The sequence below is a fragment of the Bittarella massiliensis (ex Durand et al. 2017) genome (genome assembly GCF_017566145.1).
Taxonomy (GTDB): domain Bacteria; phylum Bacillota; class Clostridia; order Oscillospirales; family Ruminococcaceae; genus Bittarella; species Bittarella massiliensis_A.
Genome location: NZ_JABFCL010000001.1, coordinates 285,089 through 400,431, shown reverse-complemented (window position 1 = coordinate 400,431; position 115,343 = coordinate 285,089). Strand labels below are relative to the sequence as shown.

The following is a 115,343-nucleotide window of genomic DNA, read 5'->3' as shown; positions in this document are numbered from 1 at the left end:
TCCGCGGAACCGAGCCCGACGGCGGCACCATCTACGAGATCGGCATGGCCTACGCCCGCGGCCTGCGCTGCTACGCCTATACCCGGGACCTGCGCCCGGTGGTGCACAAGTACCAGAGAGCGGCCCTGAAAGAGGACGGCAAGGTCTACGATCTGGACGGCCGGGTCCTCCCCCACATGGACATCCCCTTTGCCCCCTGCATCGTCGGCTCCTGCAAGATCGTCGAGGGCAAGTACACCGACTGTCTGAAGGCCCTGCGCACCGATTTGGACGAGGAGCGCAAGCACAAGGCCAAGCGCCAGACCCCCGCCGTGGACCACAGCGCCGAAGTCACCCTGGAAAAGGGCGACAAGCCGGTGGTCTACCTGGCCGGGCCCGAGCGGTACGACCCCGACGCCGCCGAGAAGTACGCCGCCATGAAGAAGCTCTGTGAGAAGCGGGGCCTGGTGGCCATCACCCCCCTCGACGCCGCCCCCGGCGTGGCCGAGGTGGCCTCTGACGACCCCTACACCAAGGCCTACAACCTCTTTGACCGCTGGCAGCAGCACGTGCGCAACTGCGACATCATCATCGCCGACTTGAGCGACTACCACGGCTTCGAGCCCAACAGCGACGTGGCCTTTGAGTGCGGCATGGCCTGGCAGCTGGGCAAAAAGTGCTTTGCCTACATGCACGACGCCACCTGGATGCGCCAGCGCATTGCCCACTACGGCGAGGACAAGGACAACCGCGACATCTACGGCAACGACGTGGAGAACTTCAACTACCCGGTCAACCTGATGTTCTCCGGCTCGATGCCCGTCTACGGCGGCCGGTTTGAAGAGATCATCGACCAGGTGATGGCGGAACTCAACAAGTAATGCGTTTCATCCCGGGCCCCCTCTGTAAAGAGGGGGCCTTTTTTGTTGCCTGGGGGAGGGAAAGCGGCGAGCAGTACTGCCAAATCACCCACCTGTTGCAGCAGGGGAGACGGGCTGCCGGAGGGGAGAACTGCATATGCCGGGTAACCTCGCTTTTCCCCTCTGCGCAGAGGTCCCCCTCTCTTTCCCCGCAAAAAAAGCCGCCCCGTCCCGGCGGCCCTGGCATATCCGGCCAAGCCGCCCAATAGAATGGAAGTAAAGCATTGACTTTAGGAGGTTTTTCGCTATGGAGCTCAAAAAGGCCACCCGTTCCTACCAGCTCAGCCAAGTGATATTGGATAAAACGTTTGAACAGACCGTGGAGAGCGAGTTCATCCTGCCCGACTATCTGGCCGAAATTGTCCGGATCGTCAAGTGCATGGGCACCCCCCACATCGTCTCCAAACAGAGGGTGGATCAGAAGATCGTCCTCGACGGCTACGTCAACTTCCACCTGCTCTACACCTCGGAGGACGGTGTCAAGCTCTACAGCTTTGAGCAGTCCATCCCCTTTACCAAACAGATCGACGTCAAGGTGGCGGTGGAGGACGCGCTGGTGGAGACCGCCGTCAAGGGCGAGTACATCAACTGCCGGGCCACCAATCCCCGCGCCATCTCGGTGCGCAGCTCGGTTTCCATCCGCGTCAAGGCGGTGGGGAAGGCCGAGCAGACCGTCCTCTCGGACGTCAGCGGCATGGGGGTGCAGATGAAGAAGGAGCGCTTTTCCGCCACCGTTCCCGCCGCCTCGGGGCAGAAGGCCTTCAGTCTGGAGGACGAGACCGACCTGGCCCTCTCCAGCCCGCCGGAGGCGGTGTTGGGGGTGGACAGCTACCTCTCCATCGACGACTACAAGGTCATCACCGGCAAGGTCATCCTCAAGGGCGAGTGCCGCAACCACGTCAGCTATCTGCTGCAGAACAACCAGGTGGAGAGCGCCGACTACACCATCCCCGTCAGCCAGATCGTGGACATTGAGAGCTGCAGCGCCGACATGGCCTTCTCGGTGCGGGCGGCGGTTCTGGACTGCAAGGCGGAGCTCAAACAGAACATCGAGGGGGAGAACACCGTCCTCTCCACCCAGATGGTCTGCGAGGCCTCGGTGGTCTGCTACCGGCAAGAGGAGATCGAGACCATCCGCGATCTCTTTTCCACCACCTTTGAGAGCGCGTACAAGACCCGGCCCTTCACTGCCAGCTCGGTGACCATCCTCCCCAAGCAAGCCTTCACCGTCACCCGCCAGGTCAAGCTGGACGGCCCGGCCCTGGCCTCCGTCTACGACGTCTGGGGGGAGGTCAACCTCCTCACACAGAAGATCGAGGAGGGGATGTTGGTGGCCGCCGGCAACGTCAAGGCCACCGTCATCGGAGCCGACGGGGAGGGGGGCCTCCACTTCTCCGAAAAGAACGTGGACTTTGAGACCCGCATCCCCGCCCCCGGGGACGGCCAGAACCAGACAGCTGACTTGGCTGTCAAGCTGACCGGCAGCAGCGCCTCCCTCGCCCCGGACGGCGGGGTGGAACTGCGCTTTGATCTGGAGGGGGAGGCGGTGCTCACCTCCACCTTCACCGGCAATGTGGTGGAGGATCTGTCGGTGGACGAGGAGTCGCCCAAGGAGACCGACAAGAACATCGCCCTCACCATCTACTACTGCGACAGGGGGGAGGACGTCTGGCAGATCGCCAAGCGCTACAACACCTCGGTGGAGGGAATCGTGCAGGAAAACAGCCTGGAGGGAGACACCGTGCCCGAAAAGCGGACGCTGCTCATCCCGATCGTGTCCGAATAGGAAAGTGGGGGTAAAAAAATGAACGACATCTATCAAGACATCGCCCGCCGCACAGGGGGTTGCATCTACGTGGGGGTGGTGGGCCCGGTGCGCACCGGCAAATCCACCTTCATCAAGCGGATGATGGAGACCATGGTCATCCCCAACATCGGCGATGACGCCATCCGCCAGCGGGCGGTGGACGAACTGCCCCAGTCGGCAGCCGGCAAGATGATCATGACCACCGAGCCCAAGTTCATCCCCGAGGAGCCGGTGGAGGTGCAGCTGGACGGCGGCTCCCACTTCAAGGTGCGGATGGTGGACAGCGTGGGCTTTGTGGTGCAGTCGAGCATCGGCTACACCGACGGCGAGGGCTCCCGGCTGGTGGACTCCCCCTGGTCGGACACCCCCATGCCCTTTGAGAAGGCCGCCGAGATCGGCACCGAGAAGGTCATTCAGGAGCACGCCACCGTGGGGGTGGTGGTGACCACCGACGGCTCCATCTGCGAAATTCCCCGGGAGGACTACGCTGAGGCCGAGACCCGGGTCATCAAAGAGCTCAAGGAGCTGGGCAAACCCTTTGTGGTCATCCTCAACTCGGCCCACCCGGGGGACGAGCGCACCCTCCACCTGCGCGACTACCTGCAGGAGCGCCACCAGGTGCCGGTGCTGCCGCTGAACTGCCTGGAGCTGTCGGCCGCCGACATCACCGGCGTCCTCAAGGGGCTGCTGCACGAGTTCCCGGTCAAGGAGATCTCCATCCAGATGCCCCGCTGGATCAACACCCTGGAGAAGGACCACTGGCTCAAGTCGGCGGTCTTCGGCAAGATCACCGAGCTCTTCGGCGAGGTGGACCGCATCTCCCAGATCGACGAGACGGCCCAAAAGCTCTACGACTGCCCCCAGATCTCCAACGTCAACGTCAAGTCCATCGACCTGGGCACCGGCGCGGCCAGCCTGAATATCGGGTTGGAGAGCGACCTCTTTTACAAGATCATCGCCGAGAACACCGGGCTGGACCTAAACGACGAGTCCGATTTGATGCCCTGCATCGTCTCCCTGGCCAAGGCCAAGGCCGAGTACGACAAGATCAAGGACGCCATGGCCGAGGTGGAGGCCACCGGCTACGGCATCGTCATGCCCACCATTGACGAGCTCTCCCTGGAGGAGCCGGAGATCGTCAAGCAGGGCGGGCGCTACGGGGTTCGCCTCAAGGCGTCGGCCCCCTCCATCCACATGATGAAGGCCAACATCACCACCGAGGTGTCCCCCATCGTCGGCAGCGAGAAGCAGTCGGAGGAGCTGGTGATGTACCTGCTCAAGGAGTTCGAGGAGAGCCCGGGCAAGATCTGGGAGTCCAACATCTTCGGCAAGAGCCTGCACGACCTGGTCAACGAGGGGCTGCACAACAAGCTCTACCGAATGCCCATGGATGCCCGCACCAAGATTCAGGAGACGGTGGAGCGGGTCATCAACGAGGGCTGCTCGGGGCTCATCTGCATCATCATCTAGAGAAACCCCAGGGACGTGAAAAACGGGTGGCCTAAAAATGCCCGGCGGCGGGCAAACCAGGGGGACGCGGGATTTCTCGCCCCCCTGGTTCCGCCTGGCGCAAAAGGGCAAAAAGAGACCCCGCCGTATGGCGGGGTCTCTTTTGTCATGGGCTGTGTGCTGCGGCGTGGATTGTCAAGTTCGCTTAAGCGTCGCGGCGGCGCTTTTTGGCGGCCGCCAGCCCCAGCGCGCCGATCGCCATCAGCAGCCCCCAGAGGGCGGGGGAGGCGTCATCGCCGGTGTCGGCGGTATCCCCGCCCAGCAGCTTGGCCTTCGGCTGGGGATCCATCCTCTCCCGCTGCCGGTCATTCAGCTGGGAATAGCGCTCCCGCAGGTCAGCCAGCGCGTCGGGGTCCGCCTGGCGCAGGTCGTCGGGCAGCTGGCGGACGGCCTCTTCCAGCGCCTCCACCTCTTCCACCTGTTTGAGGGCCTCTTCCAGCTGGTCGCGCAGGTCCTCCAGCTCCTCCTTCTGCGCCGGGGTGGCGTCAGGGTCACGGTGAATCTCCTCCGCCTTCTCCTTCACCGATTCGATGTCCGCCCGGTGGTCACCCGACACATTGTCCGGGGTCACCTCCTCGATGGGGGCGGGGATGTCGCTCACCGGTTGGGTGGTGACCTTGTACTCGGTCAAATTGCCCGCCAGGTCCACAGCCACCAGGGTGTATTCGGCTGTCTCCCCGGTGGTGGGCAGGGTCAAGTTCACCGAGCCGCCCACCTGTTGAGGGGCAAACTGGCCGATGGAGATTCCGTTTTGCACCCCGGCGATCACCGGCGGGGTCAAGTCCACCAGCAGGGGGTAGGAGAGGGGGGGCTGGTTGCCGGCCACATCGGTGGCCCGCAGGAATACCAATCCCCGGAAATCGCCGGTAAAGGGGATGGCGATGGAGCCGTCTTCGTCCGGGGTCAAATCGCAGACCCAGGGGGCATCGGCGGCCGGGGTATAGGGATCCGCCGGGTCGGCGGTGGGGTAGAGCAGGTACTCGATGTGCGCCAGGCCGCTGGTGGCGTCGCTGGCCCGCACCGCCAGGTCGATGGGGGGTGTAGAGCTGGGCAAAGCCCCCGTTGCCCGGCAGTACAGGGTGTCCCTTGCCGTCCCGGTAGGTGACGGAGATGTCCTGCCCCGGCCTCAATACCGGGGCGGCACTGTCGATCTTCACCGTCTCCGATGCCGGCTGGGTCACCGCACCGGTGGCCTCCTGCCGCAGCTGCACCTGGAGGGGGTGCGCGCCGTCACCGGTCAGGGACAGGCCCTCGCCCCAGGCGAGGGGGGGTGTCAGCAAGTCGGCGATCTGCCGGTAGTCGCTCTGGGCGGTGGGGGCCACGCTCACCGGGCCGGTGAACCAGCCGCTGTCATTCTTGCGCGCCCCGGTGATCTGGTACTGGCCCTGGTCCTGGGTCACCGCCACCGTGGCGGGGTTGACGCTCTCTATCTGGTAGTTGGGGGTTTCCCACAGGTCGCCGTCGGCGCCCTGAAAGCCGGTCAGGTTGAGGGCGTAACTGCCCGCCGGGCTGGTGGCGGTGAGTTCTGTTCCATGGCCATTTTGACAGGTGAACTGGGGGGCACCCAGGTCGCTCACCGGGCGGTTAAAGGGATCGGCAGCCCGGCTGTCCGGCGCTGCCAGCCACTGCACCCCGTAGAGGGGCACCGCCTCGCCCACCCTTTTCTCCGCCGGGGTGGCGGTGGGGCCCACCCGCATTTCCCGCGGGGTGATGGAACCCGCTGTCTCCAGGACAGTGGGCGCCAGGGTGTGCTTTTTCATTCGCAGCAATTTTTGTCAATAAAGCATAAAAAAAGAAGCCCTGTTTTAACAGGACTGTCCAACAGAAAGAGGGTGTATTCGGGTTTGCAGGGGCGAATGAAAAAGCACACAATTCCCCGTTTATATAAGTGTATCATTTTGTTTAAAAAAGCAATTCTTTCTGTCTGGCAGGCCGTGGGAAAAACGGCCCGGCGGCCACAGAAAGGGGGAGTGCCCACCCCGTTTCAATTGACAAACCCCGCCCGGCAACGGTATGATGGCTGTGTAAAAATGCTGTCGGGGGGAGTCGAATTTGGCGAGGATGCATAAAAGACAGGGCCTGAGCATCAAATACAAGGTGTTCCTGCTGGTGTTCTGCCTGCCGGTCTCGGTGGTGGCGCTGGCGGTCTGGGCCCTTTTCGGCAATGCCCAGCAGGCGCTGGAGCAAAACCTCTTTGAGATGCAGCGGGCCTCCTCCTCCCAGCTGGCCCAGGCGGTGGCCAGCTACAGCCTCTCCACCGACCGGCTCCTCCACAGCCTGGCCGAGGACAGCGCCATCATCGCCGCCCTTGAGACCCCGGCCGAGCAGGTGGACGAGGCCAGCCAGCGGGAGGCGCGCGTCAAGCTGCTGGACCGCTGGAGCGCCCAATCCGCCGGCACGGCCGCTGCCGACCCCTACTCCTCCCTCACCTACTCCTCGGGCGGCTACGGATACGCCATCAACGCCTATGTGGTGGGCTTTAACGGGATGTCCCTGAACACCCTCGCCTCCGACCGCTACGAACTGGAGGACCTGCAGGGCCAGGGGTGGTACCAGCAGGTGCTGGACGCCGACGGGGCCATCGTCACCAGCGGTACCTATAAGGACGAAAAGGGCAGCGGCGTCTTTCGCTACTACATCATCAAAGGGCGGCTGGTCAAGGACCACATCACCGGCAAGCCGGTGGGGATCACCTTCTTCAAGATCAGCGAGGCCAAGTACGCAGAGGCCATGGGCCCGGCCCGCAGCCAGCACCGGCAGGCCTACCTGGTCGACGGGGCCGACGCCGTCCTCTCCAGCTGGTACAAGCCCGACATCGGCCAGCCCATCGGGCAGGTGGGGAACTGGCGCAGCGAACTCTTCAAAGAGGGGGGGTACAGCGTGGCCACCGCCTCCTCGGGGGAACAGGTGATGGTGGTGCGCACCCCGGTGGAGGGCACCGACTTCACCTTTGTCGAGCTGACCCCCCTGTCGGAACTGGTGGAGCCGGTGCACGCCCTGCGCTTTTACGCCCTCTTGCTGCTGGGGGCCATCGTCCTGCTGGTGGCCCTGGCCGACTTCTTCATCACCCGCTGGATGACCAGCCCCATCCTCGCCCTGGAGGGGGCGATGGACCGCTTCTCCCGGGGGGAGTTGGCGGTGCGCACCCCGGTGGAGCGGGGGGATGAGCTGGGGCGGCTGGCCTCCTCCTTCAACAACATGGCCGCCAAGACCCAATCCCTGATTCAGTCCATCAAAGAGGAGGAGCGGCTCAAGCGCAAGGCTGAACTGGACTTTTTGCAAGCCCAGATCAACCCCCACTTCATCTACAACACCCTCTCCTCGGTCCGCTTCATGGTGGCCATGGGCAGAAACGACGAGGCCGAGGAGATGCTCATCCGCTTTGTGAAGATGATGCGCTACATCACCGACAAGACCGACAAGCAGGTGAGCTTGGCGGAGGAGGTGGAGCAGATTCAAAACTACGCCGAGATCCTCCGCTACCGCTACCCGGACAGCTTCTCCATCGCCTACGACATTGACCCGGCGGCAGGGGCGCGGCAGATCCCCTCCTTCATCCTGCAGCCCACCATCGAAAACGCCGTCTACCACAACCTGCAGACCGGCGGCCCGCCCTGCAAAATCCGGGTGCGGGCCCGCTACCGGGCGGGGGTGCTCCGCATCACCGTCACCGACAACGGCCAGGGCATCGACAAGGAGCGGCTGCAGCGCATCAAGAGTTTCTCCATCAAGATGGACGACAGCGTGGGCATCGCCAACATCCACAGCCGGCTGGAACTGGTCTACGGCAGCGGCAGCTATTTGAAGGTGCGCTCCCAAAAGGGGCTGGGCACCAGCGTGCTCTACCACATCGAAGAGGGAGGAGGACCCGCATGAAGATATTGATTGCCGACGACGAGGCGCCCATCCGCGACTGGTTTGCCTATGTGCTCACCCAGAAGGTCCCCGGGCTGAAAGCCCAGGTCGAGACCGCTGCCGGCGGGCTGGAGGCGCTGGAAAAGATGGCGGAGGGCCCGCCGGACGTGGTCTTTGCCGACATCAAGATGCCCGGGCTCGACGGCATCGGCCTCATCGAGCGGGCCAAGGAGCAGTTTCCCCGCACCGTCTTTGTCATCCTGACCAACCACGCCGAGTTCACCTTTGCCAAACGGGCGGTGGGGCTGGGGGTCTACGACTACCTGCTCAAGAGCGAGATCACCGCCCGGAAGGTGGCCCAGACCCTGGCGGACATCCAGAAGAGCTTCTTCACCGCCGTTCCCCGGCCCGCCGGGCCGGAGGCGGCCGAGCGCATCGAGGAGCCGGAGGGGGTGGACTGGTCCGCCCTGGCTGGCCGCCTGGGGGCAGATGGCCCCAGCCGCTATCTGGCGGTGGCGGTGCAGGGGGCGGACCGGGGGGCGGTGCTGCAAAAGCAGCTTCCCGACACCCCCCTGGTCCCCGTCCTCTGGGGCGACTGCTGGGAGGCGGTTCTCCCCGCCGCCGCAGCCGGATTTCCCGGGTGGGACCCCCCCTTTTCCGTCGGGCTCTCGGCTCCCCACTCCGGGGCGGAGGGGTTGCAGGACGCCCTGCAGGAGGCCGTTTTGGCCCTGAATACAGCCTTCCTCAGCGGCTGCCCCGGGCTCTATCGATGGGGGGATTTCCGGGAGCCGCCCCAGCTGGACAGCGCCCTGCACGCCCTGCGCAAGCGCCTCTCCACCGAGATTGCCTACGGGGGCGTCTCCGCCATTCGGGGCGACCTGTCGCGTTTCCTCGCCCGCGGCTCCCAGGCCGGCCCCGCCCGGGTGGACTGGGTGCGCAAAAACTGCCACCGGCTGCTGGCGCAGATGGAGGACCGTTACCTGCAGGAGCTGCGGGAGGTCGAGCCCGACGCCCGCCGGGTGGGCAAGCCGGTGCGCTCGCTGGCGGACTTTCGCGCCCAGATGGAGGAGATGCTCGCCGCCGTGGAGGAGCGGCAGAAGGAGCGGGACGCCCCCGCCATCGACACCGCCGTGCACTACATCGAGCGCCACTACGGCGACCGCACCCTCTCCCTGACCAAGATCGCCGGCAGTGTCCACCTCTCGCCTGAGTACTTCTGCCGCCTCTTCAAGCAAAAGACCGGGGTCAGCTACGGCACCTATCTCACCACCTACCGCCTCACCCGGGCCAGGGAGCTCATCTGCACCACCGATTTGAAGATGGCCGAGGTGGCCCGGCAGGTGGGGTATGAAAACGCCAGCTACTTTTCCCGCCTCTACAAAAAGCACATGGGCCTCTCCCCCGAACAGGAGCGGCGGGCCGCCCCGCCCGCGGGTCAAGAATAAAACAGAATGTCAAGATCGTACAAGTTGGCAGGTTCCTTCGATTGGGGATCTGTCAATTTTTTATGCTGCCGCGGCAAAATCCTCCATCGACAGGGGGGACGGCAAAATTCTACAATAGAGACAGGAAAAAACGGCGGGGGACAAAGCGCCCCCGCAAACCAGACAAAGGAGCGAGAAGAAATGAAACGAGAAGGCAAAAAGCGGCTGTTGGCCCTCCTGCTGGCCGGCGCCATGACCCTGTCTCTCACCGCCTGCGGCGGGGGAGAGGACAAGGGGGACAGCGGCAGCGACAAGCCCGGCAAGGACATCAAGATCGGGCTGGTCATCGGCCCCAACGGGCTGGGCGACAAGAACATGAACGACATGTCCTACGAGGGACTGGTCAAGGCCCAGGAAGAGCTGGGGATCACCCTGGACTACGCCTCTCCCGCCTCCAAGAGCGACTACGACCAGGTGCAGCGGATGTACGCCGAGAGCGGCGAGTACGACCTGATCTTCCTGGCCGGCGTTGACCAGAAGGACGGCATCACCAAGGTCGCGGCCGAGTTCCCCGACCAGAAGTTCAGCTGGCTCGACGGCAACATCGAACTGCCCAACGTCAACTCCATCGCCACCATCTGGCCCCAGCAGACCTTCCTCTGTGGCTGCCTGGCGGGGCTTGCCACCAACAGCGATATGCCCCTGGCCAACAAGGACAAGAGCGTGGTCGGCTGCCTGCTGGGCTCCGAGCAGCCCGCCCTGGTGGAGGGCACCGTGGGCTTTGAGGCGGGGGTCCGCTACACCAACCCCAACGCCACCGTCCTGCAGGCCACCATCGGCTCCTTCACCGACCCCGGCAAGGCCAAAGAGATGGCCCTGACCATGTACGACAAGGGCGCCGACTTTATCCAGCACATCGCCGGCGGTTCCGGCCTGGGTGTCTTTAACGCCGCGGTCGAGGCCAATCGTTACGCCTTCGGCGTGGGCTCCAACCAGAACGAGGTCGAGCCCGACCACATCGTCGCCACCTCCCTCAAGGACGTGCGCAACATCGCCTACAACGAGGTGAAAAAGCTCATCGACGGCACCTGGGAGCCGGGCATCCACGAGATCGGCATCATCGGCGGCGGCACCGGCTACACCGTCGAGGGTTCCAACGTCAAAGTTCCCCAGGAGATCATCGACCAGGTGGACGCCATCAAGAAAGAGATGGAAGAGGGGAAACTGGTCCCTCCGGGCCAGAAATCTGAGCTGGAAAATTGGCTGAAGCAGAATGTCTATCAGCCCGCCAAGTGAGATTTGACATCGGATTGAGCAGACGGGGCCGCGGCGGACGCGAGTACCGCGCGGCCCCGATTTGCGTAAGAGAGAGGGAGTGAGCGAGGGTTGTGCCAGTACGACATTGAAATGACCCACATCACCAAACAGTACCCCCTGGTGCTCGCCGTCGACGACGTGAGTTTCCGGGTTCGCCGGGGCGAAGTCCACGCCCTGGTGGGGGAAAACGGGGCGGGAAAAACCACCCTGATGAAAATTCTCTACGGCATGACCTCCAAAAATGGGGGGGAGATCGCCATCGGCGGCAAACCGGTCAACTTCAAAAAGCCGGGCGACGCCATCGCCGCCGGCATCGGCATGGTCCACCAGCACTTTCAGCTGACCCCGGTGCTCACGGTGGCCGAAAACGTGGTGGTGGGGGAGGAGCGCCAGTCCTGGTGGAACTTCAACCGCAAAAAGGCCATCGACGCGGTGGACGAGATCATCCGCGAGTACGGCTTTAAGATCGACGCCGGCCGCCGGGTGGGCGATCTGTCGGTGGGGGAGCAGCAGCGGGTGGAGATCATCAAGGCCCTCTACCGGGGGGCGCAGATCCTCATCCTCGATGAGCCCACCGCCGTCCTCACCCCGCAGGAGGTGGACGAGCTCTTCAAGGTCATCGACCGGATGCGCTCCCTGGGAAAGACGGTCGTCATCATCACCCACAAGCTCAAAGAGGCCATGGCCATCTCCGACTCGGCATCGGTGATGCGCGACGGGAAGATGGTCAAGGCCGGCGTCCCCATCGCCCAGTGTTCCACCGACCTGCTGGCCAAGTGGATGGTGGGACGGGACATCGAGCTGGACAGCACCCGCCGGGCCCAGCAGTTTGGGGAGACGGTGCTGGAGGTCAAGGGCCTCTGTTGCCGCGACCGGCACGGCCCGGTGCTCAAAGACATCAACCTGCGCATCCGCGCCGGGGAGATTTTGGGCATCGCCGGGGTCGAGGGCAACGGCCAGACCGAGCTCATCGAGGCCCTCACCGGCCTGCGCACCCCTGAGAGCGGCCAGGTGCTGCTGCGGGGCGAGCCCTTGACGGGCGGGCCCCTGCAATTTCTGCAAAAGGGGGTGGGCCACGTCCCGGAGGACCGGCTGGCCCGGGGCCTCATCAAGGACTTGAACATCCGCGAGAACCTGATCCTGGGTTACCAGTGGAGCGACCGCTTCGCCGGGCGCTTCTTCCTCAAGATGAACGACATCACCGCCTTCTCCCGCAAGGTCATCGACGAGTACCGCATCAAGGCCCCCAGCGAGAAGGCCCTCATCAGCGCCCTCTCCGGCGGCAACCAGCAAAAGGTCATCATCGGCCGGGTCTTTGAGGAAAATCCCCAGGTCATCATTGTCGCCCAGCCCACCCGCGGGGTGGACATCGGCGCCATGGAATACATCCACGAGGTGTTGCTGAACCTGCGGGACGCAGGGGCCGCCATCCTCCTGATCTCGGCGGATCTGGACGAGGTGCGCCGCCTGTCGGACACCCTGGCCGTCCTCTACGAGGGGGAGATCGTGACCGAGACCCCGGCGGACACCCTTAGCGAACAGGAGATCGGCATGTACATGCTCAGCGGCAAAATGGACGGAGAGGAGGTGCTGGCAGATGGGAAAACCGCTTAACCGGTCCAAACTGGCCCACTCGGCCAACACGGCCATTCAGTCGGTGGGGGCCCTGCTCATCGCCCTGATTCTGGGGGCGGTGATCCTGCTGCTCACCGGCGCCAACCCCCTGGGGGCCTACGGGGCCATCCTCAAGGGCTCGGTGGGGAGTGTGTCGGCCTTCATCAACACCCTAGTTCAGACCACCCCCCTGATGTTCACCGGCCTCTCCTACCTCTTTGCGGCAAAGGCGGGGCTGGTCAACCTGGGGATGGAGGGGCAGATGCTCTGCGGGGCCATGGGCGCGGCGGTCGCCGGGGCCTGGAACCTGGGGCTGCCCAAGTTCATCCACCTGCCCCTGGCCATTTTGGTGGGGGTGCTCGCCGGCGGGCTCTACGGCCTGATCGCCGGACTGCTCAAGGCCAAATTTGGGGCCAATGAGTACATCGTCACTCTGATGCTCAACTATGTGGCCACCCTCCTCATGAGTTACCTTGCCAACGGCCCCCTGCGGCCCGAGGGCGAGATCAACGTGGCCACCGCCCCGGTGTTGGAGACCGCCCAGTTCACCAAACTGGTGAAAAACCGGGGCCTGACGGCGGCCCTCTTCATCGCCGTCACCCTCTCGGTGCTGGTGCACTTCTTCCTGGATCGCACCAAGCCCGGCTATGAGATCCGGGCGGTGGGCCGGGGGCGGCTCGCCTCTGAGACGGCGGGGATCAACATCGCCCGCACCACCATGCTCACCATGTTCATCAGCGGCGGCCTGGCGGCCATGGCCGGGGTCAGCATGGTGCTGGGGGTCAACGGCCGCTACATCGAGGGCTTCTCTCCCGGATACGGCTTCAACGGCATCGCCGTCTCCTCCCTGGCCTCCGGCAACCCCCTGATGGTGGGGGTCTCTGCCCTCATCTTCGGCGCCCTGCGCGCCGGGGCCATGGTGCTGAACATGACCCAGCGCATCCGCCCCGAATTCGCGGACATGATCCAGGCGCTGGTGGTCATCTTTGTGGCCATGCCCGCCCTCTTCCAGGTCGTTAAGACCCGCGCCAAGAAACCGGAAACCGAGCCCGCCAAGGCGGCAGAGAAAAAGGAGGCGAATTGACCATGGGATTTAGTGTAGTCTCTCTCATCGTCTCCACCCTGCGGATGTCCATCCCCCTGCTGATCGCTGGGATGGGCGCGGTCTACGCCTCCCGCAGCGGGATGATGGCCATGGGGGTGGAGAGCATGATGCTCTTCGGCGCCTTTGGCGGCGTCTTTACCTCTTACTTCACCGGCAACGTGCTGCTGGGCTTTCTCACCGGAATGGTCTGCGGCGCGGCCGTGGGGCTCCTCTTCGGGCTGCTCACCGTCCGCTTCCGGCTCAATCAGGTCATCGCCGGGGTGGGGCTCAACCTCTTTATGGGGGCCATCACCACCGTGCTGATGGAGGTGGTCTGGAAATCCAGCGGCAACTCCCCCCAGGTGGCCAGTCTCACCCAGGCGGTGCGGGTGCCCCTGCTGGCGGACATCCCGGTGGTGGGGACCATCTTCTCCTCCCTCTCCATCAACTTCTACATCGCCCTGGTGCTGCTGGTCATCACCCAGTACGTGGTCTTTCACACCCCCTTCGGCCTGCGGCTGCGGATGGTGGGGGAGAACCCCACCGCCGCCAACACCCTGGGCATCCCGGTGCGGGGGTACAAGTACACCGCCATGCTCATCTGCGGCGGCTGCGCCGGGCTGGCGGGGGCCTACCTCTCGCTGGATCAGCTCAACATGTTCGTGCAGGAGATGACCGCCGGGCGGGGCTTCATCGTCCTGGTGATGATGGCCCTGGGCAAGTACACCCCGGTGGGCACCGTCCTCGCCGCCCTCCTCTTCGGCTTTGCCGACGCGCTGCAGATCAACTTGCAGCAGGCCTTCGACGTCCCCTCCCAGCTGGTGCAGATGATGCCCTATATCGTCACCATCCTGGTGCTGACTTTTGGCATCAAGCACGTCAAGGGACCCGCCGGCACTGGCAAGCTGCCCGAAGAATAGAGACCATCCACCCCACACTTGCAAAGGAGCGTGTTTTACAATGGCCTATCTCACCGACTTTATGGAGCGAATCACCGAACTGACCGACATTGAAACCACCAGCTGTCAGTACCCCGACCTGGCGGTCCTCCCCGACGGCCGCCTGGCCGCCTGCTGGCAGCGCTACCACAACAAGCACGACGACATCGTGGCCGCCTTCCTCTCCTGCAAAGGGGAGATTCTCTCCCAGGCGGTGGTCTCGGGGGAGGGGCAGGCCTTCCGCCCCCGGCTCTACGTCCTGAACGGGACGGTCTGGATCATCTGGTCCGAGTCCTCCGCCGGCAACTGGAAGCTGCTGGCCCGCGCCTTCGGCGAGGAGCTGGGGAAACCCGTCCTCCTCTCCCGCTCCAGCGGCGCCTTCTACCCCTCGGTCACCGACGACGGCCAAAACCTCTACGTGGCCTGGTGCGAGCAGCAGCACGGCGACAGCCACATCTGCTGCCTGCGCTTTGACGGCAGCGCCGCCGCCGAGACCTGGCGGGTCTCCTCCAGCGAGCAGGCCTACCGCCCGGCCGTGGCCTTTGGCGGCGACGGGGTGCTCTACCTGACCTACGACGTCTTTGACGGCAGCCAGTACCAGCAGGTCGCCCGCGCCTATGCCGGCGGCGCTTGGGGGGAGGAGGCGGTGATCTCCAACGCCCCCGACTGGGCATCCGACGCCACCGCCGTGGCCACCGACAGCGGGGCCACCGCGGTCTGGCACGGGGTCGGCCCCAAGGGGGAGACCAACTACTACACCTGTGACCTGACCCTGGCGGGGGGCAGGATCGCCGCCGACTGCCGGCAGCTCTCCCACATGCGGGTCTGGTTTGCCTCCGCCGCCCTCTGCCGCAACCACAAGGGCACCCAGCTGCTGGCCCAGGCCCTGAGCATGCGCTGCTTCCTCATGCGCTGGCGGCAGGCCGACGGCAGTTGGTCGGTGCCGGTGGCCATGGTGCGGGACGAGGCCTCCAACTGCCCGATTCGCCCCCGCGCCTGCGTGGACGAGGAGGACAACATCTTCATCCTCTACCAGCACTCGGCGGGCAACGGCCACCAGGAGCGCTACTCCTCCATCAAGTTCCTCTCCACCACCCTGGCGGAGCTGCAGGCCCACGACGACAGCGACATCGAAAAGGTGATCGACAACTTCACCAAACCCATCCCCGGCGACAAGGCCCTCGACCGCATCGACGAGGGCGAGAAGCGCCGCTGGCTGGACGAGAACGGCTACCTGGGGCTGGACTTAAAGTTCGGCGACATCCACGGCCAGAGCGGGATGTCCGACGCCTCGGGCCAGATCGACCAGTACTACAACTACGCCAAGGCCGTGCCCAAGCTGGACTTCACCGCCCTCACCGACCACGACATGTTCCCCGACGTCATCACCGAGAGCGAGTGGGAGTACATGCGCACCTCTGCCAACGAGTTCAACAAGGACGGCGAGCTCACCACCCTGCTGGCCTACGAGTGGACCTCCAACGAGCTGCACTACGACTTCGGCCACAAAAACGTCTACTACCGCACCGGCGAGGGGGAGCTCTTTCGCGCCTGTGACCCCGAGGGAATGACCCCCGACCGGCTCTTTGCCAGCATTAAAAAGTACGGGGCCCTCTGCATTCCCCACCACCCGGCCGCCATCTGGTCGGCCGTCAGCGCCGCCACCGACTGGGCCTTCCACGACCCCGAGGTGCAGCGGGCGGTGGAGATCTTCTCCCGCCACGCCCCCTTTGAAAAGGACGGCACCGAGTCCATCTACACCAAGAACAACCCCCGCCAGAAGGGCAAGTATGTGCAGGACGCCCTGGCCCGGGGCTACCGGTTGGGCTTCACCGCCGGCAGCGACTCCCACCAGCTGGAGCACGGGGTGGAGGGGGGGATCGTGGCCGCCTTCGTCCCCGGCCTCACCCGCGAGACCCTCTTTGACGCCATCTACAACCGCTTCACCTACGCCACCACCGGCGCGGGCATCCTCCTCTCCTGCAAGGTGAACGGCGCCCGCATGGGCAGTGAGATCACCGCCCTGCCCGGCGGCAAGGCCACCCTCGAGGTGGACGTGCTGGGCACCGGGGAGCTGGAGCGGGTCGAGGTGGTCAAGGACAACGGGGAGATCTACACCCCCGCCGTCTCGGGCAATCGCTGCCGCTTCACCTGGGCCGACGAGAACCTGACCCCCGGCACCCATTTCTACTACCTGCGCGTCACCCAGAAAGACCAGCACCAGGCCTGGAGTTCCCCCATCTGGGTGGACGTCCAGTAGCCCTTTCCCACCTTTTAGGCGGCCCTATCGCCACGGTGCCGCCGCCCCGCCCGGGAGCGGGGGACCCCCGCATGGCAGCCTCCTCTTTCCTGGGGAGCCGGCCGGCCCTGCAGCCCTTGCTGCGGGACCGGCCGGCTTTCTTTTTCGGCCCCTGTCTGGGAGGGATTTCCCCCCCTTTCAACATCTGGAAAGGGGGGCATGGCAATTCTTACATCTTTCTTAAATCGCCCTTGAAAACTCCCCAAATTCCGCGTCTTGGTGGGGTGAGAAATTGGGGGGTACTGTCAAACTTCCACCGGTTTCGACAAGAATGGTTGACCGCCGGTCAGCAAAGGACTATGATTGATGGTGTTATACAAAGTGGGCCCTGCAAATTGGGCTATCTATACAAATTTTTTCGGACGGGGGAGGGGTGGCGATGACTGTGGCAGAGGTTCCGAGGGACCAAAAGCGCGCCCGCATCGAGAAGGCGGCCACCGCCCTTTTTTTGCAAAAGGGGGTGGCCCAGACCAGCGTCGGCGAAATTGCCCGGGCCGCCAGCGTGGCCAAAGGCACCTTCTATCTCTACTTTAAAGACAAGCAGGCCCTGGTGGATAAGGTGGTGGCCGAAAAGGGGGGCGAGACCCTCTGCCGGGCCATCGAGCACACCCGCCGCGCCGGCTGTGCCGACCGGCCCGCCATGGCCGCCCGCTTCTGCGAGTGCCTCATTGACTTTTACGCCGAAAATCCGCCGATCCTCCGCTTTATCGCCAGGGGCGGGCAGGGGGCCTGCCTGCTCCACAGGGAACTCTTGGCCCCGCTGGAGGGGCTTTTGGCCCTGCCGGGGGAGAGCGAGGAGCAGTCGCGCAACCGGCTCACGGTGATGCTTGATTTTTTGATCACCGCCTGTTACCGCTCTGTTATCGAGGGGCAGCCGGCCGCCATTGAGGTCATTAAACCCCTTCTTTTGCAGACGGTGGCCGGCATATACAGATAGTGGGATTTTGCCCCTGACAGAGACCGAATCGAGAAATCGGGGAAAGGCAGAAAAAAGGAGAACGGGATGAGCTATAAACTGGGACTGGACGTGGGTTCCACCACCATCAAGGCGGTGGTCCTGGACGACCGAGATGAGATTGTATACAAGAGCTATGAGCGCCACCTCTCCCGGGTGCGGGAGCTGGCGCTGCAGAAGATAGAGGAGCTGGGCGAACTGCTGCGGGGCCACCGGGTCAAGGTGGCGGTCACCGGTTCGGCCGGCCTGGGGGTCGCCAAGGAGAGCGGCCTCGACTTCGTGCAGGAGGTGTACGCCACCGCCGGCGCAGTCAAGCGCTTTGTCCCCCGGACCGACGTGGTCATTGAGCTGGGGGGCGAGGACGCGAAGATCATCTTTTTGAAGGGCGCCCTGGAGGAGCGGATGAACTCCACCTGCGCCGGAGGCACCGGCGCCTTCATCGACCAGATGGCCACCCTTTTGGACGTGGACCTGGCCACCCTCGACGAGCTGAGCCTGCGCCACGAAAAGATCTACCCCATCGCCTCCCGCTGCGGGGTGTTTGCCAAGACCGACATCCAGCCCCTCATCAACCAGGGGGCCGAAAAGGAAAACATCGCCGCCAGCATCTTTCAGGCGGTGGTGGACCAGACCATCGCCGGGCTGGCCCAGGGCCGCGCCATCGAGGGCAACGTCCTCTTTTTGGGCGGGCCCCTCTCCTTCCTAAAGGGGCTGCAGGCCCGCTTTATCGAGACCCTGAAACTGGACGAGCGCTCGGCCAACTTCCACCCCCTGGCCCCCTACTTTGTGGCCCTGGGGGCCGCCTGTTACGCCGGTGGGATCAACGCGGAGCACAGCTATGAAGAACTGCTGGCCACCTTTCGCCACGTCCTCGAGCTCCCCCACGCCCCCCAGGGGCTGCCCCCCCTCTTTTGCGACCGGGAGGAGTACGACCAGTTCTGCGCCCGCCACGCCCAAAACGACGTCCCCCAGCGCCCGCTGGCGGATTACAGCGGCCCGGCATGGCTGGGGGTCGACGCCGGCAGCACCACCACCAAGATGGTGCTCATCGACGGGTCGGCCAATATCCTGTACAGCCATTACGTCAACAACCTGGGCAACCCCATCTCCGCTGTCAAGGAACAGCTGGAACAGATCAGGGCCCAGGCGGGCGAGCGGGTGAAGATCGTCGGCAGCGCCGTCACCGGCTACGGAGAGGACCTGATCAAGAGCGCCTTCCACCTGGATTTCGGCCTGGTGGAGACCATGGCCCACTTCACCGCCGCCAAGCACTTTCAGCCCGAGGTGGACTTCATCATCGACATTGGCGGGCAGGACATGAAGTGCTTTCAGATCAAGGACAACGCCATCGACAACATCGTCCTCAACGAGGCCTGCTCCTCGGGCTGCGGCTCCTTTATCGAGACCTTTGCCAAGTCCCTGGGCTACCCCATTGACGAGTTCGCCAAGCTGGGCCTTCTGGCCGAGCACCCGGTGGACCTGGGCACCCGCTGTACCGTGTTCATGAACTCCTCGGTCAAACAGGCCCAGAAAAACGGGGCCACGGTGGGGGACATCTCCGCCGGGCTGGCTGTCAGCGTGGTGAAAAACGCCCTCTACAAGGTCATTCGCGCCCGCAGTGCCGACGACATCGGCAAGAATGTGGTGGTGCAGGGCGGCACCTTCTTAAACGACTCGGTGCTGCGCAGCTTTGAAATGGAGCTGGGCCGTCCGGTGGTGCGCCCGGCCATCGCCGGCCTGATGGGCGCCTTTGGCGCGGCCCTCTACGCCCGCTCCCTCCAGCCAGAGGGGGAGAGCCGGGTCCTCACCGCCGCCGAGCTGGCGGCCTTCACCCACCAGTCCAAGGCGGTCAACTGCGGGCTCTGCACCAACCACTGCAACCTGACGGTCAACACCTTTGGCGACGGCTCCCGCCACATTGCCGGAAACCGCTGCGAGCGCCCGGTGACCGGCAAGGCCGGGGGCGGTGAGCTGCCCGACATGGTGGAGTGGAAGTATGAAAAACTCACCCACCTGCCCAGCGAGCCGGGTCCCCGGGGGGACATCGGCCTGCCCCTGGCCCTGAATATGTACGAAAACCTGCCCTTCTGGCACGCCTTCTTCACCGAGCTGGGCTTTCGGGTGGTGGTGTCGGGCCGCTCCAGCAAATCCGTCTACCTCAAGGGGCAAAACACCATCCCCTCCGACACCGTCTGCTATCCGGCCAAGCTGGTGCACGGCCACATCAAGCTGCTGCTGGAGCAGGGGGTGCAGACCATCTTCTACCCCTGTTTGAGCTACAACTTCAACGAGGAGATTTCCGACAACTGCTACAACTGCCCGGTGGTGGCCTACTACCCCGAGGTGGTCAAGGGCAACATGGACCTGGGCGGCTGCCAGTTCATCTACCCCTACATCAGCCTCAACGACCGCAAGGTCTTTGAGAAGAAGATCACCGGCTACTTAAACGAGTACGGCTTTGCCCTGCGCCGGAGCGAGGTGTCCCGCGCCGCTGAACGGGCCTACCAGGCCTACGCCGACTACCGCCGCGAGGTAAAGGAGGAGGGCGCGCGCGCCCTGGCTTACGCCAAGGAGCACGGCTGCAAGACGGTGATTCTGGCCGGGCGGCCCTACCACATCGACCCCGAGATCGGCCACGGCATCAACAAGCTCTTGCGCTCGCTGGGGTTTGTGGTGCTCACCGAGGACGGGGTCTCCTGGATGGAGGGGTATGAAAAGCGCACCGTCCTCAACCAGTGGACCTACCACGCCAGAATGTACAACGCCGCCCGCTATGCGGGGCAGGCCGAGAACACCGAGCTCATTCAGCTGGTGAGTTTCGGCTGCGGTCTCGACGCCATCACCACCGACGAGATGCGCGACATCCTCCGCGGCTGCGGCAAGATATACACCCAAATCAAGATCGACGAAGTAGACAACCTGGGCGCCATCAAGATCCGCATTCGCAGCCTGCTGGCAGCCATGGAGGAAAGGGAGAGACAGCAACATGCCGCCAATTGAAAAACCCGCCGTCTTTACGCCGGAGATGCGAAAGGACTACACCATCCTCATCCCCGGCATGCTGCCCATCCACTTTCGGATGCTCGAAAAAATTCTCATCAGAAACGGCTATAACGTGAAAATCCTCACCACCATCGGCCGCCAGATCGTGGACGAGGGGCTCAAAAACGTCCACAACGACACCTGCTACCCCGCGCTGCTGGTCATCGGCCAGCTGATCTCCGCCCTCAAGAGCGGCGCGTACGACCCCCACAAGACCGCCCTTCTCATCACCCAGACCGGGGGCGGGTGCCGGGCCTCCAACTACCTGTCGCTTTTGCGCAAGGCCCTGCGCCAGTCGGGCTACGGCTATGTGCCGGTGATTTCGCTGAACTTCTCCAACCTGGAAAAGCAGCCCGGCTTCACCTTTACCCCCGGCATGTTGGTACAGGCCATGTACGCCATTATCTACGGGGACATGCTCATGTGGCTGAAAAATCAGTGCAAGCCCTACGAGATCATCAAGGGGAGCACCGACGCGGTGGTGGAGCGCTGGACCGACGCCCTCTGTGAGCAGTTTGAATCAAAGGCCTTTTTGCAGGTGCAGAAAAACTACCGGGCCATCCTGGCGGACTTCTCCGCCATCCAGCGCCACCGGGAGAAGAAGATCAAGGTGGGGATCGTCGGCGAAATCTACATGAAGTACGCCCCCCTGGGCAACAACAACTTAGAGCAGTTCCTCATTGACGAGGGGGCCGAGCCGGTCCTCTCGGGGCTTTTGGACTTCTGCATGTACTGCATCCAAAACAACATCATCGACAACGACCTCTACGGCAAGGCCTTCAAGCACCGGGCGGTCAATGCCTTTTTGCTGCGCTACTTTCAGCGCTGGCAGAACAAGATGATCCGGGCCATTGCCAAACACGGCGAGTTTCGGGCCCCCACCAGCTTCAGCGAACTCAAACAGCTGGTGGACGGGGTCATCGGCACCGGCGCCAAGATGGGGGAGGGGTGGCTGCTCACCAGCGAGATGATGGAGCACATCCACAGCGGGGTGGACAACATCGTCTGCACCCAGCCACTGTTCTGCCTGCCCAACCACATCGTCGCCAAGGGGATGATGCGCAAGATCAAGGACCGCTATCCCCAGGCCAACATCGTGGCGGTGGACTACGACCCCAGCGCCACCTCGGTCAATCAGGAAAACCGTCTCAAGCTGATGCTCTCCAACGCCCGGCTGGCCGAGGAATTCGGCCTCTCCGCCGGGGGGAAAAAGGTCCCGGCCGCGCCGGAAGGGGAGGCCCAGCTGGAGACAGTCACTCTTTCATAGGAACCCAATCCAATAAAAAGGCGGCGAGAGAAGATGGTCACCACCCTTTGCACCTGGTTTTTGTATCTGGTTTTTTACAGCTTTGTGGGCTGGCTCTGCGAGACGGTCTACTGCTCCATCGGCCAGCGCAAGCTGGCGGACAGGGGCTTTCTCAACGGGCCGGTCTGCCCCATCTATGGCTTTGGGGCCCTGGGCGTCGTGCTGCTGCTGCGGCCGGTGCAGCAGAGTCCGGCGGCGGTCTTTGCACTGGGGATGGTGCTCACCAGCGCCCTGGAATACCTGACTAGCTATGTGATGGAAAAACTCTTCTCCGCCAAGTGGTGGGACTACTCGGCGCGCAGGTTCAACCTGAACGGACGGGTCTGTCTGCGCAACTCCCTCCTCTTCGGGGTGATGGCGGTGGTCATGCTCTACCTGCTGCACCCGGCGGTGGAGCGGCTGTTTGACCGCATCCCCCCCTGGGTCCGGCTGGTGGCCACCCTGGTATTGCTGGCGGTCTTTGCCGCCGACCTGGCCGTCTCGGTCCGCGCCGCCCTGGGCATCAACCGGCAGCTGCAAACCCTCAACGCCCTGGCCGAGGAGATCAAGGCCCGGTTGGATGCCGCCGGCTGGTACAACGGCGAGGGGATCAAGGCCCGCATCGACCGGCTGCTGGAGGAAGCCCGCTCCGCCAAGGCCGACGATGCCCGCCTGCGGGTGAAGGAGCTGCTGCAAAAGTACAAAGAGGAGTCCCAGCGCCACCGCCTCTTTCAGAGGCGGCTGACCAGGGCCTTCCCCAATATGCACTCCACCCGCTATGAGAGCCACCTGCAGCAGATCAAGGAGAGTCTGCACACCCACTGGTCTGGGTGGGAGCGCTGGCTGGAAGAGCTGCAGCAGCACACCGAAGAGGGGGTTCAGCGCCTCAAGGAAGACATTGAAAAGCGGGTCGCCGCCCACCGGGACGACGACTAAAGGGCGAAGAGAGTCCCGCCCGAAAGCCAAACATCCGCGATCCAGTACCTGGCAGTGCTAGCAATTGTGCAGGGCTGACGGCCGGGCGAATGGCGGGAAAAGGGAATACATGGGCAAAGAACACCAGTCGGCAAGAGGGGACGGGTGTTCTTTTTTGATGCCCTTGGAGCTCCCCATACAGAAGCCCGCGAGCGGGAAAACTGGGCCAAAATCGCGCTCTATTGCGGGCAGGAGGCGGGGCAGAACAGCTTCGATCGCAAGATCTGCCTTTATCCCATTTTCGCTTACAGCTTATTTGCATTGTGTTTTCCGGTCAGACATATATGTTTCCCATTGCTTTTTGAGGGGCGTTTGATATAATAATAAATACTAAAATTATTTTTTGTCTCTATTTTAATAAAGGGGGGAGCGGAGATGCCAAAAGTTGCCTATTCCAAAGCGGAGCGGGACCATATCCGGCAGTTGCTGATTGAAACGGGGCTGGAACTCTTTGTCGCCCAGGGCATTCAACACACCACTGTCGAGCAGATTTACACCCGTGTGGGCATTTCCCGCACCTTTTTCTACGCCTTCTTCCCGGCCAAAGAGGACCTGGTGATAGAGGCATTCTACCGGCAGCAGCGCCAGATCCTGGCCTACGCCGAGAGCTTGAGGGACGACCCGACCCTCGACTGGCGGGAGGGCGTAGAGTGTTTTTTCCGCAATCTCTGCAGCGGCGGGCAGCGCCGTTTTGCCATTATGAGCGTGGAGGAACAGCAGACCCTCTCTCGGTGCCTTTCGGGGGAAACGCGCCAAGCGTTCCAGAAGCGGCAGTTGACCTTTATCGCAAAACTGCTGGAGATCTTTGGCGTCCGCGCCGGGGCACAGACGGTGAAGCTGATTGGCAACCTGGTATTCTCTACGGCCATCGTGAGCAAAGCGGTTCCGGATACACTGCCCTTCCTCTTCCCGGATGCCGCCGATGAGATGACCGCGTTTCAAATTGACGCGATTCTCGATTTTATGGAGACCCTGCGCAAGAAATAAACAATAAATATCAAGGAGGAAATACTGTATGGGACTGTTTAGCAAACTGTTCAAGGGACCGGAAGTGGATCAAGTCAAGAGCGACGCCAATCGTGAGAAAATGCGGGTGCTCTTTAACCAAGTGGTGGAAAACGGGTCGGACTACAAGCTGGTGGCCGGCTATACCGAGGATGTGAGCCGCTTCAATTACGGGCTGGTCCACGGGAGCAAGACCAAGATCGGCAGCTTGATCGTGGGCTGGAACGAACAGAAGGAGACCATTGTCGTGGTCCCCACCGTTCCCGACCTCTCCGGCTGCGGCGATCCCACCTACTACCGCCGGTCGGACATCCACAAAGCTTACCGCAACAAATACCCCACAGACGCCTTTATTATCTACCCCGACCGCAAAGGGTATATCGGTATCAACATCTTTGACTGGCTGGAGGACGAGAGCCTGTATATCTACATCGACCAGGAGGCCCAGGCCAAAGAATTCACTGAATTTTTCATGGACAAGTTCAGGACCAAGTAAGGGCGAAACGGCATGTGTTTGGGCGCAATTGGCGCGGTGCTAGCCATTCTGGTGCTTGTATTTCTCGTCGGCCACGCCTGGTATGCCATCGTGGAGGGGGTTCTAGGTGGCCTCAGACGGCTGTTTGGCAAGAAGAAGGCGGGCGCCTGGCATCCTCTGCCGACGGAACGGGAAAAGGGAGAAAAGAACGATGATCGATATGGACGAGATCATGAAGCGCGCCCAGGCGGCCACTGATCGGGCGTCTCGGCAGCTCAATGAAAACATTGAGAAGGGCAAGAAGATCGCTGAACAGATGCAGGCCAACACCGAACAGGCGGAGGCGGAAGGGGCCACATGGCAGGCACAGTCCGCGGCGCGGGCTGCTGAGCAAACAGCCTCTGGCCAGCAGCGCCAAGTGGAAATTTTAGGACAGCTGTTCGGTTCAGAGGCGGTGTCCCAGATGGCGGCCAATGAAGCCATCCTTCAGCGGATGGTGGATGAAAAGGTGGATGAGACAGCCGCCCTGGGCGTAGAGGGCATGATGGACCGGCTCTTTGGCGAGGACATGGGCGTCATCGCCGCCGCTCTGGAGACCTTGGCCATGGAAGAAGACGGCGGGGAAAACGAGGGCGGCGACTGGGAACTGGACCTTGCGCTGGAGCAAAAGCTTTACGAAGTTTTGGATGAGAAGATGGCGCAGATCGAGGCGTTGCCAGAGCCGGAGCCCATCCCCTACGCAAAGGGCGACCCTCGCTGGACGCACTTTGGCATTCTGCTCTCAGGCATAATCTCCAATCTGAATGACCACCAACTGGACGGCATGGACGTGGAGGAACACATCCCAGTCATGGAACAACAGATCGCCTCGCTGGTGCGCCGGTCCTGGGGTGTCAACGGAAGAGGAGAGCTGCTGGACACCATTCGCCATCTGACTCGGGAGGGATACGCCCTGCGCTACCGGCTGTACTGTGGGGCGCAGTCACCCGAGATCCTGCAGGAAGAGGTGGACGGCGAGGAAGAGCGGATGTCTGTGGCGCGGGGCTGGCGGTTTGCCCAGCATTATCAGACGCGCTTTGGGCCGGGCTTTCTCACCGGCTGGGATGTGGGCCGGGCGGCCATGTTGGCCCGTTGGGGCTGCTATCTGGGCTGGATCACCGAGGGAGAGGCCACAGGTATCCTGTGGGAGCTCTCCCAGCGGGTGGTGGAGGAGTTGCACGGATGGCGGGAATTTGCCCAGTCCTACCTGTTTGGCGGGCTTTTGTGGAAACTCCTGTGCGGCGACGCCGATGCGGAGAACTATCTTGGCCTTTTGGCTGACGCCGCCATCGACCTGTTGACTGGGAAGGCCGAGGAGGGCGAGGGGCAATGGGGCGACTGTCCATGGCCCGGAGCGCGGAAGATCGGTTTTGCGGGATAGCAGAAGAAAATGGAGCGGGGCGGGACACGAATGTCCCGCCCCGCTGTGCGAAAAGGCCCTGCTGGAACCGAGATTTGATATTTGAGCGCTCTCCGAAGCGCACGAGATGTTTTGCGACGTTGGCACGCCGCCTATGTGGGGAAACCCCGCCCCGCGGCCGGCTTGATACACGCGGGAACAGGAGCCGTTTGGAAGCGGTCAAAGCGTTCCCTCTATGTCCCGCCACCAGCAGGGAGAATCAGCGCATCTCTTGACATGTCGTTTCTGTGCGGGGCTCTGGAAAGGGTGTGAAAAGAGAGGACGGTCTGCCCCTATAGGGGTGCGGAGGGCGAGAGAAAAGGGGAGGGCAGTTTCCACCATCGCGCTGCCTCTCTTTACATAAAAAACCAGGTCGCGGCCTGCCGGCGGAATGGCCAAAGGGCTCCCCTTTGAGGTGGGAAGGAGTCACTGGGGGGTATAGGTCCCGCTGATTGCATTTCGGAGGATGGCGCTTCCCAGATAGAGCTGCACTTCGCTGCCGCAGCTGTCCGCGTCAAAGGTGATGGAGATATATTTGTCATCGCGCTGGGTGACATCGTACTGGTGACCTTGCGAAGAGTCGGCGCTCTGATACCGCGTTTTGGTGTCGGACAGCCGGCGCAACTCCTCCTTTTGGCTCCCCAGTTCAAAAGCTTCCAGGCGCTCAATTTTGCCGTAGGGCGTGTCGGTCGCGACGACGATGGTGAGAAGCCCGTCCTGGTTTTTGATCTGCTTTAGCTGTACCGGTAGGCCGCAGAGATCGGCGGTTTTGTTGAGGGACACTGCCTCCCCGTCAGCCGGTTTGTCGAGGGGGATGCAGTCCTCGGCGGTGGGCATGGCTTCCGGCTTGCCGCGCAGAATATCCTGGCTGACAAAGAGTTTGAGATCGCTGTAATAGAAATCCTCAATGCGCTCTTCGCTTTCCAGTGTATCGAAGGGCAGACAAACCATGGCATTGGTTCCGGCCGCGGGCAGGAGCGCGCTGCCAGTCGCGCGAATGCTGCGGTGTGAGCCGTCCCCTTTTTGGGTGTTGAAGAGGGCGGCGCGGAAGTACGCCGAATAGTTGCCGGGGGAGAGCCCTTCTGCCTGCGGCAACAGGGCGATGGCGCTGCCGTCGCCGTTCATCTGCATCAGCCGGAAGGAGAGTTTTTCCCGCCCCTTGACAGGAATGCTGTGGGAGGAGACGGCGACGGGGGCCGTCAGTGTCGCCGACAGTTGACACCCGCCCTTTTGAAGGGTGATGAACTCAGCCGGCCCCTCGACCTGACAAGTCAGGGTGAAGTCGATGTAGGCGCTGCAAAGCTCCTCTGTGACGCCATTGCTGCCGGCCCCCATCGACAGGTCCTCAAGGGCGGTGAGGGGGTATTCCCTGCCGTCTGTTTGCAGGGTAAAATTCATCTTGTGCGCGCAGTCGGCCAGAGCGGCCAAGGAATCGTCGGCGGGCAGTTGGGCGACCTCTTCCGGCGGCAGGTAATAGCTCACCGCCAGCCACAGGGTGCCGTCTGAAAGCCGTATGGCCTGCTTCAGTTGAAGGAGGCCCCCCTTTTCGTCGCGCGCCTCCACCGTGTCTAAAAAGGCTCGGTACCCCTCTGGCGGCGTGTCGGTGGTCAGGCCTTGTCCGGCTATCAGGTAGTACAGCTGCTGCGCAAAGGCCACCACGCTCTGGTAGTTGACGGCCCCCAACAGCAGCACAAAGGCGGCGGCAACGGCTGCGGCCTTGCGCCAGACCCGCCGCCGGAGCGGCTTTGCCTCAAACAGGCTTTGGCTGACGGCCAGGAGGGTCTCCTCGTCCAGCAGTTCGGCCAGTTGCCGGTCAAATCTCTCTTCATTCATGGGTGCAGTCCTCCTCTCGCTCCTCCAACAGTGGTTTCAACTTGTCTCGCAGCCGCGATACCCGGGTGGTGACGGCGTTCTGGCTGATGCCAAAGAAGCGTGCCATCTCCCGGGTGGAGTAGCCGTAGACAAAGCGCATGGCAAACAGCTGTTTCTCCGGCTCGCTTAAGGCCAGCACCGCCCTGCCCAGCCGCTCGCGCAGTTCCAGCGAGGCGGCCCAGCGCCTGGCTGCGGGCGATGAGGGCCACATAGCTCTTCATGCTGCCCCGGCTGCTGTCGTATTTTTCGGGCGCGCTCAACACCCGGATCATGGCGTCGCTGGCCACCTCTTCGGCGTCCCTGGCGTCCTTTAGGATGCGCAGGGCCACCGTGTAGGCCAGGCGCTGGTACTGCCGATAGAAGCGCTGGTGCTGTTGGGCCTGCTGGCACAGGGCTTGGCTGGTATCCATCTTGCAGAGCCCTCCTTTTGTCTTTCATTCAAAAAGGCCTTTTCACCCAATAGTACCGGCGGGAGGGGGGCTTGTTACGGCGGCGTTTCATTTTTTGCAGAAGGGAGAGGGGAGCGGGGAGAGGCAGGGCAAAAAAGAGGGCGGGCGCTCCAAGGCAGAGCGCCCGCCCGCGCGGTGAAAAAGTTAGAGACCCTGCACCCAGACCCGGTTGACCGCCCCGTTGGCGGCAAAGGAGAAGGTGTACATACACCCGCCGACGGTGTACTGGGAGGACGAGCCCCCTCCATCGGTGGCGGAACCGGCCCTTTCCCCCAGCAGGGAGCGCACCTCCTCGGCCCCCTGTCCGGTGAAGTCGACGCCGCCGATCGCCACCTGGGGCTTGGCGTTCTCCGGCGCCTTTACATCGGCGGGGCAGGGGCCGTAAAAGACCTCGAAGCTCTTGACCCGCGCCTCTAGGGTGGGCAGCTGGCCGTTGCCGGTGTTGGCGCAGCCCAACCGGGCCACCACCTGGCCGTCGCGGCCCATGTAGACCGGCAGCAGGGCACTGCTCGGGTCCAGCCGGTCCTCTTCACGCAAGGGGCGGGTGAAGTCGGGGGAGAGGGAGAGGTCGTACCCCTGTTCCCGCACCTCTAAGAGGATGGTGCGGCCCAGGTAGAGCTCTGCCTCCTCCACCTGCACTAGGGGGGTCTTGGTCTCCTTCACCCCCTCGTCCAGGTAGCCGGTCGCCTCCTTGCCGCAGCCGCTCAAAGACAGTGCAAAGGAAATGGCGAGGCACCCTGTGGCGAGCAGGGCTGTCGTTCGCCGGGGAAAGGTGCGGTCAAACAGCTTTTTCATCCTGCCGTCCCTCCTTTTTTGACCTTGCTTCAGTCAGCGCTCACTCCCACAATCGAGAGCAGGTCGCTGTCGCGGTGGTAGTAGAAAAAGTAGTGGCAGCGCCCGACGGGGTAGCCGGTGCTGAGGGTCTTGCCGGTGAGCAGGTCGACGTCCCCGCCGAGGACGACGTTCCCGTCGTTCTCGTTGGCCTTGCCGGCCATGACGGCGTCGACCCCGTCCAGGGTCAGGCCGGTGAAATCGACCCCTCCAATCTCCACGTGGGGCTGGAAGTTCTCGGGCACCTCTTCACTGTGGTGGGGGCCATAGAAGATCGCGGCCGAGCCGACCCGCGCTTCCAGCAGGGGAATCTCCCCACTGCCGCTGGCAAGACAGGTGAGCCTGGCCACTACCTTTCCCCCCTTGCCCATGTAGATGTCGGGCACCGGGGCCCCCGCCTCCACCCTGTCGCCGGGCTCTAAAAGGGAGGCGAAATCGGGGGTGGTGGAGAGGTCGTACCCCTGTTCCTGCACCTCCAGCAAAATGGTGCTCTTAAAGGTGACCTCGGCCCCGTCGATGCGCACCTGGGCGATTCTGTCCTCCTTGGCGGTCTCGTCCAGTTGGCCGGTGACCTCCTTCTGGCCGCAGCCGGCCAGGGACAGGGCCATCCAGGCCGCCAGGGCGGCGGCCAGCCCCCTTTTCCAAACGGTTTGGCGTCTGCACATCACGTCCATCACTCCTCTCGCAAAAGGGGCCAAAGGGCCGGTGGCTTTCTGTACTTTTATTATAGCACCGCAAAAAGGGGGCAAAGGTAACAAGTGGTTAAGAAATGGCTACAATCCAGTTACAATCTGTACAGGGTGATGAATGGGGCGGGAAGGGACTTTGTCCAGTCCCCCCTTTTTTTCTTGACGGGGGGGCGGTTTTGCCGTATACTAAAGGGGCTTTCAACACCGAAACAGCAGGGGGATTTGACGTATGCTCTTGGTCGTGGACATCGGCAACACCAACATGGAATTTGGCATCTTCGAGGGGGAGACATTGGCGCACACCTTCCGCCTCTCCACCAACAAGGCCGTCACCTCCGACGAGCTGGGCCTCTTTGTGACCCAGTTTTTCTTTCTGCGGGGGCTCGACCGGCACCGAGTGGAGGACATCGTCATCAGCTCGGTGGTCCCCCAGCTCAACTACACCGTCATCAACTCCATCAAAAAATACTTCGACAAGCCCCCCCTGCTGGTGGGGGAGAACCTGCCGGTGGAGATCGACAACCGCTACGGCAACCCCGGTGAGGTGGGGGCCGATCGGCTGGTGACGGCGGTGGCGGCCTACCACAAGTACGGCGGCCCCCTCATTGTGGTGGATTTCGGCACCGCCACCACCTTTGACGTGGTCACTGCCGACGGGGCCTACCTGGGGGGGGCCATCTTTCCCGGGCTCAAGGTCTCGATGGACGCCCTGGTGGAGCGGGCGGCCAAGCTGCCCCGGGTGGAGATCGTCCCCCCCGAGCAGGCCATCGGCACCTCCACCGTCGCCAGCATGCAGAGCGGCATTATCTACGGCTATGCCGGCGCGGTGGACAACATCGTAAAAAAGCTGGAGGAGCAGCTGGGGCAGAAGGCCCGGGTGGTGGCCACCGGCGGGCTGGCCAAAACGGTGAGCCGGGCCTACCGGGGATTCACCGCCATCGACAAAACGCTGATCCTCGACGGCATCAAGGTCCTCTACGACCGCCGGAAGGCGGGGGCGTAGAGCGCTTCTCTTACTACATGAAAAAGGCGCTGCGGCAACTCGTCCGCAGCGCCTTTTTTGGTTGGTGTCGATGCCCGGCCGGGGGCCGCGGTGTGGGCAAGGGGGTGTCTGCCCGAAAAGGGCCCCGGACTTTGCGGCGCGCTCCCCCTGTTGCCCCCTCGCTTCCCCCAAAAGGCGCAAAAGAGGGGCGCTGCCCGCGGGCAGCGCCCCTCTCGGAGGCAAAACGGGTGGGGGAAGGGGACTAGACCCGTTTCACGCCCAGTTCCACCGCCTCGCCGTTGATGTCCCAGGACTTGGCGTACCCCTCCGGCGCGCCGCAGGCAAAGCCGTCGGCCAGCACGTCGGAGGCGATCTCCTCCCAGTTTTTGCGGGCGATGGCGGCCAGCTTCTCGCTGCCGCTCAAGGTGACGGTGATGTGGTCCATCACGTTGAAGTCGGCCTCTTTGCGCATGGTCTGCAGCTTGCTCACCAGCTCTCTGACATACCCCTCCTCGACGAGTGCGGGGGTGAGGGCGGTGTCGATGGCCACGGTGATGCCGCCGTCCTGCACGGTGTAAAAGCCCTCGGTCTGCTTGGTCTCAATGAGCAGGTCGTCGGCGGTGAGGGCGATCTCCCCGTCGGCCAGGGCCAGCTTCAGTTCGCCGGTGGCGTCCAGCTGGGCCTTGGCGGCAGAGCCGTCCAGCCCGGCCAGGGCGGTGCGGATTTCGCCCAGCTTCTTGCCGTATTTGGGGCCCAGGGTCTTGAGCTGGGGCTTGAAGGTGTAGGAGGTGAAGCGGCTGGCATCCTCCACAAAGGTGACGGCCTTCAAGTTGAGCTCCTCCTCCACGATCTGGCGGTAGTACTCCTCCAGGGCGGCCGGGGCCTGCACGAACATGTTTTGCAGGGGCTGCCGGTTTTTGATGGCGGCGCCGTTGCGGGCCGAGCGGCCCAGCACCACGATCTGCAGCACCAGGTCCATGTTGCGCTCCAACTCGCCGTCGATGAGGGACTCATCCACCGCCGGGAAGTCGCAGAGGTGGATGCTCTCGGGGGCCGAGCGGTCCACGGTGCGCACCAGGTTTTGATAGATCTCCTCGGCGATGAAGGGAACCATGGGGGCGGCGGCCTTGCAGCAGTTCACCAGGGCGGTGTAGAGGGTCATGTAGGCGTTTACCTTGTCCTGCCCCATCCCCACGGCCCAGAACCGCTCTCTGCTGCGGCGGACGTACCAGTTGCTCATGTCGTCCACGAACTCCTGCAGGGCGCGGGCGGCCTCGGGGATGCGGTAGTTTTGCAGGCTCTCGTCCACGGTGCGGATCATGGTGTTGAGTTTGGAGAGCAGCCAGCGGTCCATCACCGACAGCTTCTCGGGCTCCAGCCGGTGCTGGGTGGGGTCAAACTGGTCGATGTCGGCGTAGAGGACGAAGAAGGCGTAGGTGTTCCAGAGGGTGCCCATGAACTTGCGCTGCCCCTCCCGCACGGCCTTGCCGTGAAAGCGGTTGGGCAGCCAGGGGGCGGAGTTCGAGTAGAAGTACCAGCGGATGGCGTCGGCCCCGTAGGTCTCCAGCGCGTCGAAGGGGTCCACTGCGTTGCCCTTGGACTTGGACATCTTCTGGCCGTTTTCGTCCTGCACGTGGCCCAGGACGATGACGTTTTTGTAGGGGGCTTTGTTGAACACCAGGGTGGAGATGGCCAGCAGGGAGTAAAACCACCCGCGGGTCTGATCCACCGCCTCGGAGATGAAGTCGGCGGGGAACTGCTGCTCGAACAGCTCCTTGTTCTCAAAGGGGTAGTGGTGCTGGGCAAAGGGCATGGAGCCGGAGTCAAACCAGCAGTCGATGACCTCGGGCACCCGCTTCATCTGCTTACCGCAGTGGGGGCAGGTGATGGTGACCGCGTCGATGTAGGGGCGGTGCAGCTCGATGTCCTCCGGGCAGTTGGGGGAGAGTTCCCGCAACTCCGCAATGCTGCCGACGGCGTGCCGGTGGCCGCATTCGCACTCCCAGATGTTGAGGGGGGTGCCCCAGTAGCGGTTGCGGCTGATGCCCCAGTCCTGCACGTTTTCCAACCAGTCGCCGAAGCGGCCCTTGCCGATGGACTCGGGAATCCAGTTGATGGTATTGTTGTTGCGAATCAAGTCGTCCTTGACGTCGGTCATCTTGATGAACCAGGAGTCGCGGGCGTAGTAGATGAGGGGGGTGTCGCAGCGCCAGCAGTGGGGGTAGCTGTGCTCAAAGGTGGGGGCGGAGAAGAGGAGGCCCCGCTCCTCCAGATTCTTGAGGACCTCCTTGTCGGCGTCCTTGCAGAACATCCCCGGCCAGAGGGTCTCTTTGGTCATCTCGCCCTTGCCGTCCACCAGCTGGACAAAGGGCAGGCCGTATTTGCGGCCCACGTTGGCGTCGTCCTCGCCGAAGGCGGGGGCGATGTGGACGATGCCGGTGCCGTCGGTGAGGGTGACGTAGCCGTCACAGGTGACGTACCAGCATTTCTCCTTGGGCTGCACAAAGGCAAAGAGGGGCTCGTACTCCTTGTACTCCAGTTCCCGGCCGGTGAAGTGCTCCAGCACGGTGTAGCCCTGCTCGCCCAGCACGCTCTCGCAGAGGGCGGCGGCCAGGTAGTAGCGCTCCCCCCCGCTCTCCACCTTGACGTAGTCCTCGTCGGGGTGGACGCAGAGGGCCACGTTGGAGGGGAGGGTCCAGGGGGTGGTGGTCCAGGCCAGGATGTAGGCGTCCTCCCCCTTGGCCTTGAACTTGGCGATGGCCGAGCGCTCCTTCACGTCCTTATAGCCCTGGGCCACCTCGTGGGAGGAGAGGGGGGTGCCGCAGCGGGGGCAGTAGGGGACGATCTTGAAGCCCTTGTAGAGCAGCCCCTTCTCCCAAATCTGCTTGAGGGCCCACCACTCGGACTCGATGAAGTTGTTGTCGTAGGTGACATAGGGGTGTTCCATGTCGGCCCAGAAACCGACGGTGGCGGAGAAGTCCTCCCACATCCCCTTGTACTTCCAGACGCTCTCCTTGCAGCGCTTGAGGAAGGGCTCGAGGCCGTACTCCTCGATCTGCTCCTTGCCGTCCAGCCCCAGCTCCTTTTCCACCTCCAGCTCCACCGGCAGGCCGTGGGTGTCCCAGCCGGCCTTGCGGGGGACCATGTAGCCCTTCATGGTGCGGTAGCGGGGGATCATGTCCTTGATGACCCGGGTCAGCACGTGGCCGATGTGGGGCTTGCCGTTGGCGGTGGGGGGGCCGTCGTAGAAGGTGTAGGTCTCGCCCTCCTTGCGGCTGTCGATGCTCTTTTCAAAGATGTGTTCTCTCTCCCAGAACTGCTCGACCTCCTTTTCCCGATCCACAAAGTTGAGATCTGTGGGCACCTTGTTGTACATCTTTTTAAAACCTCCAATGCTTTCTTTCGTGCGCTGCGAAAGGTGAGTCTATGAAAACGCGCAAACCGACAAAAAAGCCCCCGCCCTGCAAAACAGGACGAAGGCCGAATGCGCTTCGCTGTACCACCTATTGCAACATACCAACATATGCGTTCCCGATAACGGCGGAAAACCGGCGAGGCCTACTCGGTCGCCCTTTCAGCTTGCAACTCTAGAGGGATGTTCCGAGAGAAACGACTGGCACCGGGCTCCCACTCCCCCCGGCTCGCTGTGGCGTTTGTTTCAACCGTACTGTCTCTATCATCGTCTTTGGCTATTTCCCCTACATTGTAATACAGCAGAGCAAAAACGTCAAACCCCTTTTGTGAAAAAAGGGGAAAAAGGTGGCGGTTTTTTGGCTGGATGGCTAAAATAAATAAAAAAGGACTTTGCGGGGGGAGAGAGAGGGAGGAAAACAGCGTGAAAAGACGGGTTGTATTGTACATCGGCATGAGTTTGGACGGCTATATTGCCGATTGGACCGGCGGCGTGGGCTGGATGGAGGGGGACGGGTCACAGCCCGGGAGCGAGGGCAGCTACCCCGAATTTTACAGGGGGGTGGGTGCGGTGGTGATGGGGGGCCGCACCTACCGCCAGATCGTGGAGGAGCTCTCCCCCGGGCGTTGGCCCTACCCGGGGAAGGACTGCTTTGTGCTCACCCGCCGGCCGCCGGCAAAGCGGGGGGAGGCGACCTTTGTCGACGAGCCCCCAGCGCGGCTGATCCAGCGGCTGCGGCGGCAGGGGGAGGGGGACATCTGGGTCTGCGGTGGGGCGGAGGTGGCCCGCCAGCTGGTGGCAGCGGACTGCGTCGACCGCTACCACCTCTCGGTACTGCCGGTTTTGCTGGGGGAGGGGTGTTCCCTCTTTGAGGGGCTGGGGGTCGAGCGCCGGCTGCGGCTGGTGTCGACGGGGCGGTATAACGGGATTGCCGACCTGGTCTATGAGCGGCGGGGAGGCAAATCCTTTATAGGGGATGACAAAAAACGGGGCTTCATTTCGTCACTCTGTCGAAAAAACCGTTTTGATATTGGCGGGGCCGTCAATTGACAGGGGGACAGCCGGGCTGTTACTCTGGGACTGGACGACGAGACGGCCCGCCGCAGCGGGCGAACAAAGACAAGGGAGGTATTTTTATGAGAAAACCCCGCCTGTACATCACCGGCCCCCAGTGCTTTTACCCCGGGGGCGAGCACCAACTGCTCACCATGAAATACCTGGCCGAGGAATACGGCTTTGAGGTCACCAATATCAGGGAGAAGATGGGCTTTGACGACTGCGACCCGGCCACCGGCAAGCAGCCCCTGCGCAAGCTCACCCCCGACTACCTGGACGACTGCGACATCGTGGTGGGGGACGTGAGCTTCTTTCGCGGCGGCGAGCCGGAGAGCGGCACCATCTTTGAGTTGGGGGTCGGCTTTGCCCGGGGCAAAAAGCTGTACAGCTTCACCCGGGACCGGCGGGATGTGATCCACCGCTACCCGGTGGGCCAGCTCTGCCCCGACGGGAAGATCCTCGACGAACACGGGATGGGCTATGCCACCGCCCACACCGCCGGCAACCTGATGTACATGGTCCCCTCCAAGATCGTGGAGGGCGATTTTGAAGCCTGCCTCAAGACCATTGTCATGGACTTGATCGAGGAGGCCAAGGACCGCGGCCAGCGCATCGTCCCCCGGCAGGACCTGCGCGCCCAGTCCACCTGGCCCCTGGGGGAGCTGCCCCGGGCCTACCTGGCCGGGTTTGAGTGCTTCCTCCTAAACGCCAGGGAGGTGGGCGACCGGATGAAGGCCTTTGCCCTGGACCACGGGGTGGAGGGCATCTTTCCCCCCGACGAGGCTCCCGGCCTCAAGGAGCCCGAGGACATGAGCGACGTCTACACCCGCTCGGCCTTTTACTTTGACCGCGACCAGCTGCACATCCGCAACAGCAACATGGTCATCGCCAACCTCAACCCCTACCACGGCCACGAGCCCGACAGCGGCACCGTCTTTGAGAGCGGGATGAGCTTTGGCCTGGGCTACCGCTGCTACTGCTTCCTCTCGGACGGGCGGGACCTCATTGAGAAGGTGCCCTGCAACCGGGGGGAGGACGGCATCTACCGGGACATCGAGGGCTACCGGGTGGAAAACTGCGGCCAGCCCCTGGCCTCCATCATCGCCTCCAACATGACGGTGGTGGTGGGCGGCTTTAAAGAAGCCATCCTGAAGGTGGAAGAGGACACCGAGCGGCTGAAGAGGGGGGAGTAGAGCGCGGTGGCCCGAGAGATGCGCCGGAAGCGGCAGGCTCTTTCCAGAGCGGCCTGCGAGGCCGTTTTGCACCGGGGGACCTCCGGGGTGCTGGCGGTGGCGGGGGAGGACGGCTACCCCTACGCCGTGCCCTTGAGCTATGTCTTTGACGGGGAGCGCATCCTCTTTCACTGCGCCCCAGTCGGGCAGAAACTGGACGCCATTGCCAGGGAGGAGCGGGTGTCCTTCTGCGTGATCGACCAGGACCGGGTGGTGCCCCAGGAGTACACCACCTACTTTCGCAGCGCCATCGCCTTTGGCAGGGCGCGGGTGCTGTGCGATGCGGGGGAGAAGCGGGCCGCTCTGGAGCGGCTGGCGGCCAAGTACTCCCCCCAGCAGCCGGAAGGCCGCCGGCAGGAGATCGAGAGGCTCTTTGACCAGGTCTGTGTGGTGGAACTGCGCATCGAGCGCTTGAGCGGGAAGGAAGCCATCGAACTGGTGGAAGGGCGCTAGGGGAAACTGGACGGAAGAGAGCGCCCGCTCTTTAAAGCAAATAGGCCCGCGGTGGGCGACCTGCTCACCGCGGGCCTGTTTTGCCGCAAGTCAAAAGGCGGCTGCCACAGGGACTGCCGGCAGGGCGGCAAAAGGCCCCAACGCGAAAGCTGCGGTGGGGCCTTTTGATGGGTTGGCGCTGTAAAAAGATACCTGGCTAGAAGTGTGGGAAAAATAGTTTCAATATAGAAAAACCTGCGGTGCGCGACTTGCGCGCCGCAGGTTTGGAACTACTGGCCGGACTTGAGCCGGCGACTGCTGGTTGTAGTTAAGGGCGACTATTTTCATGCCCTGTATAGGATTTTTTATATAAAGTTTGGTTTACTATATTATATCATAACCCTTGCTTTGAGGCCAAAGAAACTTTTCTCTTTATTTATTCCGGCGGTTCCACCTGGATGATCTGCTCGTAGAGTAGGATGTATTTTCGCTCAATGGCCCTGTTTTCGTGGTAATGCCCGAAAAACCAGTATTGGAACTGGCAGCTGTCTTTCAGCGTTTCAAAGTAGTTGGTTAGCCTGTCATGCTGGTACATCCCGCTCCCGATGATGTCTACCACACTGGAGGGGCAGCAGTGGGATATAATAAAGTCCGCCTGTCTGCCGCAGGTGTCCAAGTTCCGTTCCGCCTCCCGATACTCCTCCTCGCTGGGCAGTTCCTCCGCCCACCAAGATTTTCGGTTGATCCGGTAGAGTGCCCGGCGGGCATCCAGCTGCTTTTTGCGGCTTCGGAAATCAGGCGCCTTGGGGTCGAGGATGCCGTCTGTGATGTCATGGGAGGATGCTCCGCCCATGGTGAATACCCGCTTTCCGCCCAGGTCAAAAACCTGACCCCGCATCAGGTGAATCACCGAGGGACGGAGAAACTGCCCCTTTCCTCCGCGCCACTGTTCGACCGCATAAGGTCGACAGTAAATCATAATTCTCATGGTTGCCGGACACAAATAGGGTGGTAAAGGGCTTGTTTTCCAGCCAGTCCAGCCAGTAGTGTTCCTTTCGGGTTCCGTCCCAAAGACCGCCGAAGTCTCCGCAGATGATGACGAAATCCTCCTTATTCATGCGCTTTTGCTCCGGGAAATTTTCACTGCTGAACCGGGTAAAGTCGCCGTGGGTATCGCCGGTTATGAAGATCATGCAACCACCTCGCCTGTAACCATTATACCACAAGCGCGAAGCGCGCAGTGGTATTGGCCATGGGGCAGGGAGCAAGCGCAGCTTGCGCATCTGCCTGGCCATCCCCAGGTATAATAGCCGTCTTGCGGCTATTATACCACATAGTAATACCGGATGAGCAACATATAGTTTTCTGCATTGGCATAGACCTTCTCGGCGTGCTGAATGAGGGTTTCCAGTCCCGTTTTCTTTGCCCTGAGGTCGTGTTGCTCCTGCTCATACTGCGCCGCCATGCTTTGGCGCCGCCCCTCGCCGATTCGGCCCAGGGCGCTGTCCTCATAGAGTTTGTTCAAAATTTTGTCCAGTTCTGGGGGGGCTCCGTTTTCTTCAACTCCCGGCTGTACTGATCTGTCTCCCGCTTCTGCTTCGCGGCCTTGGCCTCGGTCAGCGCCGCCAGATATTCCTCTGTGTGGTAAGCGGCAAAGCGGGCACTGCGGCGGATATCCCCCAGCACCAACCGGCAGAGGGGCTGCCAGCCGACGGCGTGGGAGGTGCAGCGCTCCTTGCTGTAGTTCTTTTAGACCCGGCAGGCGAAACCGGCAAACTTGCCCTTGCAATTGTCGTAACCCACGTTCCGGGAGGGAGCACACCCGGCACATTTTACCAGCCCGGCGCACATCCTAATCTCACCCCGCTTGGTTTCCTGACGCTTGCTTGCCATCGGCCTCTGCGCTGTATCCCACAGCTCCCGGCTAATGATGGACTGATGGTGGTGTTGGTGATGGGCATGGTGATGGTGTCTGTGCCGTCCAGGGTGTCGATGCTTCCACCCACGGCGATAAAGCGCACCTCTTTTTCTCCAAAGTGGTGCTCAATATAAGGCCCATCTGCGCGTACTCCCGGTAAAACTGAAAGAGGTGTTTTACCACGACCAGATTGATCTTCCCGTCTTCGGTGTCCTCTATCATCTGTTTAAACTGGGGGCGCTCAAAGTTGGTGCCGCTCCAGCCGTCGTCACAATAGATTTTTTCAACGGCAAACCCGTTGCCCTTGCAGTATTGGGTCGGCAAAGGTTTTCTGCGTTTCAATGCTGCCGCTGGTGCCCACCTGTCCGGCGTCCTAGCTCAGGCAGCAATAGAGTTGCCTCGCTTCATAGTCATCCTTTGCGCCTTTCCCGAAGCGTCCCTGTGACAGCACCGTCATACCCGGTCTCGCCCGGAATAGACATACCGCTATTCAACAAAGATCCGCTCGCAATTTCGACCTCGCCAGCGGCTTCAAAGGAGTTTTGGATCAGCCCGCCCAGATGCTCCTGCGCCGTCTTGTGTCCGTCAAAAAAGCTGAACACAACGTACTAGATGCCGCGAATAACAGTGACGCTCATCTGCGGGCAGGTGGTTTCCACAAAGATCTCGCCTTCTGATTTGTAGCTGTCAGGCGGCTGATTCATCGTTGTCCTCCTCTCCGCGGTAAAGCTCAGTCGTGTTTTTCAGCCCTGTACCCAGTGGCGTGTAGTCCCTGCTCTTGTTGACCGGCCGCCCCGCAGCTTCTTGGTATCCACACAGGGAGTTTCCAACATGGAGACCAACATCAGATGAACCTGCGCGATCTCCACCGCGGTTTTATAGGACAGCTTGGCTAGATGCTGTTCCATGTCTCTAATCTCGCTGCGCTCAGCTCTGTATTTAAAATTGGGACAGATCGCCTGTGAATTCTTTCAGCAGGTCACGGCTGAGACACTCTGAGATGGCGGAATCGATGAACTCGGAGCGGTTGGGAAAGCCAAGCCTTACGGCCTTTCTTATGCCGGAGACGCACTGCTTTCTCAGCTGTTCCAGGCAGTCGTCGGATGCGCCGATCGCCTGGCTGGCGAAGAGGTGGACGGACAGTTCCAGTTCCGCGCACATTCGGAGCGGTTGTTCGCGGATGCGGGACTCCAGCCGTTCCAGCTCGCTCTCCAGGAAGGCAAAGGTGGTTTCACTCATGTGTTTTTCGCTGCTTTCAGCCTCCAAAAAGCCGGCATAGAAGTCCGCCGATTGGCGGATAAATTCGCTTCTGCTGTCGTGATTGTGCAGAGGGTAGGGGGCGTTGATCTCCCGCACCTGGCTGGACTTCATCAAAATACCGATTTGTTCTTTTTTATCCTGTGTCGAAGAAAAACCGGCACTGTTTTGGAAAAAGCCACACAGGGCCGCACAGATGGAACAGGCCTTTGAAATGGTCCGTCTGCTGGGGCAGCACCCGTTTTGCTTGTTGTGGCAGTACACCAAGTAGCAGTAGACGGCAAACGGAATGGGGGAGAGCTTGTACGCAAAAATTTTCTTTGGCAGCATGACAAAGGGGTCCCATTTCATTGACATTTCCTCCTTGACAAAATAAAAAGACCTACATACCGAAAGTCAAGCAAAACACAAATGGCGGTATGCTGTCTGCCGTACCGCGAGGTTTTGCTTAACCTTTGATATGTAAGTCTACAATATCAGATATGACAATAAGTTTGTATTCAGTTGTCAGCTTGGGCAATATGGCGAGGAATGTTTTTCCTTGTACTTATCGCAATAGATAACGGCTACCGCTGTCAAGGGGAAGAGAATATATTTCTGCCTCCGTGGACATACTGATTATTTTGGGGATAAAACAGTCGGGCATCCCTCACGATCCGCTCGACGCATTGGCGGCAATATCCTGCTGCTGTTTCTCATCCAGCATCCGGCAGGCGTCGTCCACTGAAATCTCCCCGGTGACCACCAACCGGGAGATGTCCCGGACGTGCTCCCACAGATTCAGCTTTAGGTTCATGTCCGTGTTGGGAATCTGCCCCGGCGTCTGGATGAGCTCGTCGAACTCCTTCTCCGTCTCCAGATATTTGGCGGGGTCGTTGACCTTGCCCGCAGATACCTTTCCCGTATCGGTGCACCACACCAGCGCTTCCTCAGAGCCCGCCATCTCCACAAAGGCAGTGGCAACATCCAGATGTTTTGACGCGGGATTGATACATAGCTTCTTGCTCGTTCCCACCACCGAGATGTATCCATCTTCCAGCAGGGGCCAGCCGGTCATTTTTACCGCAAAGCCGGTGGCCTCGGGATCATTGTACAGTACTGTGCACCCAGCGGAGCAGACACAGGCGGCTTTCCCGCCTTGAAAAAGAGCCGCTTCCTCCTCGGACTTGGGCTTGATTTCTCCTGTTTTCGGCCCCACATACCCTCGCTCTCGCATGAGGGCGATAAACTCGAAGCCTTTCCGGGCGTAGGTGCTGATGGGGGTGGTCCCGTCCGTCAGGTCGGCCAGCAGCCGGTCCTTGTCCGGGCTCCCATACACCGCATTGAGACTCAGGCACATGGCCGGTACGCTCAGCCCGTAGTCCATATTGCCGGCATAGGGTGTGATGCCCTTGTCTACCAGCGCATCCCAGACCGCTATCAACTCCTGATAGTTCTCCGGCACCTCCAGGCCGTGTTCGGCCAGCAGGTCCACATTCCAGTAGAGCCCGAAGCCCGTATAGACGAGGGGCAGGCAGTAGACCTTCCCGTCGATGGTGGAAAGCTGCCGGGCGGTCTCAGACAGATTGCCCACGAAGTCAAAATCCGACAGGTCCAGGATATAGCCCTTTCTGGCAAACTCAATCATATCCTCCGCCTGGACGATGTACATATCGTCCGGCTGGTCGCTCTCGATCCGATTGCGCAGAATCGTGCGGCTGTCCTGGCCCGCCGCCGCGTAGTATTCCCCTTCTTCGTTATAGTGGATGACGGCGGGGATGCCGGTCTCTTTCTGAAAATTGTCACTCCAGTACTTGGCCGGGTTGGAATCGGAAAAATTTCCGCCGCCAGAATACAGCCGGATGATGGTGGCCTGCTCCGGCTTGTCCACCAGCTCCACGGTCTTTTCCTTGCTGCAGCCCACCAGCGACAGGGTCAAAACGCCGGCCAGCAGCCCGCAAAAATACCGTTTCAGGATATGTTTGTTCATCATTTTTTCTCTCCTCCCAGATATTTCGCCAGGGCATCCATCAATTGCTGGATGTCAATGGGTTTTGCCAGATGGCCGTTCATCCCGGCCTCGCGGGATTTTTCTTGATCGTCGGTAAAGGCGTTGGCTGTCATGGCCAGGATAGGCAGCGTCAGTGCGTCGGGCCTGCCGGAACTCCGAATGGCCCGCGTGGCCTCGTAGCCGTTCATCACCGGCATCTGGATATCCATGAGCACCAGTTCGTAATAGCCTGCCGGCTTACCCATGTACTGCTCCAATGCCTTTTTCCCATCAGCCGCAGTTTCGATCTCCGCCCCGGTAGCATCTAGGATGTTCACGGCAATCTCCAGATTGAGCTCGTTGTCCTCCACCAGCAGGATGTGCCTGCCCTTGAGGTCGGAGACGCTTGCGGCGGCAAGCGTGCCCGGATCCGCCTCGCCGCCTTCCACCAGCTGTTTGAGTTTGTGGTACAGCTTGGAGCGGAAGAGAGGTTTAGGCAGGAAATCCGTGACGCCGGCCTGCCGGGCCTCCTCCTCGATGTGCTCATACTGATAGGCGGTCAAAATAATGATGGGCACATCAGGCCCCACTCGTCTACGGATCTGCCGAGCGGTCTCCACGCCGTCCATCTCCGGCATCTTCCAGTCCAGGATGACGGCAAAGTAATCCGATCCGCACTCATGGGCCTCCGCGCACCGCTGGACCGCTTCCTCTCCCGAGAGAACCCAGTCGCCGGCCATGCCGATCTCCTCCAGCAGCCCGGCGGTGCTGACACAGCAAATCTCATCATCGTCCACCACCAGGACGGGAAGGCGGGGCAGCGTTTCCTCCAGTTCCGTATCCTCGAGGTGCAGATTTACAATGACGGCAATGGCGGTGCCTTCCCCGGGCTCACTGCTGACCCTGATGACGCCGCCCATCATATCGAGGATGCTCTTGACGATAGACATGCCAAGACCGGTGCCCTGGATGTCGCGGGTGGCCTCGCTGCGGTCCCGCTCAAAGGGGACGAAGAGCTTTTTCAGAAACTCCTCGCTCATGCCGATCCCATTGTCCCGACAGGTGAATTCATAGCAGCCGTAGCCCTTGACCGCGCAGGGCCGCTCGGTGAGACGGATCTGGATTTTCCCACCCTGGGGTGTATATTTGACGGCGTTGCTGATAATGTTCATGAACACCTGCTGGAGCTTGACTTGGTCGGCCAGCACCGCCTCATGCCGGATATTGTCGATCTGTACCGAGAGCTCCTGCTCCTTGCGTTCCATGGCGGCGTGGTTCATCTGGATCAGGTTGTGGGTAAAATCCGCCAAGTTGAACGTATCCTCGTCCAGGGATGCTTTGCCGCTCTCGATCTTGCTCATATCCAGTACCTCACCCAGCAGGTTCATCAGATAGGCCGAGGCGTCGGAAATCTTCTTCAGGCAGTCCTTCACCCGCACCTCGTCGCCGGCGTGAGCGGCGGCAATGGCGGTCATGCCGATGATGCCATTCATGGGGGTGCGGATGTCGTGACTCATATTGGACAAAAATTCGCTTTTTGCCCGGTTGGCGTTTTCCGCGTTGCGCATGGCGATTCCAAGCGCCTGTGCGGATTCTTTTTCGCGGGTCACATCGGTCATGGCCACGACATATTTTCCGTTCCCGCTGAGGGAAACCTCAGTCTTGATCCAGCGCATCTTTCCCTCGGAAGCAACTGAGATCTCCCGCTTGTAATTCTCCGTGAGGGCGCCTGCGCTAAAGCGCATCCGGCGCTCGTCATCGGCGGGGATGCCCAGCCAATCAAAGGCATTGCTCACATCCTGCAGAACCCGATCCCTATCCATACCGAAAATCCGCCCCATGTTTTCCGAGGCGTATTCCACTTGTTTTCCGACCGGATCATAGACCATAAAGGCGTGCTCCACTGTAGAAGTGATGCTTTCAAAAAGGTCGTACCGTCTTTTGCGCTCCGACTCTTTTCTGCCCCTCATCACGATAACGAAGATTAGCCCCCAAGCCAAAAGAAGGCCGAGCACCACCAGCGCAAGCGTGAAGAGGATCGTGTTGTGGATGGCGTGCGACTCTGCCATCAGGTCGTTTTCACCGATGATGGTAACTAAATACCAGTTGTCGTTGGCCGCCACAGGGGTGAAGCAGAGGTAGCTCGAGGTTCTGTTGTAATTGACCGGGACGGTACCCGTCCCCCCCTCCGCGATGGCCTGCTTGAGCATTTCCACCAGTTCACGATCATTGTCGGATTCCCTCAGGTTATCAAAGAGGTTGTTTGCTGCAATGGGCAGGCCGTCCGGCTGGATCGTCTTAAGTTCAAAGTCGCCGGTGGACGCCTCCACCAGAAAGCCCCGGCCCGCCCCCTCGAAAAAGGAGAACTCGCTGTCGCTGTAGTAGCCCTCCACGCCGCGCTCCGCGAAAACGGCGCCAATCACCTCTGTATCCTGCAAAACAGGGAGGCTGAACGCGATGCTCTTCCTGCCGGTAAAGTTGTAATAGCAGTTGGAAATGCTCGGCTCGCCTTTTGCAAGTGCGGTATCGTCGTTTCCAAGGTCCCTCAGGCTGGTTTGCTCCCCATCGCAGTTGAAGCCGGTCCCGTCCGGGCCGAGAAAGCTGATCCGGGTAAAGCCGCTGCTCCGGCAAAAGACCTCTAGATTTGCCACATTGAGTTCCACTCCGGATTTCAGGAAGTTTTCCAATGCCCTGCAATCGTTTCCCAATTTGGTGTTCACGCTGTTCTCGATCACATAGGTCGCGCTGATCAGGTTTTTCGACGCCGAGTTTTCCATCTTATTGCCGATATTGGAAATCAGTGGGATGCTGATCCCAAACACGATGAGCAGCAGCAGGACAGGGATTGCGATGAGCAGTTCCTTTTTCCTATGGGCCATACGATTCTTCACCTCGCCGCTCATACTGTTTTTTCCCCTCGGCATCCCGGCGCCTTCTTGTATTCCGTGACGTCAAAGCAGCTGAGCAGATAGGCGTCGATGTCGCCCCATTTCATGGGCGCCGCCTTGACCTTGGTCCACACGCCGTATTGTGGATTGTAAATTTCACCCGCCCCGCCGGTAAGCGGACAGGTCTCGCAGGGCGCGCTCCGCCCGAAAAAGGCACCGTAACAGGTCATGCCGGTCTCCGCTTTGGGGTCCAGCAACCGCACCTTCCGGTTGATATACAGAAGCTCATAGCTGTTCCGGCCGATGGCGTAGATGTAGGCATCTTGGGCATCCAGAATGGTGCTGAGCCGGTCCGCTAGCTGCCGGTCGTGGTCGCCGATCCGCTTTCTCTGCAGGAAGGTGGCCAGCATTTGGGAGATCACCGACAGGGTCCCGACCTCCTCCTTGGTCCACATCCTGACCCCGGTGCATTCGTCAAACCCGATGAAGCCGCTGAGCACCGCCCCATAATACATGGCGCTCTGCAAGGTGGAGCAGATTTTCTGCGCCCCGAAAAATTCCGTCAGCGCCGGGTGCAGCGATTTGATGTTCCGGCAATAGAAGATCGGACTCTCCTTGAAGAACTCCCGATAGTCGAGGGGATCCACGAGAGAGCAGTGCTGCAGGTTCTCTTTTTCCGGGGCGACCCCCTCGCCGCACCACTCGTATGTGTTGCTGGTATGCAGCCCGTCTTCGCTGTTCTCGAAGATGTAGGCCCGGCTCACGTCGAACCGCTTGCCCACAATCTCCAGGATCAGCCCAATGGCCTGGTCCAGGTCACAGGAACTGTAAAGGGTTTGGAACACATAGTCCGTCAGCTCCCCGGCAGCCCCCAACCCGCGCTGGTCGGAGTCGATATCCGCGCCCAGGGCGGTATGGTCAGCCACGCCGACGGGCGACTCACTCTGAGGGCCAAAAAAGGCGTACTGATTTCTGCCCCGGCTTTTGGCTTGATAGAGAGCCAGGTCGGCACTGTGGTAGAGGGAGGGGAAGTCCGCGCCGTCCTGGGGATGGATTGCTATGCCAATGCTGCAGGTGACCTCCACCGGCCGCTTCTCCCTGCGGAACAGGCTGCGGAACATCTCCAGCAGTCCCTCCGCTTTTTTCTTGGCGACAGCTACAGTGGGAAAGTCCTTGAGGAAGATCGCGAACTCGTCCCCGCCGATCCGCCCCACCACATCGCTTTGGCGGGTCAGCTTCTTCATTTCCGCGCCCAATTCAGTCAGCACCGCGTCCCCTAAAAGGTGGCCCAGCCCGTCGTTGATGGCCTTGAAATTGTCGATGTCGATGACAAAGAGGGCGCACAGCCCATTCGGCTGCCCTGCCAAGTGCCGCCGGATGCGCGCTTCGGTCTCGGCCCGGTTATACAGGCCGGTCAGCGCGTCCAGTTCCGCTCGCTTTTTCAGGTCGTCTAGCTTCCGCTTTTCCTCGTCGATGTCGGTGATGACCCCCACGGCTTTGAGGGGGGACCCGAATTCGTCGTATTGGTCGGTGGCTCGAAAGCGACACCAGAGGTAGCGGCCCTTCTTGTTTTGCACCCGGGCCTCCACGGTGGAAAAAGCGCTCCCGTTTTTCGCGGCCGTCATGGCTTCTCTCAGCGCGGGGATGTCGTCCGGGTGGATGTTCTGGTACACTGTATCCGGCCGGGACAGCCCGTGGTAAGTGGGCAGATAGCCGAACTTTTTCTCCCAATTGGAGGAGTAGCTCATGGTGTCGCCCGCAAAGTCCCAGACAAACAGGATGTCGGTTGCCTGGTCCATGATGATCTGGTGGAGCTCCAGGGACAGGCGCTGTTCCTCCCGGATGTTGCGCTGTTCGGTAATGTCCGTCAAAACACAGAAGATGCGCTCCTCGCCGTTTTCATTGTAAATCAGCTGCGCGTTGTCCATGACCCACTTGTAGCTGCCGTCTTTACAGCGCACCCGGTACTGGAATGTGGCTTTCTCACCGCACCCCAGCTGCTGTGCCGCCTCGGCCAGTAACTGTGGGCGGTCCGCCGGGTGAAGCATTTCAATATATCGGTCCGCAAACCGCTCCATGATCTCCTGCCTGGAATAACCGAACAGGTCGAGAAAGCCCTGGTTGACCTCCACCAAGGTGAACGCCTCGTCGTTGAGACACTGCTGCACCCCGCCGGGAATGTTGTTCAGCAGCGTCTGATACTCCTGGCCGTGTGGATGATTTTGCAAACTGGTTCACCCGCCTTTCCATGCCGCCGGCTTTCCCAGCGGCACATTTTCATGGATGGAAGTCTTCCCGGAGGGCGTGATGCCGGCAGCCCGGGAGGGGCGACCTGTGCGGCGGGATCCATCTTCACGGCTACTTTTCTTCTCTCTGCTTTGTTTTCCCAATCTGCTCCGCCAGCGCCTGGCAGAGCTGCTCCACATTCAGCGGCTTGCTGACATGGGCGTTCATGCCGGCCGCCAGGGCGGCGGAGATATCGTCTGAAAAGGCGTTGGCGGTGACGGCGATGATCGGGATGCGCATGGCATCTGGATGGCTCGACGTGCGGATTTGCTGGGCTGCCTGGTGGCCGTTCATCACCGGCATCTGCACATCCATCAGGATGGCGTCGTACTCGCCGGACTTTGAGGCAAGGAAGGTGTCCAGCGCCTTCTGGCCGTCGTCCACACAAAGCACCCTCGCGCCCTGATCCTCCAGCAGCATCCGAGCCACCTCCTGGTTGATCTCGTTGTCCTCCGCCACCAGCAGACTTTTCCCCTCCAGAACCTTCTTCGCATCCTCCGGAACGGGGGCGGCAGAATCGCTTTTTTTCAGTACGGTGCTCTGCACGGCGCTGTAGACCGAGGAGCGGTACAGAGGCTTGGGCAGAAAGCCATTGACCCCGGCTGCCCGGGCCTCGTCCTCGATTTCCGAAATGTCGTAGGCGGAGATCAGCACAATGGGAATGTCCTCGCCGATCTCCCGGCGGATGCGGCGGGTCAGTTCCACACCGTCCATGTCCGGCATCTTCCAGTCGATGAAGCACAGGTCAAACGGCGTTCCCGCCCGGCGAAGCGCCGAAAGCCTCTCGAGGGCATGGTTGCCGGAGAGTCGCCACTCGGCCTGGATTTTGATTTTCTCCAGCAGGCTGGCCGTCTGCTCGCAGACCTGCTGCTCGTCATCCACAATGAGCGCGGACAGCCCCAGGTTGGCAAAGTCCGGTTCCTGGATGTTTTCGTCGCTTTTTTGGAAGGGCAGGTCCACGGTGAAGGTACTGCCCTTGCCCAACTCGCTCTCCACCTGGATGATGCCGCCCAGCAGCGCCACCAGATTGCCGGTGATGGACATGCCCAGTCCGGTGCCTCCGAAGCGCCCGGCAATGGAGGCATCGGCCTGCTCAAAGGGCTGGAAGATCCGCCCGATGGCCTCCTCGGTCATGCCGATGCCGGTATCGGAGAGAGCGAAGCGGAGGATGTCCGTTTTGTTTTTGGAGGCCAGGTGGGAGACCGTCAGATGGACTTTCCCGCCCGGCGGTGTGAACTTCACTGCGTTGGAACTGAGGTTCAGCAAAATTTGGTTGAGCCGCAGGGAATCGCCCACAAAGGTTGTGTGCTCCCCGAAGCCCTCCATGGTTTCCGAAAACTCGATCTGCTTGGCCTTTGCCTGGGCGAATACTGTGGAGACGTACCCGTTGACCACCTCAAAGATGTCAAAGGGCTCGTTTTGCAACACCATTTTGTTGCTGTCGATCTTGCTCATATCCAGCACATCATTGATGATCATCAACAGGTGCTTGGCGGAAAAAACGGCCTTGGTCAAGCAGTCCTCCACCCGCACAGGCTCGTCGATGTGGGCCCCGGCGATGGCCATCATGCCGATGATGGCGTTTAAGGGCGTGCGAATCTCATGGCTCATCCGGGAGAGAAAATCGCTCTTGGCCCGGTTGGCCTGCTGGGCGCTCAAGAGGGCGTCCTCCAGCGTCCGCACCGAGTCGGTGATGTCGGTGCAGACCAGACCGACCCGTCCCAACTGCAGGTCAAGGGAGAACATCGTCATGTTCTTGGTGCGAACACCACCGTTTTCATCCGACAAGGAGTAGGTTATCGTATAGGAATCCTCATCTTTTAACCGCTGTAGGACCATGTCCGCTCTCAGCGCTTCGGCATACCGCGCCCTGTCTTTTTCCAGCACGATATTCTCCGCCATATAGGCGACCCGCTCGGAATAGCAGCCCGCAGCCTCCGGCACCAGATATGCATTTTGGTTGCTGTTGAGCATTTTGAAAGTATCCGCCAAAAGATTGGCGTCGAGAATATAATCGTGGGTGGTGACCGAAAGCTTTTGCAGAATCCGATCGGTCATGGTTTTATCCGTAACATCCGTTACCGTTAATACGCCAATCACGTCATCGGTTCCCGGCGCCGCAATCATGTTTACCTTGATCTGTATGTAGCGGCCAGCGCTCTGTCCCGGCAGCTTCACAAAGCAGATCTGAACCTTCTCCGTCTCGTCTCTCTCAAAGGCGGCCAGCGCAGGGGCCCTCAGATAGGTGTCGAGAAATGTCTGCCGCTCTTTTTCATCCACAATGAAGCCGGCCAACCGGGTGAAGAAGCCCTCCCTGTCTTTGCCCAGCGCCTCAAAGCAATTGGTTCCGGTGAAATCCTTGACCTGGATTATCTGGCCCTGTGTGATATTACAGTGTCCCAGGAGCAACTCGTCCGCACCCGGGGTGTGGTAATGCTCCAAAATCAGGTCTTCATACTGGCGGTTGACACGCTCGTTTTCCTTCACCGTCTCGCTGATGTCGGTATAGACGGAGTAGAGCCTTTGGATCCCGTCCACACCTGTTTGGACAGACACATGGTCCTTCACCCAGATATAGCTGCCGTCCCCACACAAAAACCGGGCTTCGATCTCAAAGTGGTCTTCACCGCGATCCAAACACGCCTGTACCTTTGCCCAGTTGCTCTCGATGTCGTCCGGATGCACGCCGCCAAACACATTCCTGCGGTACAGCGCATAGGATTCTTCCAGTGTCATCAGGGTCATAGCCGCAAAGCCCTCGGAGATATACTCCGGGAACATGCTGCCGTCCGGCCGCGTCGCCATGACGCAGACCCCGCTGGGCAACGCTTCCAAAATGGACTGAAAGTACAGTTCCAGCCGCTCTTTTTCCCGGCGGGTCCGGACCTCATCGGTCACATCTCGGATGTATTGAATATGGGCCGGGATGCCGTTCCAGTCGGTCTCTCGAAACCGGGAGGAGTAGACCCGGCCACTGTCATCCACCCTGATCTCGTGTTCCTCTCCGTCCGCGCCGTATCTGTTCAGCGCGCAGAAATCACAGGGGGCGTCCTTCCCCTGGAGCGCCGTGTAGCAAGTTTGCCCGATGCAGGGTTTGCCGCCCGCAAACAGGCTTTTCGACTCGTTGGCGTACAGCAGTTCATAGTTCTCTTTGTCAATTACATAGATCCCATCCGCCGTTTCATTGGCGATGCTCTGAAACAGGCGGCTTTCCGCCGACATGCCGGTAAACGCAGCGTAAAAACGGGTGGAGCTGATGCACCGCCCGTTCAGGTGGATCCAGACCAGGCTGCCATCCTTGTGGCGGACCCGGTAGGACACATCCAGCACCTCTCCACTTTCTATGAAAGCCTGGCTTATTCGGACAACGCGGTTCCGGTCCGGCTCGTAGATATTATCGAAGATCCCCTGGCGGGCCCGCTCCTCATATTCCTCCCGGGTATAGCCGGTAAGGGCCGGCACGCCGTCGGACATATAGGTCAGGCTATACCGGCCTTCCTCTATCTGGTAGGTGGCGATGCCCCCGGGGATCGAGTTGACCAAGTGGTTCAGTTCCTGCTGGGTCTCCCGCACCCGCTCGTGGGCCTCGAACAGTGCCTCCTCACTTTTGCGGTGCTGTTCCGCCTCCTGCTTTTTCTCCGTGATATCCAGGATATATTCGATGTGGGCGGTTTCGCCCGCCCAGTCGATGAGCTTGCCACTGAGCTGGTAGGTGCGTCCGCTGCCCGAAGGGGAATATTCCCGGGTCACGAACCCGTCCTGGCGCATCTCCCCCATACGGCAGAAGGGGCATGGTTCCTCGAAACCCGCCATGTGGTAGCAGGTTGCGCCCGAACATTTGTCCCCCGGGAACAGTTTCTTTGCCAAGCTGTTCCGATACAGCAGGCCCTGATCCTTGATCGAGCAGACGAACACGGCCACCGGCGCGTTGTCGAGAATCTCTTTCATCTGATCCATGGAGATAACAGACTGCTCCGCCATCCTCATTCGCCCCCCTTCAGGGCATTCCAGAACGCCTCCGCTTTCATGAACTCTTTCTGCACGGCATCAAACAGGGCCGGATAATCCGCCCGCTTCTCCTTGGCGCGCAGCGGTTCCACGATGGCGCAGACCGCTTCGTACAGCGGGGTTAGCCCCAAATTGCCCGCGACGCCTTTGAGCGTGTGGGCAGCGTCGAACGCGTCGGCCTGATTGCCGGTCATGAGGGTCTCTCCCAGCTGTCGCAGTTCGACGCTGGGGAACAACTTGCCCAGCAGCCGCACATACAGCGCTTCGTTTTGCATGAACCGCTCCATGGTCCCTGTGTAGTCTGCGCCGTACTCCTCAAAACAGTTTTTCATACTTTGCATGTTCAGACCCCCACCTTTTCTTCCGAATTCAGGGCCGATAGGGCCTTTTCCATCAGAGCCTCAAATTCCCGCACCGGCATGGGCCGGGCAAAGTAATACCCCTGCACACAGTCGCAGCCGATGGCCCGCAGGTGGAGAAGCTGGGTTTCCGTCTCCACGCCCTCCGCCACGACCCCCAGCTTCATGTAGTGGGCCAGCTGCATGATAAATCGGATGATCCCTTCGTCGCCGGACATCTCGATCTCGCTCTGCAAAAACTTCATGTCCAGCTTCAGAATATCCACCGGCAGCCTGCTGAGCATATTGAGGGAGGAGTATCCGCTTCCGAAATCGTCCATCTCGATCACAAAGCCGAGGGATCGCAGGCGGCCGGCCGTTTCAATGATCTGGTCCGGCGCCTCGGCGTAGGCGCTTTCGGTGATTTCCAGGTGCAGCCGCTCCGGCTCCAGCCCATGCCGCTTGACCGTTTCCAGCAGCACATTGGTGAGGTCTGCGTGGAAGATGTCCGCCCGGGAGACGTTGACTGAGATGGGGAGGGGTGGGAGCCCTCTGCCGTTCCATTCCCGCATAAGAGCGCTAGCAGCGTCCCACACATATTGATCCAGCCTCGTGATAAAGCCGTTTTTTTCAAACAGGGGGATGAATTCGGCCGGGGACTGGAGCCCCCATTCCGGATGGTTCCACCGCACCAGCGCCTCGGCGCCGATCAAAGCACCGTCCCTGACCCGGTACTTGGGCTGCAGATAGATCTCGAACTGCTTCTGTTCCAGGGCGTTCTCCATACTCTCGGTGATTTGCTGCTGGCGCTGGAGCCGGCGGCGCAGCGTGTCGTCGTAGACGGCGTAGTGAGTTCCATACTGCCCTTTGATGCTCTCGGCCGTCAGCAGGGCACGGTCACACATCTGCTCCACCGAGGCGGGGTTCTCCCGCACCGGGTAGACACCCCATTTCACCACGATGTTCTTGATCTCGGTCAAGGCGTTGATTCGCTCCAGATCCTCTCGGAACATATCATTGGCATACTCCCGGTGATGTTCCACCAGGCAGGCGAAGCGGTCCGCGGTCAGCCGCCCGCAAACTCCTCTGTCCTGTATCCTCTTCTGCAACAGGTCCGCAAAGCCACAGAGGAGCCTGTCCGCCGCCGGGATACCGAAGGCGTCGTTGATCAACTTGAAGTTTTCGATGTTGGAGCAGACGAGGTCATAGTCTCTGTTCGGATTCTGGGCGAGGATCTCTTTGATCCGCTGGTAGAAATACTCCTTGCTGTAAAGGCCGGTCAGACGGTCGTGCTGGTAGAGGTTGATCATGGCGGCGGTCTCCCGCAATTTGATGATGCTCGCCACCCGGTACAGGATGATCTGCGGATTGTAGGGCTTGGCGACGAAATCTGTCGCTCCATGGGCAAGGGCGGCCACTTCATCCGCATCGCCATCGCTCTGAGTCGTCACGATGACGGGGATTGCGGAGAAGGTCGGGTCTTCCTTAATGACGGACAGAAAGGTGTAGCCGTCCATCACCGGCATGATGATGTCCAGCAGGATGAGGGAGACGGCTTCTCCAACCCGCTCGAGTATATCTAGCGCCGCCTGGCCGTTCTCCGCTTCCAGCACGGCATAATCCTCCGCCAGAATCTGGCACAAGATTTCCCGGTTGACCGCCTGATCCTCCACGACCAATATCGTCTTCTTTCTGTTCATCATCGTACACCTCTTTTATATACCCGCTGGTTCCAAAGCAGAGCGGGCTGCGCTACGGTTGGCTGGCAGCCAGGAGGTCAAAGGCAAGGCTTGCCGCTGAAAGGGGCGAACCGGCTCTCGGCGACAACAGTCCATATACCATTTTATAATAGTATAGCAAAGAAAATCGAAAACAACAACCGTTTGAGTGAAGTTGTAGAAATCCGGGGCAAAAAATGTTATACTTTAATGGACTGTTGGACAGCCGGCCGGAAAGGGGGGCATATTTTGGGCGCTGAAATGGAATTGCAGCAGATGATCTACGACACCCTGCTTACACAAATTCAATTTGGGACCTTCGTGTATATGGACAGTCTGCCCGCCACGGCTGAGGTGGGCGAGCATTTCCATGTGTCGGTGGATACGGTGCAGCTCGCATACCGCCGCCTGAAAAGGGAAGGGTACATCTCCCTCGCCAAGAACGTCGGGGCAAGGGTTCTTGTCTCGTTTACCGAGGAGGAGATCGAGCAACACATTCAGACCTTTTTCGCGCTCAGGAAGGACGCCCTGCTGGACCTGGACGGCTCCTTTGGGCTACTGTTTGGGCGCATCTGGTGGCTGGGGCTGAAACATGCGCCGCCGGAGACCCTTGACAAGATCGAGCGGCTCTATCAAAAGCATGCCCAACAGCCCTATGCGCTGTGGCAGTATTATGAACAAAAATATGTGTCGTTGGGCAATGCGATGCTGACTCGGCTGGCCCGGCAGTTTTTTTTGTTCTTCCAGGCTCCTTTTTTTAGCGCTGCCGAATACCGGCACACTTTGGGTGAGGGGGCGCGACGCGTACAGGAGACGTTGAAGCTGTGCCGGGAAAAGGACTGGCAGGCGCTGCAAAGCCTGCTCTGCTCTTACCAAAACGACCTGTCCGCATCGCTGCATCGGTTTTACCGAGAGCGCGTCACCCTGCCGGCTCCGGAGGAACAGGTCGCATTTTACTGGAACTCCTATAAAAAGCCGGGCCAACTCTGCTACTCCCTGGCCATGGAGTTGTTGATCGCCATCAGCCGCGGCGTCTATCCGGCGGGCAGCCTGCTGCCCACCATGGAACGGCTTTCCGAGGAAAAGGAAATCTCTATGCGCACGGTGCGCCGGGCGGTGGGCCTGCTGTGCAATATTGGAGCGGTCAAATCCGACCGGCCTTACGGTATGCGCGTTCTTCCCATTCTGGAGAGCATTCACAATTGCGACTTCACACAGCCGCCCATCCGGCAGCGGCTTTTGGATATGCTGGAAAGCCTACAAATCTTCGCGCTGTCCTGTGGAGCGGTGGCGGAGCGGGCCCTCCGTTCCCTCGACCCCGACTCCATGGGGCTATGGAGACAGCGTCTTTCCGCCATCAAGGGTATGCCGTATTACGATGTGCTGACCTATACGGTGCTGGCTCTGATCACAGATTCCATTCCCAATCGAACGGTCCACACCGTCTATTCAGAATTGCTGCAGCAGCTGTTCTGGGGAAATCCCCTGCGCGGCATGAAGGGGGACCGGGAAACCACCAACGCGCTGCTTGAGCCCTATTTGGCCGGTTTGATCTCCTGTCTGGAGAATCAGGATATTCCCGGCTTTTGCGGCAAGCTGGAGCAAATGCTGCTGTATGAATTGGGAGACAGCAGGGACCATCTCCTTCAGCTTGGGATCAAAGAGGCAAAAAACATTTTGGTGCCGGAGAGGGATGAGTGGTGACAAGGGCCGGAAAGGAGGCCATTACATGAGCTATGCAATCGTATACAGCAGCAATACCGGCAACACCGCGCTTCTGGCCGGGGCGCTGAAAGACGCCCTTCCAAAGGACGCCTGCGTTTACTGCGGCGGCCCCAGTCAATGGGCGGCTGACGCGGAGCTGGTTTTTGCGGGCTTTTGGACGGACAAGGGGGACTGCGACGGGACTTCGGCCGCCTTTCTGGAAGGGCTCCGGGGCAAGCGGGTGTTCCTGTTCGGCACCGCTGGGTTTGGCGGCGATGAGGAATACTTTGGCCGGATCCTGTCCCAGGTACGCGCCCATTTGGACTGCTCCAACGCGGTGGTGGGCTCCTATATGTGCCAGGGGAAAATGCCCGTGGCAGTGCGGAAGCGCTACGAGGCCATGAAGGCCCAGTCGCCGGAGCAGGCCAAGGCGCTGCTCGCCAACTTCGACCGGGCGCTGTCCCATCCCGGCGAGGCGGATCTGGAGGGCCTGAAAAGGGCCGCGGCGCCATTTGTTTTGAGTTGATCTGGGATAAAAAGCGGCTGCCAGCGTGAAATCACGCTGGCAGCCGCTTTTTGCTGTTTTTTCAGTTCACCCTATTTGCCCGCCTCGGGAATCACATTGGAGACCAGGATGCGGGAGCCCTCTTGGTAGGTCTGGTCCGCGATGTAGAGCCGGCCGTTTGCGAAAGCCACCCCGGCGTACTGGGTGCAGTCGGGCAGGTTGCCAACCTGGGCGATCTCTTTCAGCCCGTCCCGTTCCAGCACATGAACGGCAGAGGTGCCGTCCAGATAGGTGGAGACGAAAACATAGGTCCCGTGGAGGGTGAGCCCGTAAGCCTCGCCCAGGGCGGCCTGCCCCAGCACTTTTTTCCCGTCGGCGGCGACATGAAGCACCGTGTCGCCCTTGTTGCCGCCGCCCAGATTGGCCGTGAGGTAGAAACTGCCGTCCTCGGCAAAGGCGATGCAGGTGGCCTCGGCGCTGCCGCCGGTGAGGCCGGAGAGCTCGATAAAGCCGCCGGCGCCAAACTCCTCGTTGGGAACGGGTGTGTTCACGTCGGTGACGTCATAGCAGTAGATGCGGTTGACGTCGTAGTTGGTGATGAGGTAGAGCAGATAGCGGTCCCCATCCTTGCGGACGGCCACACCGTTGGTGCCCACTTTCCCGCTGACACGGATCGGAGTGAGGGAGATTTCCTCGCCGGTCTCATCGGAAACCACGGCCAGCTGTGCCTCATCCAGCTGCTCCCAGATGGTGACGCCCACGTAGACATACCCCCGGTCATCTGCCGCCACACCCTTGCAGAAGCCGGGCTGGGTGTAACCCTTGTCCTGATAGTACCAGATCTCCTCGCCGGTCTCGGCATCCAGCTTGTGGACGCCCCGGGGCTCGCCCTTGATGTAGCCGCCGTAGAGGCACTTGCCGTCGGTTGACGCCGCCAGTCCCCGCAGGGAGGTGCGGGGCGCTTCGTCCACCCGCAGTTCGCTCACCTCCACGCTGGAAAAGTCCAGTGTCTCGCCTTTCGCTCCCTGGCCCTGCCCGCAGGCCGCCAGCCCCAACGCCAGCACCCCCGCGATCACCGCGCAGCCGATCTTCTTTGCTCTGTTCATGTTCTCGTTCTCCTTTATATGTTTTTACAACTTTGTTGTCCTTTGCCCTCTCCATCAAGCGCGTCCTATACCAATAGGGTGTACTACGCCAAATGTTTATTTTCCTAATTACTGAACCTAATTTGATTCTGTGTCTTTTACAAGAAAAGCCGACGAATAATCAAATAAGAAATGAAGAACAATTCCAGGTATAATGGAATCTGTTACACAATAAATCATAACAAACAGTATAGCAACGATACTTGTTTTGATGACACCATACACCCCTTGATAACAATGTGCCAATCCAAATAAGATACAAGGTACCAGATAAATAACGATTATATTGACAGACGAAAAAATATTACTGAGTAAAAATATCAGGCAGCCTCGCCAAACAAGTTCCTCGCATATCCCTGCTGTTAGAGAAACCAATAAAAACCATTTCTTCTCGGTTTTACTTTTGGGGATCAAGATTTGAGATACAACATTATCGTACTGGCAGTTGCCATCTTTTTTGCTGCTTATTTCAGCAGCAGCTTTGCTTCTATACTCTGCACTTATAAAGTACATAATCGTTTGATAACCCAATGCCAATACAATAACGCCACTAATGATGCCAATAACAATATTTAACCATGTGTTATTGCTGAATGATATGGCTCTAAACCCAATATTCCAGAGCGTTAAAGGAGAAATACCTACAAACAAGAGAATAATCCATACAGGAATCCAGCCAAAAACAATTGCCTCTTTATAAAATTTTATCCTTTGCTTTTCTGTAATTTCTGAACCTGTATATTTTTGAATATCACGCTTATCTAAAATTGACATTATCGCTTGATAGGTGATTAATATGGTTAATAAAGCTATATGCATATTTGTTGATCCTTTCAAACGCCTGATTCAGAATGTGAAAAGGTTTCAATAACATAATCCTTATGTGCGCCTTTTTCCGTCAATGCGTCCTTTTCCGTCCGTTTCATTTGATGCCTCACTTCTCATAAACAGCCGGATTTGGGTCGGAAGGAGTCAGCGTCCCCCGCGCCTTCATATACTCTTCCAGCGCCGTCCAGAGGGTGGCGCCGCTCAGTTCCCGGGAGAGGTAGTTCTGCTCCCCCAGGGGGGATTGGGAGAGGAATGCCACGGTGAAGTGGGTCTCTGGATCCAGCTTGTTTCCGGCGCCGTCCAGCAGGGCTTCGGCGGCGTAGCCGCCCCGGGCCCCATCCCAGCGGTAAAGCACCGTGACGCCGTGGTAGTAGTAGGCCCCCTCATAGGACAGCAGCTCTAAAAGCTGCGCCCCGGTCATCTCCAGCCGGGCCAGGGGATAGTCGGTCCGACTATTTTCCACGGCGGGCTGGATGCATAGCAGGTCGGTTTCGGTCACAGGGCCCTCATAAATCGCGCCGTTGAGGCAGTACTGATACATACTGTGGCGACTGGAGGATTGCCGGAGCAGGGCCACATCCGCATCCAATGCCTCGCACATGGCGTCCAGGGCCAGGGCGTTGGTCTCGGCCAGGGTGAAACTTCGCTCCGCCGTGGCGATGGCCTGCTGCTGTGTGCCCGCCCTGCCGTGCGCGGCATCGTCCATGGCCTGGGTGAGTTGGGCTTGGCTCGTTTCCCCGTGCAGATACCGCCCCAATTCCATATTGAGGGTATAGGCGAAGCCGGGGAATTCCACGATATTCAGCAGCCGCTCGTCGTTGAGCAAATCCTTTGCCGTTCGGTAAAACGCCTCGTCCCCGATTTCTCGCATACCGGTGACCGGGGAGATGAGGGCCTTATCCAGGTCCATCAATTCTCGCTGCCCCTCCTCGGAGGTGATGTACTCTAAAATGCGGTCCATCGCCTCCGCTTTGGCCGGATCCTCCGCCACCTGTTTGCTCACCGCCAAAGAACTCAACGGCACTGTGAAGAAATAGCCTTTGCCGTCTGTGGGACTGAACAGGGGCATCAGGCGGAAGGTATCGGTACTGCTTTGGTTCGCCATCTCGATGGGAACGGAGGCGTCTCCCAGGATCATGGTCACCTCCCGGGTGGCCAGCTTACGCAGATGCCCCCACCGATTGAAGGAGTAATCGCCTGGATCGGTGAGTCCCAGTGCGGAAAAGCTGTCCAGCATATCAAAGACGGAGTCCAGGTCCCCCTCCTGGGCCGTGGCGGTCCCTGTGTTAAACTCCCCGGCCCATTTCCACGCCGCTAGGGAGTGGGGCTTGTCGAGAGAGTAACACCGGGCGAAGAGTTCCGCTGGGGCCCGGTTGCCGCTGAGCAGCATGCCCGGCCTTGTTCCAAGGGCCTGAATCTGACCGCACAGGGCGGCAAACTCCTCGTAATTGGTGGGGACCTCCAGCCCGTTTTCGTCAAAGAAGGTCTGGTTGTAGACGAGCCCTTGGGCGGTCAGGCCCGCTGGCAGGCAGTAGATCCGGCCGTCCACATCCAGAGCGTTGAGGTAAGAGGTCTGGTATCGGCTGGTGTAGGACTTTCCCGACAGGTCCAGAAAACACTCCGACAGGCCGGAGAGCTCGGCGTTCAGGGATTGGGAAAAGACCAGGTCGGCCACGTCCCCGTGGGCCACCCGCCGGGCGATCTCATCCGCAGGCGCCAGGGTGGTCTGCACGGTAACGTCCAGCTTGACCTCCGGGAATTTAGCCGCTAGCTTGGCCCAGTACAGATCCATATCCTTGGCCGATATATCCGCCAGAACGGTAATGATCACCTTCTCCTCCTGAATGGGGCCTGCCGGCGGGCTGCAGGCGGTCAGCAGCAACGCCATGGCCAAGGTGATCACCACCAACCGTGGCTGTTTTTTCGCTCTCATCGCGACATCCTCTCCTTCTTCGCTGCTGTTATTCATAGACGGCGGGGTTGGGGGAAACGGGAGTCAGTACCTGCCGTTCCCTCATATACTCTGTCAGCGCCGTCCACAGTGTCACGCCGCTGTTCTCCCGGCTGAGGTATTGGTCCTCCCTCAGAGGGGATTGGGGCAGCACGGCCACGGTGAGCCGCTCCTCCGGGCCAATCTCCCGGCCGCCCCCATCCAGCAGGGCCAGAGCCGTGCTGGTTCCCATGTCCTTGTCTTCCTGCCAGCGGACGGTGACCCCGTTGTAGTAGTAGGCCCCCTCGTAGGAGAGCAGCTCCAACAGCTGTGCCCCCGTCATCTCCACCCTGGTCAGGGGGCGGGAGGATTTGGGGTTCTCCACCAGAGGCTGAATACATAACAGGTCGGTCTCGGTCACAGCCCCCTCGTAGAACACCCCGCACAGAAACCAGTCATCGTAGCGCTGTCCCTTGGGTTTCTGCCGGAGCAGGGCCACGTCGGTATCCAGTGCCGCCTTCATAGCATCCAAAGCCAGGGCGTTGGTCTCGGCCGAGGTGAAATCCGCTTCGGCCACGGCAACGGCGGGCAGTTCATCTCCCTGGGGCTCCCGGTTGGCGGCGTCCAATGCCTCCGCCAGCCCATCAGGGTTCAAGTCGCCCCACAGGCAGTCGCCCAGTTCGGTATTCAGCGCGTCAACACACCGGGGAAATTTGGGGAAGTGCAGCAGGGTTTCGTCGGTGAGCTTGCTTTTCACGTCCTGGTAAAAGTCCATGCCATCGATCTCCCGCATCCCAAGGATGGGGGAGATGATCCCCTTGTCCATGGACATCAGGTCCAGCTGGCCCTCTTCGGAGGTGATGTACTCGAGAATGCGGTCTACCGCCTCTGCCTTGGCCGGGTCTTCCACCACCTGCTTTCCCACCGCAAGGCTGATGAGCGGTGAGATGAAGAAGTATCCTTTGCCGTCCACGGGGCTGAAAAAGGGCATCAGGCGAAAGTCGTCCGCGCTGCTGAACCGCCAGAGGGAGCTGGCGTTTCCCAGCACCATAACCGCCTCCCGTTCAGCCAGCAGGTGCCGGTGCTGCCAGCGGCTGGTGGTGAAATCTTCAGGAGAGATCATCCCCAGCCCTTCATAAGCATTGAGCAAGTCCAAAGCGAGATTCAGCGGCTCACCACGGGCTGAGTCCGCCTGTGCGTTGAGCTCTTCCGCCCATTTCCACGCCGCCAGGGAGTGCGGGCTGGCGGCGGCACAGGCGCGGACGAACAGATCCGCCGGGGCACGGTTCCCGGTGGCCAACGCACCGGGGCGGTAGCCAGCATCCTTCAGCCGGCCGCACAGGGCCTCGAACTCCTGATAACTGCTGGGAACCGCAAGACCCAGTTCATCGAAGACGGTCTTGTTATAGATGAAGCCCTGAACTGCCAGATCCGCGGGCAGGCAGTAGAGCCGGCCATCCACGTCCAGACCGTTGAGATAGGAGGTCTGATAGCGGCTGGTGTAGGGCTTGCCGGACAGATCCAAAAAGCATTCCGGCAGGCCGGGGATATTCACGTCCAGGTATTGAGAAAAGACCAGGTCGGCCACGTCCCCGTGGGCCACCCGCCGGGCGATCTCCGCCTCCGGCACCATGTTCTCCTGATAGGTGACGTCCAGCTTGATATCCGGGAATTTGGCGGCTAGCTTGGACCAGTAGAGATCCATGCCGTTGATGGGCGTGTCCACCCATACGGTGATGGCCACCTTTTCCTCTGGCTGTTGCCGTGCCGGGGCACGGCAACCGGTCAGCACCAGCGCCAGGGAGAGGGCGACCGCCCAGATCCGCCTATTTGTTCTGTTTGAACACATGGCCTCATCCCTCCCGGCTTCCCAGATATGTTTGGAGGGCGGCCTCCAGTTCCTCCATGACGATGGGCTTTTTCAGGTGAGCGTCCATCCCCGCCGACATGGATTTACGCACATCCTCGTCGAAGGCGTTGGCGGACATGGCCAAAATGGGAATGAATTTCCCGTCCGGGTGGGCGCTCTCGCGCACCGCCCCGGCCAGCGCGTAGCCGTCCATGACAGGCATGCGGATGTCCGTGATGACGGCATTAAAATAGCCCGGCTCCGACCCTTCAAGGAGCTCCAGCGCCTTTTTGCCGTCCTCGGCGGAGACCACCTCCAGGCCGCGCATCCGCAAGATCTCCTCGGCGATCTCCCGGTTGAGCTCGTTGTCCTCGGCCAGCAGGATGCGTTTGCCCGATAGGGATACCTGTTCCACCGGGGCGGCGGGTTCAGCCTCTTTCACGTCCGGGTCGCCCCGCTCCAGCGTCAGAGCCACCTCGAAGCGGGAACCCTTGCCCTGTTTGCTCTGGACGCGGATCTCGCCCTGCATCAGCTGCACCAGATTGTAGACGATGGACAGTCCCAGGCCGCTGCCGCCGTACTGCGCGGCGGTCTCGCGGTGCTCCTGCTCGAAGGGCTGGAACAGCCTCTGCAGGTACTCCTGGGACATGCCTACGCCGCTGTCCTCCACGGTAAAGGTTACCCGATCCTTCCCATTCTTCATAGGCTCTGCCTTTGCCAGCAGGGAGACCGTGCCGCCAGAGGGAGTAAATTTATTGGCGTTGGAGAGCAGGTTCATCAGGATCTGGCTGATGCGAAGCTGATCTCCGATGTACTTCCACTGGAATTCTTCCGCGCCGTCCACCGCGAAGCGGAGGCCCTTTTCCTCCATGCCAGGCCGCACCAGCGCATCCTTGCTCTCCAGCAGTTCCCGGGCGGAGAAGGGGGACGGATTGAGTTCCAGCTTCCCGCTCTCAATCTTCTGCATATCCAGCACGTCGTTGATGAGCCCCAGCAGGTAGTTGGCGGAAATATCCATCTTTTTCAGGCTGCCTTTCACCACCTCCCGATCCTCCAGATGAGTCGAGGCGATGTAGTTCATGCCGATGATGCCATTTAATGGGGTGCGGATGTCGTGAGACATCCGGGCCAGGAAGTCACTCTTGGCCTCCGCCGATTTTACCAGCAGATTGGCTTGGTAGACCTCCGCGTCCCGCCGCCGGTTGGAGCGGAAGACAAAGAACATCACAGTAAAAAACAGCATGGCCAGGGTGAGGATGGCCAGCACCGCCATGGTCAGGGTCTGGCGCATGTACTCCATGGGCAGGGCGGCGGTCACCGAAACGGGGACCAGCACAAAGACGTACTGTTCGCCATTGCCCAGCAGTTCATATTGCAATAGCCATTGGGCGCCGTCGAAGCTGGAGTAGAACTGGCCGCTCTGCCGCTCCTGCACCGCCTGTTGGATATTTTGCAGGGCGTCCCCCTCCATACCCAATTCTTTGAGGCTGGAAAAGATATTGTATCCGAATTTCTGCCGCAGCTGGGTGCCGATGACGATGGCGCCGTTCCCATCCACGATGAAAGAGTAGCCCTGCTGGTTGAACAACTCCAATGCAAAGCTGGACTCAAAGAGGCGTACGTCGTAGGCCGTCAGTACCGCCGCGAACTCCCTGCCCTCAATGGACAGCGGTTCCAGCGGGCAGCCAAAAATCCAGCTTTCTCGTCCTCCGCTGTGGCGCTGAAAGGAGGCGAGCTGCTCCCCACCGTAGAGCAGCTGGATCAGAAACTCGCTGTTCTCCAGGGGCTGTTTCTCACCCTGGAGGGTGTAGGGAGTCCCCCGGCTGTCCACCAGAAAGACCTCCACGCCGGCCGCCTCGTGCCCGCCGGCAAACATGGTCCGGACTTCTTCAAAGGTGTCCGGCTGGTTGGCGTTTAGTAGGTTCGCGTAAAGCCGGCTCTCGTGGAGGTATTGGTCCTGGGTTCGGTCCACCTTGTCCACCAGCTGGTTGGAAAGCTCCGAGATGTACACCGTCCGCTCTGCCGCCAAAGATTCCTCCAGCTTCTGATAGTTGCGGATAAACAGGGCCGCGAACACGCCCAGCAGTAGCAAAAACACGCAGACGCTGGCCGCGAGAAACAAGTTGTGCTTTTTCATAGAAATCTGTGGCTTCATCCGCCTTCCCCCAAAACAGTTCTGAATACGCCCCTGTAAAGAGCACCCAGACATCTGTCCATATACCATTTTATTATAACAAGGTCTGCTCGAAATAGCAATGTTTTGGAGAAAAATGTGGAAACAGGACAACAGGGCACATACAGATAAAAACAAAGGCACAATTTTAATATCCGATTCCTTCCAGTTGCTCTTCGCCAACGTATTTGCTATACTATTAAAATGATATATGGACAGTTACAGGCTCTAGTTTAGCGGATACGGGCGTTTGCCAGCGCCCGATCGGAAAGGGTGGATATGGCGTGAAAGCTGAATCTATGGATGGAAAAGGGGCAAGCGCCGCCGGCTGGGAATGTCCTCCGGCGCTGAACGCGCTGAAAACCGGCGTGATCTGCTGCCTGTCGGATGAGAAATTGACCTTCCTGTGGGGGAATTCCGCTTTTTTCAGCAGTGTACACTATTCCGAAGAGGACTACCGCCGCCTGTTTGAGAATCTGGAAGAATACTATGCACAGTACCCAGAGGATTTTGCGCTGCTCCGGCAGGCGCTGTCCCGAAACAGCGCCAATATCGAACTGACGGTCCGTCTTCCCATGAAGCCGGGCGGCTTTACCTGGGTGCGGCTGTTTGGATCTATCCAGGAGGACCCTGACGTGGGCGGCCCGGTGTTCCAAGCCGAACTGGCCGATGTCAGGCCTCCGGCCGCAGACCGGGAGGAGCAGGCACGTCTTTACAAGCAGAAGCTGGGGTACTTCCACTGGATGATGGAGGCCTATACCGGGAACGTCTACGTCAGCGATATGGACACCTACGAACTGCTGTATCTGAACCCCACCTCCTGCAAGACCCTCGGGTGCCCCGCGGAGAAGCTGCTGGGACGCAAATGCTATGAGGTGATCCAGGGGCGGAGTTCGCCCTGCCCCTTCTGCACCAACGACAAGCTGCGGGAGGACTCTTTTTACGAGTGGGAGTTTGACAACCCCGTTTTGAACCGAACCTTCCTGATCAAAAACCGAATCGTCGAGTGGGAGGGCCGCCGGGCCCGGATCGAGTTGTCCCACGATATGTTCAGCACAGAATACAAGCTGGCCAAGAAAGACCGGGAGCGGGAGGCGATGCTGCGCTCCATCCCGGGCGGTCTGGCCCGGCTGGACGCCAGGGATCTCAGCACCATCCTCTGGTACGGCGCCGGTTTCCTGGACCTCATCGGCTACACGGCGGAACAGTTTGAGCGGGAGCTGCGCCGCCAATGCGCCTATGTGGCCCCCGGAGATATGGACCGGCTTCTGGGCATGATGCAAAAAATAACAACCACCGGGGAGAGCATCGTCACCGACGCCCATCTGATCACCCGCGGCGGCGAGACCCGGTATGTGACCCTGACCCTCACCTATGCCAGCGCCGAGGACAGCTGGGACGGCATCCCCTCCTTTTACAGCGTGGGGATCGACGTGACCGAGGAGCGGCGGGAGCAGATGCGCCAGCGGCAGGCGTTGGAGGACGCCATGCTCAGCGCGCAGCAGGCCAACGACGCCAAGACCAGCTTTCTTTCCCGGATGAGCCACGAGATTCGCACGCCCCTCAACGCCATCATCGGCATGACCACCATTGCGGCTGCGTCGGTCGATCAGCCAGCCAGGGTGGAGGACTGCCTGACCAAGATCAACTTCTCCTCCAAGCACCTGCTGATGCTGGTGAACGACGTCCTCGACATGGCCAAGATCGAGAGCAACCGGCTCTCGATCCAGAGCGAGCCCTTCGATCTGCTGGAGGTCTGCAACCGCTTCGTTTCCACCGTATATGCTCAGTCGAAAGAGAAGCACATCGACTTCCAGGAGAAGATCGAGCACTGCGGAGCGGGCAATACCTATGTGGGTGACCCGCTGCGTCTGACGCAGATTTTGCTGAATCTCAGTTCCAACGCGGTAAAGTTCACCGCCTCTGGCGGCGCCATTCGATTCGGCGTGGATCTCATTGCCTCCAAGGGGCCCGTGGACACCGTCCGTTTTACCCTCTCGGATACAGGCATCGGCATGACGAGGGACGCCATCGAGCGCATATTTGAACCCTTTGAACAGGCGGACGCCACCATCGCGGGCCGGTTCGGCGGAACCGGCCTGGGTATGACCATCACCAAGAACCTCGTAACCCTGATGAACGGGCAGATCCGGGTGGAGAGCGAACCAGACGTGGGGACCACCTGCACCGTGGACCTGCCCCTCCGGCGGATGGATGGGGACGGGGAGGAACCCGATTTTGAGGCGCAGTGCCTGCGGGCGCTGGTGGTGGACGATGAGCCCGCCGCCTGCCGCCAGGCGGTCTCCATTCTCGAGCGGATCAAAATCTCCACGGAGAGCGCCCAGTCCGGCGGATCGGCCATGGAGCGGATCAAGGAAACGCACCGGGCGGGCGACGACTTCAACCTGTGCCTGATCGACTGGAAGATGCCGGATATGGACGGCGTGGAACTGACCCGCCGCATCCGGGCCTATCTGGGACAGGAGGTTCCCATCGTTCTGATCTCCGCCTACGACTACACCGAGGTCGAAAAGGAGGCCCGTGCGGCGGGAGCCAATGGCTTTCTTCCCAAACCCCTCTACCGCTCCGCGGTCTACGCGGCGATCAAAGACGCCTTGGGGCAGTGTCCCACCCACGAACAAAATGCAGATGTATCCCAGCCGCTGGCCGGGCGGCGTATCCTGCTGGCAGAGGACAACCCGATCAACCAGGAGATCGCCATGGAGTTGCTCCGAATGAACGGCGCCGAGATGGCGTGCGCTGATAACGGGGCGCAGGCGGTGAAGCTGTTCCTTGCATCCCAGCCGGGGTATTTTGACGCTATCCTGATGGATATCCAGATGCCAGTGATGGACGGCCATGAGGCCGCGCGGCGGATCAGGGCCTCCGAACACCCCGCGGCCTCGGCCATCCCCATTCTGGCCGTCACGGCAAACGCTTTCAGCGACGACATAGCCAAAGCGAAAAGCGCCGGGATGAACGGCCATATTGCAAAGCCCATCGATATCCAGTGCCTGCTGGATACACTGCAGGAGTGGATGATAAAAAACAGTTAGCGGACATAGAAAAGACAGCCCGAATGACAGGGCTGTCTTTTTTTGGAGCTACTGGTCGGAATCGAACCGACAACCTGCTCATTACGAGTGAGCTGCTCTGCCATTGAGCCACAGTAGCATGTATGAGAGATCGGCGATGCCGAATTCTGTTTTTGTTTGTCGCTTGGGCCGCTTCATTTTGTTTTTTGCTTCTGCTATTTGGCCTGTCTCATCTGCCATTAGGGGCCTGCGCATTGCGAGTGCGCTGCTCTGCCAACTGCGCCACAGTAGCATTGGCTTGCCGACTGAAGTCGGCGCTACCTATTATCGCGTATTTTTTTGCTTTCGTCAAGGGGCAGGGGTTTAAAAAAGGGGCGCAATCATATATAATGAAAGTGTCAGTCAACCATCTCCAGTTGAGCGGAGGGCTCTATGCGCAGACAATCCAAGCTCTTTTCGACCCATCAAGTGCATATCGTCCCCAAGGGTGGGCGCGCTAGGCGCGCGCTGGTCCTCTCTTTGGGGGCGTTTCTCTGTGTCTGCCTGGCCGCCCTTCTCTGGCCCCGGGGAGAGGGACAGAAAAACCCCAAACAGGGAGAGGCCAACGCCTATCGACAGGGCAGCGGGACCAGCGCCCCCGCCGCTGTGGGGGGAGAGGAGGGGTTTGACCCCCTGCTCCCTCTGCGGGACGCCCAGCGGGCGCGCTATTTCAAAGACGCCGTCTTTGTGGGCGACGGGCTCACCGCCCAACTGGCCGGGGCGGCGGCCTTCGGGGGAAATGGGACCTTTCTCTCCTCCGAGCGGCTCAACCCCACACTGCTGCAGTCGGGCCGGCTCTTTTCCTCTGGGGGGGAGGAGACCACCGCCCTGGCGGCCATCAAGGCGGCCAACCCGGGAAAAATCTACCTGCTGGTGGGGGCCAATGGGGTATCCTGGCTCTCGGCAGAGGACATGGTCAAATCCCTGGGCGACTTTGTCGACCGGCTGCGACAGCAGCACCCCAAGGCGACCATCGTCCTCTCGACCCTGCCCTACTTTGACGCCGCCACCCAGGGGGATCACCCCAATTATCAAAACACCAAGGTGGAGGAGTACAATCGCCAGCTGCGCGCCCTCTGCGCCGAAAAAGAAGTCTATCTGTTGGACAGCGCCCAGGTGCTTTCGGGGGCTCACGCCGTGGGGCTGCGCGACGGCTCCCTCACCCTGGCCGACGGGGCGGCCGACGCCTGGGCCGACTACATCTTCACCCACACAGCCGGGTGAACCCACCGGCCCCAGTACTTATTGGAGAGAGGAATTGCCATGACCTTTGAATGTTGGTCCATCATTATCATCGTCTGCGCCATCTGCGTGATCGAGGTGCGCACCGGCCGCAACAACTACGCCCTGCCGGTGATCCCCATTGTCATCGTCCCCGCGACTCACCTGCTGGGGATGGCGTTTTCCACCCGCCTATCCCGCCTGGTGGGGGTGCTGCGGCCGATGCAGTGGTATTTGATCTTGATGGTGGTGGCCCTGGCGCTGGCCTGCGGGCTGATCGCCCTGCTGTCTCAGGCCATCCTCTCCAAGCGCACCCGCAACGCCCACCTGATCTTGGGCATTGGCTTCTCGGTGATCCTGGCGCTGATCCTGATTTTGGACACGGTCTCTCTCTAGCCGGCCAAACGGCCCTGAATACTGTCCCCGGCCCTTTTGTGGCCGGGGATTTTTTGTGTGGGAGGAGGGGGGGATTGGGCCCCTCTCCCGGCCGCCCTTTTCCCTGGAAAAGGGGGGTGGGGTGGAAATGCCGCACGGGAGAAGGGGAGCGAGATCAGCCGGCGGTGTTTCTTCCGGCGGCGTCTCTCTTTGTTTGAGGGGGAAAGGGGGGCAGAAGCCCTGTTTTCCGGCGCTGTCTGCGGGGGAAAAAACAAAAAACAGCCCGCCCCCGGTGAGGGGTGAGGCCGTCGGCTTGATGGGATGGGGTGCGGATTCAGAGGGAAAAATCCTCGGGCGAGAAGCGGAGCTTGGGCGGCCGGGGCCGCGGCTCCCTTTTGAGGGGGTCGTAGAGGAATTTTTTGCAGGAGTAGTAGGGGGAGACCACCCCCTTTTTGATGCAGAGGATCATCTGCTCCCCCGGCGCGGCCTTGCCGTGCTGGCAGTAGATGCAGTTGGGCTCGATCTTCTTTCCGAACAGTTTGGGCCGAAACACGGCGCTCCCCCCTCTCGTCTTCTCGTCTATTGTAACAAGGGGGGGCCTATTTGTCCAGCAGCACCCGGCTTTTGCGGGAGAGGGTGAAGAGGGACGCCAGGCAGAACAGCAGCAACAAGACCGAGGTGAGGGGGGCGTTGAGCGCCCCGTCCAGCCGGGGCGGGGTGGCGGAGAAAAAGACGTCTGCCACAGGGGAGGGGAGGAACCGACAAAAGAGGGAGAAGAGCCCCAGCACCAGCCCCCCGCAGAGCAGCCGCGCCCCCAGCAGCTTGCCGATGGAGGTGAGACCGCCCAGGCAAAACTGCATCTGGCAGACCGCCGAGAGGCCGCAAAACCCCAGGAAGAAGGCCGCCAGATAGATCCCTGCCCGCCCCGGCAGGGCGGCGGCGGTGAGACAGCCGCTGGTGATTTCGAGGAGCCCGGAGAGGAGGGCCTTCCCCTCGGCGGGCAGGGGGAGGCAGCCGCCCAGCAGCTGCAGCAGGGCCGAAAAGAGGATGACATAGCCGCAGATGGAGAGCAGCGACTGCACCGAGCTGCTGACTGCCTGCACAAAGACCGCCGAAAAGGGGTCGAACTGACGGGGCCGGGGGGCGGGAGTGGGCCCTTTTTTCTCCCTTTTTGGCCCCAGGCGGGAGAGGGTGGTCCCGGTGAGGACCGCCCCCAGCACCGAGCAGAGGTAGAGGACCGCCCCCAGCTGCATGCTGTGAAACATCCCGCCCCCGACCCCGGTGATGACGAAGGCCGGGGCCGGGGCCACGCAGAAGAGGGCCAGCCGCCGGGCCTCCCCCCGCTCGAGTTCCCCCCGGTCCACCGCCCCCCGCAGCAGCTTGGGCCCCACCGGAAAGCCGCCGATCATGGCCATGGAGAAGATGGCCCCGCCCTGCCGCCCGCTGCGAAAGAGAAAGCGGCTGACGGGGGAGAAGAGGGCTTCCAGCGCCAGGGAGAGGCGGGAGCCCATGATGAGGTGGGAGACCACCAAAAAGGGGAAGAGGGCGGGGATGATGACCTGATAGCAGGAGGTGAGCCCCTGCAGGATGCCGTCCTTGGCGTAGCTGCCCCGAAAGAGGATGCCCCACAACAAAAGGATGCAGAGACTGCCCTGCCACAGCTCCCGCGCCCCCGCCTTGATTCGCTCCATTTGATCCGCTCCTTTGCCCTTGCTTTTTTCCCGTCCCCCTTGCGCCCGCCGGGCGCAAGGGGGACGGGCTTTTGCGGGGCGAGGGGAAGGACAACCGCTTCCCCCTTCTGCCCCTGCGGCCGCCGCCGTCCCCTCTTTGCAGGAGCTGGCGGGGGGGCAATAATAAAAGCCGCCACCTGTCAATATATATGAGGGGGAGGGGATCAACATGAACAGACGCAAGCCCGCGGGCAAAAAGGGGGAGAAAAAGCCCTTTCGCCTCCTTGTGGATACACAGAAACTGGCCCAGAGCGCCCACCTGACCGACAGCCGCATTGAGATACTGGGCAACACCGAGGCGGTGGTGGAGGGCTGCAAAGGGGTGCTGGAATACGACGAGAACGTGATCGTCCTCAACCTGGGGAAGATGTCGGTAAAGTTTGAGGGGGAGGATTTGAGCCTCAAGTGCATGAACGACTCCGACGCGGTGGTGGAGGGGGTGTTTGTCAGCATCGAGTACCTGCGGTGAGAAGAGAGGGGAGAGAGAAGGTTGTATCTGGTTCGATTTATCCGCTGGCTGTTGGGGACGGTTCGGTTTACCCTGCGGGGCATCTTCAGCGAGCGGTTCATCAATTTGGTCTACAAAAACGGGCTGCGCCTCTGGGGCACCCAGAGGCGGGAGGACGGCTTTGACTGCTATACCGTAGCGGGGGATTACAAGCGGATGCACCGGCTGGCCCGGGCCACCGGGGTGCACATCCGGGTGCAGGAGAAGCGGGGCGCGCCCTTCTGGCTGCACCGCTACCGCAAGCGGGTTGGGGTGGCGCTGGGCGTCCTCCTTTTCTGCCTCTTTCTGGGGTGGATGTCCCGGCTGTGCTGGACCATCGAGGTGGTGGGCAACGAGGCGGTGAGCAGCGAGCAGATCGTGGAGGCGGTGGCCGAGTCGGGGATCAAGCGGGGGGCCAACATCAAGAAAGTCGACCTCAAGTCGGCCGAGGAGCGCACCATGGTGCTGCTGCCCGGCCTCTCCAGCATCTCCATCAGCAACATGGGCACCACCGTGGTGGTGGAGGTCAAGGAGGTCAGGGAGAAGCTGCCGGTGGTGGACGCCTCGCAGCCCTGCAACCTGGTGGCCGCCAAGAGAGGCCGCATCACCCGGGTGCTGGCGCTGGAGGGGAACGCTGCCGTCAAGGTGGGGGAGTACGTCACCGAGGGGCAGCTGCTGGTCACCGGGGTCTACGAGGACCGCTGGGGCAAGGCCCTCTTCAAGCACAGCCAGGGCCAGGTCTTTGCCGAGACCGAGGAGGAGATCACCTTTGAAATCCCCCTCACCGAGTTGGTCAAGACCCCGGTGGGAAAGGTCAAAAACCGCCATGTTCTGGAGATTTTGGGCTTCAAGATACCCCTGTTTTTCCCCGGCGAGTTGGAGGGGGACTACCTCTCGGAGGTAAAGCGGCAGGAGCTCTCCCTCTTCGGGCTGGCCCTGCCCATCACCTGGCACACCCAGCGCATCACCCCGGTGGAGGTGGGCAGCCGGGAGCTGGGCGAGGAGGAGGCCCGCGGGCAGGCCCGGGCCCGAGCCCAGGAGTACGCCGACAGCCACTACCAGGGCAAAGAGGTGCAGATTCGCCAGACCGGCGGCGAGATGGGGGATGGAGCCTTTCGCGCCACCTTTACCCTCACCTGCGAGCAGGACATCGCCCAGGAGCAGGCGGTGCAGCGGTAGCGGGGGCCGAAACTTGGAATTTTTTCTGAAATTTTTAGAAAAAACCTGTTATATCCCCCAATTGTGTGATATAATGTGCTAGGAATATGTGAACAATTATTAGAATTTCAAACAAAACGTTCAGTTTTTATGCCATATTTTCTAAAATCTGCCCACGAGGGCGCTATTTGCCGGCAAAGGGGTCCAATCTCCCTTGTGTCGGGCGTCTCCTGTTGGGGCCCGGGGCGGCGGCGCGCCCATTCCCCTCGCCGCAGACAGTGTGAAAAAAAGGAAGTTTTGCATGGAAGACATCGTACTGGAAAACCTCGACCCGGTTCAGCTGGCGGCCCTCTTTGGCAGCCTGGACGAAAACGCCCGCCGCATTGAGGGGCGCTTTTTGGTCAAACTCACCGCCCGGGACGGGGCCCTGCACATCACCGGAGAGAAAGAGCAGGCCCACCTGGCCCAAAAGGCGGTGGAAAACCTGCTGCTCATCCTGAAAAGCGGCACCCCGCTGGACGAACAGAATGTGGGCTACACCCTGGAGATGGTGGGCGGCGGTCTGGACGAGGCGCCCCCCCAGGCCCAGCCGGGGGTGGTCTGCCTGACGGCCAAGGGCAAACCGGTGAAGGCCAAGACCTTCGGCCAGAAAAAATACGTGGAGGCCATCTCCAAAAACAGCATCGTCTTCGGCATCGGCCCGGCGGGCACCGGCAAGACCTACCTGGCGGTGGCCATGGCGGTCAAGGCGTTTAAGGCCGGGGACGTGAGCAAGATCGTCCTCACCCGTCCGGCAGTGGAGGCGGGGGAGAAGCTGGGCTTTCTCCCCGGCGATTTGCAGACCAAGGTCGACCCCTACCTGCGGCCCCTCTACGACGCCCTCTTCGAGATGCTAGGGGCCGAGAGCTTTTACAAGCACCAGGAGAAGGGGAGCATCGAGGTGGCGCCCCTGGCCTATATGCGGGGGCGCACCCTCAACGACTCCTTCATCATCCTCGACGAGGCGCAGAACACCACCCCCGAGCAGATGAAGATGTTTCTCACCCGGCTGGGGGCGGGCTCCAAGGCGGTGGTCACCGGCGACGTCACCCAAATCGACCTGCCGGAGAAGAAAAAGAGCGGCCTGGTGGTCTCGGCCGACATCGTCAAGGGCATCAAAGGGATCGAGCAGATCTACTTCACCGAGAAGGACGTGGTCCGCCACCGCCTGGTGATGGAGATCATCCGCGCCTACGAGGCCTATTACCGCCGCGCCCCCGAGGAAAAAGAGGAGTAATCCCTCCCAGCCGGGCCCTCCCCGGCGAGAGGATTTGTGACAGGACGACAAAATAAGCGAAGGAGAATGAACATGGCTCTCGTAAAGGTATCCATCACCAACCGCCAGAAGAAGGTCAAACTGCCCTCCGGGCTGCGGCTGCTGGTCCGCCGGGCCTGCAACGCCGTTTTGACCGCCGAAAAATTTGCGGGGCCCGCCGAGGTGAGTGTCACCTTTGTGGACAACGAGCAGATCCAGGAGCTCAACGCCGAGTACCGGGGCAAGGACATCTCCACCGACGTCCTCTCTTTTCCTCTGGGAGAAAATGGAAAGTTCGACAAAAATCGGGAGACCGGCGCCTATGTGCTGGGGGATGTGGTGATCTCGGCCGAGAAGGCGGTGCTGCAAGCCGAGATCTACGGCCACTCCCTGCAGCGGGAGATCGCCTTTCTCACCGTCCACTCAATGCTGCACATCCTGGGCTACGACCATGTGGCCGGGGGAATGGAGCAGGTGCGGATGCGCGAGAAGGAAGAGGCCATCATGCTGCAGTTGGGCCTGCCCCGGGACGCCAGCTACGTCAGCGAGGAGTGAGTTTGCGCGCGCCCCGGCTGGCAGCCCTTTGCCGCAGCTTCGCCTGCGCCGGCCGCGGGCTCTGGCGGGCCCTGCGGGCCGAGCGCAACCTGCGCATCCACCTGGCGGCCACCGCGCTGGTCTTCTCCCTGGCCCCCTTCTACCCCTTTGACCGGGGGGACTGGGCCCTCCTCTTTTTGGCCTGCGGGCTGGTCTGGGGGGCCGAGCTCCTCAACACCGCCGTCGAGCGGCTCTGCGACCGGGTCTGTTCTGACAGGGATCGTGCCATCGGCTGGGTCAAGGACGCGGCGGCGGGCGGGGTGCTGGCCTGCGCGGTTTTTGCCGCGGGCGCGGGGATCTGCCTCTTTGGCGACCCGGCGGGGCTTTGCGCCCTCGGGGCGGCCATCGCCACCCCGCTGGGGGCCGGGGCGGCCCTGGCCCTTCTCGCCGCACTGGGGCTCTTTGTCCTCTGCGGCGGGGAAAGAAAAGACGATAAAACCCATTTTTAAGGAGAAAATATGACGGAACAACCAATCAGCAAATCGGTCTTTGTCAGCTTGGTGGGCAGGCCCAACGTGGGCAAGTCCTCCCTTCTCAACGCCGTGGTGGGGGAGAAGGTGGCCATCGTCTCGGACAAGCCCCAGACCACCCGCACCCGCATCACCGGGGTGCTCACCCGGGGGGCGACCCAGCTGGTCTTCATCGACACCCCGGGGCTGCACAAGGGCAAGACCAAGCTCAGCGAGCAGATGAACCGGGCGGTGACCCAGTCCATCGGCGACGTGGACGTGCAGGTGCTGGTGGTGGAGCCCGAGGGACCCATCGGCGCGGCCGAGGAGAGCCTGCTGGCCAGCATCCGCCAGTCGGGGGCGCCGGCGCTCCTCTGCGTCAACAAGGTGGACACGGTGCAAAACAAGGAATCCCTGCTGCTGCGCACCGCCCAGTTCACCGAAAAATACCCCTTTGCCGAGGTGTTTTACACCTCCGCCCTCCAAAACGACGGGGTGGAGGAGCTGGTTTTGGCCCTGGAGGGCTACGCCGCCGAGAGCCCCCACTTCTTCCCCGACGACGCCTTTACCGACCAGCCCGAGCGGGTGATCGTGGCGGAGATCGTGCGGGAGAAGATCCTGCGCAACACCGCCCAGGAGATCCCCCACGGCACCGCTGTGGTGGTGGAGAAGTTTGCCGAGAGAGAGGGCAAAAAGGACCTGGTGGACATCGACTGCGTCCTCTACTGCGAGCGGCCCAACCACAAGGGGATGCTCATCGGCAAGGGCGGCTCGATGCTCAAAAAAATTCTCACCCAGTCCCGCCAGGACATGGAGGCCTTTTTGGGCTGCCGGGTCAACTTGCAGTGCTGGGTCAAGGTGAAAGAGGACTGGCGAAACAAGGACCGGCTGATTCAAAACTTCGGCCTCAAGGTCGAATAAAAGCCCTTTTGGGCGCAGGGCAGCACCTGGGGGCCGCCAAAAATCACCCCTGGGGGCCGCCGGTTTTCCGCCAAAACAGCGAACCTGTTTTTGACAGGACTAATCTTCCCCCTGGGGGCCGATGCTAGTTTTGCAGAGGTCAAAAAAAGGGGGAGTCGCCGTGTATGTCGACGAGAGCCAGCAGCTCTGGGCCCAGTTTGAGATGACCGGCAGCGTGGGGGACTACCTGCGCTACCGGCAGGCGAAGGAGCGCACCGGGGAGGTCGAAGATGGCCTATACACAGATGTGCGGGATCGTGATCCGCGAAGTGCAGGTGGGTGAGGCGGACAAGATCGTCCACCTGCTCACCGACCGGGCGGGCATTGTCTCGGCCTCGGCCAAGGGGGCCATGCGGGTCAAGAGCAAACTCGTCAGCGCCACCGGGCTGCTGACCTATTCCAGCTTTTCCCTCTACGAGGGAAAAGCGATGTACATAATCGAGGACGCCAAGGTCCTCAAGCAGTTTTGGAACCTGCGAAAGGACGTGGTGGACCTCTCCACCGCCGTCTATTTTTTGGAACTCATCCGCCGCTTGAGCCCCGACGAGCCCGACCTCTCGGGCCACCTGCGGCTGCTTTTAAACACCCTGTACTTTTTGGACGCCAAAAAGCGCGGCCGGCTGCTGCTCAAGGCCCTCTTCGAGCTGCGGCTGCTTGCCATGAGCGGCTACATGCCCGACTTGGTGGGCTGCTGCCGCTGCGGCGGGTACGAGTGTGCCGGGGGAATGCTCTTCTCCCCTCAAAACGGCAACCTCCTCTGCCGCGACTGCGCCCAGCCCGGCGACGGGGGGCGGTATCTCCCCCTCTCCCCGGGGCTGTTGGCGGCCATGCGCCACATCATCTACAGCGATTTTACGGCCCTCTTCCACTTTCGCGTCGAACCCGAGACCGAGGCGGCCCTGGCCCGGCTGGCGGAGCAGTACCTGCTCTGCCAGACCGAGGGGGGCTTTCAGACGCTGGACTTTTTGAAGTCCCTGTGAAGGGGCTGCCTGCGAGAACCACCCACCGGCGGCGGAGCAGCGCGCTGACCGCCGCCGCGCCACAGTGAGGAACGACCATTGAACGCGGAAAAACACTACAAGACGCTGGAGTTCGACAAGATTTTGCTCCAGCTGCAAAAAAAGACCTTTTGCGAGAAAAACGAGACCCTCTCCCCCGAAAACCTGCTCTGCCCCTCGGCCGACGAGGCCAGGGAGGCGCTGGCGCGCACCGACGAGATGTACACCCTGCTGCTGCGCTACGGCGACCCGGGGGTGGGGCGGGTGAGCGACCTCTCCCGCCCCCTGACCCGGGCGGACAAGGGCGGGGTGCTCTCCATCAAGGAGCTTTTGGGGGTGCGGGGGCTGCTGGGCGCCTGTCGCGCCGTGCAGGACTGGTACCGAAACAGCCGCCAGGTGGGCAGCGGGCTGCTGGACCCCTATTTTGCCTACCTGACCTTTCACGACGGGCTCTACCACCGCCTGGGGGACGCCATCCAGAGCGAGGAGGAGCTGGCCGACTCGGCCAGCCCGGAGCTGCACGCCATCCGCCGGGGAATCCTGCGGGCCCAGAACCGGGCGCGGGAGAAGCTGGAGGACATCCTCCGCTCCTCCTCCCAGCAGAAATACCTCCAGGAGGCCCTGGTCACCATGCGGGACGGGCGGTTTGTGCTGCCGGTCAAGAGCGAGTTTCGCGCCCAGGTGCCCGGCCTGGTGCACGACGCCTCCCAGAGCGGGGCCACCCTCTTTGTGGAGCCGATGGCGGTGGTGGACCTGAACAACGAGGTGCGCTTGCTGCGGGGCAAGGAGCAAGAGGAGATCGAGCGCATCCTGCAGGAACTCACCGAGCTGGTGGTCTCTGTCAAGGCCGACTTGCTGGCCGACTACGACCTGCTGGCCGCCATCGACCTGCTGCTGGCCAAGGCCAAGCTGGCCAAGGCCCTGGACTGCGCCGCCCCCGAGATGGGGGACGAGCAGCAGATCGACCTGCGGGGGGCCCGCCACCCCCTGATCGCCGCCGGGGACGTGGTGCCCATCGACATCTCCCTGGGGCGGGACTTTGACACCCTGGTGATCACCGGGCCCAACACCGGCGGCAAGACCGTCTGTCTCAAGACCCTGGGGCTCTTTGCCCTCATGGCCAAGAGTGGGCTGCTCATCCCCGCCAAGAAGGGGAGCCGGGTGGACTATTTCGCCCACGTCTACGCCGACATCGGCGATGAGCAGTCCATCGAGCAGAGCCTGTCCACCTTCTCCTCCCACATGGTCAACATCATCGGGCTGCTCAAGGAGGCGGGGCGGGGTTCCCTGGTGCTGCTGGACGAACTGGGGGCGGGGACCGACCCCACCGAGGGGGCGGCCCTGGCCATCGCCGTGCTGGAACACCTGCGCGCGGCCCGCTGCCGCACCGCCGCCTCCACCCACTACGCGGAGCTGAAGATGTACGCCCTGAAGGAGCCGCGGGTGGAGAACGCCAGCTGCGAGTTCGACGTGGAGAGCCTGCGCCCCACCTACCGCCTCATTGTGGGGGTTCCGGGGCGCTCCAATGCCTTTGCCATCGCCGGCAAGTTGGGGATGAGCAGGATGGTGCTGGACGCGGCGCGGGGCTACATTCAAAAGGACGACATCAAGTTCGAGGACGTCATCGAGAGCCTGGAACAAAAGCGCAGCGAGTTGACCCGCCAGCTGGAGCGGGCCGAGCAGTACGCCGCCAAGCAAAAGCGCCAGCAGGAGTACGCCGAGAAGGAGCTCTACCGCCAGCTCAAGCAGGCCAAGCAGGAGGCGGAGGAGGCCCACATCGCCGCCCAGCGGGTGATCGAACAGACCAAGCGGGAGGCGGAGGCGGTCATTGCCGAGATCAAGGAGCGAAACCGCAAGAAGGACGCCGCCCTCACCCCCGGCGCGGTGCGCAACCGGGTGGACAAACTCTACGACGTCGCCGGCAGCCAGCCCCAGGTGGACGACCACTACACCCTGCCCCGCCCCCTGAAGGTGGGGGATGTGGTCACCCTGCGGGAGATGAACACCCCTGCCGAGGTGGTGGAGATCAAGGGTGAGGACGTGACCATCCAGACCGGGGCGATCAAGACCCGGGTGAAGATGAAGGACGTTCGCCTCTCGGGCAAAAAGATGCCCAAGAGCGGCGAGCGCAGCGCCCGCCGGGTGGCAGGCAGCAGCCAGAAGACCCGCCGCGCGGCCCTGGAGATCGACCTGCGGGGCCAGAGCGTGGACGAGGCGGTGATGGAGCTGGACGGCTTCATCGACCGGGCCGTCCTCTCGGGGATGGAGCAGATCTCCATCATCCACGGCAAGGGGACCGGGGCCCTGCGCGCCGGCATCCACAGCTATCTCAAGCGGCACAAGAACGTGGCCGGGTTTCGGCTGGGCACCTTTGGCGAGGGGGAGGCGGGAGTCACCATTGCCACCCTCAAATAAAGGGCTCGAAAAAGGGAGGAATCGCCGGTGAAGATGGACACCTATCTGCAAAAAACCCTTAAGAAGATCGACCTGCCCGAGGGGGACAAGGCCCTCATCGAGGCGGATTTGCGCCGCGAGATCGAGGAGAAGCGAGCCGCCGGGATGCGGGATTGGCGCATCCGCCGGAAGATGGGACAGCCGGTCTGCCTGGCGGCCTACTGCTACACCCTCTACGGCGACCCGGTGCAAAAGGAGATCCGCCGCCTGCAGCGCTGGACGGTGAGCCTGCGGCTGGCCACCGCCGTCTTTACCCTGCTGGCGGCCGTCTGCTACCTGCTGCGCTTCTTTGCCAGCCGGGGGACGGTGCAGGTGGCCTTCAGCGACACCGTTTTGCAGGAGGCCACCCTGCGAATGGCCCCCCTGATGCAGGTGATGGAGGGACTGGCCCTGGGCTTTTTCTTCTCCGCGGCCATCTTTGCCCTGCTCTCCCTGCTGGCCGACCACTGCCAGCAGAAGCTGGGCGGCCAGGCGAGCCCCTCGGCGGTGCTGGAGTGGCTCCACCGCCTGACCGCGCGGCGGGGAGAAGGGGGGAGCCAGCAGTAGGCCTGCAAATGGGCAGAGAGAGGGCCCGGTGCGGAAAGCACCGGGCCCTCTCTCTGCCCTGTCGGAGGGAGTAGCCTCTCGGGCTGGCTGTGGGGGATGCAGAAAGGGGGAGGATGCGCCCGACAAGACCGGATCCCGGCCACTGGATGGAGAATACCCATGGAAATTCCCCCAAAATCGGCATCCAGATGTCAAAAACCACACAAAAATTTTAGCTAGTTTACTCAATTTTTTATTTTATAATTGCTATTTTTTGCAGGTGTGTTATACTGAATAAAATCAGAAAAACGCGGCCAAGCCGAGGGAAAGGAGGGGAGAGAAAAGATGGGCAATGTGACAATTCCCATAAATTTCCAACGGGGGGGGGGTGCTTATTTGACCTCTTTGTAGAAACTGCACAAATCGGAAATACAGCATAGCAGTGCACAGCTTTTTCGCGTAGAGAGCGGGAGGGCTTGGTGCGCTTTTTTTGTTGCCAAAGCCGGCCTCCCGCTGTGAAACAGACAAGGAGGACAAGAGAAGATGAAAAAAGTTTGTTCTGTTCTGGTGTCGCTGGCACTGCTGACCGGTCTGGCAGCGCCCACGGCCCTGGCGGCAGAGAGCGGCCCCGGCACCCCCGCCATCGGAACCATTTCTGCCAATGCAACCCGGGCAAAGGGCGAGGGCACTCCTTTTTACGCCAACGGCACCCCCATCATCCTGAGCGCCCGCGCGGACGGGCAGCCCGGTGTTCACGTGTCCTGGGAGGGGGATGAGAACGGGGTCGACCTGCCCGAGGCGGCCACCGTCTACGGCGGTCGGGAGAGCGGCGACGTCGCCTCGTCGAGCATTACCGTCACCGGCGGCTCGGTCGACTACGTTGTCGGCGGCAGCGCCGGGGCCGGAACCACCCAGTCCGCCGCCATCCGGGTGGAGGACGGCCAGGTGGGGATGGTGCTGGCCACCACCATGTACGGCGCTAAAACGTTTGACGAGCGGGGGACGATCCGGGTGGAGAGGAGCGACATCACCGTCAACGGCGGCACCATTCAGGCGGTGGTGGGGGGCGCTTACTCCTACACCTCCGTGGGGGATGTGAAGGTCACCGTCAACGGCGGCACCCTCACGGCCGAGACCTCCCCCACCCAGAGCGGGGTCATTCTCGGCGGCACCAACGGCGAGGTCACCGGAGACGCCACCCTGGTGGTCACCGGCGGCAAGATCAAGAATGTTGCAGCCGCCCAGCGCACCATTGTCCGCGGCAAGGTCACCTACGACCTGCGGGGCGGCTCGGTGGGGGACATCCACGTGGGTTCTTACTACCCGGACTCTGAGAGCAGCAAGGTTTGGCCCAGCTGGGGCAGCACCTTGAACTGCGGCTGGGTCAACTACGGCCAGGCCGGCTCTTTTGACGTTCAAATTGGCGAGAACCTCTCCTTTGGCAACCTGTACAGCGGCTTTCAGTTTGTCGAGGGGCCGACCCTCCTCCAGTGGAAGGCAGACGGCAAGACCAGCGGCTTTCTGCCCCCCTTCATAGAGGGGCTCGAGAAGGTCCCCGTCTCCATCTCCCTGAAAAGCACGGCCGAAAAGGCAGCCGTGGCCACCGAGGTGACCCGGGAACTGCTGCAGGCCATCCTCCCCTCCGAGATACTGACCATTGAGGCGGGGGCGACCTACACCGCCAACCACGACACCCTGCTGGAGGGCACTTTGCAGGTGCGCGCCGGCGGCAAATTGTTGCAGGGCGAGGGCGTCGCCATCACCCTGGCCGAGGGCAGCACCCTGCGGCTGGAGGCAGGTGCGGGCGCTGTGCACGCCAAGCTGGCCGGGGACGAGAGCGCCCAGGCCCTGGGCGACAACTGCGAGTACACCGTCAAGGGCGGAAAACTGGAGAAAAAGGTCCTCTCGGCCACCGGCGTCACCCTCTCACAGGGGAAGGCCAGCCTGGAGGTGGGCCAGAGCCTTCTGCTGAAGGCGGTCGTTGCGCCCAGTGAGTTCAGCCAAGAGGTGGTCTGGGCCTCTTCCGACGAGGGCGTGGCCACCGTCAAAGACGGCAAGGTCACTGCGGTGAAGGCGGGCAAAACCACCGTCAGCGCCACCGCCGGCGCGCAGAGCGCCAGCTGTGAGATCACTGTCACCGAGCCCGCTGTCCCCGGGGGGACGGTGGAGACCCAGGTCAACGCCCCTGAGGGGGTGGAGCTGGACGCGGGGGCCAAAGAGGTGTTTGAGCAGAGCGTCCCCGCAGAGCTGGCGGGCATCACCGCTGCCGGCGGCAAGGTCGAAGTCTCGGTGCAGGTGGCCCCCAAGGCCGAGGAAAAACTCGACCCCGCCGAGGTCAAGCTGCTCAAAGAAAACCTCTACGAGGACGTGCAGATCGGCCAGTACCTGGACATCTCGGTGTTGGCGGTGGGCAAAAATGCCGCCGGGCAGACCATCGGCAGCTGCGCGGTGACCGAGACGGCGGGCAAGCTGCAATTCACCCTGCCGGTGCCCGAGGCGCTGCAGAGGACCGGCCGCCAGTTTGCGGTGGTGCGGCTGCACGGCGGCAAGGTGGAGGAACTGCCCACCACCCTGGCCGCCGACGGCAAGACCCTGCAATTTGAGACCGACAGGTTTTCCACCTATGCCCTGGTCTACCGCGATGCCCAGAGCGGCGGAGAGGAGGACCCCGGCAGCGGCGAGAAGCCGGTGGTGGACGGGGGCGACACCCCCAACACCGGCGATGTCGGCGGCATGGGCGCAGCGCTGGCCGCGGCGGGGGCGCTGGCCCTCGGCGTGTTGAGCCTCAAAAAGACCCGCCGCAGCTAGGGCGGACAGATCGGCAAAATAGAAGAAAGCGGCGGTCGGCCCGGGTGGGCTGACCGCCGCTTTTGGCGCTTGAGAAAGGGGAAAGTCAGTTGGGTTTGACCATGCAGCGGTAGGGGAGAAACTGAAAACCCTGCCGCCCGTAGAGGCGGATGGCCCCCTCGTTTTCGGCGGTCACATCCAGCCGGAAGGCCGCCGCCTCGCGGTACTCGGCGAAGAGCCAGTCGAAAAAGGCCCGCCCGAGCCCCCGGCCCTGAAAGGCCGGGTCGACGTAGAGCTCCTCCAGCAGCACCAGCAGGCCGCCGTACTCGCAGGTGTGGGAGAGGGAGAGCAGGGCGTAGCCCGCGGGGACGCCCCCCTCCTCCAGCAGCAGGCCCCGCACATAGGGGCTTTTCTCCACCGCCAGCGCAAAGGTCTTTTCCCGGTGGGCGTCGGGGATGTCGTGATCGGTGGCGTCGGTCTGGTAGAAGGCCCGCGAGAGGGTGAGAAATGTGTCTCGATCTGCATGGGCGAAGTCTCGTATATTCATTTTTTGCCCTCCTTTTTGGCATTGGACCGTTATTATACCACAGGTTTTACAATATTCCAAATCAAACATTGCGGTTGGGTTCAAAAAAAGGTATAATACAAATATCTTTGCGCCGGGCCTTTGGACCCCGGTGCGGCAACGATCTGATAAAGAGGAGGATTTTTCTGTGGAAGTCAGTGTCACCACACTGATCACCTTCGTTCTCTACCTGTTGTTGATGGTGGGGATCGGGGTGTTCTTTTTCAACAAGTCAAACAACCTGTCGGACTACTTTTTGGGCGGGCGGGGCCTGGGCAGTTGGGTCACCGCCATCAGCGCCCAGGCTTCGGACATGAGCGGGTGGCTGCTCATGGGGCTGCCCGCGGCGGCCTACATCTCAGGGCTCTCGGCCTCTTGGATCGCCATCGGCCTAGGGCTGGGCACCTACCTCAACTGGAAGGTGGTGGCCGGGCGGCTGCGCAGCTTTACCGAGCTCTCGGGCGACGCCATCACCATCCCTGAGTACCTGGAAAACCGCTTCATGTCAAAGTCCAAGGTGCTGCGGCTGTGCTGTGCGGTCATCATCTTCATCTTCTTTTTGGTCTACACCGCGTCGGCCTTTAACGCCGGGGCCAAGCTCTTCATGTACGTGCTGGGGATGGACAGCTATGTGGCAGCCCTCACCATCGGCGCGCTCATCATCATCGCCTACACCTTCCTGGGGGGATTTTTGGCCGTCTGCTGGACCGACTTGATTCAGGGCGTCCTCATGTTCTGCGCCATTGTGCTGGTGCCGGTGCTGGCGGTGCTCAACGTGCCCGACTTCTCCCTCTCCACCCTGACGTCCATCGCCGGGGGGAGTTTCACCAGCTTCTTCAACAGCCCCCAGGGGGCCCTCTCCTTCACGGCCATCATCTCCAGTCTGGCCTGGGGGCTGGGCTACTTCGGGATGCCCCACATCCTCACCCGCTTCATGGCCATCAAGAGCCGCTCCCTCATCAAGCGCTCCCGCCTCATCGCCATGATCTGGGTGGTGATCTCCCTGACGGCTGCGGTGGTCATCGGCATGGTGGGGTATGTCTACCTGACCCAGGAGGGGATCGTCTACGCCGACAGCGCGGCGGCCGAGGTCATCTTCATGCAGATGGTGGGCCGGCTGGCCCCGGGGCTGCTGGCGGGGGTGCTGCTCTCGGCCATCCTCGCGGCGGTGATGAGCACCGCCGACAGCCAGCTGCTGGTCACCGCCTCGGCGGTCTCCAACGACTTTTACAGGCCCCTGCTGCGCCCCCAGGCCAGCGACAAGGAACTGATGTGGGTCAGCCGGGGGGCGGTCATCGCCGTGTCGGTGCTGGCCTACCTGCTGGCGCTGGACCCCACCAGTTCGGTGATGGGGCTGGTCTCCTACGCCTGGGCTGGGTTCGGCGCGGCCTTTGGGCCGGTGATCCTGCTCTCCCTCTTCTGGAAGCGGATGACCCTCAAGGGCGCCATCGCCGGGATGGTCTCGGGCGGCGCGGTGGTGCTGTTGTGGGAGAACCTGCCGGTCTGCAAGGCCACCGGCCTCTACTCGCTGATCCCCGGGTTCTTCCTGGCCCTGGCGCTTGTGCTGATCGTCTCCCTCTGCGACAAGGCGCCGGGCAGAGAGGTGACCGACCTCTTTGAGCGGGCCTCCAAGGCGCGGTAGCCGGTCGAAAGAAAAACAGATGAGAGCCAGCCCCGCAGGGGCTGGCTCTTTTTGTCGGGACCGAGAGAGGGAGGAGGCCACCGGCCGGAAAGGGGATGCGGCCGGATGATCTGCCGGCGAAGCGGGAAGGGCGTAGGGGGAAGGAGGGGCTCGCCCTGCCCTCTGTTTGTCTGCCGCGGGCGGTGCGGGGAACCGACGCCTTGTGGGCCCTCCCTGTTTTTTCATCGGGCGGGTGTGGGGAGAAGGGGAGACAGCCCGCTGTGCCGGGGCCCAGGCAGGGCGAACGCCTGCGGTGGCGTGGGGTGCGCCCAAAGGCGTTGGCGGCGTGTGCGATGGGTGAAAAGAACCTCCCCCGGGCAGGCGAAAATCAGCCGCCTGCCCGGGGGAGGTTGCTGCGTGCGGTTTGCGGCGGGCCCTAATTGCCGGACACGGTATCGTAAGGCCAGCGCTCGATCCCGCCGAAGTGGTAGACCCGGCGGTAGCCCAGACCGGCCAACAGGGCGCTGGCCCGCAGGCTGCGCACCCCGATTTGGCAGTAGACCAGCAGCAGGGCGCCTTTGTCGGGCAACAGGGCGGGGGCCCGCTCCACCAGTTTTTCCAGGGGCAGGTTGAGCGCCCCTGGAATGTGCCGGCAGCGGTACTCCTGCGGGCCCCGCACGTCGAGGATCACCGCCTCGGGGTGGGCCTGCAGCAGGGCCTGGGCCGCCTGGGGGGTGATGTCCTGAAACAGCTCTTGTTGCGGCATGTGCACGCCTCCTCTCTCCTATGGCTGCCCCCATCCTATGAGAGAGGGGGAAAAAGGGGACCGATCAGGGCAGCCAACAGGCCCGCAGGGTCTCCACCGCCGGGGCGATCTCCTCCCGGGGGATGGCGGAGATGGAGAAGAGCACCTGGGGGCGCTCCCCCGGGGTCAGGGGGGGTACCGGGCGCAGTTTGACCCCGGCGGCCAGGGCCCGGCGGCAGAGGGAGGCGGCGTTCTCCCCCAGCTCCAGCCGGGCGGTGAGCTGGAGGGCGCTGGCAAAGCTGCCGGGCCGGCAGAGGGGGCCGAAGGCGGCGGCGAGAGACTGGCGCAGCAGCCGGCTCTTTTCGGCGTAGAGGCGGCGCATCCGCCCGATCTGGCGGGCCAGGTGCCCGTCGGCGATCAGCCCCGCCAGGGCCAGCTGTTCCAGGGTGGAGCAGCTGGGGTTGTAGCGCCCTTTAAGGGGGAGGTAGCGCGCCAACAGGGGCTGGGGAAGGGCCATGTAGCTGATGCGGATGGAGGGGAGCAGCAGCCGGGAGAAGGAGCCCAGGTAGACCACCCGGTCGTTTTCGGCCAACCCCTGCAGGGCGGGCACCGGCTGTTTGGCGTAGCGGAATTCGCCGTTGTAGTCGTCCTCCAACAGGTAGGTGCCGGTTTTTTGGCACCAGGACAGGAGGCGGAGTTTCTCCCCGGCGGAGAGGGGACGGCCCCGGTAGGGGGAGGAGGGGTTTAGGTAGATGGCGGGATAGGGGCTCTCCCGGCGGGCAAGGAGTTTTTCCAGGGAGAAGGGCTCGGCGGGGAAGCCGTGGTCGAAAAAGACCTGTTCGGCCTGCAAAAAGCCGGGGTGCTCCACCCCGATGGGCCGCCCATCCCGCCCCAGCAGGGTGCAAAAAATTTGCAGCAGGCTCTGCACCCCGGCCCCTACCACCAGGCTCTCGGGGGTGCAGACGGCCCCGCGGGAGCGGCGGGTGTAGGCGCAGAGGGCCTGGCGGAGGGCGGGTTCCCCCTGGCTGTCGCCGTAGCTGGTCATGGCGGCCTGGGTCTCCAGCGCCCGGCCCAGGTAGCGCTTCCAGAGGCGGCGGTCAAAGAGGGAGGCGTCCACCGCGCTGGCGGCAAAGTCGTAGCGCACGGGGGAAACAGGCGCGGCGGCGGGCCCGGTGACGCCGGACGGGGGAAGGGGAGGCCTTTCCCCCAGGGGGGAGACGGTGTAGCCGCTGCCCGGGCGGCTGGCGATATAGCCCTCGGCCAGGAGCTGGGCGTAGGCGCTCTCCACCGTGGTCTTGCTGACTTCCAAGCTGGCGCTGAGGGCGCGAATCGAGGGCAGCTGCGCCCCGGCGGGGAGCCGCCCCGCCGCCACCGCCCGCCGCACCGCCCCGGCGAGCTGGGCGTAGAGGGGCTCTGGCTTGGCGCGGTCCACCGCGAAAACAAAACTCTCCATCTCAACTGTCCTCACTAAAAATAATAAAATTGTACATTTTCAAGGGAACAGTATGATTGTACAATGGCCCCATACCAAATGCAACCCCCGCTTTGGGGGCACGAGAGGAGAGCGTGAGATGACAGAGCGCGAACAGATGAACCGAAACCTGGCCCAGATGCTCAAGGGCGGGGTGATCATGGACGTGACCAACCCCCGGGAGGCGGAGATCGCCCAGGAGGCGGGCGCGGTGGCGGTGATGGCCCTGGAGCGGGTGCCCTCGGACATCCGCCGGGAGGGGGGCGTGGCCCGGATGAGCGACCCCAAGATGATCGCCGAGATTCAGGCGGCCGTCTCCATCCCGGTGATGGCCAAGGCCCGCATCGGCCACATTGTGGAGGCCCGGGTGCTGGAGGCCATGAAGATCGACTTCATCGACGAGAGCGAGGTGCTCACCCCGGCGGACGACCGCTTCCACCTGGACAAACGGGCCTTTGACGTGCCCTTTGTCTGCGGCGCCCGCAACCTGGGGGAGGCCCTGCGCCGCATCGGCGAGGGGGCGGCCATGATCCGCACCAAGGGGGAGGCGGGCACCGGCAACATCGTCGAGGCGGTGCGCCACCAGCGCTGCATGAGCGAGGAGATCGCCCGGCTGTGCTCCCTGCCGAGAGAGGAGCGGATGAGCTTTGCCAAGGAGATCGGCGCGCCCTACGAACTGGTTTGCCAGGTGGCCGAAGAGGGGCGGCTGCCGGTGGTCAACTTTGCCGCCGGCGGGGTGGCGACCCCGGCCGACGCGGCTTTGATGATGGTGCTGGGCAGCGAAGGGGTGTTCGTGGGCTCGGGCATCTTCCGCTCGGAGAACCCGGCGCGGCGGGCCAAGGCCATCGTCACCGCCACCACCTATTTTGACGACCCCAAGATCATTGCCGAGGTGTCCCGCGATCTGGGGGAGGCCATCCGCGGTGTGGAGATCTCCCAGATTCCCGAGAGCCAGCGGATGGAGAACAGGGGCTGGTAGGATGGCGGGGGGAGAGAGACCCGTCGGGGTGCTGGCCCTACAGGGCTCCTTTGCCGAGCACCTGGCCTGCCTGGGGCGGCTGGAGGGGGTGCGCCCCCTGCCGGTGAAGACCCCAGCCGACCTGGCGCGGGCGGAGGCGCTGATTTTGCCCGGCGGGGAGAGCACCGCCCAGAGCCGGCTGCTGCGCCGCGCCGGCCTCTGGGAGCCGCTGCAGCGGCGGCTGGAGGAGGGGATGCCCGCCTGGGGCACCTGCGCCGGGGCCATCCTCCTGGCCGGCGAGGTGGTGGGGGAGACCCCCCACCTGGGGGCGATGGACATCGCCGTGCGGCGAAACGCCTTTGGCAGCCAGCTGGACAGCTTTACCGCCCGCCAGGCGATCGCCGAGGTGGGACCCGAGGAGCGGCCGCTGGTCTTTATCCGCGCCCCCTGGATCGAGCGGGTGGGGCCGCGGGCCCGGGTGCTCTGCCGGGTGCGGGGGCAGATCGCGGCGGCCCGCCAGGGGCGGCTGCTGGCCACCGCCTTTCACCCGGAACTCACCGGGGATTTGGTTTTTTACCGCTACTTCCTCTCGCTGTGAGGGAGAATGGAGAGGGGGCGCGCTGCCTGCGGGCGGCGCGCCCCTCTTTTTGCAGCTGGCGGAGGGGGGAATCGATCGATTGCGGACAGCGGTGGTGATATAAATTGTCTGGACAGAAGTGGCAGTGCGCACACCTGCTGGCGCGGCGTGGGAAAAGGGCGTATCCCATTTGCGTGAGAAGGGGGAATAGGCAGTTATCTGAATGTGAAGAGAGGAGGTTTTGGGTGCGTGTTGGGCGAAGAACTGCCCGAAAAATGCCCCGCGCTCCGCACCTCGATGGACGGGCTGCGCCTTGTCACTGCCGGCGGATGATGGTACAATAAAGTCGGTTTGAGCGCCGCCGGGGGCGGCCAATTTTGCGGCAAAGGAGCAGATGGATGGACGGCGAGGAGATGCGGTGGGAGGACTGCCCACTGGAAAGACTGATCGACCGGGAGATGGTGCGCTTTCTGGCAAAACGGCTGCAGGCGGAGGAGGAGCCCCTTTTTGAGCGGCTCTGCGCGGCCTACGAGATTGCTAAAACAGAGGGCTCCCTGCGGCGAGAGGGGGAGAGTCTTGCCTTCTCCCTGGACAGCGGGGTGGAGATTTTGCTGGTGAAAAACAGCAACCCGGCCTGGGATCGGCCCTGTTACCTGAAATACCACATCGGCGCTGAGCTGCAGCCTGAGGCGGCCGCCCTCTCGGAGGAGGTGCGGGGGGAGATCTACCGGCTGTTGACGGGGCTGTACCCCTTTGGGGAGCCCATCCCCCTGGCCCAGGCCAGCAGCGAGTTGATTGCCGCCGGGTACACCAAGGCCAGCTTAGGGGTGTACAAGATGAAAAGTGCCTTTGAGCAGCTGGGGGAGTTTGCTCAATTGCTCATTCGGGAGGAGTTCAGCCCGCCGGTGGTGGAGGTGGTGCTGCGCCCCTGCCCCCGATACGAGGGGGAGGGGGAACAGGACCTGCCGGCACCCCCTGCCGGGCCGGAGCCTGTGGACGCCCCCGAAGAGAGGCCCCTGGGCGGCGGGGGAGAGCGCCCTCTGCCCGAGGGGATGGAGGGGAACATCTTCCTCACCAAGGCGGCGGTGCAGAATGCCAACTACCTGCTCACCGGCCTGCGGGGCGGCTATTTGGGCCACCAGCAGACTAGCCAGCTGATGGAGGGATACCGGACAGCCTACCAGGGCGACCGGATCGAGCACCGGGGGGACGCCTGGTTTTTTGACACCACCCTCACCGGGACCACCGGCGAGGGGGTGTTTGCCTCCTTCAAAGAGGCCAGCCCCGGCGGCAGTTACGGCTGGTATGTCAACTGGGTGGGCTACGACCGGGAGAAAAGCCGCCCCGGGGACGAGTTGGGCAAGTTTGCCTACCTGGGGAACATGACCGAGTTCCTGCGCGCCCTGGCCCAGATGGCCCTGCCCGAGCGCTGGAGCTTTTCGCGGGACAATGCCGACGACTACTCCATTTTGGTGCGCTACATCAAGTACACCTTCTACCGCCTCAAGCAGGAGGGAAAGGTCTGCATCCTCGAGAGGGAGGGGCGGCGGGAGTTCGCGGCCTTCAACACCGGGCTGGTGGACCGCACCTACGAGGAGATATACGCCTGCTTCCTCCCCAACGCCCAGGCGGAAAAGACCCCCTGGGCCTTTGACTGTTTCTGCACCGCCGGGTCGCGGGGGGCGGGCAAGCGGCTGGTGGACAGCTTTAACCCCCTGCCCCAGGCGGCCAGCTACTTTCGCCGCAAGGAGGACCTGCTCTACGACCTGGATCGGGAGCTGATCCTCGACCGCCACCACATCATTGTGGACAACGTCAACCGCCTCCCCCTGGACTTTTTGGAGGAGGTGCTCTACGACAGCGGGGAGATGCGCCCGGTGCTCTGCGGGCTGCGGGAGGGCCGCCCCGGGGAGCAAAAGGCCCTTTACGACCAGCTGCGGGCCTTTTTGGACAGCGGCGACAAGCACTTTCGCCGCATCTGCAGCCGGGTGGACGAGGCGGTGGAACTGGCCAAGAAGCGGGTGCGGTGGAACTTTAAAACCGCCCTGCCCTGCTTCTTCCCCACCCGCAATGTCATGAGTTTGATGCTCCCCCTGGCCCTGCTGCGGGACGACCGGGTGGACCTGGCGCTGGTGGTGGAACTGACCCAGTCGGGCAACTACCAGGGGCAGACCATCCTCCCCCTGCGGGAGGCCTATATCGACGCCCGGCTCCTCTGCCGTCCCGACAGCGATTGGCTGGATACCAGCGCCGCCGCGGCTGCGGGGGAGGAGGACTAGGCCGCTGAAGGCAGCTGGGTTGTAGCGGACAGCACGGCCACCAGCGGCGGCTGTGCGAGAGGGGGCGGCGGCCCCCTTTTTTGCTGCCCGGCGGGGAGTTTTGACATCGCTTAGCGGTTGACGGGGACAGCCGCAGGACGGTATACTATTACAATATTGCCCGCCGGAGGGCGGGCGGACAAAAGAGAGGGAGGACGGACGCGTGAAGCAGAAGCTGATCTACCTGCTGACGGTGCTCTGCTCGGTGCTGCTGCTCTGGGGCGGCAACAAGATCGCCACCGAGGACCTGGCGCTGCAGGGGGACGGAGCCACCGCCGAGACGGTGAAGGTGCGGGTGGTGGAGATCACCGCCCGGGTGCCCAGCCAGGTGGTGATCGACGGGATCACCCAGACCACCCAGGACAGCACCTACTTCAAAGGGGAGGTGCTCGCCGGGGCGCGCAAGGGGCAGGTGCTCTTTGCCAAACAGCAGCTCGATCCCCTCATGGGGGGGCAGCCCGACCAGGTGCAGGCGGGGGACAAGGTGCTGCTGACCCACAACCCCGACGAGCAGGCCGACACCGACTGGATTTGGGCCGAGCGGGTGCGCAGCGACGCCCTGATCTGGCTGGGGGCGGTGTTCTGCCTGGTGCTCTTTGCCTTTGGGCGGGCCAAGGGGGTCAACACCATCCTCTCCCTGGGCTTCACCATTGCCGCCATCTTCGCGGTCTTTGTACCCGCCATCCTCTCGGGGCGAAACGTCTACCTCTGGGCCATTCTGGTCTGCGCTTTTATTGTGGTGATGACCCTGCTCATCGTCAACGGGCCGGGCCGCAAGAGCCTGGCCGCCGGGCTGGGCTGCGCGGCGGGGGTGCTGATCACCGGGCTGCTGACCTTTGGGATGGACAAGGTCATCCGCCTGACGGGTATGGTGGACGAGAACTCGATGTTTTTGATGTACCTCAACGGGGAGAAGCCGCTGGACTTGAAGGCCATCATCTTTGGGGCCATCATCATCGGCGCGGTGGGGGCCATCATGGACGTGGCGGTGGACATCGCCGCCTCCCTCTACGAGATCAAGCGCAAGCTGCCCCAGTCGAGTTTTCACAGCCTGGTGCGCTCGGGCTACACCATCGGGCGGGACATTCTGGGCACCATGGCCAACACCCTGGTGCTGGCCTATATCGGCAGCTCCCTCTCGGTGGTGCTCCTCCTCTTTGCCTACAACGACTCCCTGCTCTACATCCTCAACCGGGAGATGATCGTGGTGGAGATTTTGCAGGCGCTGGTGGGCAGTTTTGGTATTTTGTTGACCATCCCCGCCACCTCTCTGATCTGCGGGATGCTCTACGGCCACCGGGGAGAGAGGGGGGAGGACGGCGCGGCCAAGGCCGAGAAGCCGCCCCAGCGGCCCAGTTGGGAGGACTTGCCAGGACTGTAAAGGGAGTTGACTTTATAGATCTGGCCGCAGGGAAATGGGGCAAAAAAGAGAAGCGGCGACTTGGTGCACTTGACACCGGGCCGCCGTTTTCCATTTGACAGAGGGGGAGGTTGTGAGAAAGGGGATCGGTGAGAGGAGACGCTTTTTGAGAGAGGCCGGTCGGCCAGGGGGCCCTTTCAAATGCCTTGTTTTAGGAGAAGGGATCGCTGCCCCCGCCGGTGGGCTGAGGAAGAGGTGAGATGAAAAGGAATGTGCCTTTACAGATAGAGAGGGAGGGGCCGTCTGGCAAAATGCACCTGAACAGGAGAAAAAACTGATATAAGTGCAGAAAATAAGCACAGGGCCTGGCCGCTTTTTGTATTCTTTGGTATACTAATCACAGGCAAAGCGCCAATATGTAAAAGGTAGTGATTCTATGAAAAAACCAGTGATTGGCATCACCGCGGGCACCACCGTGCACGACGACCCGGTGTTCTTTGGCTGCAGCAGCGACTATGTACACGAGGAGTACATTGCCGCTGTCCAGCGGGCGGGGGGCGTGCCAATCCTGCTTCCCATCACCGGCGACCGGGCGGTGGTGCAGGCCCAGCTGGAACTCTGCGACGGGGTGGTGCTCACCGGCGGGCACGACGTGAACCCCCTGCTCTACGGCCAGGAGCCCCACCAGAATCTCACCGCCGTCTCCGACCGGCGCGACCGGTTTGACATGTATGTCTGCAAGCTGGCCCTACAGGCACAACTGCCCATCCTGGGCGTCTGCCGGGGCTGCCAAATCCTCAATGTGGTCTGCGGCGGCACCCTCCACCAGGACCTGCCCAGCCTCTCCTCTTCCTTTGTGCAGCACCTGCAGCCCAGCCACCCCACCCAGGCCAGCCATACGGTGAGTGTGGACAGCCAATCGGTGCTGGCCCCCATTTTGGGGGAGACGGCACAGGTCAATTCGCTGCACCACCAGGCCATTGACCGGGTGGCCGAGGGGTTTCTCACCGCCGCCACCGCCAAGGACGGGGTGGTGGAAGCCATTGAGCGCCGGGGCGGTTCCTTTGCCCTTGGGCTGCAGTTTCACCCGGAGATGCTCTCCGCCACCCGGGCGGATATGCTGGCTGTCTTCCGGTTGCTGATCGAGGCCTGCGGTGGAGAACAGGACTAGGCCGGGCAAATTTTTTGCCCCTTTTTGGGCATTTCCCCTTTATTGTGGGGGAAGTTGTGCTATAATAGCCGAGGACGGCTGTTCCCCCTGGGGGCGGTCGGCATTCCCTTTTTCCCCTTTGCAGGGGTGAGAGAGGGTCCAAAAGAGGGATCGGGAGAGACCCGATCCCAAAAAAGTTTCGGCGGGAACCCCCTGTGGGGAGGGCTGCCGAAGCGGTGTAAAGGGAGTTTAGCATGGAAAAGTTCTATCCGATCGAGATCGCTGGGTGCAAGCGGCAGCTGCCCATCTGCAAGGTGGACGATCACCTGTCCATTGCGGCCTTTGTCATGTTCTCCGACGTGGAGATCACCATCGCCTGCGCCAGAGAGCTGCTGAAGATCGTGCCGGAATTCGACTACATCGTCACCGCCGAGGCGAAGGGCATCCCCCTGGCCTACGAGATGTCCCGCCAGAGCGGCAAGAATTACTACCCGGCCCGCAAGATGACCAAGCTCTACATGACCGACCCCATCCACGTGAGCGTCAAGTCCATCACCACCGCCAAGGTGCAGGACCTCTATCTGGACAAGGCCGACGCCGACGTGCTCAAGGGCAAGCGCATCCTGATTGTGGACGACGTCATCAGCGGCGGCGACTCCCTTCGCGCCATGGAAGTGCTGGTCAACGAGGCCGGCGGCAACATCGTCGGCAAGGCCACCGTGCTGGCCGAGGGCGATGCCGCCAACCGCGACGACATCATCTTTTTGGATAAATTGCCCGTTTTTGAAAAATAAGACAGACTGCGGCGGGATGCAGCCCGCCCACTGAAGAGGTGGAGCAGTTGGTGAAGCGACCTCTGGGGACGATTGGCTTTAGCTGGTTTTTGTCCCTGGAGGTCGCTTATTTTCTGCCTCTCTCTCCGGTGGGCAAGGGGGTACTGGCGGCGGGTTTGACAGTGGCCGGGCTGCTGCTTGCCCTGTCTGCGCGGCGGCGGGCGCTGCCGGCGGTTCTCATCTGCCTGGCAGCCGCTGCAGCGGTGGCCGCCAACGCCTGGGTCTGCGCCGCCCGGGTGGAGCCGGTCGGGCAGCTGGCCGGGCAGCTGGGGGAGACGGTGTTGGAGGTGACCCAATCCCCCCGGCAGACCGGCGGGGTGACCCGTTTTGTGGCCCGGGTGGAGTCCACCACCGCCGAGGGAGCGCCGGATTTTCCCTTTTTGGCAGAGGTGGGGGTCTGGGGGACGGCGGATCTGCAGGTGGGGGACCGGGCGGTCTGCACCGCCCGGTTTACACGCCCTGACCGCCCTGCCGGTGGCTGGGACAACCTGACGCCCCGGGGAATCTACCTTTCGGCCGAACTCTTGAGCGAAGAGCACCTCCTCTTTTTGGAGCATCGAGAGAGTCCGGCCGCCGCGCTGGAGCGCTGGCGGAAGCGGTTGGCCTCCTCGGTGCAGCGGCAGCTTCCCTCCCAGGCGGGGGAGCTGGTGGCGGCCATGAGCTGGGGGGAGCGCGCCGCCCTCTCAGAGGGGGTGCGGGAGGATTTCCAGACAGCGGGGGTGGCTCACCTGCTGGCTCTCTCAGGGCTGCACCTGGGGCTCTGCGCGGCCATGGGTGCGGGCCTGGTGCGGATGCTGGGGGGCTCCAAGCGGGGGGCGGTGCTGGCGGGGGCGGCCCTGGCCCTGGTCTATGGGGCGCTGGTGGGGTTTTCCCCCTCTATCTGCCGGGCGGTGGTCCTCTGCTGCTACGGGGCGGGGGCCTTTCTCTGCCGCCGGACGGTGGACGGCCCCACCGCCATGGGGGTGTGCGGCCTGGTGTTGACCCTGGGAAACCCCTTGGCAGTGGCCGACCTGCGGCTGCTGCTCTCCTTTGGCTCCACCTGCGCGCTGGTGCTGGCCCTGCCCCGGGTGCGCCGGGCGGTGGGGGAGCGGGGGCCGTTGGCGACCAGCATCTGCCAGACCGGGGTGGTGCTCTGCTGCACCGGGCCGCTGCTGGCCCTCTCATTTGGGGAGCTGTCTTTGCTGGCCTTTGCCGGCAACCTGCTCTGCCTGCCCCTGGCGGGGCCCACGGTGTTGGGGGGCGCGCTCTGTGGACTGCTGGGGCTGCTGCCCGGCCCCTGGGGACAGGCACTGGGCTACCCCTTTGCCGTTTTGGCTGGGCTCTGTGCCAGGGCCATGGCAGCGGCGGCCCATCTGCTGGCCCGGTGGGACTGGCTGGTGATTCCCCTGGAGGGACCGGGCGTCTGGTACGGGTTGGGGGCGGCCTGCCTGTGGGGGGCGGCTTGCCTGCAGCTGCCCGAGCGATTTCACCGGCTGCGCTGGCTGGCGGCGGGAGCGGCCCTCTGCGCCCTGGGGGGCTGGCTGTTGGCGGGGTGAGAGGAGGAGCAGAAAGCCTGTTCCCAGTGTGCGGGGAGGATGGCTGTGGCGACAGAATGACAGCGGGACGGGGGAGAGAGCCCCTTCGCCCCGCTGTTTGCCTGCGAAAGGGCGAAGAGCGGTTGTAAAAGAAGGGCGCTCTGGGATTTTTTTACATCCTCTTTTCAAATCTCTCCCCGGCCGCTACAATAGGAGAAGGGGAGAGACGGCGGCAGAAGAGCGCCGCGCAGTGAGAGGAGGAAGCGATATGATACAGTTTTGCGGCCGGGTCAACACCGAGTTCATCAGCGGCCCCCAGGTTTTTGACCGGGCCATTGGAGCGGTGCGGGAACACCTGGACAAGTTGATGGTGCTCTACGACGGGCAGGTGATCGGCCGTCAGCTGCACGATCTGATCTACGAAACGCTCTGGGCCCATGGCTTTCACTGGACCGAGATGGACCTGGCAGAAGGGGTGGGGCAGTGGCCCGACCCGGTGGCCAGAGGGATCGATTTCTGCCAAAGGTACCAAATCGACGGCATCCTCGCTGTGGGCGGGGCCCGCACCCTGCTGTGCGCCCAGTCCATTGCCGCGGCGGGCCGTTTTGGCAAGCGGGCTGAGGGCGGGGATCCAGCCCTTTCCATCTTTGCAATTTTTACCCTGGCTTCCTCCGGCAGGGAGGGGGCGCTGCCGGGTTTTGCCTCGGTGGGCTCGCCCGAACTGCTGCCCCGAATACTGGCCCTGGACCCGGTTTTTGCCTATACCGGCGACCGGGTCCAGGTAGCAGAGGAGATCGCCGGCCTCTTCTGCCGGGGGCTGGAACTCTATTTTGCCCCGGGAGAGGGCGCCTATCTGCAGAGGCAGCTGGCCGAGGGCATTCTCAAAACCTGCATCCACTGTGCAGGCGGCGCCCTGCGGGGAGAGGAGAGGGACTGCAGCGACCTGCTCTGGGCCCTGGGGTTGGCCGTCAGCGAGCTGCCCGGCTGGGGCCGCAAGCTGCCCTGGGGGATACACAGTATGGGGCGGCAACTCTGCGACCGCTTCGACGCCCCGTGTGGGGCGGTTTCGGCGGTCTTGGCTCCGGCCTGGATGGGCTATGTGCTGCGGGCGGCCACCTTGGAACAATTCGCCGAGTACGGCGTTCACGTCTGGCGGCTGAACAGGGAATTGCCGAAAGAGGAGCTGGCGCGCCGGGCCATCGACGAGACCCAGCGCTTTTTTACACAGGTGCTGGGGCTGCCAGAGCGGCTGGGAGAGTTGGGGGTCTCTGGAGGGCAGTTGGGGGAGATGGCCGAGCGGGCCGCCACCCCGGCGCTGCAGGAGGGAGTTGTTCCTCTGGACGCGGCCGACGTGCTGGAGATTTACCGGGCCTGTCTGTAAGGACATGGAGGGAGCGGGGCGAGGGGGCTTGCCATCTTCTGCCCCGCCCCCTCTTTGCTTTTTGCGCCCGGGCAGAACAGCGAGGAGACGCCGGCTCCATTTGGCAACCGGGTCCTCCCGGGAACTTTTGGCCCCTTCTTTTGGGGGATCGCCCGGCGGGGTGAGGGAGAAGGGCGCCGGGGAATTCTGGCGCAGTGGAAGCGCTGTCGAGCGGTCTTTTGGCCGCCTGTGCGCTGGAAGGGACTAGGCGCGGCGCCGGTATAAGAGATGGCCCCCAAGGGCGAATGGGAGAGCCGTTTCGCCATGGCCGCTGGGGGGAGATTGGCGGTGCCGGGGGAGACCGCCGGCGGTCCTGCCCCCTCGCTTCTGCTTTTGCGCGGCCGGTGGGCGGGGCCCTGTCCGCCGGATTGCCTATGGAAAAAGGGGTTGTGGTTTGCTATAATGGCTAGAGATGGGGGCGACTGCAGAGTGGCCCGGCGAGAGGGGAGAGGTGCGTTTGAAGTACACGGCCACCAACTTTGCCAAGGCGGTGAAGGGGGGCCCCCTGGGGGGGCTCATCTACTTTTTTGGCGACCAGCGCTACCTGATGGAGCGCTTCACCGGCCAGCTGCTGGCGGCACTGGGCGCGGGGGAGGAACAGGTCGTCCGCCTGGACGGGGACGAATTGGACTTTGACGCCCTGGGCGACGAGGTGGTGACCGTCTCCTTTACCCCGCCCAAGGTGCTGGTGATCAGCGGCCTCTCCCCCGAGGGGATGAGCGAGGCCCAGATCAAGCGGCTGGGGGAGATGGCCGATTACCTCTCCCTGGAGACGGTGCTCATCGCCCAGGAGAAGTTTGTCAAGGAGAGCTACAAGGTCAAGCGGGCCAAGGCCCAGAAGCTGCGCAAGCTGGCCGACGCCAAGGGGGCGCTGGTGGACGTCAACAAGCCGGACGCGGCCTCCTGCGCCAAGTTGGCGTCGGCCCTCGCCCGGGAGGAGGGCATTGCGATCGCCGAGCGGGATGTGGCCTACCTGGTGGAGCACTGCGGCGGCGACCTGCTGAAGGTGCAAAACGAACTGAAAAAATTGGGCAGTTACCGGCTGGGGGAGCCGGTGCGGCGGGCGGACATCGACCGCTTTACCGCCCCCACGGTGGAGCGCACCTCCTTTGAGATGGCGCGGGCCCTGATCCGGGGCGACGTGCGCCGGGCGCTGCACCTGTTGGGGGACCTGCTGGACGCACGGGAGGAGCCCATCTCCATCGTGGCGGCCCTGGCCACCAACTTCTGCGACATGTACAAGGTCAAGTGCGGCCAGGCCGACCGGCTGGCCACCTCGCAGATCGAAAAGGCCTTTGGCTACCGGCCGGGGGACTTTCGGGTCAAGCAGGCGGTGCAGAACAGCCGCAGTCTCAAGTACGGGCAGGTGGTGAAGATCGTGGAGGAGCTGCTGGAGGCCGACCTGGCCCTCAAGTCCTCCTCCGCCGACGCCGCCGTGATCCTGCAGCGGCTGCTGGTGCAAATCAGCCTGCTGTTGCGGGCGCGCTGAAGGGGGCAATGGGATGGTTCGCTGTGAGCGGGTGATCGTGGTGGAGGGCCGCTACGATAAGATCAAACTGTCCAACCTGGTGGAGGGGACCATCGTCCCCTGCGGGGGGTTCTCCCTCTTTCACAACGAGGAGAAGAAGCGGGAAATTCGCACCCTGGCGCGCAAGAAGGGGGCGGTGCTCCTCACCGACAGCGACGTGGCGGGGTTTCAAATCCGCAGTTACCTGAAAAACTACCTGGCCGGCTGCGACGTGATAGACGCCTACATCCCCGACATCTACGGCAAAGAGCGGCGGAAGGCCCGCCCCTCCAAAGAGGGGAAGTTGGGGGTCGAGGGGGTGCCGGGGGAGGTGTTGCTGCGGGCGCTACAGACCGCCGGCGCCCTGGCGGACGGGAGGCCCCGCCCCCGGGAGATCACCCGGCTGGACCTCTACAACTGGGGGCTGGTGGGGGGCGCCGGCAGCGCGGCGCGGCGGGGAGCCCTGCTAAAGCGGCTGAACCTGCCGGAAAACCTCTCCCCCAAGGGGCTTTTGGGGGCGGTCAACGACCTCTGCACCCGGGAGGAGTTGGCGGCCCTGGTGGAGGAGCTGGGGCGGCCTTGACAAACGCGGCCCCGGCGGATATACTGAAAAAGCTGCCAGAGAGGCGCGCCGCTGTGGTGGAATCGGCAGACACAAGGGACTTAAAATCCCTCGGGGGAGACTCCGTACGAGTTCAAGTCTCGTCAGCGGCACCAAAAAAGCAAGGTAAAAAAGATTTTTGGGCGAAAAGCCCAGTGTTTTCAAGCCTTGCGAGGCCCTCAACTGAGAAAAGTTGAGGGCCTCAGTTTTTAGATTTTTACCCCCGTCAGAGTCACTCCGGCAGGAGTCGAACCCCCGCACTCCACGTTGGAAAAACGGCAAGAAAATTAAAATCAAAAGATCCGGATGAGTCGCAGCCTATGAAATACGGCTGCGGCTCTTTTTCTTACCGAAGGCGGTCCGTCAACAAAAACGATTATTGCATGTATACGCTCTCTCCCCGCAAGATGCTTCAAATGGCATGGCCGCCAACCAGAAGAATCGCTGAACCCAACTTCTTCACAGCCGGCGGACAGCACAGAAAGACTCCTATTTCTTCTTTGCTTAATTCCAGAAATCGAAAGAATGGCTCGCATTATGGCGATATGGAAAAACCATGTCCGAAAATGGCGTGCTTTGTATCAGCAATTGTATTATACTTGAAAAAAGGAGGGCGGTAACATGACAGAACGGGACACGGCCTTATATGAGGCGTTCAAGGCGAAGGACGCCCGGTTTGACGGACGGTTCTTTGTGGGCATCTCCTCCACCGGCGTCTACTGCCGCCCTATCTGTTGGGCGCGGCAGGCAAAGCGGTCGAGCTGTACTTTTTTCGTCTCTGCGGCCGAGGCGGAAAAAGCCGGTTATCGCCCTTGCCTTTTATGCAGGCCGGAGCTTGCGCCGGGAAATTCCCTTGTGGACGCATCCTCGGTCCTGGCCCGAAAAGCGGCACGGCTTTTGGATGAAAACTGCGGGAGCGGCCAGAGCCTGGAGGAGTTGGCGCAAACACTGGGCTGCACAGGGCGGCACCTGCGCCGTGTGTTTATAGAGGAATATCATGTTTCCCCCGTGCAATATTTACAGACCTGCCGCCTCCTTTTGGCAAAAAATTTGCTGACGGATACCGATTTATCCGTTTTGGACGTGGCGATGGCGGCCGGTTTCGGCAGCCTGCGGCGAATGAATGATCTTTTTCAAAAAGAGTATCATTTATCCCCCACAGCCCTGCGTAGAAAAGCGGCGGACGGGAAGCGGCACACCGGGGAAATTACGGTGGGCTTAGGCTATCGGCCGCCCTATCGCTGGGATGAAATGCTGCGTTTTCTCGCTGCGCGGGCAATCCCCGGAGTGGAAGTAGTGGATGGCGACGCTTATCTGAGAACCGTCCGGCTGGAGGATAAACGCGGAAAACCCTGTTTCGGCTGGATTCGGGTGATGCACCGGCCGCAAAAGAACCGGCTGGACGTGACATTGAGCGATACGCTGATTCCTGTGTTGTCCCAGGTACTGGCCCGTGTTCGACGGCTCTTTGACCTCTACTGCGACCCGGATGTGATCGACCAAACCCTCTGTGTCATGAACAAGCTTCGTCCCGGCCTGTGCGTTCCGGGGACACGGCTGCCGGGGTGTTTTGAACCGTTTGAGATGTCGGTGCGGGCTATCCTGGGCCAGCAGATCACTGTGAAGGCCGCCAGCACGCTGGCCGGTCGATTGGCGAAAGATTTAGGGTGTCCGATTGACACGGGCGTAGAGAACCTGACGCATACATTTCCAACTGCGGAGGATATTGCCGCTTTGGGGGATGATGTTCAAGAACGCTTTGGGGTGCTGGGGGTCATTGCCGCCCGTTCCGCCTGCATCCTGGCGCTTGCCAAAGCCTTGATACAGGGTGAAATCGTTCTTGACCAGAGCGCCGACCCCGAGCGCGAAATGCCGAAGCTGCGTACCATCAAGGGGATCGGGAGCTGGACGGCGCAGTATATCGCCATGCGAACGATGGGCTGGCCGGACGCCTTCCTAGAAACGGATCTTGGAATCAAACACGCCCTGCCGGAGTACACGCCGAAAGAAATTCTGGCGTTGGCGGAACAGTGGCGGCCTTGGCGGAGCTACGCCGTCATCAATTTGTGGAACGCATGAAAAAGGAAACTTTGGAGGTGTAGCCATGCAATACACAACCACCTATTCCTCGCCGGTCGGCGGTATCCTTTTGGCCGCCGACGAAATCGGACTGACCGGCCTTTGGTTTGACGGCGAAAAATTTTATGCAAAGAGCCTTGACCCGGAGCATGAAGAAAAGGAAGTACCACTTTTCAAAGACGTTAAGCATTGGTTGGATCTTTATTTTTCCGGGCGTAAGCCGGATTTTATGCCGCCCGTCCATATGCTCGGTTCGACCTTTCAGCTTTCCGTATGGCATATTTTAGAGCAGATTCCTTACGGCCAAATCACGATCTATGGCGAGATTGCCAAACAAATCGCCGCCAGCCGTGGACTGGCACAAATGTCGGCCCAAGCGGTAGGCGGCGCGGTGGGGCACAACCCCATCTCCATCATTATCCCCTGTCACCGGGTGGTAGGTACGAACGGCAGCCTGACGGGATACGCCGGAGGGATCCAGAAAAAGATTGCGCTCCTTACGTTGGAGGGGGCGCCAGTGGATACGCTGTCCATCCCCACAAAAGGCACCGCGCTATAGCGTGGAAGTGAGCATCGTGGACGGAAACTGTGAAAAGTAACGGAAGAGGCGAGGATAGAAATGGAATGGGCAGACGGAAAGCATAGGTGCCGTTGGGCGAATCCCAATCACCCGCGATACCTCCACTACCACGACGAGGAATGGGGCGTCCCTGTCCACGACGACGGGAAGCTCTTTGAAATGCTTATCCTGGAATCCTTCCAGGCGGGATTGTCCTGGGAGTGCGTCCTGAATAAGCGGGAGGCGTTTCGTGCGGCATTCGATGAGTTTGACCTGGAACGTGTCTGCACCTATGACCAGAAAAAATTGGAGCAGTTAGCACAGAACCCAGGCATTATTCGCAATAAACTGAAGCTCCAGGCTGCGGTGAACAACGCCAACCGATTCCGGGAGATCCAACGGGAATGGGGCAGCTTTTCTGCCTACCTTTGGCACTGGACGGACGGAGCCGTTCTTTATGAGACTGGAAAAGCAAGTTCCCCCTTATCGGACAAGGTATCCAAGGACTTGAAACAGCGTGGTATGAAGTTCGTGGGGACAACGATCATCTACGCCTATCTGCAAGCAGTAGGCGTCATCGATTCCCATGAGCCGGGGTGCTTTTTAGAGCATCTTCCGGCGCAAAATTAGGAGATTTGGAGGCACAGAAAATGGTCATCGTATTATTTGAGGTCACAGTGAAAGAGGAGAAAATGGAGGACTACCTGGCCCGTGCGGCACAGCTCAAAGAATTGCTGGTCCATGAGGAGGGATTTATCTCCGCGGAGCGGTTCTCCAGTCTCGCCACCAACGGCAAACTGCTGAGTATGTCTGTCTGGAAGGACGAGGAGAGCGCGGCCCGCTGGAGGAACAACATCAGCCACCGCATGAGCCAGCAGGCCGGTCGGATGGAGGACTTCGTGGATTATAAAATCACGGTGGTTTCTCCCCTTCGCACCTACACCATGCAGGACCGGCAGGAGGCCCCGGAGGACTCCAACGCATATTTTAAGCTGTGAGCGTGCAAATGATTGGGGGACACCGCATTGGACGAGAATCTGATTTATGAGATTCTGTCGGTGGTGGAGGAAATTCCACCCGGAAAAGTAGCCACCTATGGGCAGGTGGCAAAATTGATTGGCCGGGAAAAGAACGCCCGTTTGGTAGGAAAGGTCTTGGGAATGTCCAGCTATTATGGAACATATCCCTGCCACCGCATGGTAAACCACGCGGGGCGTTTGGTTCCTGGATGGACGGAGCAGGCTGACCTCTTGGCACAGGAAGGCGTCCTTTTGAAAGACGGCCTCCATGTGGATTTGAAAAAATACCAATGGGAGGTCTAAGCTCCCACTGTTTCTGCCGTGGAGATTTGTTCAAAACAGATAGGGAGGGCTGCGCGATGGACAACCTTACGCCGGTCAAAAAATTGGAATTGGGGTGCTGGCCCACACCGCTTCAGGAGCTGACCAACATGGGCCGTATTTTGGGAAATGGGAAACGGTTGTTTCTTAAACGGGATGACCTCTGCGGGGTCGGCCTGGGCGGCAACAAGGTCCGAAAACTGGAGTATATACTTGCCGAGGCACTGGAGCAAGGCTGCGATTGCGTGGTCACGGGGGGAGGCTCCCGCTCCAACCAGCCGATTGCTGCGGCGGCCTGTGCAAACCGGGTAGGTCTGTCCGCCTATCTCGTCATGCCGGAGCGCACCGGCGTCGTTCCCCGGTATTTGGCACAGCAACTCGGGGCGGTCATCCTCCCTGTCGAAGCCGGGGAGAGCGGAACTGTGCCAAAGGTCGTTCGACAGACGGCAAAGGCCCTGCGGGAGCAGGGGCGGAAACCATATCTGATCCCCCCTGGCGCTTCCTCCGTCCATGGGGTGTTGGGCTATTCCGACGCAATGAAGGAATTATATGGGCAAGCGGCGGAAATGGGACTGAAAATCGATCATGTTATTTGCTGCGGTGGAACCGGGAACACCTATGCGGGTGTTGTTCTGGGGACAAAGCTGTATAGTCCCTCCACATCCGCCACCGCCATTTCCATCGGCAGACGGTTTTGCCATAAAACACCTTGTGCAAAATGGCAGAGGAGGCTCAGCGCCGTATGGGAACCGCAGCCGAGGTGACGGAAGAAGATATGCACATCTTCTTTTCCTGCGGCAAGGGCCATGACGCGGAGACGCCCAAGGGCCGCGCCGCGATGAACCAGATGGCGGCCACGGAGGGGATTTTTCTGGACCCGATCTACACAGGAAAAGCGTTTGCCGGCCTTCTTGAATTGAATGAAAATGGAGTTTTTCAGGACGGCCAGACCATTGTCTTTATACACACTGGCGGACTTGCTGCTCTACTGGGCGGCATCGTGTGCCCACTCTAGTTTCCAGGGTAAACGCTGAATAAAAGTATACTTTGTATTCAATAAAGTGAAGACCATTATGATCATCCACGCTGGGATTGAACCATAAAAGACCATTTGCGAGGCGGGCTTTATCACAAAATCTTTTTTGTCTTTTTCTAAAAAAGTGGCCTATTTGCTTGATTTTACAGTGATTTCAACTCAAACATCACAAAAAACGCCTTATTTCGACAAGGAAACAAGTGAAAAACGAGGAATTGCGGCGGTTCAAGTCCCTACAGTTGCGGCAAGGCGGAGCAAACGTCATATCGTTTGCTCCGCCTTTTTGTTTAAGATTGGGCTGGGTTTACGGTCTGGGTGTGAGACGAACCTTAGGAAGGAGGCATACCGTGTTTGAAGAAACATTTTTGGGGGGGATTCTCGGCTTTGTTGTAGGAGATGCCTTGGGTGTGCCGGTAGAGTTTGAAAGCCGGGATGCACTGCGGCAAAAACCTGTTGTGGGGATGCGCGGCTACGGCTCCCACGGTCAACCTGCCGGGACATGGTCCGATGATTCTTCCATGACCCTGTGCGCAGTGCAGTCCCTGACTCACGGCCTGGACTGCGATGACATGATGGGATACTTCTTCCGCTGGGCAAACGAGGCCTACATGACGCCCTGGGGCGAGGTGTTTGACATGGGAAAAACCACCCGTGAGGCACTGGGTCGTTATGCCGGCGGCACTGCCCCGCTGGACTGCGGTGCCGTTTCGGAATGGGAAAACGGAAACGGATTGCTGATGAGAATCCTTCCCCTGGCACTGTACCTTTACCGCCTGTATGCTCCTGCTCCGATGAACTGGGACGATGTACTGCCGGTGATACACAATGTATCCAAGCTGACCCACGCGCACCCGATCAGTTTAATTGCCTGTGGGCTCTACTGTTGTATCGCGTATCAGCTGCTGTCGGGAGCCGCTCTGAATGAGGGTATCTGGGAGGGGATCACCTGCATGAAAACACGCTATTCCCGGTATCCTGAATACGCCGCCTGGCTGGATCGGTTTTCCAGGGTGGACGCTGACATCCTGCTGTCTCTGACGGAAGATGCAATTGAGAGCGATGGGTATGTGCTTCACACTCTGGAGGCAGTGCTGTGGTGCCTGCTGCATACAAACTCCTACAGGGATTGTGTGCTGAAAGCGGTCAATCTGGGCTCTGATACCGATACGGTGGCTGCCATTGCAGGGGGCTTGGCGGGTATTTTTTACGGCGAGGACGCCATCCCCCGGGAGTGGTTGGATGTGCTTGTAAAGTTGGAGGCCATCCGGGCCTTATCCCACGATTTTTGCCAGGGCGATGACGATGCGCTGTACTGATTTCGGAAAAGGCGCTGCTGTCTATGGTGTGGCGGATGTGACCGGCGTATCCTATATAAAGTCCATGGACACGGCAACGCGCATTGAAGCAGCCGGAGGACGACCCCGCCCTATTGTTGTTTCTCCTTCCCCAACTTCGCTGGGTTGCAGGTTGGTGCCATTTTATGGGCAGATGCTTTTCTTTCTGAAAAAATATTGACTAGGTGGAGCAAGCAATATAGAGCTTGCTCCGATTTTTTTGAAGCCGCAATCTCTTGCCCCCAGCATTTCGCCCAAGAGGTCCAGGGCATGAATATGCGGGAGATCCGAGAGCTTATAAACGAGTTGGCGGCGAAAGGCGGCGGGGGACAGGGCAGCGGGAAGGAGCCGTGTAGAGATGGTTTGGGACGCCGGAGAGGTGTGCAGGAGCCGCTTGGGAGCGGGTGGTTCGGTCTGGGTTTCCAGCAGTTGGAGATCGCTGGCGGCCCCTGTGGGAAAGCCGGTTGCCCCGCTTTCAAAGCCCTGACAGAAACCAGCACAAAGGCAGTACGTTAAACTTTTTTGTGCCCGGTCGCCGGAGTTGGGTAGTCCGCCAGTCCCCAATGCCAAACTGCTATCCGCCCCTCCGTCCGTCGCCAGTCCCTCCTCTCTCTGGTGCCCAAGGGGGGAAAAGAAGAGACCGTCTGCCTGCAGAAGGTTGGTAGGGAACCTGGTTCTCATCGGCTTTTTATGCAATCACCCCAGAATTTTACTGCTTTGTTGTGCCAAAGTGCCAATATCCCGCCGCTGCTCTTTTCAAGGGCGGCGGACGGGCGGTATAATAGGGTTCGACAACGGTTATTTTGTCAGACTATGTGACTGAAGGGGTGTAATTTCATTGGATCAAATTGAGAAAAAGATCATCGAGACCATCGACCAAAACCGTGAGCAGATCGTGGCTTTTGGCCGGGATATTTGGCATCACGCCGAACTGGGGTACCGGGAGTTTCGCACCGCCGGCAAGTTTAACGAACTGCTCAAAAGCCTGGGGATGGAGGTGGACGAGGGCCTGGCCATCACCGGGGCCAAGGGCTACCTAAAGCCCAAGGGCACCGCCGGCCCCACCGTGGCTGTCATCGGCGAACTGGATGCCCTGCCCATTGCCAACCACAAAGACACCAACCCCGAGACTGGCGCCGCCCACTGCTGCGGACACCACGCCCAGCTGACCGCCACCATCGGCGCGGCCCTGGCCTTGAGCGTGCCCGAGGTCAAAGAGGCCCTCGACGGCAATGTGGTCTTTATGTCCACCCCGTCGGAGGAGTTTGTGGACATCGACTACAAAAACGGCCTGCGCAAAGAGGGGAAGGCCCGCTACGGCGGCGGCAAGTGCGAGCTCATCCGCATCGGCGCTTTTGAGGACATCGACGTGGCCCTGGGTCACCACAGCGACACCGATCCCGAGCACGACGCCATCATCATGAACTGCTCCTCCAACGTCTTTGTCAACAAGACCGTCAAGTTCAAAGGCCGCAAGGCCCACGCCGCCGGCTTCCCCGAAAAGGGGATCGACGCCCTCAACGCCGCCGAGTTGGCCCTGCACGGCATCGCCCTGCAGCGGGAGAGCTTCCGCGACGAGGACACGGTGCGCTGCCATGGCTACTACCTCAAGGGGGGCGACGCGGTCAACATCATTGCCGACGACGTGGTGCTGGAGTACTGCGTGCGCGCCAAGACCATGGAGGCGGTGAAGGACGCCAATGCCAAGGTCGACCGCTCCTTCAAGGCCGGGGCCCTGGCCACCGGCTGCGGCCTGGAGATCGAGACCCTGCCCGGCTACTTCTCCACCCAGCCCTGCCCCGATGTGTCTGCCCTGCAGGCCGCCCTCGACGCCGTGGGGGAGGACAAGCCCCTGCGGGTCAAAGAGGTTCCGGCCAGCGAGCACATCACCGGCTCCACCGATTTTGGCGATGTGTCGGCCATCATGCCCCTGATCCAGTTTTACACCACCGGTCTCACCGGCCAGCTGCACAACAACAATGTCGAGGTGGTGGACGAGGAGATCGCCTACATCCTGCCCGCCAAGCTCTTTGCCCTCACCGCCTACCACCTGCTCAAAGGTGACGCTGCCGGGGCCCGGCACCTGATGGAGATCTACCAGCCCAAACTCGACCGCGAGAGCTATGTGGAGTACATGGAGAGCATGCTGGGCACCATCGAGATGGAGATGGACCCCCTGCCCCTGCTGGAGGACTAGTCTCCCCTTTAGTATTTGCGCGAAAGTGAGCGCCTCGGCCTGTTGGGCCGGGGCGCTTTTTGGCTGGGGGCGGGGGAAGGAGAGCTCCCTGGCCTGCCGTCTGAAAATGCCTTTTCCCGCCTTGGGCCGGTCGGCCCACTCTGCCTGGGCGGGGGAGGACCCGCCCGATTTCCTTTTTTTCTGTCCCCCACCCGGGATGGCCCGCCCCAGAGGGCCGCTTCTCTGCCGGGTGAGGAGAAAGACCCCAGCCCCCATTTTCAGCCATTTCCCTTTTTCCCGCTTTTTGGTATGGAATTTGGTTGACCGTTTCGGACGGAGGTCGTATAATAAAAGCAAATTAGTCGCCTGCTACGGCCGTGGCGGGCGATGTCAGGATGGGGCAATATGGACAGACAAATGGGCGGCGAAGGAACCGCTATCTACGTGGTTGACGGGGACCATCGGATCGTCCACTTCAACCGGATGCTGAAGGAGGCCTTTCCCGAGTTGCGGCTGGGGCAATCCTGCTACCGCGCCCTCTGTCGGGAGGAAAATCCCTGCCCCGGCTGTCCGCTGCACAGCGGCCAGGGCGAGAGGGGCGTCTTTTATAACAAGTGGTTGCGCCGATGGGTTGAGGTCAGCACCGGCAAGCTGGAGTGGCCCGGCGCGGGGGAATGCGACATCATCCTCGCCCGGGAGATTCAGGAGGGCAACAAGGGGCTTTTCTACAGCCTCTCGGTCTACGACGAGCTGCTTGAACTGGACTTGGGGGAGAACCGCTACCGCATCCTCTACTGCGAGGGGGAGAAGTACGTCCTTCCCCCCACAGAGGGGGCGCTGACCCAGCTGGTGAGCGAGGCGTCCGCGAAACTGGTGCACCCCGACGACCGGGCTGCCTTTCTGCGGTTTTGGTCGCTGGAGGACCTGTTGGAGCGGCTGGGGCGACAGGATCCCCTAAAGGGGGAGTTTCGGAAGCGGTGCACCGACGGCAGCTGGCGCTGGGTGCTACAGACCGTCGTCCCTCTGCGCCGCGATGCGGGGGAGGGGCAGATCGTTCTCTGCTTTGTACAGGACATCGACAGCCAAAAGCGAAAGGAGTTGGAGGAGGAGGCCACTGCCCTGGCGCCCGCTGTCTGCGACCCCATTACTGGGCTCTACAACCGTGCCGCCTTTTTCACCGAGGCGGACCGGGCGGTGGCTGCCGGCGGCAAGGACCCGCTCTGCGTGGTGGCAGTGGACATCGATCACTTCAAACTTTTTAACGAGTGGTATGGCCGAGCCGCCGGGGACAGCTTCCTGTCGGCGGTGGCCGCATATCTGCAATCCCTGATCGCCGCCCGTGGGGGGATTGCGGGCTACATGGGGGACGACGACTTCTGCCTGCTGTTGCCCGACGCGCCCGAGGTGCTCGGCGAACTGGAGGCGCAGCTGTCCGAGGTGGCCCGCAGCCGGGGGGGCAACGCCGGCTTTTTGCCGGCCTTCGGCGTCTGCGGGGTGGAGGACCCCGCCCTGCCGGTGCGCACCCTGTACGACCGGGCCGCTCTGGCCCTGGCCTCGGTCAAGGGCAACTACGCCCGCCGACTCTGCCGCTACGGCGCGGGGATGATGCGGCGGATGGAGGAGGAGCACCACCTCCTCTCCGAGGTGCAGCGGGGGCTGGAGCGGGGGGAGTTCACCTTCTATCTGCAGCCCAAGTGCAACATGAAAACCGGCAAGATCGTGGGGTTTGAGTCGCTGGTGCGCTGGCAGCACCCCCAGCGGGGGATGGTGGCACCGGGGGCCTTTATCCCCCTGATGGAGAAAAACGGCTTCATCGCCAACCTGGATCGCCCCCTCTGGGAGGGGGTCTGCGCCAAGATGCGGGAGTGGCTCGACCAGGGCCTGCGGCCGGTGCCGGTCTCGGTCAACGTCTCCCGGGTGGACCTCTACACCGTGGACGTGGCGGAGTGCTTTCAGCAGCTGGTCGAGCGCTACCGGCTGGACCCCCGCCTCATCGCCATCGAGATCACCGAGAGCGCCTATGCCGAGGAGTTTGCGATCATCACCAAGGCAGTGTCTCAGCTGCGGCGGGCGGGCTTCACCGTGCTGATGGATGACTTCGGCTCGGGCTACTCCTCCCTAAACATGCTCAAGGACGTGAATGTGGATGTCCTCAAGATCGACATGAAGTTTTTGGAGATGCGCGAGCAGAGTGCGGGAAAGGGCTCCGGCATCCTGGAGGCCGTTGTGGGGATGGCGCGATTGCTGGGACTGCGGGTGGTGGCCGAGGGGGTGGAGACCGCCGAGCAGGCAAGCTTTTTGTTGGAGATCGGCTGCCAGTACGGCCAGGGCTACCACTTTGCACGCCCCATGCCCATTGCTGAAGCGGAGGCGCTGCTGGCCGACGAGGGCAACTTTGACTACCTGGGCATCCGCACCAAGCGGATGGGGATGCTGCAGATGCGAGAACTGCTCAACGAAAATCTCTTCAGTGAAATTCTCCTCAATAACATTTTGGGGGGGATCGCCTTCTACGACGTCTGCGGCGATGAGGTGGAGCCGGTGCAGGTCAACGAGCAGTACTACCGGGTCACCGGCACCACCCCCGAGGGGATGGAGGAGCGCCGCGGCCGATTTATGGAGAGTGTCTACCGGGATGATCGGCAGGTGGCGCTGAACATCTTCTGCCGTGCCCACGAGAGCCCTCTAAATGGGGCAGAGGGAGACTTTCGCTACCTCACCGAGGAGGGGGACACCATCTGGCTGCATCTGCGCACCTTCTTTTTGCGCGAGCAGCTGGGCCACCAGCTCTACTACGGTTCGGTGAGCGACGTCAGCGAGCAAAAGCGCCAGGAGGAACAGCTGGCCTCTTCCCAGAGGGCCCTCTCGGCGGTGGTGAAGGTGGCCGAAAACGACGAGTCCTTCATGCAGCTGGCGGAGGAAAACCGCCGCGCCGCCGCCTCGATCTTTGCCCAGATGAGCCCTGGGGGAATGATCGGCGGCTACTGTGAGGAGGGGTTCCCCCTCTACTTTGCCAACCGGGAGATGGTGCGGCTGCTGGGCTACGACAGCTACGACGAGTTTGCCGCCGCCATTGACTACCGTGTGCAAAACACCATCCACCCCGAGGACCTGGCGGCGGTGACCCGAGACATCGGTCCCCGCTACTACCCGGGTCTGGAGTACACCACCACCTATCGGATGCCCCGCAAGGACGGCAGCTGGTTTTGGACCCTGGACAAGGGCCGGGTCATCGAGGCGGAGGACGGCCGGTTGGCCATTGTCAGCGCCTGTACCGACATCTCCCAGACCATGGCCGCCCAGCAGCGGCTGGCCGAGCGCAACGCCTTTTTGCTGGAGCAAAACCGGGAGCTGGACTTTCTCAACCACGCCCTGCCGGGGGCCTATCACCGCTGTGACAACGACGCCGATTGCACCTTTCTCTACATCAGCGACCAGTTTTTGGAGACGTTCGGCTTTACCCGGAAGGAGATCGGCGAGCGATTTGACAACCGATTTTTGGCGATGGTTCACCCAGACGACCGCGAGTTGGTGAGGGCGGAGTGCGCCCAGCTGCGGCAGGGGAGGAAGAATCGGTCCATAGAGTACCGGATGCACAGCAAAAACGGCTACCGCTGGGTCATCGACCAGAGCCGGTACACAGAGTACGAGGGCAAGCACTTTTTCCAGGGAATAGTCATCGACATCACCGATACGGTGGCGCTGCGGGATGGGGTGCAGCTGTCGATGAAGCACACCCCGGAAAACATCTTCCTGTTCAAGGCCGGTGGCAAGGAAGCGCGCTACCAGGTGATTGCCGACGGCCTCTGCCGCGATCTGGGCGGGCAGCCCGGCCAGTTTGAGCAGCTGCTGTGTGCCGGGCGGTGGGAACACTATCTGTCCCCCGGCGACCGCCGGCGGCTGCGGGGAGAGGTGCAGGCGGCAGTGGCTGCGCGCGCCGCATTTCACCAGGAGGCAAAGCTCCTTCTCCCCGGTGGGCGGCAGGTCTGGGTCTCCCTGGAGGGCCGCTGCGTCGAGGAGGGGGAGGAGGAACTCATCTATCTCTGCACCAACCGGGATGTGACCGGCGTCAAGGAGAAGGAGAGGGAGCTTCAGCTGGCCAGACAGAAGTTGTCGAGCATCCTCTGCCAGGCGGGGATAGACAGCTGGGACTGGGACCTGCGCACCGGCGATCTCACCTTTTCTACCACCTGCAACCAGTCGGTAATGGCCTGCATTCTGGGTCGGCCGGTAGAGGGGAAGAGCCAGCGGGTAGAGCGATTTGCCGACTGGTTGCTGGCGCATCCCAGTTTGCCCAAAGGACAACGGGAGCGGATCGCCGCCCACCTGCGCGCCCTCGAGGGGGGGCGCGACCGGGAGCGATTTACCTGCGAATTCCCCCTTGCCGGAGCCGACGGGGAGCTGTGCTGGGTGCGCACCGCCGGTGAGACCATCTGCGACGGAGAGGGCCGCCCGGTGCGGGCCGTGGGCTACTACCGGGACGTCACCCGGGAGAAAAGTGAGTCCCTCAAAAGCCAGGAGGACCGCAAAATCCTCGAGCTGTTGCGGGGGCAGGCGGTTTACGACTTTCGCGCCAACTTGCAAAAAAACACCGTCTCGGCCGGAAAGGATGGCCGGACCTGGCGGGAGGAGACCGGCTATCGCGGGGGGTATTGCTTTGAAGAGTTGCTGAATCACGTGAGCCGGCAGCTGGTGCTGCCCTCTTTTCGCAAGGAGTTTGCCGTATTCTGTGACCGGGAGCGGTTGCTGGAGTGCTACCGCCGGGGTCAACAGTTGGCCAGCATGGACTACCAGCGCCTCTACCGGGGCCGACCCAACTGGATGCGGTTGATGATCCACCTGGCCGAGTTGGAGGACTCGTCCGACGTCTTTGCCTACCTCTTTATTATGGACATCGACCGGCAGAAGCGCCAGGAACTCAAACTCACCCAGCTGGCCGAGATCGACGCCCTGACCGGCCTCTACAACCGGCGGGCCGCCATCCCCAAAATTGAAGCGTACCTGGCGGCCCAACGGGCGGAGCCGGCGGCGCTTTTGATGTTTGACCTGGACAACTTCAAGATGGCCAACGACGTCTTCGGCCACGCCTACGGCGACTCGATGATCGCCCAGAATGCCGAGAAGTTGCGGGGCTTTTTCCGGGGAAAGGACATCCTCTGCCGGCTGGGGGGCGACGAGTTTTTGGTGCTGTGCAAGAACATCCGGGAGGAGGACGCGATCCACAAGTTGGACACCATCATCCGCTCGATGCGGGTCAGCTACAAGGCCCAGGGGCACACCATCGTGTTTTCCGTCTCGGCGGGCTTTGCCATGGCGCCTGAGCAGGGGCGCACCTTTGATGAACTCTACAAAAAAGCCGACATGGCCCTCTTCAGCGCCAAGATGGGCGGGAAGAACGCCTTTTGCAAGTACCACTCCGACATGAAATCCATCCGCTATGAGTTGGCGGAAAAGGAGATGGACGCTCACTCCTGCGAGGACCTGAATTGAGTTGTAGGCCTTTCGGATGGCGGGGAATGCCGGCGCGTCCCGTATCCGAGCGGGTGCGCGGACTGCAATAGCAGGGCCGTCGCGGACCAAATGGGCGGCTGCAATCGCTCCCTGCGCGGGTAGTGGGCATGAGATGCGGCGCGGGCGAAAGCCGGCCCGGCGGTCTACTGGAATTTTCCCCCCGGAAGAGCGGAGAAAAAGCGCCCCCGAGTGCAGGTTGCTGTCTCTCGGGGGCGCTTGTGATTGTTTAAGGGGAAAGAGGAGGGGGCGTCGCCCCCTGTCTTGGCCAAGTCGTTTCGCGGGGCGAGGGGAGAGGGCGTTCCGGAGTCGCCGCTTTGGGCGGGCGCTCTCGTTGGGCCCTATCCCTCCCGCCAGGCGGCCTCCCTCTGGGCCAGGGCCTGCCAGAGGGCGTCCTGCTCATCGGGCTGGTCGATGAGGCCGCCGTAAGTGATGAAGAAGACGGTGTTTTTCCGCCGGGCGGCGCACTCCAGCCCGGCGCAGTAGGCCTCGTCAAAGCCGGGGACCTGCACCGCGACAAAGGCGTCGGAGTCCCGGGCCAGGGGCGCTTGGGCCAGCAGCAGGGGGAGAAAGTCCTGAGCCGCCCGCTCGCTTTTCAGCCGGTAGACCTGCTGGTAGAGCCAGGCGTTTTGTTCCCCCTCCTGCAAGAATTCGCGGGTCTGCCACTGCTCGGCCTGCAGGGAGTGGGTGTGAGAGAGGGTGCTTTCGCCCCCTTTGACAGGCAAGGCGGTGCGCTCCCCCCGGTGGCCCAGGTCGCCCAGCAGCAGATAGGGCCCCTGGGGGGTCTGGGGCAGGGAGACGGGTCGGGCGGTCGCCCACTGAATGGCGGCCAGGCAGGCAAAGGCGGTGCAGCCGGCCAGCAGCACCCCGCGGACGGCCCGGTAGAGCCGCTGCTGCCTGCCCGGGGCGTGGTTCAGGGGAATTCCCCGGCGCAGCCGCCGGTAGAGCAGGCCGGTGTGTACCTGGCCCCAGAGCAGAGCGGACAATTCCCGCAGCAAAAAGAGGGCAAGGGCTGCCACCAAGGCGGTTTCGGTCACCCAGGCCAGCCGCAGAGAGGTCGCCCACCGGCCCAGGGCACTGCCGGCGCCGCCGAAGAGGGCGGCCCCCACCGCCAGCTGCAGGGCGGCCAGCAGCAAAAAGGGCAGCCAGCCCAACAGGTAATTTCGCCGCAGGGCCTTCAGGGTATCGGCCTGCTGGCGGGGGTCGCTGTAAAATTCGGGCGCGCCGCTGCCCTCGGGGGCGCAAAAGACGTTGACCAGCCCGCCCCGGCTCACAAAGCGCCAGCCGCAGGCCTCGTAGAGGGAGCGCTGCTCCTCGGGCAGTTCGCTGCTCTCGTCAAAGACCCCGGGGCAGGAGAGTTCCACCCGGTAGCGCAGCCGGGCGGGCTCCCCCCGGCAAAAGCGGCTCAACCAGGCCCCCCGCTTTTCCAGTAGCCAGCCGCGGGCCGCCATCTCGGCGTAAAACTGCTCATTTTCCCCCAGGGCATAGTCCCCGGGGTGAAACCGGTATCGCCTCTTCACTGGTACCCCTCCAATCCCGATCCGTCTGCCACCATCTGCTTGAGCCGCCGGTACTCGCCCAACAGGGCCCGGCGGCCGGCGGGGGTCAGGGCGTAGACCTTTCGCCTTGGCCCCTCGGCGGTCAGGGAGATGAGCCCCTCTCTTTTCATCCGCGCCAGCAGCCCGTAAAGGATGCCCGGCCCCATCTCCAGTCGCCCGCCAGAAAGGGTGTGTACCCGCTGCATGACAGCGTAGCCGTGGCCCGGTTCGGCCAGGGCCAGCAGAGCGTAGTACATGGCCTCGCTCATGGGTTGTATCTCAGCCAACCGCGCTTCCCCCTTCTCATCTATTATGCAATGCAATATATCGTCTAACAGAATAATAGCAGAGATCGCCGCGGTTGACAAGGGGAAAAGGGAGCAGGGGGAGCGGGAAGACAGGTAGAGTGAAAATGGGCGGAGACTTGCTGTTGCCGCAGATGGAGCGGTTGTACAGGGTGAAGCCGCTGCGGGAGATCACCGTGGGCAATTCGGGGTACGGCGTCCTCGAGGTGGAGCGAGGGGCGCGGCGGTTCATTCTGCAGGTCTCTGTTTACAGCGAAAAAAAGCGGGCGCACCTGAACTTTGAGATCCGCTGAACGGCGTATCTGTCGGCCAGGATGGCTGATGGGCGCAAAAAAGAGAGACAGGCTTTTGGGGCCCGTCTCTCTTTTTAAAAGGGCGGCTGTCAGAAAGCCCTGTCCAGCAGGTAGGCGTCCTTGCTGGACTGGTGGGCGGTGTAGGCGTAGAGGAGGATGATTCCGCCGTAAAAGGCCAGCGGCGCCACCCAGGAGCCGGTCCAGTCGAAGAGGGCGCCGAAGAGCAGCGGCCCCACCGCCGAGAGGAGGTAGCCCGCCGACTGGGCCATCCCCGAGATGGCGGCGGTCTCCTCCCCGCCCCGGCAGCGGCAGACGAAAAAGGAGAGGGCCAGGCTGAGAGAGGCGGTCTGGGCAAACCCCAAACAGAGCAGGCAGGGCGTCAGCGCCCAGAGTCCCCGCCCAAAGCAGAGGCCCAGAAAGCCCACCGCGAAGAGGGCGGCGACGGTGTCGGCGATCCGACGCTGGTCCCGCCGCCGGTCGGCCAGCAGGGGGACGAAGAAGGCCGCGGGCAGCCCCACCAGCTGCATGGCCGTCAGCAGTCCGCCCGACTGCTCCACCGTCACCCCCCGCCCCAGGAGGATGGAGGGCAGCCAGGCGACGAGGGAGTAGAAGAGGAGGGACTGGCTGCCCATGCAGAGGGTGATTTTCCAGGCCAAGGGATCGCGGAGCATCCGCCGGAAGAGGTCGTTTCCGCCGGCTCCCTGCCGGCGTGCGCCCCCCTTTAGCTGGGGCAGCCAGAGGAGGGTGGCGGGCACCGCCAGCACCAGCAGCGAGGCCAGGGCGTTCTTCCAGCCCAGTCCCAGCCCGGCGGCCAGGGGAACGCTGATCCCCGAGCCGGCGGCGGCAAAGACCGACATGGCGGTGGTGTAGACGCTCATCATGACGCCCGAGCGGGCGGGGAAGTCCTCCTTGATGATGCTGGGGATCAGCACGTTGCTCACCGCGATGCCCGAGCCGATGAGGAAGGTGCCCAGGTAAAGCCCCCAGATTCCGCAGTAGGAGCGGATCACCAGCCCGGCCACGGTGACGACCATCCC

Annotated in this window: 92 protein-coding genes, 2 tRNA genes and 1 pseudogene (2 of these 95 running past the window's edge); 61 read left to right on the top strand and 34 right to left on the bottom strand. The window is 61.8% G+C overall.

Annotated features, from left to right (window positions below; genetic code table 11):
- From HJY11_RS01900 to spoIVA, 3 genes are all read left to right on the top strand, one after another.
- A protein-coding gene (locus HJY11_RS01900; RefSeq protein ID WP_208074374.1) for a nucleoside 2-deoxyribosyltransferase crosses the window boundary here: on the top strand, positions 1 to 860 show its 3' portion. It extends 253 nt beyond the left edge of the window; only the last 860 of its 1,113 coding nucleotides appear in the window; its start codon lies beyond the left edge, outside the window; it ends in the stop codon at positions 858 to 860.
- Between the two features lie 286 nt (positions 861 to 1,146).
- The gene (locus HJY11_RS01895) at positions 1,147 to 2,685 is read left to right on the top strand and encodes a DUF3794 and LysM peptidoglycan-binding domain-containing protein (protein WP_208074373.1); all 1,539 of its coding nucleotides are present in this window, start codon (positions 1,147 to 1,149) and stop codon (positions 2,683 to 2,685) included.
- Positions 2,686 to 2,703: 18 nt separating this feature from the next.
- Positions 2,704 to 4,176: a stage IV sporulation protein A gene (gene spoIVA, locus HJY11_RS01890; protein WP_208074372.1), complete on the top strand. Its 1,473-nt coding sequence runs from the start codon at positions 2,704 to 2,706 to the stop codon at positions 4,174 to 4,176.
- Positions 4,177 to 4,360: 184 nt separating this feature from the next.
- Here the strand turns inward: spoIVA and HJY11_RS01885 are convergent, their stop codons facing one another.
- Positions 4,361 to 5,269, bottom strand: a complete 909-nt coding sequence (locus HJY11_RS01885) for a hypothetical protein (RefSeq protein WP_208074371.1) — start codon at positions 5,267 to 5,269, stop codon at positions 4,361 to 4,363.
- A 1,007-nt stretch (positions 5,270 to 6,276) separates the two neighbouring features.
- Here HJY11_RS01885 and HJY11_RS01880 point away from each other — a divergent pair.
- The 15 genes from HJY11_RS01880 (at position 6,277) to HJY11_RS01810 (ending at position 25,903) form a co-directional block, all read left to right on the top strand.
- Positions 6,277 to 8,091, top strand: coding sequence for a sensor histidine kinase (locus tag HJY11_RS01880; protein WP_208074370.1), 1,815 nt, complete (start codon positions 6,277 to 6,279; stop codon positions 8,089 to 8,091).
- The gene (locus HJY11_RS01875; protein WP_208074369.1) at positions 8,088 to 9,515 is read left to right on the top strand and encodes a helix-turn-helix domain-containing protein; all 1,428 of its coding nucleotides are present in this window, start codon (positions 8,088 to 8,090) and stop codon (positions 9,513 to 9,515) included. Before HJY11_RS01880 ends, HJY11_RS01875 begins: the two co-directional genes overlap by 4 nt.
- A 180-nt stretch (positions 9,516 to 9,695) precedes the next feature.
- A complete protein-coding gene (locus HJY11_RS01870) occupies positions 9,696 to 10,790 on the top strand; it encodes a BMP family ABC transporter substrate-binding protein (protein ID WP_208074368.1) in 1,095 nt (364 codons plus the stop codon).
- 90 nt (positions 10,791 to 10,880) lie between these two features.
- Positions 10,881 to 12,425, top strand: coding sequence for an ABC transporter ATP-binding protein (locus tag HJY11_RS01865; RefSeq protein WP_243764091.1), 1,545 nt, complete (start codon positions 10,881 to 10,883; stop codon positions 12,423 to 12,425).
- Positions 12,409 to 13,509, top strand: a complete 1,101-nt coding sequence (locus HJY11_RS01860; protein WP_208074367.1) for an ABC transporter permease — start codon at positions 12,409 to 12,411, stop codon at positions 13,507 to 13,509. Before HJY11_RS01865 ends, HJY11_RS01860 begins: the two co-directional genes overlap by 17 nt.
- Before the next feature lie 2 nt (positions 13,510 to 13,511).
- The gene (locus tag HJY11_RS01855) at positions 13,512 to 14,429 is read left to right on the top strand and encodes an ABC transporter permease (protein ID WP_021658361.1); all 918 of its coding nucleotides are present in this window, start codon (positions 13,512 to 13,514) and stop codon (positions 14,427 to 14,429) included.
- Positions 14,430 to 14,469: 40 nt separating this feature from the next.
- A complete protein-coding gene (locus HJY11_RS01850; RefSeq protein WP_208074366.1) occupies positions 14,470 to 16,707 on the top strand; it encodes a CehA/McbA family metallohydrolase in 2,238 nt (745 codons plus the stop codon).
- A 418-nt stretch (positions 16,708 to 17,125) separates the two neighbouring features.
- Positions 17,126 to 17,683 carry a TetR/AcrR family transcriptional regulator gene (locus HJY11_RS15390; RefSeq protein ID WP_208074365.1) on the top strand — a complete coding sequence of 186 codons (558 nt, stop codon included), beginning with the start codon at positions 17,126 to 17,128 and terminating at the stop codon, positions 17,681 to 17,683.
- Positions 17,684 to 17,749: 66 nt separating this feature from the next.
- Positions 17,750 to 20,701: an acyl-CoA dehydratase activase-related protein gene (locus HJY11_RS01840; protein WP_208074364.1), complete on the top strand. Its 2,952-nt coding sequence runs from the start codon at positions 17,750 to 17,752 to the stop codon at positions 20,699 to 20,701.
- Positions 20,688 to 22,010 (top strand): 2-hydroxyacyl-CoA dehydratase, encoded by a 1,323-nt coding sequence (locus tag HJY11_RS01835; protein ID WP_208074363.1) that lies wholly within the window; start codon positions 20,688 to 20,690, stop codon positions 22,008 to 22,010. The genes HJY11_RS01840 and HJY11_RS01835 overlap by 14 nt, the downstream gene beginning before the upstream one ends.
- Positions 22,011 to 22,043: 33 nt before the next feature.
- Positions 22,044 to 22,964 (top strand): putative ABC transporter permease, encoded by a 921-nt coding sequence (locus HJY11_RS01830; protein WP_208074362.1) that lies wholly within the window; start codon positions 22,044 to 22,046, stop codon positions 22,962 to 22,964.
- 144 nt (positions 22,965 to 23,108) lie between these two features.
- Positions 23,109 to 23,324, top strand: a complete 216-nt coding sequence (locus HJY11_RS01825) for a hypothetical protein (protein WP_208074361.1) — start codon at positions 23,109 to 23,111, stop codon at positions 23,322 to 23,324.
- Positions 23,325 to 23,378: 54 nt separating this feature from the next.
- Entirely contained in the window at positions 23,379 to 23,990 is a 612-nt protein-coding gene (locus HJY11_RS01820) for a TetR/AcrR family transcriptional regulator (RefSeq protein ID WP_208074360.1), read from the top strand.
- 28 nt (positions 23,991 to 24,018) lie between these two features.
- Positions 24,019 to 24,504 carry a hypothetical protein gene (locus HJY11_RS01815; protein ID WP_208074359.1) on the top strand — a complete coding sequence of 162 codons (486 nt, stop codon included), beginning with the start codon at positions 24,019 to 24,021 and terminating at the stop codon, positions 24,502 to 24,504.
- A 190-nt stretch (positions 24,505 to 24,694) separates the two neighbouring features.
- Positions 24,695 to 25,903, top strand: a complete 1,209-nt coding sequence (locus HJY11_RS01810) for a DUF1266 domain-containing protein (RefSeq protein WP_208074358.1) — start codon at positions 24,695 to 24,697, stop codon at positions 25,901 to 25,903.
- A gap of 444 nt (positions 25,904 to 26,347) precedes the next feature.
- Here HJY11_RS01810 and HJY11_RS01805 read toward each other — a convergent pair whose 3' ends face one another.
- From HJY11_RS01805 to HJY11_RS01785, 5 genes and pseudogenes are all read right to left on the bottom strand, one after another.
- On the bottom strand, positions 26,348 to 27,754 hold the full coding sequence (locus HJY11_RS01805; RefSeq protein ID WP_208074357.1) for a hypothetical protein: 1,407 nt from the start codon (positions 27,752 to 27,754) through the stop codon (positions 26,348 to 26,350).
- Positions 27,747 to 28,004, bottom strand: coding sequence for an RNA polymerase sigma factor (locus HJY11_RS01800; RefSeq protein ID WP_208074356.1), 258 nt, complete (start codon positions 28,002 to 28,004; stop codon positions 27,747 to 27,749). The genes HJY11_RS01805 and HJY11_RS01800 overlap by 8 nt, the downstream gene beginning before the upstream one ends.
- Before the next feature lie 10 nt (positions 28,005 to 28,014).
- Positions 28,015 to 28,203: pseudogene (locus tag HJY11_RS15580) on the bottom strand (sigma factor); the annotation flags it as partial.
- 183 nt (positions 28,204 to 28,386) lie between these two features.
- Entirely contained in the window at positions 28,387 to 29,037 is a 651-nt protein-coding gene (locus HJY11_RS01790) for a hypothetical protein (protein WP_208074355.1), read from the bottom strand.
- Positions 29,038 to 29,066: 29 nt separating this feature from the next.
- A complete protein-coding gene (locus tag HJY11_RS01785) occupies positions 29,067 to 29,738 on the bottom strand; it encodes a hypothetical protein (protein ID WP_208074354.1) in 672 nt (223 codons plus the stop codon).
- A gap of 253 nt (positions 29,739 to 29,991) precedes the next feature.
- Here HJY11_RS01785 and HJY11_RS01780 point away from each other — a divergent pair, with 253 nt between their 5' ends.
- The gene (locus HJY11_RS01780; RefSeq protein WP_208074353.1) at positions 29,992 to 30,765 is read left to right on the top strand and encodes a type III pantothenate kinase; all 774 of its coding nucleotides are present in this window, start codon (positions 29,992 to 29,994) and stop codon (positions 30,763 to 30,765) included.
- Positions 30,766 to 31,006: 241 nt separating this feature from the next.
- Here HJY11_RS01780 and ileS read toward each other — a convergent pair whose 3' ends face one another.
- Positions 31,007 to 34,120 carry an isoleucine--tRNA ligase gene (gene ileS, locus HJY11_RS01775; RefSeq protein ID WP_208074352.1) on the bottom strand — a complete coding sequence of 1,038 codons (3,114 nt, stop codon included), beginning with the start codon at positions 34,118 to 34,120 and terminating at the stop codon, positions 31,007 to 31,009.
- Positions 34,121 to 34,579: 459 nt separating this feature from the next.
- On the opposite strand from ileS, the gene HJY11_RS01770 reads away from it, so the two are divergent.
- The 3 genes from HJY11_RS01770 to HJY11_RS01760 all read left to right on the top strand — a co-directional run bounded on the left by HJY11_RS01770 (position 34,580) and on the right by HJY11_RS01760 (position 36,897).
- Positions 34,580 to 35,206 carry a dihydrofolate reductase family protein gene (locus tag HJY11_RS01770; RefSeq protein WP_368041521.1) on the top strand — a complete coding sequence of 209 codons (627 nt, stop codon included), beginning with the start codon at positions 34,580 to 34,582 and terminating at the stop codon, positions 35,204 to 35,206.
- An 86-nt stretch (positions 35,207 to 35,292) separates the two neighbouring features.
- A complete protein-coding gene (locus tag HJY11_RS01765; RefSeq protein WP_208074350.1) occupies positions 35,293 to 36,405 on the top strand; it encodes a nucleoside 2-deoxyribosyltransferase in 1,113 nt (370 codons plus the stop codon).
- A gap of 6 nt (positions 36,406 to 36,411) precedes the next feature.
- Positions 36,412 to 36,897, top strand: coding sequence for a pyridoxamine 5'-phosphate oxidase family protein (locus HJY11_RS01760; RefSeq protein WP_208074349.1), 486 nt, complete (start codon positions 36,412 to 36,414; stop codon positions 36,895 to 36,897).
- A 415-nt stretch (positions 36,898 to 37,312) separates the two neighbouring features.
- Here HJY11_RS01760 and HJY11_RS15575 read toward each other — a convergent pair whose 3' ends face one another.
- The 12 genes from HJY11_RS15575 to HJY11_RS01705 form a co-directional block, all read right to left on the bottom strand.
- Positions 37,313 to 37,774, bottom strand: a complete 462-nt coding sequence (locus tag HJY11_RS15575; protein WP_368041520.1) for a hypothetical protein — start codon at positions 37,772 to 37,774, stop codon at positions 37,313 to 37,315.
- Entirely contained in the window at positions 37,755 to 38,069 is a 315-nt protein-coding gene (locus tag HJY11_RS15570) for a metallophosphoesterase family protein (RefSeq protein ID WP_368041519.1), read from the bottom strand. Before HJY11_RS15570 ends, HJY11_RS15575 begins: the two co-directional genes overlap by 20 nt.
- Before the next feature lie 131 nt (positions 38,070 to 38,200).
- The gene (locus HJY11_RS01750) at positions 38,201 to 38,401 is read right to left on the bottom strand and encodes a hypothetical protein (RefSeq protein WP_208074348.1); all 201 of its coding nucleotides are present in this window, start codon (positions 38,399 to 38,401) and stop codon (positions 38,201 to 38,203) included.
- Positions 38,402 to 38,800: 399 nt separating this feature from the next.
- Positions 38,801 to 39,136, bottom strand: coding sequence for a recombinase family protein (locus tag HJY11_RS15565; protein ID WP_368041518.1), 336 nt, complete (start codon positions 39,134 to 39,136; stop codon positions 38,801 to 38,803).
- 401 nt (positions 39,137 to 39,537) lie between these two features.
- A complete protein-coding gene (locus HJY11_RS01740) occupies positions 39,538 to 39,702 on the bottom strand; it encodes a hypothetical protein (protein ID WP_208074346.1) in 165 nt (54 codons plus the stop codon).
- Between the two features lie 31 nt (positions 39,703 to 39,733).
- Entirely contained in the window at positions 39,734 to 40,402 is a 669-nt protein-coding gene (locus HJY11_RS01735) for a helix-turn-helix domain-containing protein (RefSeq protein WP_208074345.1), read from the bottom strand.
- A gap of 298 nt (positions 40,403 to 40,700) precedes the next feature.
- Positions 40,701 to 42,023, bottom strand: coding sequence for an ABC transporter substrate-binding protein (locus tag HJY11_RS01730; protein WP_208074344.1), 1,323 nt, complete (start codon positions 42,021 to 42,023; stop codon positions 40,701 to 40,703).
- Positions 42,020 to 44,923 (bottom strand): PAS domain-containing hybrid sensor histidine kinase/response regulator, encoded by a 2,904-nt coding sequence (locus tag HJY11_RS01725; RefSeq protein WP_208074343.1) that lies wholly within the window; start codon positions 44,921 to 44,923, stop codon positions 42,020 to 42,022. Before HJY11_RS01725 ends, HJY11_RS01730 begins: the two co-directional genes overlap by 4 nt.
- The gene (locus tag HJY11_RS01720) at positions 44,920 to 47,136 is read right to left on the bottom strand and encodes a sensor domain-containing diguanylate cyclase (RefSeq protein WP_208074342.1); all 2,217 of its coding nucleotides are present in this window, start codon (positions 47,134 to 47,136) and stop codon (positions 44,920 to 44,922) included. Before HJY11_RS01720 ends, HJY11_RS01725 begins: the two co-directional genes overlap by 4 nt.
- A gap of 130 nt (positions 47,137 to 47,266) precedes the next feature.
- Complete coding sequence (locus HJY11_RS01715; protein ID WP_208074341.1) at positions 47,267 to 51,175, bottom strand: response regulator; 3,909 nt, start codon at positions 51,173 to 51,175, stop codon at positions 47,267 to 47,269.
- A gap of 2 nt (positions 51,176 to 51,177) precedes the next feature.
- Entirely contained in the window at positions 51,178 to 51,543 is a 366-nt protein-coding gene (locus HJY11_RS01710; protein WP_208074340.1) for an Hpt domain-containing protein, read from the bottom strand.
- A gap of 2 nt (positions 51,544 to 51,545) precedes the next feature.
- Positions 51,546 to 53,243 carry a putative bifunctional diguanylate cyclase/phosphodiesterase gene (locus tag HJY11_RS01705; protein WP_368041517.1) on the bottom strand — a complete coding sequence of 566 codons (1,698 nt, stop codon included), beginning with the start codon at positions 53,241 to 53,243 and terminating at the stop codon, positions 51,546 to 51,548.
- Between the two features lie 264 nt (positions 53,244 to 53,507).
- Between HJY11_RS01705 and HJY11_RS01700 the strand changes: the two genes are divergently transcribed.
- Together HJY11_RS01700 and bilS are read left to right on the top strand one after the other, a co-directional pair.
- The gene (locus HJY11_RS01700; protein ID WP_208074339.1) at positions 53,508 to 54,962 is read left to right on the top strand and encodes a GntR family transcriptional regulator; all 1,455 of its coding nucleotides are present in this window, start codon (positions 53,508 to 53,510) and stop codon (positions 54,960 to 54,962) included.
- A 25-nt stretch (positions 54,963 to 54,987) separates the two neighbouring features.
- Positions 54,988 to 55,488: a flavodoxin family protein BilS gene (gene bilS / locus HJY11_RS01695; RefSeq protein ID WP_208074338.1), complete on the top strand. Its 501-nt coding sequence runs from the start codon at positions 54,988 to 54,990 to the stop codon at positions 55,486 to 55,488.
- 71 nt (positions 55,489 to 55,559) lie between these two features.
- Here the strand turns inward: bilS and HJY11_RS01690 are convergent, their stop codons facing one another.
- From HJY11_RS01690 to HJY11_RS01670, 5 genes are all read right to left on the bottom strand, one after another.
- On the bottom strand, positions 55,560 to 56,573 hold the full coding sequence (locus tag HJY11_RS01690) for a hypothetical protein (RefSeq protein WP_208074337.1): 1,014 nt from the start codon (positions 56,571 to 56,573) through the stop codon (positions 55,560 to 55,562).
- A 117-nt stretch (positions 56,574 to 56,690) separates the two neighbouring features.
- Positions 56,691 to 57,431, bottom strand: a complete 741-nt coding sequence (locus HJY11_RS01685) for a CPBP family intramembrane glutamic endopeptidase (RefSeq protein WP_208074336.1) — start codon at positions 57,429 to 57,431, stop codon at positions 56,691 to 56,693.
- 115 nt (positions 57,432 to 57,546) lie between these two features.
- Positions 57,547 to 59,373 (bottom strand): extracellular solute-binding protein, encoded by a 1,827-nt coding sequence (locus tag HJY11_RS01680; protein ID WP_208074335.1) that lies wholly within the window; start codon positions 59,371 to 59,373, stop codon positions 57,547 to 57,549.
- Between the two features lie 28 nt (positions 59,374 to 59,401).
- Positions 59,402 to 61,219, bottom strand: coding sequence for an extracellular solute-binding protein (locus tag HJY11_RS01675; RefSeq protein ID WP_208074334.1), 1,818 nt, complete (start codon positions 61,217 to 61,219; stop codon positions 59,402 to 59,404).
- A gap of 4 nt (positions 61,220 to 61,223) precedes the next feature.
- Positions 61,224 to 63,374, bottom strand: coding sequence for an ATP-binding protein (locus tag HJY11_RS01670; RefSeq protein ID WP_208074333.1), 2,151 nt, complete (start codon positions 63,372 to 63,374; stop codon positions 61,224 to 61,226).
- A 302-nt stretch (positions 63,375 to 63,676) separates the two neighbouring features.
- Here HJY11_RS01670 and HJY11_RS01665 point away from each other — a divergent pair, with 302 nt between their 5' ends.
- A complete protein-coding gene (locus HJY11_RS01665) occupies positions 63,677 to 66,448 on the top strand; it encodes a PAS domain-containing hybrid sensor histidine kinase/response regulator (protein WP_368041516.1) in 2,772 nt (923 codons plus the stop codon).
- Between the two features lie 43 nt (positions 66,449 to 66,491).
- On the opposite strand, the gene HJY11_RS01660 is transcribed toward HJY11_RS01665, so the two are convergent.
- Positions 66,492 to 66,566 (bottom strand) — tRNA-Thr (locus HJY11_RS01660).
- Between the two features lie 293 nt (positions 66,567 to 66,859).
- Here HJY11_RS01660 and HJY11_RS01655 point away from each other — a divergent pair.
- Both HJY11_RS01655 and HJY11_RS01650 read left to right on the top strand, forming a co-directional pair.
- Positions 66,860 to 67,690, top strand: coding sequence for an SGNH/GDSL hydrolase family protein (locus HJY11_RS01655; protein ID WP_208074332.1), 831 nt, complete (start codon positions 66,860 to 66,862; stop codon positions 67,688 to 67,690).
- A 39-nt stretch (positions 67,691 to 67,729) separates the two neighbouring features.
- The gene (locus HJY11_RS01650) at positions 67,730 to 68,083 is read left to right on the top strand and encodes a hypothetical protein (RefSeq protein ID WP_208074331.1); all 354 of its coding nucleotides are present in this window, start codon (positions 67,730 to 67,732) and stop codon (positions 68,081 to 68,083) included.
- A 313-nt stretch (positions 68,084 to 68,396) separates the two neighbouring features.
- Here the strand turns inward: HJY11_RS01650 and HJY11_RS01645 are convergent, their stop codons facing one another.
- Positions 68,397 to 68,615, bottom strand: coding sequence for a hypothetical protein (locus HJY11_RS01645; protein ID WP_208074330.1), 219 nt, complete (start codon positions 68,613 to 68,615; stop codon positions 68,397 to 68,399).
- Positions 68,616 to 68,661: 46 nt separating this feature from the next.
- Entirely contained in the window at positions 68,662 to 69,753 is a 1,092-nt protein-coding gene (locus tag HJY11_RS01640) for a hypothetical protein (protein WP_208074329.1), read from the bottom strand.
- Positions 69,754 to 69,961: 208 nt separating this feature from the next.
- Here HJY11_RS01640 and HJY11_RS01635 point away from each other — a divergent pair, with 208 nt between their 5' ends.
- The 11 genes from HJY11_RS01635 to HJY11_RS01585 all read left to right on the top strand — a co-directional run bounded on the left by HJY11_RS01635 (position 69,962) and on the right by HJY11_RS01585 (position 81,519).
- Positions 69,962 to 70,261, top strand: a complete 300-nt coding sequence (locus HJY11_RS01635; RefSeq protein ID WP_208074328.1) for a YabP/YqfC family sporulation protein — start codon at positions 69,962 to 69,964, stop codon at positions 70,259 to 70,261.
- A gap of 21 nt (positions 70,262 to 70,282) precedes the next feature.
- The gene (locus HJY11_RS01630) at positions 70,283 to 71,458 is read left to right on the top strand and encodes a sporulation protein YqfD (protein WP_208074327.1); all 1,176 of its coding nucleotides are present in this window, start codon (positions 70,283 to 70,285) and stop codon (positions 71,456 to 71,458) included.
- A 280-nt stretch (positions 71,459 to 71,738) separates the two neighbouring features.
- Positions 71,739 to 72,713 carry a PhoH family protein gene (locus HJY11_RS01625; RefSeq protein WP_208074326.1) on the top strand — a complete coding sequence of 325 codons (975 nt, stop codon included), beginning with the start codon at positions 71,739 to 71,741 and terminating at the stop codon, positions 72,711 to 72,713.
- Positions 72,714 to 72,785: 72 nt separating this feature from the next.
- Complete coding sequence (gene ybeY, locus HJY11_RS01620) at positions 72,786 to 73,286, top strand: rRNA maturation RNase YbeY (protein WP_044991953.1); 501 nt, start codon at positions 72,786 to 72,788, stop codon at positions 73,284 to 73,286.
- A gap of 2 nt (positions 73,287 to 73,288) precedes the next feature.
- Positions 73,289 to 73,774: a diacylglycerol kinase family protein gene (locus tag HJY11_RS01615; RefSeq protein WP_208074325.1), complete on the top strand. Its 486-nt coding sequence runs from the start codon at positions 73,289 to 73,291 to the stop codon at positions 73,772 to 73,774.
- A 9-nt stretch (positions 73,775 to 73,783) separates the two neighbouring features.
- Positions 73,784 to 74,695, top strand: a complete 912-nt coding sequence (gene era / locus HJY11_RS01610) for a GTPase Era (protein ID WP_208074324.1) — start codon at positions 73,784 to 73,786, stop codon at positions 74,693 to 74,695.
- 160 nt (positions 74,696 to 74,855) lie between these two features.
- Positions 74,856 to 75,017: a hypothetical protein gene (locus HJY11_RS01605; protein WP_208074323.1), complete on the top strand. Its 162-nt coding sequence runs from the start codon at positions 74,856 to 74,858 to the stop codon at positions 75,015 to 75,017.
- Positions 74,965 to 75,714, top strand: coding sequence for a DNA repair protein RecO (gene recO / locus HJY11_RS01600; RefSeq protein WP_208074322.1), 750 nt, complete (start codon positions 74,965 to 74,967; stop codon positions 75,712 to 75,714). The genes HJY11_RS01605 and recO overlap by 53 nt, the downstream gene beginning before the upstream one ends.
- 78 nt (positions 75,715 to 75,792) lie before the next feature.
- A complete protein-coding gene (locus HJY11_RS01595; protein WP_208074321.1) occupies positions 75,793 to 78,147 on the top strand; it encodes an endonuclease MutS2 in 2,355 nt (784 codons plus the stop codon).
- A 27-nt stretch (positions 78,148 to 78,174) separates the two neighbouring features.
- Positions 78,175 to 78,732 (top strand): hypothetical protein, encoded by a 558-nt coding sequence (locus tag HJY11_RS01590; RefSeq protein ID WP_208074320.1) that lies wholly within the window; start codon positions 78,175 to 78,177, stop codon positions 78,730 to 78,732.
- A 522-nt stretch (positions 78,733 to 79,254) separates the two neighbouring features.
- A complete protein-coding gene (locus HJY11_RS01585; RefSeq protein ID WP_208074319.1) occupies positions 79,255 to 81,519 on the top strand; it encodes an Ig-like domain-containing protein in 2,265 nt (754 codons plus the stop codon).
- An 85-nt stretch (positions 81,520 to 81,604) separates the two neighbouring features.
- Here HJY11_RS01585 and HJY11_RS01580 read toward each other — a convergent pair whose 3' ends face one another.
- On the bottom strand, positions 81,605 to 82,045 hold the full coding sequence (locus HJY11_RS01580; protein WP_208074318.1) for a GNAT family N-acetyltransferase: 441 nt from the start codon (positions 82,043 to 82,045) through the stop codon (positions 81,605 to 81,607).
- 217 nt (positions 82,046 to 82,262) lie between these two features.
- On the opposite strand from HJY11_RS01580, the gene putP reads away from it, so the two are divergent.
- The gene (gene putP, locus HJY11_RS01575) at positions 82,263 to 83,705 is read left to right on the top strand and encodes a sodium/proline symporter PutP (protein ID WP_243764128.1); all 1,443 of its coding nucleotides are present in this window, start codon (positions 82,263 to 82,265) and stop codon (positions 83,703 to 83,705) included.
- A 415-nt stretch (positions 83,706 to 84,120) separates the two neighbouring features.
- Here putP and HJY11_RS01570 read toward each other — a convergent pair whose 3' ends face one another.
- On the bottom strand, positions 84,121 to 84,450 hold the full coding sequence (locus HJY11_RS01570) for a rhodanese-like domain-containing protein (protein WP_208074316.1): 330 nt from the start codon (positions 84,448 to 84,450) through the stop codon (positions 84,121 to 84,123).
- A gap of 64 nt (positions 84,451 to 84,514) precedes the next feature.
- Positions 84,515 to 85,882, bottom strand: a complete 1,368-nt coding sequence (locus HJY11_RS01565; protein ID WP_208074315.1) for a PLP-dependent aminotransferase family protein — start codon at positions 85,880 to 85,882, stop codon at positions 84,515 to 84,517.
- Positions 85,883 to 86,000: 118 nt separating this feature from the next.
- Between HJY11_RS01565 and pdxS the strand changes: the two genes are divergently transcribed.
- The 19 genes from pdxS (at position 86,001) to HJY11_RS01470 (ending at position 104,468) form a co-directional block, all read left to right on the top strand.
- Positions 86,001 to 86,879 carry a pyridoxal 5'-phosphate synthase lyase subunit PdxS gene (gene pdxS, locus HJY11_RS01560; RefSeq protein WP_208074314.1) on the top strand — a complete coding sequence of 293 codons (879 nt, stop codon included), beginning with the start codon at positions 86,001 to 86,003 and terminating at the stop codon, positions 86,877 to 86,879.
- A gap of 1 nt (position 86,880) precedes the next feature.
- Positions 86,881 to 87,456 (top strand): pyridoxal 5'-phosphate synthase glutaminase subunit PdxT, encoded by a 576-nt coding sequence (gene pdxT / locus HJY11_RS01555; RefSeq protein ID WP_208074313.1) that lies wholly within the window; start codon positions 86,881 to 86,883, stop codon positions 87,454 to 87,456.
- Positions 87,457 to 87,833: 377 nt separating this feature from the next.
- A complete protein-coding gene (locus HJY11_RS01550) occupies positions 87,834 to 89,714 on the top strand; it encodes a DUF3825 domain-containing protein (protein ID WP_208074312.1) in 1,881 nt (626 codons plus the stop codon).
- 202 nt (positions 89,715 to 89,916) lie between these two features.
- Positions 89,917 to 91,134: a YibE/F family protein gene (locus tag HJY11_RS01545; RefSeq protein ID WP_208074311.1), complete on the top strand. Its 1,218-nt coding sequence runs from the start codon at positions 89,917 to 89,919 to the stop codon at positions 91,132 to 91,134.
- A gap of 415 nt (positions 91,135 to 91,549) precedes the next feature.
- Complete coding sequence (locus tag HJY11_RS01540) at positions 91,550 to 92,284, top strand: gamma-glutamyl-gamma-aminobutyrate hydrolase family protein (RefSeq protein ID WP_208074310.1); 735 nt, start codon at positions 91,550 to 91,552, stop codon at positions 92,282 to 92,284.
- Between the two features lie 233 nt (positions 92,285 to 92,517).
- A complete protein-coding gene (locus tag HJY11_RS01535) occupies positions 92,518 to 93,057 on the top strand; it encodes a phosphoribosyltransferase family protein (protein ID WP_021659837.1) in 540 nt (179 codons plus the stop codon).
- Positions 93,058 to 93,107: 50 nt separating this feature from the next.
- Positions 93,108 to 94,631, top strand: coding sequence for a ComEC/Rec2 family competence protein (locus HJY11_RS01530; RefSeq protein WP_368041526.1), 1,524 nt, complete (start codon positions 93,108 to 93,110; stop codon positions 94,629 to 94,631).
- 247 nt (positions 94,632 to 94,878) lie between these two features.
- Entirely contained in the window at positions 94,879 to 95,991 is a 1,113-nt protein-coding gene (locus HJY11_RS01525) for an iron-containing alcohol dehydrogenase (RefSeq protein WP_208074308.1), read from the top strand.
- 490 nt (positions 95,992 to 96,481) lie between these two features.
- The gene (gene holA / locus HJY11_RS01520; protein ID WP_208074307.1) at positions 96,482 to 97,519 is read left to right on the top strand and encodes a DNA polymerase III subunit delta; all 1,038 of its coding nucleotides are present in this window, start codon (positions 96,482 to 96,484) and stop codon (positions 97,517 to 97,519) included.
- Positions 97,520 to 97,532: 13 nt separating this feature from the next.
- Positions 97,533 to 98,120, top strand: coding sequence for a toprim domain-containing protein (locus tag HJY11_RS01515; protein WP_208074306.1), 588 nt, complete (start codon positions 97,533 to 97,535; stop codon positions 98,118 to 98,120).
- A gap of 47 nt (positions 98,121 to 98,167) precedes the next feature.
- Positions 98,168 to 98,254: transfer RNA gene (locus tag HJY11_RS01510), tRNA-Leu, on the top strand.
- Positions 98,255 to 98,759: 505 nt separating this feature from the next.
- A complete protein-coding gene (locus HJY11_RS01505; protein WP_208074305.1) occupies positions 98,760 to 100,217 on the top strand; it encodes an AlkA N-terminal domain-containing protein in 1,458 nt (485 codons plus the stop codon).
- Positions 100,218 to 100,242: 25 nt separating this feature from the next.
- Positions 100,243 to 100,776 carry a methylated-DNA--[protein]-cysteine S-methyltransferase gene (locus HJY11_RS01500; protein WP_208074304.1) on the top strand — a complete coding sequence of 178 codons (534 nt, stop codon included), beginning with the start codon at positions 100,243 to 100,245 and terminating at the stop codon, positions 100,774 to 100,776.
- A gap of 60 nt (positions 100,777 to 100,836) precedes the next feature.
- A complete protein-coding gene (locus tag HJY11_RS01495; protein WP_208074303.1) occupies positions 100,837 to 101,406 on the top strand; it encodes a DNA-3-methyladenine glycosylase I in 570 nt (189 codons plus the stop codon).
- A 20-nt stretch (positions 101,407 to 101,426) separates the two neighbouring features.
- On the top strand, positions 101,427 to 101,774 hold the full coding sequence (locus HJY11_RS01490; protein WP_208074302.1) for an antibiotic biosynthesis monooxygenase family protein: 348 nt from the start codon (positions 101,427 to 101,429) through the stop codon (positions 101,772 to 101,774).
- A gap of 27 nt (positions 101,775 to 101,801) precedes the next feature.
- Positions 101,802 to 102,098: an MGMT family protein gene (locus HJY11_RS01485; RefSeq protein WP_243764090.1), complete on the top strand. Its 297-nt coding sequence runs from the start codon at positions 101,802 to 101,804 to the stop codon at positions 102,096 to 102,098.
- 56 nt (positions 102,099 to 102,154) lie between these two features.
- Positions 102,155 to 102,880, top strand: coding sequence for a 1-aminocyclopropane-1-carboxylate deaminase/D-cysteine desulfhydrase (locus tag HJY11_RS01480; RefSeq protein ID WP_208074300.1), 726 nt, complete (start codon positions 102,155 to 102,157; stop codon positions 102,878 to 102,880).
- The gene (locus HJY11_RS01475; RefSeq protein ID WP_208074299.1) at positions 102,859 to 103,131 is read left to right on the top strand and encodes a pyridoxal-phosphate dependent enzyme; all 273 of its coding nucleotides are present in this window, start codon (positions 102,859 to 102,861) and stop codon (positions 103,129 to 103,131) included. The genes HJY11_RS01480 and HJY11_RS01475 overlap by 22 nt, the downstream gene beginning before the upstream one ends.
- Before the next feature lie 368 nt (positions 103,132 to 103,499).
- On the top strand, positions 103,500 to 104,468 hold the full coding sequence (locus HJY11_RS01470; RefSeq protein ID WP_208074298.1) for an ADP-ribosylglycohydrolase family protein: 969 nt from the start codon (positions 103,500 to 103,502) through the stop codon (positions 104,466 to 104,468).
- Between the two features lie 162 nt (positions 104,469 to 104,630).
- On the opposite strand, the gene HJY11_RS01465 is transcribed toward HJY11_RS01470, so the two are convergent.
- Positions 104,631 to 105,056, bottom strand: a complete 426-nt coding sequence (locus HJY11_RS01465) for a hypothetical protein (protein WP_208074297.1) — start codon at positions 105,054 to 105,056, stop codon at positions 104,631 to 104,633.
- 268 nt (positions 105,057 to 105,324) lie between these two features.
- On the opposite strand from HJY11_RS01465, the gene HJY11_RS01460 reads away from it, so the two are divergent.
- On the top strand, positions 105,325 to 106,683 hold the full coding sequence (locus HJY11_RS01460; protein ID WP_208074296.1) for an amidohydrolase: 1,359 nt from the start codon (positions 105,325 to 105,327) through the stop codon (positions 106,681 to 106,683).
- 384 nt (positions 106,684 to 107,067) lie between these two features.
- Entirely contained in the window at positions 107,068 to 112,152 is a 5,085-nt protein-coding gene (locus HJY11_RS01455; RefSeq protein WP_243764089.1) for an EAL domain-containing protein, read from the top strand.
- Positions 112,153 to 112,511: 359 nt separating this feature from the next.
- On the opposite strand, the gene HJY11_RS01445 is transcribed toward HJY11_RS01455, so the two are convergent.
- Together HJY11_RS01445 and HJY11_RS01440 are read right to left on the bottom strand one after the other, a co-directional pair.
- A complete protein-coding gene (locus tag HJY11_RS01445; RefSeq protein ID WP_208074295.1) occupies positions 112,512 to 113,690 on the bottom strand; it encodes a DUF2812 domain-containing protein in 1,179 nt (392 codons plus the stop codon).
- Complete coding sequence (locus tag HJY11_RS01440) at positions 113,687 to 113,995, bottom strand: PadR family transcriptional regulator (protein WP_243764088.1); 309 nt, start codon at positions 113,993 to 113,995, stop codon at positions 113,687 to 113,689. Before HJY11_RS01440 ends, HJY11_RS01445 begins: the two co-directional genes overlap by 4 nt.
- Positions 113,996 to 114,114: 119 nt before the next feature.
- Here HJY11_RS01440 and HJY11_RS01435 point away from each other — a divergent pair, with 119 nt between their 5' ends.
- Positions 114,115 to 114,306 carry a hypothetical protein gene (locus tag HJY11_RS01435; RefSeq protein ID WP_208074294.1) on the top strand — a complete coding sequence of 64 codons (192 nt, stop codon included), beginning with the start codon at positions 114,115 to 114,117 and terminating at the stop codon, positions 114,304 to 114,306.
- A gap of 89 nt (positions 114,307 to 114,395) precedes the next feature.
- Here the strand turns inward: HJY11_RS01435 and HJY11_RS01430 are convergent, their stop codons facing one another.
- Positions 114,396 to 115,343, bottom strand: partial view of a CynX/NimT family MFS transporter gene (locus tag HJY11_RS01430; protein WP_208074293.1) — the 3' portion only. Its footprint extends 237 nt past the window's final position; 948 of the gene's 1,185 nt are visible here — the last part of the coding sequence; its start codon lies beyond the right edge, outside the window; its stop codon occupies positions 114,396 to 114,398.

Coding starts and splice junctions, on each gene's coding strand:
- HJY11_RS01540 (WP_208074310.1), top strand. CDS start 91,550: ATGAAAAAACCAGTGATTGGCATCACCGCGGGCACCACCGTGCACGAC.
- putP (WP_243764128.1), top strand. CDS start 82,263: ATGGTGGGGATCGGGGTGTTCTTTTTCAACAAGTCAAACAACCTGTCG.
- HJY11_RS01815 (WP_208074359.1), top strand. CDS start 24,019: ATGGGACTGTTTAGCAAACTGTTCAAGGGACCGGAAGTGGATCAAGTC.
- HJY11_RS01800 (WP_208074356.1), bottom strand. CDS start 28,004: ATGTGGCCCTCATCGCCCGCAGCCAGGCGCTGGGCCGCCTCGCTGGAA.
- HJY11_RS01810 (WP_208074358.1), top strand. CDS start 24,695: ATGATCGATATGGACGAGATCATGAAGCGCGCCCAGGCGGCCACTGAT.
- HJY11_RS01650 (WP_208074331.1), top strand. CDS start 67,730: ATGACCTTTGAATGTTGGTCCATCATTATCATCGTCTGCGCCATCTGC.
- spoIVA (WP_208074372.1), top strand. CDS start 2,704: ATGAACGACATCTATCAAGACATCGCCCGCCGCACAGGGGGTTGCATC.
- HJY11_RS01855 (WP_021658361.1), top strand. CDS start 13,512: ATGGGATTTAGTGTAGTCTCTCTCATCGTCTCCACCCTGCGGATGTCC.
- HJY11_RS01850 (WP_208074366.1), top strand. CDS start 14,470: ATGGCCTATCTCACCGACTTTATGGAGCGAATCACCGAACTGACCGAC.
- HJY11_RS01790 (WP_208074355.1), bottom strand. CDS start 29,037: ATGAAAAAGCTGTTTGACCGCACCTTTCCCCGGCGAACGACAGCCCTG.
- pdxS (WP_208074314.1), top strand. CDS start 86,001: ATGACAGAGCGCGAACAGATGAACCGAAACCTGGCCCAGATGCTCAAG.
- HJY11_RS01475 (WP_208074299.1), top strand. CDS start 102,859: ATGGGAACCGCAGCCGAGGTGACGGAAGAAGATATGCACATCTTCTTT.
- HJY11_RS01830 (WP_208074362.1), top strand. CDS start 22,044: ATGGTCACCACCCTTTGCACCTGGTTTTTGTATCTGGTTTTTTACAGC.
- ileS (WP_208074352.1), bottom strand. CDS start 34,120: ATGTACAACAAGGTGCCCACAGATCTCAACTTTGTGGATCGGGAAAAG.
- HJY11_RS01635 (WP_208074328.1), top strand. CDS start 69,962: ATGAACAGACGCAAGCCCGCGGGCAAAAAGGGGGAGAAAAAGCCCTTT.
- recO (WP_208074322.1), top strand. CDS start 74,965: ATGGCCTATACACAGATGTGCGGGATCGTGATCCGCGAAGTGCAGGTG.
- HJY11_RS01680 (WP_208074335.1), bottom strand. CDS start 59,373: ATGAGAGCGAAAAAACAGCCACGGTTGGTGGTGATCACCTTGGCCATG.
- HJY11_RS01675 (WP_208074334.1), bottom strand. CDS start 61,219: ATGTGTTCAAACAGAACAAATAGGCGGATCTGGGCGGTCGCCCTCTCC.
- HJY11_RS01835 (WP_208074363.1), top strand. CDS start 20,688: ATGCCGCCAATTGAAAAACCCGCCGTCTTTACGCCGGAGATGCGAAAG.
- HJY11_RS01505 (WP_208074305.1), top strand. CDS start 98,760: ATGACAGAACGGGACACGGCCTTATATGAGGCGTTCAAGGCGAAGGAC.
- HJY11_RS01730 (WP_208074344.1), bottom strand. CDS start 42,023: ATGATGAACAAACATATCCTGAAACGGTATTTTTGCGGGCTGCTGGCC.
- HJY11_RS01525 (WP_208074308.1), top strand. CDS start 94,879: ATGATACAGTTTTGCGGCCGGGTCAACACCGAGTTCATCAGCGGCCCC.
- HJY11_RS01705 (WP_368041517.1), bottom strand. CDS start 53,243: ATGATGAACAGAAAGAAGACGATATTGGTCGTGGAGGATCAGGCGGTC.
- HJY11_RS01515 (WP_208074306.1), top strand. CDS start 97,533: ATGGTTCGCTGTGAGCGGGTGATCGTGGTGGAGGGCCGCTACGATAAG.
- HJY11_RS01860 (WP_208074367.1), top strand. CDS start 12,409: ATGGGAAAACCGCTTAACCGGTCCAAACTGGCCCACTCGGCCAACACG.
- HJY11_RS01785 (WP_208074354.1), bottom strand. CDS start 29,738: ATGTGCAGACGCCAAACCGTTTGGAAAAGGGGGCTGGCCGCCGCCCTG.
- HJY11_RS01670 (WP_208074333.1), bottom strand. CDS start 63,374: ATGAAGCCACAGATTTCTATGAAAAAGCACAACTTGTTTCTCGCGGCC.
- HJY11_RS01570 (WP_208074316.1), bottom strand. CDS start 84,450: ATGCCGCAACAAGAGCTGTTTCAGGACATCACCCCCCAGGCGGCCCAG.
- HJY11_RS01765 (WP_208074350.1), top strand. CDS start 35,293: ATGAGAAAACCCCGCCTGTACATCACCGGCCCCCAGTGCTTTTACCCC.
- pdxT (WP_208074313.1), top strand. CDS start 86,881: ATGGCGGGGGGAGAGAGACCCGTCGGGGTGCTGGCCCTACAGGGCTCC.
- HJY11_RS15570 (WP_368041519.1), bottom strand. CDS start 38,069: ATGATCTTCATAACCGGCGATACCCACGGCGACTTTACCCGGTTCAGC.
- HJY11_RS01625 (WP_208074326.1), top strand. CDS start 71,739: ATGGAAGACATCGTACTGGAAAACCTCGACCCGGTTCAGCTGGCGGCC.
- HJY11_RS01740 (WP_208074346.1), bottom strand. CDS start 39,702: ATGGAACAGCATCTAGCCAAGCTGTCCTATAAAACCGCGGTGGAGATC.
- HJY11_RS01870 (WP_208074368.1), top strand. CDS start 9,696: ATGAAACGAGAAGGCAAAAAGCGGCTGTTGGCCCTCCTGCTGGCCGGC.
- HJY11_RS01820 (WP_208074360.1), top strand. CDS start 23,379: ATGCCAAAAGTTGCCTATTCCAAAGCGGAGCGGGACCATATCCGGCAG.
- HJY11_RS01500 (WP_208074304.1), top strand. CDS start 100,243: ATGCAATACACAACCACCTATTCCTCGCCGGTCGGCGGTATCCTTTTG.
- HJY11_RS01840 (WP_208074364.1), top strand. CDS start 17,750: ATGAGCTATAAACTGGGACTGGACGTGGGTTCCACCACCATCAAGGCG.
- HJY11_RS01580 (WP_208074318.1), bottom strand. CDS start 82,045: ATGAATATACGAGACTTCGCCCATGCAGATCGAGACACATTTCTCACC.
- HJY11_RS15575 (WP_368041520.1), bottom strand. CDS start 37,774: ATGCGGGGTCAGGTTTTTGACCTGGGCGGAAAGCGGGTATTCACCATG.
- HJY11_RS01490 (WP_208074302.1), top strand. CDS start 101,427: ATGGTCATCGTATTATTTGAGGTCACAGTGAAAGAGGAGAAAATGGAG.
- HJY11_RS01455 (WP_243764089.1), top strand. CDS start 107,068: ATGGACAGACAAATGGGCGGCGAAGGAACCGCTATCTACGTGGTTGAC.
- HJY11_RS01495 (WP_208074303.1), top strand. CDS start 100,837: ATGGAATGGGCAGACGGAAAGCATAGGTGCCGTTGGGCGAATCCCAAT.
- bilS (WP_208074338.1), top strand. CDS start 54,988: ATGAGCTATGCAATCGTATACAGCAGCAATACCGGCAACACCGCGCTT.
- HJY11_RS01735 (WP_208074345.1), bottom strand. CDS start 40,402: ATGAAATGGGACCCCTTTGTCATGCTGCCAAAGAAAATTTTTGCGTAC.
- HJY11_RS01480 (WP_208074300.1), top strand. CDS start 102,155: ATGGACAACCTTACGCCGGTCAAAAAATTGGAATTGGGGTGCTGGCCC.
- HJY11_RS01710 (WP_208074340.1), bottom strand. CDS start 51,543: ATGCAAAGTATGAAAAACTGTTTTGAGGAGTACGGCGCAGACTACACA.
- HJY11_RS01690 (WP_208074337.1), bottom strand. CDS start 56,573: ATGAACAGAGCAAAGAAGATCGGCTGCGCGGTGATCGCGGGGGTGCTG.
- HJY11_RS01655 (WP_208074332.1), top strand. CDS start 66,860: ATGCGCAGACAATCCAAGCTCTTTTCGACCCATCAAGTGCATATCGTC.
- HJY11_RS01715 (WP_208074341.1), bottom strand. CDS start 51,175: ATGGCGGAGCAGTCTGTTATCTCCATGGATCAGATGAAAGAGATTCTC.
- HJY11_RS01875 (WP_208074369.1), top strand. CDS start 8,088: ATGAAGATATTGATTGCCGACGACGAGGCGCCCATCCGCGACTGGTTT.
- HJY11_RS01805 (WP_208074357.1), bottom strand. CDS start 27,754: ATGAATGAAGAGAGATTTGACCGGCAACTGGCCGAACTGCTGGACGAG.
- HJY11_RS01565 (WP_208074315.1), bottom strand. CDS start 85,882: ATGGAGAGTTTTGTTTTCGCGGTGGACCGCGCCAAGCCAGAGCCCCTC.
- HJY11_RS01550 (WP_208074312.1), top strand. CDS start 87,834: ATGGACGGCGAGGAGATGCGGTGGGAGGACTGCCCACTGGAAAGACTG.
- HJY11_RS01585 (WP_208074319.1), top strand. CDS start 79,255: ATGAAAAAAGTTTGTTCTGTTCTGGTGTCGCTGGCACTGCTGACCGGT.
- HJY11_RS01685 (WP_208074336.1), bottom strand. CDS start 57,431: ATGCATATAGCTTTATTAACCATATTAATCACCTATCAAGCGATAATG.
- HJY11_RS01535 (WP_021659837.1), top strand. CDS start 92,518: ATGGAAAAGTTCTATCCGATCGAGATCGCTGGGTGCAAGCGGCAGCTG.
- HJY11_RS01895 (WP_208074373.1), top strand. CDS start 1,147: ATGGAGCTCAAAAAGGCCACCCGTTCCTACCAGCTCAGCCAAGTGATA.
- HJY11_RS01640 (WP_208074329.1), bottom strand. CDS start 69,753: ATGGAGCGAATCAAGGCGGGGGCGCGGGAGCTGTGGCAGGGCAGTCTC.
- HJY11_RS01725 (WP_208074343.1), bottom strand. CDS start 44,923: ATGAGCGGCGAGGTGAAGAATCGTATGGCCCATAGGAAAAAGGAACTG.
- HJY11_RS15390 (WP_208074365.1), top strand. CDS start 17,126: ATGACTGTGGCAGAGGTTCCGAGGGACCAAAAGCGCGCCCGCATCGAG.
- HJY11_RS01880 (WP_208074370.1), top strand. CDS start 6,277: ATGCATAAAAGACAGGGCCTGAGCATCAAATACAAGGTGTTCCTGCTG.
- HJY11_RS01780 (WP_208074353.1), top strand. CDS start 29,992: ATGCTCTTGGTCGTGGACATCGGCAACACCAACATGGAATTTGGCATC.
- ybeY (WP_044991953.1), top strand. CDS start 72,786: ATGGCTCTCGTAAAGGTATCCATCACCAACCGCCAGAAGAAGGTCAAA.
- era (WP_208074324.1), top strand. CDS start 73,784: ATGACGGAACAACCAATCAGCAAATCGGTCTTTGTCAGCTTGGTGGGC.